The sequence below is a fragment of the Paraburkholderia sp. GAS448 genome, assembly GCF_050435685.1.
Taxonomy (GTDB): domain Bacteria; phylum Pseudomonadota; class Gammaproteobacteria; order Burkholderiales; family Burkholderiaceae; genus Paraburkholderia.
Map to the genome: position 1 here is coordinate 344,222 of NZ_JBNDKT010000003.1, position 112,602 is coordinate 456,823.

105 protein-coding genes, 2 tRNA genes and 5 pseudogenes (2 of these 112 only partly in view) are annotated in these 112,602 nt (G+C 63.1%); 64 read left to right on the forward strand and 48 right to left on the reverse strand.

The features are described from left to right. The 5 genes from rnr to P3T23_RS07990 all read left to right on the forward strand — a co-directional run. Positions 1-951: the 3' portion of a ribonuclease R gene (rnr, locus tag P3T23_RS07970; RefSeq protein WP_429315633.1), read on the forward strand. 1,530 nt of this gene lie to the left of the window's left edge; 951 of the gene's 2,481 nt are visible here — the last part of the coding sequence; its start codon lies beyond the left edge, outside the window; the stop codon is at positions 949-951. A 223-nt stretch (positions 952-1,174) separates the two neighbouring features. Then, positions 1,175-1,924: a 23S rRNA (guanosine(2251)-2'-O)-methyltransferase RlmB gene (gene rlmB / locus P3T23_RS07975; RefSeq protein WP_429315634.1), complete on the forward strand. Its 750-nt coding sequence runs from the start codon at positions 1,175-1,177 to the stop codon at positions 1,922-1,924. Positions 1,925-1,978: 54 nt separating this feature from the next. Beyond that, a complete protein-coding gene (locus P3T23_RS07980) occupies positions 1,979-2,830 on the forward strand; it encodes an N-acetylmuramoyl-L-alanine amidase (RefSeq protein WP_429315787.1) in 852 nt (283 codons plus the stop codon). 128 nt (positions 2,831-2,958) lie between these two features. Continuing rightward, positions 2,959-3,654 carry a ribose-5-phosphate isomerase RpiA gene (rpiA, locus tag P3T23_RS07985; RefSeq protein ID WP_429315635.1) on the forward strand — a complete coding sequence of 232 codons (696 nt, stop codon included), beginning with the start codon at positions 2,959-2,961 and terminating at the stop codon, positions 3,652-3,654. A gap of 276 nt (positions 3,655-3,930) precedes the next feature. Continuing rightward, entirely contained in the window at positions 3,931-4,182 is a 252-nt protein-coding gene (locus P3T23_RS07990; protein WP_429315636.1) for a hypothetical protein, read from the forward strand. 169 nt (positions 4,183-4,351) lie between these two features. Here P3T23_RS07990 and P3T23_RS07995 read toward each other — a convergent pair whose 3' ends face one another. After that, a complete protein-coding gene (locus P3T23_RS07995) occupies positions 4,352-5,608 on the reverse strand; it encodes a glycosyltransferase (protein WP_429315637.1) in 1,257 nt (418 codons plus the stop codon). 6 nt (positions 5,609-5,614) lie between these two features. Continuing rightward, entirely contained in the window at positions 5,615-6,781 is a 1,167-nt protein-coding gene (locus P3T23_RS08000) for a glycosyltransferase family 4 protein (protein ID WP_429315638.1), read from the reverse strand. A gap of 316 nt (positions 6,782-7,097) precedes the next feature. On the opposite strand from P3T23_RS08000, the gene P3T23_RS08005 reads away from it, so the two are divergent. Both P3T23_RS08005 and P3T23_RS08010 read left to right on the forward strand, forming a co-directional pair. After that, complete coding sequence (locus P3T23_RS08005; protein ID WP_429315639.1) at positions 7,098-8,258, forward strand: acyltransferase family protein; 1,161 nt, start codon at positions 7,098-7,100, stop codon at positions 8,256-8,258. Between the two features lie 325 nt (positions 8,259-8,583). Further along, positions 8,584-9,804: a glycosyltransferase family 4 protein gene (locus tag P3T23_RS08010; RefSeq protein ID WP_429315640.1), complete on the forward strand. Its 1,221-nt coding sequence runs from the start codon at positions 8,584-8,586 to the stop codon at positions 9,802-9,804. Between the two features lie 185 nt (positions 9,805-9,989). Here P3T23_RS08010 and P3T23_RS08015 read toward each other — a convergent pair whose 3' ends face one another. The 5 genes from P3T23_RS08015 to P3T23_RS08035 are packed head-to-tail and all read right to left on the reverse strand — an operon-like array spanning position 9,990 to position 16,828. After that, positions 9,990-12,377 carry a polysaccharide biosynthesis tyrosine autokinase gene (locus P3T23_RS08015; protein WP_429315641.1) on the reverse strand — a complete coding sequence of 796 codons (2,388 nt, stop codon included), beginning with the start codon at positions 12,375-12,377 and terminating at the stop codon, positions 9,990-9,992. A 25-nt stretch (positions 12,378-12,402) separates the two neighbouring features. Next, positions 12,403-13,677 (reverse strand): polysaccharide biosynthesis/export family protein, encoded by a 1,275-nt coding sequence (locus P3T23_RS08020; RefSeq protein WP_429315642.1) that lies wholly within the window; start codon positions 13,675-13,677, stop codon positions 12,403-12,405. Between the two features lie 40 nt (positions 13,678-13,717). Beyond that, positions 13,718-14,674, reverse strand: coding sequence for a glycosyltransferase family 2 protein (locus P3T23_RS08025; protein ID WP_429315643.1), 957 nt, complete (start codon positions 14,672-14,674; stop codon positions 13,718-13,720). Positions 14,675-14,692: 18 nt separating this feature from the next. Then, entirely contained in the window at positions 14,693-16,084 is a 1,392-nt protein-coding gene (locus tag P3T23_RS08030) for an undecaprenyl-phosphate glucose phosphotransferase (protein ID WP_429315644.1), read from the reverse strand. 9 nt (positions 16,085-16,093) lie between these two features. Next, complete coding sequence (locus tag P3T23_RS08035) at positions 16,094-16,828, reverse strand: Crp/Fnr family transcriptional regulator (protein ID WP_133663612.1); 735 nt, start codon at positions 16,826-16,828, stop codon at positions 16,094-16,096. A 163-nt stretch (positions 16,829-16,991) separates the two neighbouring features. On the opposite strand from P3T23_RS08035, the gene P3T23_RS08040 reads away from it, so the two are divergent. Further along, a complete protein-coding gene (locus P3T23_RS08040) occupies positions 16,992-17,231 on the forward strand; it encodes a hypothetical protein (protein WP_429315645.1) in 240 nt (79 codons plus the stop codon). A 212-nt stretch (positions 17,232-17,443) separates the two neighbouring features. On the opposite strand, the gene P3T23_RS08045 is transcribed toward P3T23_RS08040, so the two are convergent. The 5 genes from P3T23_RS08045 to P3T23_RS08065 are packed head-to-tail and all read right to left on the reverse strand — an operon-like array spanning position 17,444 to position 23,622. Continuing rightward, complete coding sequence (locus tag P3T23_RS08045) at positions 17,444-19,975, reverse strand: glycosyl hydrolase 2 galactose-binding domain-containing protein (protein WP_429315646.1); 2,532 nt, start codon at positions 19,973-19,975, stop codon at positions 17,444-17,446. 24 nt (positions 19,976-19,999) lie between these two features. Beyond that, entirely contained in the window at positions 20,000-21,070 is a 1,071-nt protein-coding gene (locus P3T23_RS08050) for a DUF1839 family protein (protein WP_429315647.1), read from the reverse strand. Next, positions 21,067-22,098 carry an amino acid--[acyl-carrier-protein] ligase gene (locus P3T23_RS08055; RefSeq protein WP_429315648.1) on the reverse strand — a complete coding sequence of 344 codons (1,032 nt, stop codon included), beginning with the start codon at positions 22,096-22,098 and terminating at the stop codon, positions 21,067-21,069. Before P3T23_RS08055 ends, P3T23_RS08050 begins: the two co-directional genes overlap by 4 nt. Before the next feature lies 1 nt (position 22,099). Further along, entirely contained in the window at positions 22,100-23,374 is a 1,275-nt protein-coding gene (locus P3T23_RS08060) for an acyl-CoA dehydrogenase family protein (RefSeq protein ID WP_429315649.1), read from the reverse strand. Next, positions 23,371-23,622, reverse strand: a complete 252-nt coding sequence (locus P3T23_RS08065) for an acyl carrier protein (protein ID WP_429315788.1) — start codon at positions 23,620-23,622, stop codon at positions 23,371-23,373. Before P3T23_RS08065 ends, P3T23_RS08060 begins: the two co-directional genes overlap by 4 nt. Before the next feature lie 276 nt (positions 23,623-23,898). On the opposite strand from P3T23_RS08065, the gene P3T23_RS08070 reads away from it, so the two are divergent. The 4 genes from P3T23_RS08070 to P3T23_RS08085 all read left to right on the forward strand — a co-directional run bounded on the left by P3T23_RS08070 (position 23,899) and on the right by P3T23_RS08085 (position 28,449). Further along, complete coding sequence (locus P3T23_RS08070) at positions 23,899-24,432, forward strand: GNAT family N-acetyltransferase (protein ID WP_429315650.1); 534 nt, start codon at positions 23,899-23,901, stop codon at positions 24,430-24,432. Positions 24,433-24,542: 110 nt separating this feature from the next. Further along, entirely contained in the window at positions 24,543-26,108 is a 1,566-nt protein-coding gene (locus P3T23_RS08075) for an O-antigen ligase family protein (RefSeq protein WP_429315651.1), read from the forward strand. Positions 26,109-26,119: 11 nt separating this feature from the next. Continuing rightward, positions 26,120-27,298 carry a glycosyltransferase family 4 protein gene (locus tag P3T23_RS08080; protein WP_429315652.1) on the forward strand — a complete coding sequence of 393 codons (1,179 nt, stop codon included), beginning with the start codon at positions 26,120-26,122 and terminating at the stop codon, positions 27,296-27,298. Then, positions 27,295-28,449 carry a glycosyltransferase family 4 protein gene (locus P3T23_RS08085; protein WP_429315653.1) on the forward strand — a complete coding sequence of 385 codons (1,155 nt, stop codon included), beginning with the start codon at positions 27,295-27,297 and terminating at the stop codon, positions 28,447-28,449. Before P3T23_RS08080 ends, P3T23_RS08085 begins: the two co-directional genes overlap by 4 nt. A 93-nt stretch (positions 28,450-28,542) precedes the next feature. Here P3T23_RS08085 and P3T23_RS08090 read toward each other — a convergent pair whose 3' ends face one another. From P3T23_RS08090 to P3T23_RS08105, 4 genes are all read right to left on the reverse strand, one after another. Further along, positions 28,543-29,712, reverse strand: a complete 1,170-nt coding sequence (locus P3T23_RS08090; RefSeq protein WP_429315654.1) for an acyltransferase family protein — start codon at positions 29,710-29,712, stop codon at positions 28,543-28,545. A 118-nt stretch (positions 29,713-29,830) separates the two neighbouring features. Next, positions 29,831-30,961, reverse strand: coding sequence for an acyltransferase family protein (locus P3T23_RS08095; RefSeq protein WP_429315655.1), 1,131 nt, complete (start codon positions 30,959-30,961; stop codon positions 29,831-29,833). Between the two features lie 239 nt (positions 30,962-31,200). Beyond that, complete coding sequence (locus P3T23_RS08100) at positions 31,201-32,670, reverse strand: flippase (RefSeq protein WP_429315656.1); 1,470 nt, start codon at positions 32,668-32,670, stop codon at positions 31,201-31,203. Between the two features lie 221 nt (positions 32,671-32,891). After that, positions 32,892-34,169, reverse strand: a complete 1,278-nt coding sequence (locus P3T23_RS08105; RefSeq protein ID WP_429315657.1) for a glycosyltransferase family 9 protein — start codon at positions 34,167-34,169, stop codon at positions 32,892-32,894. A gap of 412 nt (positions 34,170-34,581) precedes the next feature. On the opposite strand from P3T23_RS08105, the gene P3T23_RS08110 reads away from it, so the two are divergent. The 3 genes from P3T23_RS08110 to P3T23_RS08120 all read left to right on the forward strand — a co-directional run bounded on the left by P3T23_RS08110 (position 34,582) and on the right by P3T23_RS08120 (position 37,645). Beyond that, positions 34,582-35,844 (forward strand): acyltransferase family protein, encoded by a 1,263-nt coding sequence (locus P3T23_RS08110; RefSeq protein WP_429315658.1) that lies wholly within the window; start codon positions 34,582-34,584, stop codon positions 35,842-35,844. Between the two features lie 270 nt (positions 35,845-36,114). Continuing rightward, on the forward strand, positions 36,115-37,188 hold the full coding sequence (locus tag P3T23_RS08115) for a glycosyltransferase family 2 protein (protein WP_429315659.1): 1,074 nt from the start codon (positions 36,115-36,117) through the stop codon (positions 37,186-37,188). Beyond that, positions 37,181-37,645, forward strand: a complete 465-nt coding sequence (locus tag P3T23_RS08120; protein ID WP_429315660.1) for a GtrA family protein — start codon at positions 37,181-37,183, stop codon at positions 37,643-37,645. The genes P3T23_RS08115 and P3T23_RS08120 overlap by 8 nt, the downstream gene beginning before the upstream one ends. Before the next feature lie 44 nt (positions 37,646-37,689). On the opposite strand, the gene P3T23_RS08125 is transcribed toward P3T23_RS08120, so the two are convergent. Further along, positions 37,690-39,354 carry a hypothetical protein gene (locus P3T23_RS08125; protein WP_429315661.1) on the reverse strand — a complete coding sequence of 555 codons (1,665 nt, stop codon included), beginning with the start codon at positions 39,352-39,354 and terminating at the stop codon, positions 37,690-37,692. Positions 39,355-39,530: 176 nt separating this feature from the next. After that, complete coding sequence (locus P3T23_RS08130) at positions 39,531-41,318, reverse strand: glycosyltransferase family 39 protein (protein WP_429315662.1); 1,788 nt, start codon at positions 41,316-41,318, stop codon at positions 39,531-39,533. Positions 41,319-41,689: 371 nt separating this feature from the next. On the opposite strand from P3T23_RS08130, the gene P3T23_RS08135 reads away from it, so the two are divergent. The 9 genes from P3T23_RS08135 to lepB all read left to right on the forward strand — a co-directional run bounded on the left by P3T23_RS08135 (position 41,690) and on the right by lepB (position 52,039). Then, a complete protein-coding gene (locus P3T23_RS08135) occupies positions 41,690-42,841 on the forward strand; it encodes an acyltransferase family protein (RefSeq protein ID WP_429315663.1) in 1,152 nt (383 codons plus the stop codon). Between the two features lie 231 nt (positions 42,842-43,072). Further along, positions 43,073-43,837 (forward strand): hypothetical protein, encoded by a 765-nt coding sequence (locus P3T23_RS08140; RefSeq protein WP_429315664.1) that lies wholly within the window; start codon positions 43,073-43,075, stop codon positions 43,835-43,837. Between the two features lie 200 nt (positions 43,838-44,037). After that, complete coding sequence (locus tag P3T23_RS08145) at positions 44,038-45,930, forward strand: alpha/beta fold hydrolase (protein ID WP_429315665.1); 1,893 nt, start codon at positions 44,038-44,040, stop codon at positions 45,928-45,930. After that, positions 45,927-46,751, forward strand: a complete 825-nt coding sequence (locus P3T23_RS08150) for a class I SAM-dependent methyltransferase (RefSeq protein ID WP_429315666.1) — start codon at positions 45,927-45,929, stop codon at positions 46,749-46,751. The genes P3T23_RS08145 and P3T23_RS08150 overlap by 4 nt, the downstream gene beginning before the upstream one ends. Before the next feature lie 248 nt (positions 46,752-46,999). Then, positions 47,000-48,565 (forward strand): mannose-1-phosphate guanylyltransferase/mannose-6-phosphate isomerase, encoded by a 1,566-nt coding sequence (locus P3T23_RS08155; RefSeq protein WP_429315789.1) that lies wholly within the window; start codon positions 47,000-47,002, stop codon positions 48,563-48,565. Then, positions 48,562-49,116 (forward strand): flavin reductase family protein, encoded by a 555-nt coding sequence (locus P3T23_RS08160; RefSeq protein ID WP_429315667.1) that lies wholly within the window; start codon positions 48,562-48,564, stop codon positions 49,114-49,116. Before P3T23_RS08155 ends, P3T23_RS08160 begins: the two co-directional genes overlap by 4 nt. A gap of 346 nt (positions 49,117-49,462) precedes the next feature. After that, positions 49,463-50,182, forward strand: coding sequence for a FadR/GntR family transcriptional regulator (locus P3T23_RS08165; RefSeq protein WP_429315668.1), 720 nt, complete (start codon positions 49,463-49,465; stop codon positions 50,180-50,182). A 99-nt stretch (positions 50,183-50,281) separates the two neighbouring features. Next, positions 50,282-51,259, forward strand: a complete 978-nt coding sequence (locus P3T23_RS08170) for a Gfo/Idh/MocA family protein (RefSeq protein ID WP_429315669.1) — start codon at positions 50,282-50,284, stop codon at positions 51,257-51,259. Positions 51,260-51,337: 78 nt separating this feature from the next. Then, entirely contained in the window at positions 51,338-52,039 is a 702-nt protein-coding gene (lepB, locus tag P3T23_RS08175) for a signal peptidase I (protein WP_429315670.1), read from the forward strand. A 64-nt stretch (positions 52,040-52,103) separates the two neighbouring features. Here the strand turns inward: lepB and P3T23_RS08180 are convergent. The 7 genes and pseudogenes from P3T23_RS08180 to P3T23_RS08210 form a co-directional block, all read right to left on the reverse strand. Then, positions 52,104-52,322 (reverse strand): annotated as a pseudogene (locus P3T23_RS08180) (ABC transporter permease); the annotation flags it as partial. Positions 52,323-52,422: 100 nt separating this feature from the next. Then, positions 52,423-53,448, reverse strand: a complete 1,026-nt coding sequence (locus P3T23_RS08185; RefSeq protein WP_429315671.1) for a quinone-dependent dihydroorotate dehydrogenase — start codon at positions 53,446-53,448, stop codon at positions 52,423-52,425. 155 nt (positions 53,449-53,603) lie between these two features. Further along, positions 53,604-54,428, reverse strand: a complete 825-nt coding sequence (locus P3T23_RS08190) for an arginyltransferase (RefSeq protein ID WP_429315672.1) — start codon at positions 54,426-54,428, stop codon at positions 53,604-53,606. A 61-nt stretch (positions 54,429-54,489) separates the two neighbouring features. Continuing rightward, entirely contained in the window at positions 54,490-55,269 is a 780-nt protein-coding gene (gene aat, locus P3T23_RS08195) for a leucyl/phenylalanyl-tRNA--protein transferase (protein WP_429315673.1), read from the reverse strand. Positions 55,270-55,282: 13 nt separating this feature from the next. After that, positions 55,283-55,828 carry an NUDIX hydrolase gene (locus P3T23_RS08200; RefSeq protein WP_429315674.1) on the reverse strand — a complete coding sequence of 182 codons (546 nt, stop codon included), beginning with the start codon at positions 55,826-55,828 and terminating at the stop codon, positions 55,283-55,285. 134 nt (positions 55,829-55,962) lie between these two features. Further along, positions 55,963-57,288 carry a glycosyltransferase family 87 protein gene (locus P3T23_RS08205; protein WP_429315675.1) on the reverse strand — a complete coding sequence of 442 codons (1,326 nt, stop codon included), beginning with the start codon at positions 57,286-57,288 and terminating at the stop codon, positions 55,963-55,965. A gap of 444 nt (positions 57,289-57,732) precedes the next feature. Further along, positions 57,733-57,809 (reverse strand) — tRNA-Met (locus tag P3T23_RS08210). Positions 57,810-58,012: 203 nt separating this feature from the next. On the opposite strand from P3T23_RS08210, the gene P3T23_RS08215 reads away from it, so the two are divergent. Then, on the forward strand, positions 58,013-58,510 hold the full coding sequence (locus P3T23_RS08215; RefSeq protein WP_429315676.1) for a heme-degrading domain-containing protein: 498 nt from the start codon (positions 58,013-58,015) through the stop codon (positions 58,508-58,510). A gap of 10 nt (positions 58,511-58,520) precedes the next feature. Next, a complete protein-coding gene (locus P3T23_RS08220; protein WP_429315677.1) occupies positions 58,521-58,853 on the forward strand; it encodes a DMT family transporter in 333 nt (110 codons plus the stop codon). Between the two features lie 28 nt (positions 58,854-58,881). Here the strand turns inward: P3T23_RS08220 and P3T23_RS08225 are convergent, their stop codons facing one another. Further along, positions 58,882-59,235 carry a hypothetical protein gene (locus P3T23_RS08225; RefSeq protein ID WP_429315678.1) on the reverse strand — a complete coding sequence of 118 codons (354 nt, stop codon included), beginning with the start codon at positions 59,233-59,235 and terminating at the stop codon, positions 58,882-58,884. Between the two features lie 58 nt (positions 59,236-59,293). After that, positions 59,294-59,491: a hypothetical protein gene (locus P3T23_RS08230; protein ID WP_429315679.1), complete on the reverse strand. Its 198-nt coding sequence runs from the start codon at positions 59,489-59,491 to the stop codon at positions 59,294-59,296. A gap of 263 nt (positions 59,492-59,754) precedes the next feature. Here P3T23_RS08230 and P3T23_RS08235 point away from each other — a divergent pair, with 263 nt between their 5' ends. Both P3T23_RS08235 and P3T23_RS08240 read left to right on the forward strand, forming a co-directional pair. Beyond that, a complete protein-coding gene (locus tag P3T23_RS08235) occupies positions 59,755-60,030 on the forward strand; it encodes a hypothetical protein (protein ID WP_429315680.1) in 276 nt (91 codons plus the stop codon). Between the two features lie 175 nt (positions 60,031-60,205). After that, positions 60,206-60,493: a DUF1488 domain-containing protein gene (locus tag P3T23_RS08240; RefSeq protein ID WP_429315681.1), complete on the forward strand. Its 288-nt coding sequence runs from the start codon at positions 60,206-60,208 to the stop codon at positions 60,491-60,493. A gap of 12 nt (positions 60,494-60,505) precedes the next feature. On the opposite strand, the gene P3T23_RS08245 is transcribed toward P3T23_RS08240, so the two are convergent. Further along, positions 60,506-61,474 carry an NAD-dependent epimerase/dehydratase family protein gene (locus tag P3T23_RS08245; protein ID WP_429315682.1) on the reverse strand — a complete coding sequence of 323 codons (969 nt, stop codon included), beginning with the start codon at positions 61,472-61,474 and terminating at the stop codon, positions 60,506-60,508. A gap of 164 nt (positions 61,475-61,638) precedes the next feature. Here P3T23_RS08245 and P3T23_RS08250 point away from each other — a divergent pair, with 164 nt between their 5' ends. Both P3T23_RS08250 and P3T23_RS08255 read left to right on the forward strand, forming a co-directional pair. After that, positions 61,639-62,391: a TetR/AcrR family transcriptional regulator gene (locus tag P3T23_RS08250; protein WP_429315683.1), complete on the forward strand. Its 753-nt coding sequence runs from the start codon at positions 61,639-61,641 to the stop codon at positions 62,389-62,391. A gap of 73 nt (positions 62,392-62,464) precedes the next feature. Continuing rightward, positions 62,465-63,604 carry an enoyl-CoA hydratase/isomerase family protein gene (locus P3T23_RS08255; protein WP_429315684.1) on the forward strand — a complete coding sequence of 380 codons (1,140 nt, stop codon included), beginning with the start codon at positions 62,465-62,467 and terminating at the stop codon, positions 63,602-63,604. A gap of 81 nt (positions 63,605-63,685) precedes the next feature. Here P3T23_RS08255 and P3T23_RS08260 read toward each other — a convergent pair whose 3' ends face one another. After that, on the reverse strand, positions 63,686-64,111 hold the full coding sequence (locus tag P3T23_RS08260) for a hypothetical protein (protein ID WP_429315685.1): 426 nt from the start codon (positions 64,109-64,111) through the stop codon (positions 63,686-63,688). A 505-nt stretch (positions 64,112-64,616) separates the two neighbouring features. Here P3T23_RS08260 and ssuD point away from each other — a divergent pair. The 6 genes from ssuD (at position 64,617) to P3T23_RS08290 (ending at position 69,027) form a co-directional block, all read left to right on the forward strand. Beyond that, positions 64,617-65,774: an FMNH2-dependent alkanesulfonate monooxygenase gene (ssuD, locus tag P3T23_RS08265; RefSeq protein WP_429315686.1), complete on the forward strand. Its 1,158-nt coding sequence runs from the start codon at positions 64,617-64,619 to the stop codon at positions 65,772-65,774. Positions 65,775-65,834: 60 nt separating this feature from the next. Then, positions 65,835-66,641 carry an aliphatic sulfonate ABC transporter permease SsuC gene (gene ssuC, locus P3T23_RS08270; protein WP_429315687.1) on the forward strand — a complete coding sequence of 269 codons (807 nt, stop codon included), beginning with the start codon at positions 65,835-65,837 and terminating at the stop codon, positions 66,639-66,641. Further along, on the forward strand, positions 66,638-67,636 hold the full coding sequence (locus tag P3T23_RS08275) for an ATP-binding cassette domain-containing protein (RefSeq protein WP_429315688.1): 999 nt from the start codon (positions 66,638-66,640) through the stop codon (positions 67,634-67,636). Before ssuC ends, P3T23_RS08275 begins: the two co-directional genes overlap by 4 nt. 47 nt (positions 67,637-67,683) lie before the next feature. Next, complete coding sequence (locus P3T23_RS08280) at positions 67,684-67,899, forward strand: TOBE domain-containing protein (protein ID WP_117333809.1); 216 nt, start codon at positions 67,684-67,686, stop codon at positions 67,897-67,899. 518 nt (positions 67,900-68,417) lie between these two features. Beyond that, complete coding sequence (locus P3T23_RS08285; protein WP_429315689.1) at positions 68,418-68,612, forward strand: hypothetical protein; 195 nt, start codon at positions 68,418-68,420, stop codon at positions 68,610-68,612. Between the two features lie 169 nt (positions 68,613-68,781). Then, positions 68,782-69,027: a DUF6566 family protein gene (locus tag P3T23_RS08290; protein ID WP_429315690.1), complete on the forward strand. Its 246-nt coding sequence runs from the start codon at positions 68,782-68,784 to the stop codon at positions 69,025-69,027. A gap of 135 nt (positions 69,028-69,162) precedes the next feature. Here the strand turns inward: P3T23_RS08290 and P3T23_RS08295 are convergent, their stop codons facing one another. Further along, entirely contained in the window at positions 69,163-69,435 is a 273-nt protein-coding gene (locus P3T23_RS08295) for a hypothetical protein (RefSeq protein WP_429315691.1), read from the reverse strand. Between the two features lie 311 nt (positions 69,436-69,746). Between P3T23_RS08295 and dusA the strand changes: the two genes are divergently transcribed. Both dusA and P3T23_RS08305 read left to right on the forward strand, forming a co-directional pair. Continuing rightward, entirely contained in the window at positions 69,747-70,748 is a 1,002-nt protein-coding gene (gene dusA / locus P3T23_RS08300; RefSeq protein ID WP_429315692.1) for a tRNA dihydrouridine(20/20a) synthase DusA, read from the forward strand. Positions 70,749-70,845: 97 nt separating this feature from the next. Continuing rightward, positions 70,846-70,921: transfer RNA gene (locus P3T23_RS08305), tRNA-His, on the forward strand. A gap of 1,270 nt (positions 70,922-72,191) precedes the next feature. On the opposite strand, the gene P3T23_RS08310 is transcribed toward P3T23_RS08305, so the two are convergent. After that, positions 72,192-73,094: a LysR substrate-binding domain-containing protein gene (locus P3T23_RS08310; protein WP_429315693.1), complete on the reverse strand. Its 903-nt coding sequence runs from the start codon at positions 73,092-73,094 to the stop codon at positions 72,192-72,194. Positions 73,095-73,213: 119 nt separating this feature from the next. On the opposite strand from P3T23_RS08310, the gene P3T23_RS08315 reads away from it, so the two are divergent. The 3 genes from P3T23_RS08315 (at position 73,214) to P3T23_RS08325 (ending at position 75,959) form a co-directional block, all read left to right on the forward strand. Beyond that, a complete protein-coding gene (locus P3T23_RS08315) occupies positions 73,214-74,230 on the forward strand; it encodes an aldo/keto reductase (RefSeq protein ID WP_429315694.1) in 1,017 nt (338 codons plus the stop codon). Positions 74,231-74,310: 80 nt separating this feature from the next. Next, positions 74,311-75,483: a DNA polymerase IV gene (gene dinB / locus P3T23_RS08320; RefSeq protein ID WP_429315695.1), complete on the forward strand. Its 1,173-nt coding sequence runs from the start codon at positions 74,311-74,313 to the stop codon at positions 75,481-75,483. Between the two features lie 20 nt (positions 75,484-75,503). After that, positions 75,504-75,959, forward strand: a complete 456-nt coding sequence (locus tag P3T23_RS08325; RefSeq protein ID WP_133663451.1) for a PH domain-containing protein — start codon at positions 75,504-75,506, stop codon at positions 75,957-75,959. A gap of 78 nt (positions 75,960-76,037) precedes the next feature. On the opposite strand, the gene P3T23_RS08330 is transcribed toward P3T23_RS08325, so the two are convergent. Genes P3T23_RS08330 through P3T23_RS08340 form a run of 3 tightly spaced genes read right to left on the reverse strand, consistent with a single transcriptional unit; the run spans position 76,038 to position 79,242 of the window. Then, the gene (locus tag P3T23_RS08330) at positions 76,038-77,282 is read right to left on the reverse strand and encodes an MFS transporter (RefSeq protein ID WP_429315696.1); all 1,245 of its coding nucleotides are present in this window, start codon (positions 77,280-77,282) and stop codon (positions 76,038-76,040) included. Between the two features lie 16 nt (positions 77,283-77,298). Continuing rightward, positions 77,299-77,799 (reverse strand): flavin reductase, encoded by a 501-nt coding sequence (locus P3T23_RS08335; RefSeq protein WP_429315697.1) that lies wholly within the window; start codon positions 77,797-77,799, stop codon positions 77,299-77,301. Positions 77,800-77,850: 51 nt separating this feature from the next. Then, complete coding sequence (locus tag P3T23_RS08340; protein ID WP_429315698.1) at positions 77,851-79,242, reverse strand: LLM class flavin-dependent oxidoreductase; 1,392 nt, start codon at positions 79,240-79,242, stop codon at positions 77,851-77,853. 232 nt (positions 79,243-79,474) lie between these two features. On the opposite strand from P3T23_RS08340, the gene P3T23_RS08345 reads away from it, so the two are divergent. Continuing rightward, entirely contained in the window at positions 79,475-80,044 is a 570-nt protein-coding gene (locus tag P3T23_RS08345) for a helix-turn-helix domain-containing protein (RefSeq protein WP_429315699.1), read from the forward strand. A gap of 42 nt (positions 80,045-80,086) precedes the next feature. On the opposite strand, the gene P3T23_RS08350 is transcribed toward P3T23_RS08345, so the two are convergent. Together P3T23_RS08350 and P3T23_RS08355 are read right to left on the reverse strand one after the other, a co-directional pair. Beyond that, positions 80,087-80,557 carry a hypothetical protein gene (locus tag P3T23_RS08350; RefSeq protein WP_429315700.1) on the reverse strand — a complete coding sequence of 157 codons (471 nt, stop codon included), beginning with the start codon at positions 80,555-80,557 and terminating at the stop codon, positions 80,087-80,089. A gap of 177 nt (positions 80,558-80,734) precedes the next feature. Further along, entirely contained in the window at positions 80,735-82,165 is a 1,431-nt protein-coding gene (locus P3T23_RS08355) for an MFS transporter (protein ID WP_429315701.1), read from the reverse strand. A 135-nt stretch (positions 82,166-82,300) separates the two neighbouring features. Here P3T23_RS08355 and P3T23_RS08360 point away from each other — a divergent pair, with 135 nt between their 5' ends. Continuing rightward, positions 82,301-83,353 (forward strand): NADP(H)-dependent aldo-keto reductase, encoded by a 1,053-nt coding sequence (locus P3T23_RS08360; RefSeq protein ID WP_429315702.1) that lies wholly within the window; start codon positions 82,301-82,303, stop codon positions 83,351-83,353. Between the two features lie 234 nt (positions 83,354-83,587). Here the strand turns inward: P3T23_RS08360 and P3T23_RS08365 are convergent, their stop codons facing one another. After that, a complete protein-coding gene (locus P3T23_RS08365) occupies positions 83,588-84,982 on the reverse strand; it encodes a M20 family metallopeptidase (RefSeq protein ID WP_429315703.1) in 1,395 nt (464 codons plus the stop codon). A gap of 154 nt (positions 84,983-85,136) precedes the next feature. Here P3T23_RS08365 and P3T23_RS08370 point away from each other — a divergent pair. The 4 genes and pseudogenes from P3T23_RS08370 to P3T23_RS08385 form a co-directional block, all read left to right on the forward strand. Then, positions 85,137-85,321: pseudogene (locus tag P3T23_RS08370) on the forward strand (LysR family transcriptional regulator); the annotation flags it as partial. 136 nt (positions 85,322-85,457) lie between these two features. Then, complete coding sequence (gene mnmH, locus P3T23_RS08375) at positions 85,458-86,645, forward strand: tRNA 2-selenouridine(34) synthase MnmH (RefSeq protein WP_429315704.1); 1,188 nt, start codon at positions 85,458-85,460, stop codon at positions 86,643-86,645. Beyond that, positions 86,642-87,694, forward strand: a complete 1,053-nt coding sequence (locus tag P3T23_RS08380; protein ID WP_429315705.1) for a permease — start codon at positions 86,642-86,644, stop codon at positions 87,692-87,694. Before mnmH ends, P3T23_RS08380 begins: the two co-directional genes overlap by 4 nt. Before the next feature lie 278 nt (positions 87,695-87,972). Next, positions 87,973-88,395 (forward strand): hypothetical protein, encoded by a 423-nt coding sequence (locus P3T23_RS08385; RefSeq protein ID WP_133663439.1) that lies wholly within the window; start codon positions 87,973-87,975, stop codon positions 88,393-88,395. Between the two features lie 54 nt (positions 88,396-88,449). Here the strand turns inward: P3T23_RS08385 and P3T23_RS08390 are convergent, their stop codons facing one another. Continuing rightward, entirely contained in the window at positions 88,450-89,277 is an 828-nt protein-coding gene (locus P3T23_RS08390; protein ID WP_429315706.1) for an ABC transporter permease, read from the reverse strand. 85 nt (positions 89,278-89,362) lie between these two features. Beyond that, a complete protein-coding gene (gene nodI, locus P3T23_RS08395; RefSeq protein WP_429315707.1) occupies positions 89,363-90,277 on the reverse strand; it encodes a nodulation factor ABC transporter ATP-binding protein NodI in 915 nt (304 codons plus the stop codon). Between the two features lie 227 nt (positions 90,278-90,504). Between nodI and P3T23_RS08400 the strand changes: the two genes are divergently transcribed. Beyond that, positions 90,505-90,996 carry a universal stress protein gene (locus tag P3T23_RS08400; protein WP_133663436.1) on the forward strand — a complete coding sequence of 164 codons (492 nt, stop codon included), beginning with the start codon at positions 90,505-90,507 and terminating at the stop codon, positions 90,994-90,996. A 33-nt stretch (positions 90,997-91,029) separates the two neighbouring features. Here P3T23_RS08400 and P3T23_RS08405 read toward each other — a convergent pair whose 3' ends face one another. From P3T23_RS08405 to lexA, 3 genes are all read right to left on the reverse strand, one after another. Continuing rightward, positions 91,030-91,707 (reverse strand): DUF2939 domain-containing protein, encoded by a 678-nt coding sequence (locus P3T23_RS08405; protein WP_429315708.1) that lies wholly within the window; start codon positions 91,705-91,707, stop codon positions 91,030-91,032. A gap of 152 nt (positions 91,708-91,859) precedes the next feature. Then, positions 91,860-92,210: a hypothetical protein gene (locus P3T23_RS08410; RefSeq protein ID WP_429315709.1), complete on the reverse strand. Its 351-nt coding sequence runs from the start codon at positions 92,208-92,210 to the stop codon at positions 91,860-91,862. A gap of 19 nt (positions 92,211-92,229) precedes the next feature. Beyond that, positions 92,230-92,880, reverse strand: a complete 651-nt coding sequence (gene lexA, locus P3T23_RS08415) for a transcriptional repressor LexA (RefSeq protein ID WP_429315710.1) — start codon at positions 92,878-92,880, stop codon at positions 92,230-92,232. A 281-nt stretch (positions 92,881-93,161) separates the two neighbouring features. On the opposite strand from lexA, the gene P3T23_RS08420 reads away from it, so the two are divergent. The 6 genes from P3T23_RS08420 (at position 93,162) to P3T23_RS08445 (ending at position 99,247) form a co-directional block, all read left to right on the forward strand. Then, positions 93,162-94,199 carry a sulfate ABC transporter substrate-binding protein gene (locus P3T23_RS08420; protein ID WP_429315711.1) on the forward strand — a complete coding sequence of 346 codons (1,038 nt, stop codon included), beginning with the start codon at positions 93,162-93,164 and terminating at the stop codon, positions 94,197-94,199. Between the two features lie 22 nt (positions 94,200-94,221). Beyond that, a complete protein-coding gene (cysT, locus tag P3T23_RS08425) occupies positions 94,222-95,133 on the forward strand; it encodes a sulfate ABC transporter permease subunit CysT (protein ID WP_429315712.1) in 912 nt (303 codons plus the stop codon). Then, a complete protein-coding gene (gene cysW / locus P3T23_RS08430) occupies positions 95,130-96,095 on the forward strand; it encodes a sulfate ABC transporter permease subunit CysW (RefSeq protein WP_429315713.1) in 966 nt (321 codons plus the stop codon). Before cysT ends, cysW begins: the two co-directional genes overlap by 4 nt. Before the next feature lie 12 nt (positions 96,096-96,107). Continuing rightward, a complete protein-coding gene (locus tag P3T23_RS08435; protein WP_429315714.1) occupies positions 96,108-97,166 on the forward strand; it encodes a sulfate/molybdate ABC transporter ATP-binding protein in 1,059 nt (352 codons plus the stop codon). Positions 97,167-97,207: 41 nt separating this feature from the next. After that, entirely contained in the window at positions 97,208-98,134 is a 927-nt protein-coding gene (locus tag P3T23_RS08440; RefSeq protein WP_429315715.1) for a CysB family HTH-type transcriptional regulator, read from the forward strand. An 87-nt stretch (positions 98,135-98,221) separates the two neighbouring features. After that, positions 98,222-99,247 (forward strand): asparaginase, encoded by a 1,026-nt coding sequence (locus P3T23_RS08445; RefSeq protein WP_429315716.1) that lies wholly within the window; start codon positions 98,222-98,224, stop codon positions 99,245-99,247. A 322-nt stretch (positions 99,248-99,569) separates the two neighbouring features. Here P3T23_RS08445 and P3T23_RS08450 read toward each other — a convergent pair. The 3 genes and pseudogenes from P3T23_RS08450 to gcl all read right to left on the reverse strand — a co-directional run. After that, positions 99,570-100,496 (reverse strand): annotated as a pseudogene (locus tag P3T23_RS08450) (2-hydroxy-3-oxopropionate reductase); the annotation flags it as partial. Positions 100,497-100,545: 49 nt separating this feature from the next. Continuing rightward, entirely contained in the window at positions 100,546-101,355 is an 810-nt protein-coding gene (gene hyi / locus P3T23_RS08455; RefSeq protein ID WP_429315717.1) for a hydroxypyruvate isomerase, read from the reverse strand. A 93-nt stretch (positions 101,356-101,448) separates the two neighbouring features. Then, positions 101,449-103,224 carry a glyoxylate carboligase gene (gcl, locus tag P3T23_RS08460; RefSeq protein WP_429315718.1) on the reverse strand — a complete coding sequence of 592 codons (1,776 nt, stop codon included), beginning with the start codon at positions 103,222-103,224 and terminating at the stop codon, positions 101,449-101,451. A gap of 210 nt (positions 103,225-103,434) precedes the next feature. On the opposite strand from gcl, the gene P3T23_RS08465 reads away from it, so the two are divergent. Continuing rightward, positions 103,435-104,346, forward strand: a complete 912-nt coding sequence (locus P3T23_RS08465) for a LysR family transcriptional regulator (RefSeq protein ID WP_429315719.1) — start codon at positions 103,435-103,437, stop codon at positions 104,344-104,346. 112 nt (positions 104,347-104,458) lie between these two features. On the opposite strand, the pseudogene P3T23_RS08470 reads toward P3T23_RS08465, so the two are convergent. After that, positions 104,459-104,677, reverse strand: a pseudogene (locus P3T23_RS08470) (twin-arginine translocation signal domain-containing protein); the annotation flags it as partial. A 144-nt stretch (positions 104,678-104,821) separates the two neighbouring features. On the opposite strand from P3T23_RS08470, the gene P3T23_RS08475 reads away from it, so the two are divergent. From P3T23_RS08475 to P3T23_RS08515, 9 genes and pseudogenes are all read left to right on the forward strand, one after another. After that, positions 104,822-105,754 (forward strand): RNA polymerase sigma factor, encoded by a 933-nt coding sequence (locus tag P3T23_RS08475; protein ID WP_429315720.1) that lies wholly within the window; start codon positions 104,822-104,824, stop codon positions 105,752-105,754. Then, a pseudogene (locus P3T23_RS08480) lies at positions 105,744-106,595 on the forward strand (anti-sigma factor family protein). The gene P3T23_RS08475 and the pseudogene P3T23_RS08480 overlap by 11 nt, the downstream one beginning before the upstream one ends. Positions 106,596-106,833: 238 nt before the next feature. After that, positions 106,834-107,208, forward strand: a complete 375-nt coding sequence (rpsF, locus tag P3T23_RS08485; protein WP_133663417.1) for a 30S ribosomal protein S6 — start codon at positions 106,834-106,836, stop codon at positions 107,206-107,208. A gap of 46 nt (positions 107,209-107,254) precedes the next feature. Next, positions 107,255-107,554, forward strand: coding sequence for a primosomal replication protein N (gene priB, locus P3T23_RS08490; protein WP_429315721.1), 300 nt, complete (start codon positions 107,255-107,257; stop codon positions 107,552-107,554). A 2-nt stretch (positions 107,555-107,556) separates the two neighbouring features. Then, positions 107,557-107,832, forward strand: a complete 276-nt coding sequence (gene rpsR, locus P3T23_RS08495) for a 30S ribosomal protein S18 (RefSeq protein WP_429315722.1) — start codon at positions 107,557-107,559, stop codon at positions 107,830-107,832. A gap of 27 nt (positions 107,833-107,859) precedes the next feature. Then, entirely contained in the window at positions 107,860-108,312 is a 453-nt protein-coding gene (gene rplI / locus P3T23_RS08500; RefSeq protein ID WP_429315723.1) for a 50S ribosomal protein L9, read from the forward strand. 122 nt (positions 108,313-108,434) lie between these two features. Continuing rightward, entirely contained in the window at positions 108,435-109,820 is a 1,386-nt protein-coding gene (locus P3T23_RS08505) for a replicative DNA helicase (protein WP_133663413.1), read from the forward strand. A 117-nt stretch (positions 109,821-109,937) separates the two neighbouring features. Further along, positions 109,938-110,564, forward strand: coding sequence for a DUF47 domain-containing protein (locus tag P3T23_RS08510; protein WP_429315724.1), 627 nt, complete (start codon positions 109,938-109,940; stop codon positions 110,562-110,564). 1 nt (position 110,565) lies between these two features. Beyond that, positions 110,566-111,576, forward strand: a complete 1,011-nt coding sequence (locus P3T23_RS08515) for an inorganic phosphate transporter (RefSeq protein ID WP_429315725.1) — start codon at positions 110,566-110,568, stop codon at positions 111,574-111,576. A gap of 27 nt (positions 111,577-111,603) precedes the next feature. On the opposite strand, the gene P3T23_RS08520 is transcribed toward P3T23_RS08515, so the two are convergent. Both P3T23_RS08520 and P3T23_RS08525 read right to left on the reverse strand, forming a co-directional pair. After that, positions 111,604-112,410, reverse strand: coding sequence for an SDR family NAD(P)-dependent oxidoreductase (locus P3T23_RS08520; RefSeq protein ID WP_429315726.1), 807 nt, complete (start codon positions 112,408-112,410; stop codon positions 111,604-111,606). 98 nt (positions 112,411-112,508) lie between these two features. Then, a protein-coding gene (locus P3T23_RS08525) for an NlpC/P60 family protein (protein WP_429315727.1) crosses the window boundary here: on the reverse strand, positions 112,509-112,602 show its end. It continues 1,085 nt past the right edge of the window; only the last 94 of its 1,179 coding nucleotides appear in the window; its start codon lies off the right edge, out of view — the gene reads right to left on this strand; it ends in the stop codon at positions 112,509-112,511.

Sequence of the window (112,602 nt, forward strand, 5' to 3'; positions counted from 1 at the left end):
GGCGGCGGCGAGACGCCTCACGCGAGCGACTACGCCGCGCTGATGGCGCAGATCCGCGACCGGCCCGACGCGCAGATGCTGCAGACGATGTTGCTGCGCTCGATGCAGCAGGCGGTCTACAGCCCGGAGAACATCGGCCACTTCGGTCTCGCGTACGAGGCGTACGCGCACTTCACGAGCCCGATCCGCCGCTATCCCGACCTGCTCACGCACCGCGCGATCTACGCGATCCTGCAGGGGCGCAAGTATCAGCCGAGCGCGCCGCACGGCGTCACGCTGAACACCGCGCTGTCACCGCGCGCCCGCGCGATGCAGCAGGCCGATGATGAGAAACGCAGTCGCAACCGCTCGAACACGGCGATCTGGGAAGAGCTCGGCCTGCACTGCTCGGCGAACGAGCGGCGCGCGGACGAAGCCTCGCGCGACGTCGAGGCGTGGCTCAAGTGCTACTTCATGCGCGACAAGCTCGGCGAAGAGTACGGCGGCATGGTGAACGGCGTGACGTCGTTCGGGATTTTCGTGCAGCTCGACGCGCTCTTTATCGAAGGCCTCGTGCACGTCACCGAGCTGGGCTCCGACTACTTCCAGTACGACGAGATCAAGAACGAATTGCGCGGCGAACGCACGGGCATTCGCTATCGTCTGTCTGATCGCGTGCGTGTGCAGGTGAGCCGCGTCGATCTCGATGCGCGCAAGATCGATTTCCGTCTAGTGCGCGATACACCCATCAAGTCGCCGACGAGCCGGCCTTCGCTTGCCGACAAGTCGGTTGGCGAGAGCGGCGGGCCGCGTGTGCGGTCGCTGCCGCCAGCCGAAGGTGGCAGACGCAGGAAGGCTGCGCCCGCGCAAACCGCGGCAGTCAAGGAAGCGCGCGCAGCGCGCGGCGCCGCGAAGAAGCACGGCGCAGCGGCCAAGCCTGCATCGAAGACCCAGGCGCGCAAGAAGCGTTGATGCTCCGGTTCAAGCCAGGCTGAATCCTGGCTGATGGCCCGGTTCGGTCTGAAGGGTTGAAGCAGTATGCAGCGCGCAGCCGGCATGTCGAATGCGGGTTGCGCGTTGTCCGTTTTCCGCAGTTTGTCGGCCAGTTTGTCAGTCAGACACGCATCTCAAAACGCGATAACAGGCGCGTTCAACAGCGCATCGCAGATTCGCTCAATCAAAGGTTGTTTCAGTCATGGCACGTCTCAAGGTTCTCTATGGTTTCCACGCGGTGACCGCACGTCTGCGGCACGATGCGTCGACGGTCGAAGATATTTATTACGACGCGACGCGCAAGGATCGCCGGATGACGGAATTCCTGCACGTGGCGAAAGAAGCGGGCGTGCGCCTGATCGCCGCCGATGAAACGCGGCGGTGGGGGCTCGCGCATACCGAGCGCCACCAGGGCGTCGTCGCGCGCGCGGGGGACCTGCCGCTCGCGCAGAATCTCGCGGAGCTGCTCGACGGCATCAACGGTCCGGCGTTGCTGCTGGTGCTCGATGGCGTGACCGATCCGCACAACCTCGGCGCGTGCCTGCGGGTTGCCGATGCAGCGGGCGCACATGCGATCATCGCGCCGCGCGATCGCGCGGTCGGGCTCAACGCGACGGCCGCGAAAGTGGCGAGTGGCGCCGCCGACACCGTGCCGTACATCACGGTCACCAATCTGGCGCGGGCGCTGCGCGAGCTGAAGGAGGCCGGCGTGTGGGTGGTCGGCACTTCGGATGACGCGCCGAAGAGTCTGTACGACACGAAGTTCGACGGTCCCGTGGCGCTCGTGATGGGCGCTGAGGGCGAAGGCATGCGCCGTCTTACGCGCGATACGTGCGACATGGTGATGCATATTCCGATGGCCGGCAGCGTCGAGAGCCTGAACGTGTCGGTGGCGAGCGGGGTGTGTCTCTACGAGGCCGTGCGGCAGCGTACGGCGCTCACGAAGACCTGAGGCATCTGCATTCTTCGCAGCATGAACTTCATCGAAACAGGCCGCGTGCACGCGATGCGCGTCGCGGCTTTTGCACTCGGCGCGCTGCTGGTGGCCGCGTGTTCGACCACCGCGGTCGACCGCGGCAACTACATCGCCGACTCGCGTTATCAGGCGCAGAACGTCGATTCGCGCGTGCGTTTTCTGGTGATGCACTACACTGAGATCGACGAGGCGCAATCGTTGCGCGTCCTGACAACCGAGGGCGTCAGCGTGCATTACGTCGTCCCGGACGCCCCGCAGGTGAGGAACGGCAAACCGGTCATCTGGCAGCTCGTGCCCGAGTCGCAGCGCGCGTGGCATGCGGGCGTCAGCTACTGGCAGGGCACGACGGAACTGAACGCGGCATCGATCGGTATCGAGAACGTCAATCTGGGCCCCATCGACACGCCGCAGGGCCGCAGCTGGCAGCCCTGGCCGCCGACGCAGGTCGATGCGCTGATCCGGCTTGCGAAGGACATCGTCACGCGCTACAACATTCCGCCGACGCGCGTGGTCGGTCACAGCGACATTGCCCCGCAGCGCAAGATCGATCCCGGCCCGGTGTTTCCGTGGAAGCAGCTTTATGATGCAGGCGTCGGCGCATGGCCGGATGCCTCGGCGGTCAGCGCGCATCTCGCGGGACGCGACCCTTCGATACCAGTCGACGTCCGCAGCCTGCAGCAGAAGCTCGCGCGCTATGGCTACGAGATCGCCACCGACGGTGTGCTCGATGAGCGGACGAAGCGCGTATTCGCCGCGTTCCAGATGCATTTCCGCCCACGCGACTACACGGGCAATCCGGACGCGGAAACCGACGCGATCGCTCAGGCGCTGCTGGACAAGTACATGCCGAAGGAAGCCGGCGAGACGCAGTCCGCGCCTTAGGGCCACGCTCGCGCGGGGTGCCGCCGGGGGCCACAGCCGCTGCGCCAGTTTTGAGCGCTGGCCCGATAAACCGGGCTAACCCGCCCGACTCCGGTAAACTTGCGATTTTCCGCCTGTCTGCACTTCCCATGACCCAAGACGAACTCAAGCAACTGGTCGGCCAGGCCGCCGCCGACTATGTGAACGCCAACGTGCCTGAGGGCTCCGTGATCGGCGTCGGTACTGGCTCGACAGCCAACTGCTTCATCGACGCGCTCGCCGCCACGAAAGCGCGCTATCGCGGCGCGGTGTCCAGTTCCCTCGCCACGACCGCGCGCCTGCAGTCGCACGGCTTCAGGGTATTCGACCTGAACGAAATCGACTCGCTGCCGGTGTACGTCGACGGTGCCGACGAAATCGACCCTACTGGCGCAATGATCAAGGGCGGTGGTGGGGCGCTGACGCGGGAGAAGATTGTCGCGTCGGTGTCGGACGTGTTCGTCTGCATCGCCGACGCCACGAAGCGTGTCGATGTGATGGGCACGTTTCCTTTGCCCATCGAAGTCGTGCCGATGGCACGCACCGCAATCGGCCGCCGCGTGACGGCGCTGGGCGGGGTGCCGGTCGTGCGCGTGACGAAGGACGGCTCGCCGTTCATCACCGACAACGGCAACGAGATCATTGACGTCAAGGGGCTGCGGATCACCGACCCGCGCGCGCTCGAGACCGGGATCAACGCCTGGCCAGGTGTCGTGACCGTGGGCCTTTTCGCCGGTCGCGGCGCTGATCTGTGCCTGCTCGGCACGGATACGGGCGTCGAGACGATCAAGTACGGCAAGAACTAGCCGGCGTCGACCGGACGGCCGTGTCCGTTTGCAGGGTGACCACCTGTGGCGGCGCCGCACTGCACATCGCGGGCGGCGCCGTTTTTCATTTCAGACGGAACAGGAAAGGGAAATTTTGTCCGAAAGTCTATATGCCGTTCGATATAGAACGACGAAAACTTCCCGCTCAAAATGAGATGGCTATCGGGCGCTGGGTTTAGGAAAAATCTCCTTCTGCGTGCCTGGTCGATTCGCTACGCTTTGGCTGTTCATGTTGAAAGCGGAAGGAGAGAACGATTGACCATGCAGAACAACCTCAGGCGCGCACTCGACATTGCCTATGAGCGGATAAGGCGCCAGCCGCCCGCGCCGATCTCCTCAATCGCGTTCACCGGCAACTATGGTCTATGTCTCGGCATCATCATGGGCGCCCAGGCCTGCAACGGTCTGACCAATGACGAGGCTGCCAGCGAACGCGCGCATCTGGCGATGCTCGCCGCACTGCATGACATGCAGGGGAGTGGACGCGGCGGGCCTTCGGCGCACTGATCGTACTGATGTCTGCGGTTGTCCCTGCATCTGCCATGAAGGTCCACATGTCCAAGGTTATTCGCCAGATATTCAGGTATTCCTAAAGAACGGGCGATCCTCACGGAGAGTGCAATGCAATTCTTACCATTTGCATTTGAGACAACACTCGCCAGCCTGACTGCTTGCATCAGCGTGCGACATAGGCAATGGCTTTCGTCATCTGCGCGATATATTCGTCGAGCGAAAAATGCTGCTCGACGTCGATGAGGGCCTGGCTGACGAGGCGCTGCGCCCGATCTGGCTCCGCGCGCAGCGCCTCGACGGCACCCGCCAGGGCGGCCGCATCGCCCGGTTCGACAAGCAAGCCGTTCTTGCCGTGCCGTACGATTTCCGTCACGCCGCCGGCTGCGGAAGCGATTACAGGCCGTCCGGCTGCCATGCCTTCGATGATCACGCGGCCGAACGGCTCCGGCGCGGTGGAAGTGTGCAGGATGACATCCATCGCCTTCATCCAGGCCGGCGCGTTGTCCTGGAAGCCCACGAAATGCAGCCGGTCTTCGATCCGCAGGCCAGCAGCCTGGACGCGCAGCGCTTCCACATATGCCTCTTCGCCGAAGAGCGCAGCGCCGACCAGCACGAGGTGCACGTCGGGCAAGTTCGCCAACGCTTCGAGCGCAATGTGCTGGCCCTTCCATGGTGCGAGCCGGCCAAACAGGCCGGCAAGCCAGGCCGTCTCGGGAAGACCGAGGTGGCGGCGCAACGCGCGGAGATCGGAGGCATCGATATCCTGAAAAGCGTTCAGATCGACGCCGTTGTGCACGACCGGCACCGATTCCGGCGCAAAATGCGTCAGCTCGACGAGCGACGCCGCGGAGGCGCGCGAATTGGCGACCACGTGGTCCACGGCAAAGCGCGTCAGCCATTTGACGACGAGCCGTTGTACGGGGCCGAAATGTTCGACCGAAACGATGTCGTGCAGATGCCAGATGATCCGCTTACGATGCAGCGGCTTTCCCAGCGCGCCAAGCACGAGCGCTTTCTGAGTATTCAGGAACAGGACGTCGAAGGCTTTCGCGCGGCGAGCGATCGCGCGCGCCTGTCGCACGATGCCGGGCAGCGCCATCAGCCAGCCGAAGCGCACGGCATTCTTACTGATACCGGAGACGCGCGCGTCGCAGGTCAGCTCGACCTGAACGCCGAGCGACTCAAGACGGGCGCGGAACGGTCCGTCCGCCAGCAGCAGCACTTCGCGCCGTGCGGCCCATGTCGACGCCAGCGGCAACAGGCAGAGTTCGGCGCCACCGAGCTGTCCGCTCTGATCGACGAACAGCACGCTGGGCGTGCCCTTGACGCCTGGGACACCCGCCACTGCGGTGGCGACCTCGACGCCGGCTGGTTGCTTGGCAACGAGACCTTGCGCGTTGACAGATGCAGGTGAGTTCATCGCGAATTACCCCACTTTCAGGCGCGTATGGTCAGTCGTGTACGGCGCTGCCCGTATGGCGTTCTGTGCCGCGATCGTCCGCATGACCTCCATCATGAACGCGCGACGGAAGATGGCGGGCGAGAAGCGCTCCGCATTCGCGCGACACGCCTGTGGCGCGAAGAGCGCGTCCTGCCGCTCGAACGTCGCGATCGCGGCGTTCAGTGACGAAACGTTTTGCTCTCCGAAGTGAATTCCAGTCGGATCCGGTTCGTCCGGCGGAATGATGGTTTCCAGGGCTCCGCCCCGGCCATAGGCGATCACCGGCGTCCCGCACGCCTGCGCCTCGAGCAGTGTGATGCCGAAGTCTTCTTCGGCGGCAAAAATGAAGGCTCGCGCGCGTTGCATGTGGTCCTTGAGAACCTCGAACGGCTGGTATCCGAGAATGGTGATGTTCGGCGCTGCCTTCGCGCGAATATCCGCCATTTGCGGACCGTCGCCGATCACGACGAGTCGCCGCTCAGGCATCGCCGCGAAGGCCTCGACGATCAGATCGATGCGTTTGTAGGGAACCATGCGCGACGCGGTCAGATAGAAATCTTCTTTGTCGGTCCGCAGTTCGAAACCGTGGATGTCGACGGGCGGCGGCACGACTGATGCTTCGCGACGGTAGGTCTTCATAATGCGTCGCTCGACGAAATGCGAGTTGCAGATCAGTTGATCGACGCCGTTTGCCGAGCGCGTATCCCAGTTGCGCAGATAGTGCAGTACCGCGCGCGCTGCCCAGGAACGCGGGCCGCGCGTCAGATGCGCTTCGCGCAGATATTGATGCTGCAGGTCCCACGCATAGCGGATAGGGGAGTGCACGTAGCTCACGTGCGTCTGGTCGGGCCCGACCAGCACGCCCTTGGCCACCGCGTAGGAACTGGTTATGACGAGATCGTAGTCCGCGAGGTCGAACTGCTCGATGGCAAGCGGCATCAACGGCAGATAGCCGCGATAGCGGCGCTTCGCGAACGGCAGATGTTGGATGAAGGAGGTACGCACGGATTTGCCGCGTACGAGCGAGCGATCCTCAAGAAAGTCGACGAGGCTGAAGAGGTCAGCGTCCGGAAAGCATTCAATGATCTGTTGAAGGACTTTTTCCGCACCACCCGAAACAACGAGCCAGTCATGCACGATAGCCACTTTCATGACGCGGACTCCCTCCTTCGTTATGCAGGAACAGCGGGGAAATTGTGCGGGGATTGAAAGGCGCGTTCCGTGCGCGCGCGCACACTGGTGCAGAGGCTGAGAGCGGTGCAGAGCAGGCGTTGAACGGCGCTGAGTGGTATCGCCTGCGGGCGATTCGACGCAGTGTGTGCGAACGCACGGAGAAAAAGCGAGCGTGACCTTAGCGTGATGGACAGCGGACTGTGATCCGCTGCGTGGCCTGCGTGCGTCTGGCATGTTGTTACTGGACATGAGACGGCACGACGCAGCCGACTCCTCCGTCCGATCCCATGCTCCCATGACGCACGCCGGCAAGCAGCACTGTGACACTTTGGACCTGATCCGGGCGCTGGCTGCCGCGGCCGTCTGCGTGAGTCATCTGCGCAATCTGATGTTCGTCGACTATGCGGCGACCCAAGGAATGGGCCTTGCCGGCAAGGCGTTCTATTTCGTCAGCAATTACGGCCATACGGCGGTGATTGTCTTCTTTGTGCTGAGCGGATATTTTGTCGGCGGTTCTGTGTTGCGCCAGTCGGCGTCCGGAACGTGGACCTGGCGACGCTACCTGACCGAGCGGCTGTCGCGGCTATGGATCGTGCTGATTCCGGCGCTGGCGCTGACGCTGTTCTGGGACCGGATGGGCATTGCGCTTGTGGGTGGTCCGTTCTATCTCGGCTCCGAGGGAAACTTCGACCAGACGATCAATGTGGCCTCGCATCTGGGCTACTCGACTTTCGTATGCAATGTTGCGTTTCTGCAAACACTCGCCTGCGGAACCTTTGGCTCGAACGGTCCGCTGTGGAGTCTCGCCAACGAGTTCTGGTACTACCTGTGGTTTCCCGCATGCTACGTGCTGTTCAGAAACCGGCGCGGTCTCGCGGTGTTCATGCAGGGAGCGCTCGCGCTAGCGACGATGGTGATGTTTCCGTCATTGCTGAGTGGCTTCGGGTTGTGGCTGCTTGGGGGCTTGCTTGCCTGGCTCGAGCAGACGTTCCCGCGCAGGACAGTGCGAACCGGGCTGCCGCTCTTCACGTTGGGTAGCGGCGTGCTATTTCTTGGTGCGTTGGCGGCAACACGCTCGATGGTCTTCAATAGCGACTGGATAGTCGGTGTAGCCTGCTTTATTTTCCTCAGATGTGTTTTGTGGGAGGACGTGAGGCTAAAGCCGTTGTTGTTGTCGCGTCTGGCGATACGCTTTTCGGGCTTTTCATACTCACTGTATCTGACGCATTTTCCGCTGGTCCTGTTTGTCGTCGCCGTGACGACGGGCCATCGAATCCAGCTCGATCTGCATGGCGTGGCCATGTTCGCCGCGTTGCTCGCAGGCTGCTATGCCTATGCATACGCCGTATATCTGCTGTTTGAGAACAACACTCGGCGCGTGCAGCGCACACTCGCCCAGCTTCATCTGATGAGGCCCAAAGCCGCTCCCGACGCGGCGAACAGTATGCGGACATAAGCACCTGCAACTCACTCAGTGAGGTAAGTCTCCGGCTCTGCCGGAGGACTCACCAAGGTTTGACCGTTACGACGGTCGGCGCGAATTTCCTTCTCAGCCTTCAACCCACATGCCTCGTCAGCCGCATTACCCACTCCACTTTTGAAATAGCCAAAACAGACTTATAGATAGACAGCTGGTTATATTCTGGAAAGAATGTTGTCAGGTTGTGTAAGTGCGGATAAGCACACTTCTTTGCTCGAAGTGGCGAAATAATGGGTCGCCAATATTCAATAATTTAAAATCCGCCAAAATGAGCATAACTAATCGTTCGGGAACGAAAATCATGTCGGGAGGCGCCGCTGCTGCGGCGATCGATGGTGGCGCCCATGCGCCCTCAGCGACGACCAACACGCCCAGCGTGCTGTTCGTCGATCAGAGCGGGCAACTGGGCGGTGCTGAATTCTCGATGTTGCCGCTTACGGTCGCCTGGGCGGCACGCCGCGAGGTGCTGCTGCTGTCGGACGGCCCATTTCGTCACCGGCTCGAATCGCTGGGCGTCGAGGTCCACCTGGCGCTCGAAGACGGCGTGTCGAAAATCCGCAAAGAAGGGGTGCGTCTGAGCTGGCTCGGAACGTTGCCGGGCATCGTTCGGCAGGTGCGCGCTATTGCGCGGCACGCCGAAGAATTCGAAGTCCTCTTTCTCAACACACAAAAGGCGCTTGTGCTCGGCGCACTTGGCAAACCTTTGCATCGCAAGCCCGTGATCTGGCATTTGCATGACATCATGTCGCCGGGGCATTTCGGGCCGATGCAGCGGCTCCTGGTGAAATGGCTCACGCGATACGCGGTCGATGGCATCATCGCCAATTCGCACGCGTCGGCTGCTTCGCTGGTTGCCTTGACGGACTGCAGTCCGGAGTCCGTACCGGTTGTGCACAACGGCGTGGACGTGCGCGAATTCGACGCCGTCGACGCCGGCGACCTGGGTGCGTTGCGCCGACGTCTCGGGCTTCCCGAGGGCGTCTATCTGGCGGGCCTGTTCGGACGGCTCGCGCCGTGGAAGGGGCAGCACATCGCGCTGGAAGCGCTGGCGCAGATGCAGGATGTGCATCTGGTGCTCGTCGGCTCGGCGCTCTTCGGCGAGCAGCGTTATGCAGAGTCGCTGCATCGCCAGGCGGCGCGCCTTGGCGTCGCTGACCGGGTGCACTTTGCCGGGTTTCGTGACGACATGCCGGCCTGGATGAAAGCCGTCGACGTCATTCTGCACACGTCGACCGAAGCCGAACCGTTCGGTCGGGTGATCATCGAAGGAATGGCGGCTGGACGGCCGGTGATCGCCGCGGCAGCGGGTGGGGTGGTCGAGATCGTGCGGCATCGCGAGAACGGCTGGCTCGTCGAGCCGGGAATGCCGGCCCTGCTGGCCGAGGCGATCGAAACCCTGCGCGCCGCTCCGGAACTCGCACAACGCATCGCCGATCAGGCACTCAACGATGTCATGCGGTACTTCTCGCTCGATGGCTATCTTGCGCAGATGAAGCGCGCGATGGTTGCCGTGACCGGCTGAAGTCCCTCTCTTCTCATTCTCAGGCTGCACAGAGCCGCGCAACGTGGAGTTGGCGCGGCTTTCCGCGTTGCCGTTCACGGGCACGGCTTCCTGAAGCGAGAGAGCAGGCCCAGCCTGGCAAGCGTACCGGCATGCGGCCGGCGGGCACTATCGAGGTTCGATACCGCCCGCCGGCGATCCGGGATTTACGGTACGACGTCGGGATCGACCGGGGAGTAGGCGTACGCGTACGTGTAGTCGGCGGAGGCATAGCGGCCATTGCGCTTGAGCGGGATCGCGTTGATGACGCCGCCGATCGTCCGCGCATGGGCGCGGCGCAGCTTTTTCAACGATTCGTCGATTTCGCGTTCGGTGTGGGCGCCTGCGCGGATGACCAGCACCGTGGCCCCGGCGATGTTCGCGACGATCGCAGCGTCCGCTACCGCGAGCAGGGGCGGCGTATCCACGATCACCAGGTCGAACTGTTCGCTGAAGCGTTCAAGTGCTTCGCTGAACCGGCTTGACGTCAGGATTTCTGACGGGTTCGGAGGATAGGCCCCGGCCGCGATGAAGTGCAGTCCGTCGACGCCTGTGGCGCGTGCCGCAACGTGCAGGTCGACCTGACCGGTCAGCAGTTCGGTGAGGCCTCCATTCGGGGAGCGGCCGAAGTACTGTGCGAGGCGCCCGCGTCGCAGATCGGCGTCGATCAGCAGGACGCGCTTGCCCGATTCGGCGAACAGCGCGGCGAGGTTCGCGCACAGGAAGCTCTTGCCGTCAGACGGCGCCGGACTCGTGAATGCGACGATGCGGTTCGGCGTGTCGATGAGCCCGAATTGCAGCGTGGCGCGCAAGCCTCTGAGACCTTCGACCGACAGGTCGAACGGATGCGTTTTCGCGAGCAGCGAGCGGATCGGCGCGTTCGGCGCGGAAACCACGTTGCGCGCGGCTGCCGGTGTCGATGCCGCAGCCGCGGCGGCCTCGGCGTGCTGCAGCGGCCGGAACAGACGAGCGACACCGGTTGGCAGTGCCGGCAACGCGCCGGGTCGGCGTGCTCCGTTTGGCAAAGCCTTGCGGCTGCTTCCGGCCAGCAGCGTGTCGCCGCGCACCTGTTCCGCGCTGACCGGAATGGCGCCGAAGATCGGCAGCTGGAAGCGCCGTTCGGCCAGTTCGGGATCCGATACACCAGTAAAGAATGTGCGACGGCAGAAAGCCACACCGACACCTGCAATGATGCCGAGCAGGACGCCCGCCGAGATGATCATCGCACCCTTCGGTTTCACCGGCGCGGACGGCAGCAGCGCCTCGTCGAGAATGTGGACGTTGCCGATCATGCCGGCCCGCGTGATCGACAGTTCCTGGGTCTTGTTGAGTAGCGCGACGTAGATTTCTTCAGCCACCTTGGCGTCGCGTTGCAGGGACATGGCTTCGCGCTCCGAGCCTGGCAGCGTTTTGAAATGCTCTTCAAAACGTGCCTTTTCGCGCGACAGCGCGGCAAGTTGTGCGTCGATCGTCTGGACCTCAGTGCTGTCCGGAGTGAAGCGTTGCAGAAGTTCGGCTCGCGCAATGCGCAGGTTGGCGATCTGTTTTTCATAGTCCAGGCCGCCAGACAGGAACACGGCGGCTTCCTGGGTTGGCTGGAACGAACCGACCCGTGCCTGATATTCCGAGAGCGCGGTTTCGGAGCGTTTGAGCTCCTCGCGCAGCCGCGGCAGTTCGCTGTTCAGAAAGCTCAGCATCTTGCTCGCTTCTTCCTGCGCGCGATCGGTTCGCTGCTGCATGTACGATCTCGCGACCGCATTGGTGATCGCCGTGATCACCTGCGGATCGACACCCATGTAGGATAGCTTGATGATGCCAGTGTCGTGGCCTTGTTCTACGACCCCCAAGCCGCCCGCCAGCCCTTGCACGGCATCGAGCTGGTTCGCGCGCTGGACGAAGAACTCCGTTCCTGGGCGGGCGACGAGACGGTTGACCAGCAGGGACACCCCGTTCGCCTCGGCAAGCTGGCCTGCGGTGCCGGTCAGCAGCTTGCGGCCGTGGTCGTCGGACAGCTCGAAACGGCCGTTGCCGAGCGCGCGCAGCGTCAGCGTCACGCCCTCCAGATGCTTGGGTACGTTGACCGACTCGACGCCGAACTCTTCGCCGCCCCATGCATAGGAACGCAGGCCGAACCAGGCGGGCATCGGGTGTCCGGGGCGGGCGAACAGGCTCGACAGACCGCCGAGCACCGGCATCGTATTTGGCCAGGCGCCGAAGTTCAGCTTGAACTGTTCGACGACCGGTTCGACGACTGCGCGGCTTTTGATGATCTCGATCTCCGCGTCGGTGCGCAGGGCGCTGCCGGAAGTCAGCGCCGCCAGCGCGGACCCCGCCGAGGATGGGCCAGTAGCGGGTGGGTCGACCTGCAGCAGCGCGTCGGCTGAATAGATGTGCGTGGCCATCTTCGCGTACAGCACCGACGCAAGAATCACGGCGCCGGCGATGCCGAGCACGAGCCAGATCTGCTCGCGCACGAGCCGGACAAGGTCACGCATGACCTCGTCCTCGTCGCCTCGCAGTGTCGGCGAGATATCCGCGTTGTCATAGGTACTCATTTTATTTTCTCTCGCTAGCCGTAGGTTATTGCGCCAGTTGTTTGGTGAAGAAGAGCGTCTGCAGCGATGGCGTGATCAGGTCGAGCAACCGGTTAAAGCGCGCGGAATCCGCAATCTGGACGTACACGACATCGAGCGGCTGAAGGTCGAACCGGGTCATGAGCACCAACGCATCGACCTGCGTCATGTCGAGACGGAACACGTCCGGCTGGACGACTGAGGTCGTCATCTTTGCGCCGACTGGTACCGCTTTCGGGCTGGAGCCGGGGCCGGGGGATGGCGGCTGGATACCGCGGATCACATAAATGAAATGCGGGTCGGACGTCTTGTTATCGACGCTGCCGGAGATGGCAATGGCATCGGCGAGCGTCAGTTTGCCGCGGTTCATCGGCACGGCCGCGGGTTTGCTGATCTCGCCCAGCACGAACACGCGGCTGTTCGTCCGGTCAGGCACGTCGACGATGTCGCCGTCCTCGAGCACCACATTTTGCTGGACATTGCCCGTTTCGAGCAGCGACGCGACGTCGACCTGATAACGCTTGCCACCGCGCGTGACGCCGACATTCTGCAGGTCGGCGTCACTGTTCGCGCCGCCCGCCCGGTTGATCGCGTCGATGATCGACAGCGGCACATCGGTGAGGGCCTGCGCCTGCGGGACCTTTACGTCGCCGAGGATCTGTACCTGCTGGCTGTTGAAGCCGGTCACGCGAACATCGAGCTGGGGATTGACGATCGTCTTGCGCAGGCCTTCTGTCAGGAGACGCTGGACGTCCTGAGGGGTCTTGCCCGCTACATTGATGCGGCCGACTCGCGGGAAAAACACCGTGCCGTCCGAAGCGACGCGCAGCGTCAATCCGCCAGGCTCTCCGCCACCGGATGATGCCCCGCCCCCTGAGGTTCCGCCGCCACCCGTCCCGCCGCCACCCGCCCCGCCGGCGGAAGGCAGCGGCGGAATGCCGGCAGCGCCTGTGCTCCCTCCGCCGCCTTGGGAAGTCAGCTCGGGATGATCCCAGACGATCACCTGCAACTGGTCGTTGACCCCGATCCTGTAAACATGCGACGCGCGGGACTGCGGCGTCAGGCAGGTGAGCGGACACGGCGCCGGTGGCGCGACATCAGGCGGGTTTGCCTGGAAGTAGGCCACGTCGATGGGCTGGACTTCGAAGGTCGTCGGTGCCGTGGCAGGTTGCGCCGGTGGCTTCTCGGTCAGGCGGCTCTTGTCGAGAAAGCCGCCAGGCGAGAGCGAGCACGCGCATAAGGAGATCGCTGCGAGCCCCGTACAAATCGTTCTAGATATCATGGTTATGGTCCCTCGCGTTACACGAAGCGCTGTGATGCTGTCAGCGCCTTGCTTCCTGCCAGGCTCCGCGCATTGCGCACAAGCCGATCCACCATTTACGCAGTGCAATTTCTGGAGCAACGCCGCTGAACGCCAGGGTTATCGCGCGGGCCAGCCCCGGATCTGCGCGATTGCCGATCAACGTCGAATACACGACAAACGCCCACCTGCCCGGTCCCGACAGGTGTTCGCGCATGATGAGCCGCAGGTTGAACGAAGCGTTATAAAACGCAACATGGTTGAAACCGATGCGCTGGTCTTCGTCGCTGCGCGGCGCCGGATAGTGCTCGACGAGAATCGACGGGTCGTAGACCAGAGCCCACTTGCGCCTCAATACATCGAGGCTGTACTCCATTTCACAGTGCACCTGCGCGCCGTTGCCGCGCAGCCGCTCGTCAAAGCGCAGTCCAGTGACCGCCTCGCGGCGGAACGCCATATTGACGCCCTTGAGCACATGTACCCGACGCGCCTCGCCGCAGCCGATGTGATGGTTGCCGACCGGGCGCCCGTACCAGCGAACGAGTCCCACGTTTGGTCGCGCGCCATCGAGGATCATGCCGTTCTGATGCACGATGTCGCGTCCGCCGACACCGCCGATGCCGGGGTCGGACAGAAACGTTTCGATGAGGCGCTGCGTCCAGTCAGGATGAGGAGCGGCGTCGTCGTCGGTGAAGCAGATGATGTCGCACGTTGCGGCATCGAGGCCGCGGTTGTAGGCCGCGACCACGCCGGGTCGCGTCACCGGCGCCACCTGCAGTCCCTGCGTGCCTCGCCCTCGTGCGCGATGCTGCAGAAAGGCCTGGGTTGCATGGTCATCCGGACGCGCGACCACGATCACTTCGTCGGCAGGCCGCAACTGTTCGTCGAGCGCCGCCAGACAGCGAGCGAGATCAACCTGCCGGCGATAGGTCGGCACGATCACTGATACGCGCAGTGCAGCTTCAAGCTCTGTATTCACCCCACGCCCCCGCAGGTTTTAATACGCGTTGCGTCCGACGAAACCCTTCAGCAGGGTGATCAGCACGATCTTCACGTCGAACCAGAACGACCAGTTGTGGATATAGAACAGGTCGAACTTCACCCGCGCTTCCATCTTCTCGATCTTCGCCGTCGCACCGCGATAGCCGTTTACCTGTGCCCAGCCGGTGATGCCCGGTTTGATGCGATAGCGATGCATGTAGCCATACACCAGATCCTTGTAAAGGTCGTCGTGTTCGAGCGCATGCGGGCGCGGGCCCACGACCGACATCTGTCCAATCAGCACGTTGTAGAACTGCGGCAATTCATCGAGACTCGTGCGACGCAGGAACGCACCCAGTTTCGTCACCCGTGCATCGCCTTTTCTCGCCTGCGTGAGATTGCCCGCCTCCTCGTGATGCACCGTCATCGAACGGAACTTGTAGATTCCGAACGGCCGGCCATCGATGCCCTTGCGCATCTGCGTGAAGAACACCGGGCCAGGCGACGTGGCCTTGATCGCCACCGCAATAACAGCGAAAAGCGGTGCAAGTATGACGAGCACCGCGAACGCGAAGAGACGATCAAACACAATCTTCGGCCACAACTGCGGCGAAGGGTGTGGGGCACCGCACAGATTGATGGTGGGCAGGCCCAGCACTTCGACAAGCGAATGACTGAACAGCGTCATGCTGCGCGTATCGGGTATGAAACGCAGATTGATGAAGTCGTTCTGGAACGCCCGCGTGAAGCGATAGATCGTGCGTTCCTCCGAGAGTGGCAGCGCCAGCCACACTTCGTTGATATGTTCTTCGCGCACCTTCGCCACGAACGCGTCCATGTTGCTGAGGACGGGCAGCTTGCTCATGCGCGCGACGATATCGGGCGAGCCGTCGCCGGCCTGCGTCGTATCGAAAACGCATACAGGTTTGAACCCTGCGTGCGGAGCGAGTTCGAGATGGGACAGCAGCGTGCGCGTGAAGCCCGGCGTGCCGACCACGGCGACGGTACGATAGTTCAGGCCATGCCGCCGCGCCGTGCGCAGCATCAGATGCGCGATGCACTTCGTGGCGACGATCAGTGCGCCGGAGATCAGCGTCGAGTAGCCGAACCACAGGCGCGACACAGCGTCCATCCGGTGCAGCGTGAAGACCAGCACCAGACTCGTTGTGACCACGGCGAACCACGCCAGCACGACGCGCCCGAGCATCGCAGGCAGCGACTTGCCGCGCCAGGTCTCGTAGAAGCCGAACATGGGGAACAGGAGCAGCACCAGAACGCAGTTGAATGCGATCAGGAGCCGCTCGTCGTCAGCCAGTTCGTACCCCGTCGCGAAGCGTAGCCGGTGGGCGATCAGTGCCCCCGCAATCACGAAGAGTGCATCGAGGCAGCGCGCGGTGTTTCTGAACATGGCCGTCCTCTAGCTGACGGCTTCAGCCTGATGCAGGCGCGGCAGCAGCCGGTCGAATTCACGCTTCACGAGGCCATAGCACTCGCACGCACGCGCTTCGAGACCCTTGCGGTCCAGCACACGGATGTGACCGCGGCTGTGATGGATCAGGCCGTCGCTATGCAGCTTGCCCGCGGCTTCCGTGATGCCTTCGCGACGCACGCCCAGCATGTCCGCGATGAGTTGCTGCGTGACGGCGAGGTCGTCGGTGGCGACACGGTCGATCTCGATCAGGAGCCACCGGCACAATTGTTTGTTGAGCGAATGATGGCGGTTGCAGGCTGCCGTCTGCGCGACCTGGGTGAGGAGGGCGTGCATGTAGAGCAGCATCAGCCGGCGCATGAAATCGGAGCGGGCGAAATGGGCCTTGAGCGCCTGTGCGGTCATCCGGTAAGCGAAGCCGGCGCATTGCACCTGCACGCGGTTCGGCATCGTTTCGCCGCCGGTCAGGACAGGTACGCCCGTCATGCCTTCGCGGCCGACTGCTGCGATCTCGACCGAACCGCCATCTTCCATCGTATAGAGCAGGGAGATGATCGCGGTGGTCGGAAAGTAGACGTGGTGAATGCGCTGTCCCGAGTCGCACAGCAACTGCTCCGTGCGCAGATGAACAAGCTCGAGATGGGGCGCCAGCGCTTGCCACTCATGGGACGGCAATGCGCCAAGCAAATGGTTGCCGTGCAGATCGGATTGAAGGGTCAACATGATCGGTCCTCGCACGAAGCCGCGCGTTACGCGGCTTCTTTTTTTTAACCCAGTGCTGTGCCCCGTGATGACTGTCGCCTGGTGAGCGGCTAGGAGTACGCAGTACCGGCCCCGTGTAGCTTCGCGCTTTTGCATGGATCGAACTGGTTTGCATCGGCGCTGAATGTTGCGCCTGTCATTTAGCGAGGACCATGCCAGCAGGACCAAAAATGAACACTGGTGCGGCGCAGCGATGGGCGCGATTGTGCGGCGTGCGGCAAATCGTGTGTTTTTGTTTCAAATCTGTACATCGTTTCTGGTGGAGAGCGAAACGGTGAGGGCCCTTTTTGATTGCGCCAAGTCCTTGATCGGATTGGGTTCGTGCGGTGAGCAAACGATTGGCGCGGCAGCGGATCAGGCGTGAAACACCCCACTGCGACGGGGTGCAGGACCCACTAGGCTATAAACCGGAAATGATTCAGAAGTGGTTCACGAACTACGTGTGCTGCCGCACGGATCGCATTTTTGGCGAGCGCAGAACCGATGCCAGAGGGAAATGTGTCGGAAGAAAGCCAACGGTGAAGAGGCGAGTGTTGGTGCGCGTCGTGACGGCGCAAAGTGCTTAATTGCTGGCGATCAGCGGTAGAAGAGGGGGGAGACTGAATTGATTGCGCGGACTTCGCCATTGGGGGCCGCGGTTGTTTCGCCAGCGTTGAGCGGCAGCAGCGCAATCCTGACCGGGCGGTCAGGCGGCAGATGAAACCAGTCGCGGGCTGCGCGGTAGTGCGCATCCGCGATATGGACGAAGCGTGCGAAACGCCGCGACTCGATGACGAGTTGCCAGCCGTGCGGCGTGGCTTCAGGCGTGGCGGTGAGGCCGAGGTCGTGCCGTTCGAGCGCATGGCGCCCGGGCAGATGGAACGCTTCCGAGCAGATTGCTCCGCTCGCCGGGTCGCGCAGCGTGGCGATCGTCACGTCGTGCGCGCGCGGGCCGAAGCGGTACGCACAGGTGAAATCGAAGAACTGGCCGAGGCAGTCCGCGGCCGGGATGCATTGCGTGCTGTGCGGCAGCAATTCGACGGCGCGGGTGGCCGACACGACGTTGACGGCGCCGTCGCGCAGGCAGACGAGGTCCAGTTGCAACGACAGCGTATCGGCTGTCTCATTGATGAGATGCAGGTCGAGGCCGTTCAGCCCTTCGTCGGTGATGACGACCTGGATGGGTTGCAGCACCTGCGAAAGGGCGTGCCAGGCGCTTTTGGGGCGTCCCAGCGCGTCGATGAGGCCCCAGCCCGCACCGGCCTTCAGGTCCTGAAGCTGCCAGACGAGACCGCCGCCGCACGGCGAGCCGTGGCGGCGCCATTCGGCGAACACGTCGGTCATCAGTTCGGCAATCACCGCGCGCGACAGATCCAGGTAACGCTGCGGATCTTCGTAGCGCAGCCGCGCCGGTTCGATTCCGTAGAGCGTATGCAGGTAGTGGTCGCGCACGTCGTCGAAGTCCCAGCCGGCGCCTGGGTCGCGCGGCACGGCGGCCTTCCAGCGCGGATCGTGCAGATGAATCGTGCCGAGTGCATCGTGCAGCGTGGCGTCGTCGGGGACGTTCGCGAACGCGAGACATTCGGCGGCGAAACGGACCTGCGAGCGGCGCACGTCATCGAGCGGTCGTTGATACGCACCGACACCGTAGTAGTGTGTGATGCCAGTGCGCGTCGAGAACGGCCAGACGCCGCCGGACGGCGAATTGCTCACGTAGGGCACGTCCGGACGTTCGCGCTCGACGATGGCAGGCAGGCGTTCCGTGAAGAGCGGTTGCGCACGCATCGAAGGGGGCAGGCCGAACATCGCCGCCTGCTGGTCGACTTCGCTGCCGCCGCACAGTACCGCGAGCGACGCGAAACGCCGTGTGCGTGCGAGAAACTGCGTCGCCTCGCGGGTGATGCTCGCGACGAAGTCGCCGTCGGTCGGATAGTCGAAGTTCGCGAAGGCGAAGTCCTGCCACACGAGCATGCCGTATGCGTCGGCGAGCCGATAGAACGCGTCCGACTCATACACCATCGTGCCGCCCACGCGCAGCATGTTCATCCCCGCATCGCGCGCGAGCGAGAAGGCCTGTGCGAGTTGTTCCGGCGTGCCGGCCAGCGTCGCGAGGTCGGCGCTCGTCCAGCAGGCGCCGCGGCAGAACACCGGCGTGCCGTTGACAAGCAGCGCAAAACCTTCGCCATCGGCGCCGCGCGCGACATCGATCGAACGAAAGCCGACGTCGCCGAGCGCGATCGATTCGCCGCCAAGCTGCAGCACTATGGCGTGCAGTTTCGGCACACCATGCGTGTGCGGCCACCACCGCTCGGCGTAGGGCAAACGTAACGAACCGCTGAGCGTGTGCGCATCGGTCCACTGAAGAGACGAACGGACGTCCCCGCAATTTAACGACGCGGACGTCGCGTCGGCGTGCGGATGGACAAAGCTGATCGTTACAGAAACGATACCGTCGTCGCCTTCCAGATGGGTGCGCAGGTCAACGGTCTCGAATGCGTGGGGCGCGCTGCCTAGCAGTTCCACGGGGCGCCACGGACCGACCGCCTGCAGCGGCGGACACCAGCCCGGCATATAGCCGAGCAGCGTCGTGCGGACGTTGCGCAGTGTCGGCGGCGTGACGAGTCGCGGCCGCCAGCGCGCACGCGAACGACGCGCGGCGAAGAGAGGCGCGAGCGAACGGAAGCACAGCGAGAGCGTGGCTTCACCACTTAGTTCAAATTCGACGTCGTGCGCGACGAACATCGAATCGGACGTGAGGAGCTTCTGGTCGTCGAGCCAGACCTCGGCAAGCGTCGCAAGACCGTGCAGACGCAACCGCTGCGTGCCGTTGCCCGCAAGCGGCAGGCGGTACCAGTGATCGTCGAACGCAAAGGGCGGCGGCCGTTCGGTATCGAGCTTGCCCGCAGCCCGCCACGCGGACGCGACCGTGCCCGGCACCGGAGCCTCCAGCCAGCCGTCGGCGGGCAACGCGGACGGCAAGGCGCACGCGCCGGCCTGCGTCGTCACGCATTGCCAGCCGTGCCCGAGGAGGCGCGGCCAGACGCCGTCCGCCTGCGTGCCGCCGGTCGGGGACTGCTCACGGGCGCCGTGCGGCGCAAGATCAGACAGGTCGTTCAACAAGGCTCGCACGGCGTATTCCGACGATGCATCGCATCACAGCGCAAGCGCGGCGAGCGGCGGCAACGTGTGGTCATAGGCTGCTTCGAGCACGTCGAAGCAGTCGTCGCACGTATCGCGGCGACCGCGCGCCATGGCCCGCACGAGGCGGAACTGCATCACCATCGCCTCCGATGCGATCGTCTGCGCCGACTCGGGAATCGTATCGGGCATCGCGAAGCCCTGGGTCTTGAGCCACAGCAGATACTTCGACAGAAACTCGAAGTTTGCGCCGAGCTGCCGCATCAGGTTGAACGAATAGGGATGGAAGAACGGCTCGCCGCGGTCGAGCAGCATGTCCAGATGGGCCGGAAATGCGGCCCGCCATTCCGTAATAGGATTGCGCAGCGGCCGGCGCGCCAGATGCGCGCACAGCAGCTCCGCCGACGCTTCAGCGAGGGCCGTGCCTTCCAGCGCCGGGCGGACCTGCTTGGCGAATTCGACATAAGGGAACAGCAGGTCGGGCTTGCCCGCGAACTGCGGCAGCTTGCGGAACACGCCGTCGTAGTCTTCGCCGTTCAGCGTGTGGTAGCCGGTATTGTGGAAATAGCCGAGCCGCCGCGCGGACGGATCGACGAAGTCGATGCCCACCGTCGTCTTCGGGTGTTCGCGGCGATATGAGGTGGCGCGCGTGTTCGGCAGATAGTAGCCGTCGACTTCGACGAGCACCGTATGGCCGCGCAGCGTTTGCGCGAGCACGCGGTCTTCGAGCGAATCGTAGATCGCAAGCTCCTGCACCTGCGTGCCGTACAGGCGCTCGATATCTTCGAGCGGAAACTTGAAGAAGGTGAACTGGTCGCCTTCGAAGTCCTGCGTCACGGTAAAGCCGAACGCCGCGCGCGGATCGAGGCCGAAGCCGTGCAGCAGTTCGATCCACAGGTCGACATAGCAGTTGGTTTCCTGCCAGACCCGGTCACCCTGATGCAATGCGTGCGACGCATGATCGCGCGCCGGCCGGGCGGGCACGATGACCGGGCTCACCTGCTCTACCGTATCGGCAAAAGCCGCTGCAGGCGGTGGTGCGGCTACCTCCGGATTGTTCCAGACGGTCGTGAGCGGCGGGTTCATACGGCCCCTCCAGCCAGACCATGCGCCACGCGGGCCTTCGTATCGCCCCACAGCAGCGCGCGCACGTCGTCGGGCCATGCGTTCACGTCGAGACCGTGATGACGGAAGAGCGCAAGCGTGATCCGCTCCATACCGAAGCCGACACAGCCGGTATGCGCGACGGACCCATCCTCGCATTCGATCTTCCAGATCGCACCGAAGTGGTCCATGTGATAGTTGAACGACAGGCACGCGGTCTTGCTGTCGGCATTCGCGACCGGAATCAGCAGTTCGAACTTGAGCGCCTGGGCGCGCTGGCTGTCGGCGATGATCTTGCCGCCGCGGCCGAAGAACGGATCGTTGGCGAGATCGACATCGACCGGCAGTTGCAGCAGCGTGACGAGCAGCGAGCCGCGTTCGATCCACATCTGGCGGAACGCCATCACCTGTTCTGCATTGCCGAGGCGCACGTATTCACGTTGCCGGAACATCTGCATGCGGGCCGGATCCAGTGACGGTTCGTGCCGGAAGCAGTACGACAGCACGTCGATGGTCCGGCCGTTGGCAGGCATCGGCCCGCGCCGCGCCATCACCGGATAGATCGGATAGCAGGCGGCCGGCGTCAGCACGACGCGGGTCGGCTTTTGCTGCGACATCCATTCGGTGTCGCGGTCGTCGTCGCTTTTCTCCATCGCGTCGTCGAGGCAGCGCAACAGGCGTTGCTGACCGGCATCGTTGCCGCAGAACGAGTGGATGGTGCCGGCGAGATCCGGAAAGCTCTTCAGGTACTCGCTGTCCTCGAAATCGGTGCGGCGCATCGCGGGCGGGAAACGCAGCACTTCAGGCTGCTGGTCCGCGCCGAGATGCGTGATCGCAACGTTGAGGCGGTCGACGACGTCTTCGAAGACCTGGCTGCGGCCGTACAGGCCGTTTTCGCCGGTATCGATGAGGATGCCTTTGTCGAGCAGTTCATCACGAAAGGTCGGCGCAGCCGGTGTCTCGCCTGGCATGGCGGCTGCGAGGGCTGCAGCGTCGGTCATCGTGTTCATCTCAGACTCTCCCTGGGGCGGCCGGACGCTGCGCCAGCAGCAGGCTCGCTGTGTTTTGTGCAATACGGTCGTTGTTGATCATCAACGGCGCCGAGTGCAGATCGCGCAGATGGCGGCCCACGCTGTATTCCGTGCCGTTCTTGTAGCCGGCCATGCCGCAGATCATCAACACTTCCTGAACGACGAGCAGTGCGGTCGACGAAATGCTCGTCTTCAGCGTGTTCATGTCCGACGCGAAGCCGAGCATCGCCGAGAGTGGCGCGTCGGCCTGCGAGACGCCGTGTTTCGCCCGATGGGCGGCGCGCGCGGCTTCGAGTGCAACCGACAGGCGTGCCTGCATCATCTGCAACAGGCCCACGGCCTCCGCGAGACGCAGGCCGGCCGGTGGTACGGAGCCGGGCTTCGAGCGAGCCTGGGCTCGGAAAAAGGCTTTGGCGCGATTCACGGCGTCGGTCGCCACGCCAGTCCATACAGCCGCCCATAGCGTATGCGAGACGGGCAACATGGTCTGATCGGCGATATCGGCGAAGGGTGTCGGCAGGATCTGCTCGGCGTGACCCGCGGCGACGAGTCGAAAGCCCTCGCTGCAGGTGCCGCGCATGCCCATCGAATCCCATGCGCCGCGCTTTTCGAGCAGTGTCTCTTCGGGCAGGGTGACGATCAGCACCTGATCGGCCGCCGCTGACTCGGCCGTGCGCCGCGCGGTGACGAGAATGCCGTCCGCGTGCGCGCCGTACGAGATCGTCGGTGCGAGTTTTTCGATGCGGAAGCGCCCGCCGTCGATTTCGACCGCGCAGGCGCTCGTGCGCATGTTCCCGCCGATGGTTTCTTCAGATGTAGCCGACGCCAGCAGCCATTGCTTTTCGACCAGCTGCGTGAGCAACTGCTGGTGCCAGGGCGTCTCGCTGCCATGTTCTTCGATACACGCCACCTGGATCTGGTGCATCGCGTAGATCATTGCGGTCGAGGCGCAGCCCTGGGCGAGTATTTCGCAGATCGTGGCGACATCCGCCAGCGACAGTCCCGCGCCGCCGAAGCGGGTCGGCACCATCGCCGACAGCAGGCGTTCTCGCCGCAACGCGTCGAAGGCTTCGACCGGAAAGCGGGCCAGCCGGTCGACCGGATCGGCAAACTGCGCGGCGATCTGGGCCGCACGCTGCGCGGCGGCCCGCCAGCCGGGTTCGGGATCGATGGAGGTCAGGGTAGCCGACGGGGTCGCATCACCCGACGCGGCTTCAGCGAAACTGCCGGTCTCCTGCTTCAGCGGGGCGTTCATGCTGCGGCCTTTGCCTGTTGGAGTTCGGCAACCGCGGCGGCCAGCGAATCGATGCTCGAAAAGAGCCGGCGTGTAAGCATGCGGTCGGGAATTTCGATGCCGAATTCGTCTTCGATTGCCAGCATCAGATGCACGGTCGCCAGAGACGACAGGCCAGCTGCGTAAAGATCGGCGTGATCTTCCAGGCTTTCCGGCGGTACGTCGAGACGGGCCGATTCGGAAAGAATGCGTCGCAGTGCTGTTTTCATGGTGAGGCGCTCCCTCGTCGAGATGTTTCGTGTGCAATGTGTTTGAATCGTGGCCCCGTGCTCACCGGTTGGCCCCAGCTTCGCAGTTGGTCCTCCACCACTGACGCGCATGGCCAATTGCTGTGCAGCAGCCATGGGCGTCGCTGGTTGACCGTATTTAACGGATTGCGACTCGATATCGTCAGTGCGGTGCCGCACTGAATCTGGAGAATCGACGGCGTACCTTTTGACCATGCGAACAGCCATGTCCGATCGATTTTCGTTATGGAAACTGTGATGAACTGGAAAACGCTCGAATTTGAACAGCTGACGCCGCGCGAACTGTATCTGATCATGCGGGCGCGCAGTGCTGTGTTCGTCGTCGAACAGGCGCACGTATGCCTCGATGCGGACGGTCACGACGAAAGCGCCCTGCATGTATTCGCGATGGACGACATCCGGCGGCCGATGCCGGTCCTCGCCTATGCACGGCTTCGGCCGGGCGACGATGAAGATCCGGAAGTGATGATCGACAAGATACTGACGAGTCCCGCGAGGCGCGGCGACGGCACGGCTGAACTGCTGATCGAAAAAGCGTTGAGCGGAGTGGCAGAGCGCTGGCCTGGCCGCATCATCCGGGTCACGGCGCCGGTTGGACTCAAGAGTTTCTACGAGCAATTCGGTTTTCGAAAGACCGAAGGACCTTTTCTCGAGCATGGTGTTCCGTTCATCGGACTCTCGTGCAGTCAACGCGGCGGCCATGTTCAGTCGGGCGGGCAGCGCCGCGCGCGCAGCGGCCTCACGATCATCAGTACCTACGAACTTCTCTGACGACGTTCGTTCGGAACACGAAGTCCTCCGTCAGTGCGGACTAGTGTGAACGCGCAGACGCGTGGATGTCTGGCGATATCGCAAGGTTTTCATTGCCCGGGGGCAAATGCATGTTGAATACACCGTCGTCACGGCCGGCATTGACGTCCGCGCCGCAGGCTCTGCAGGGCAGGCCTGGCGCGGGCGGAACGCTGTCCTTGATTGCGCGCAGGCCCGAGCTGCTGCCGACCGGTTTGTTTCTCGTGACGTTGCTGCTGCTCGCTGGACACCAGGGCAAAGCCGTCGAACTGCTATTTCCGCTTTGCTCGTTTCTGCTTGCGGTGCATTTGTACAGGACCTCGCCTGCGCATTACATCGGCTTTGTCTGCTGGCTGTTTTTCCTGTCTCCAGAGGTGAGACGCCTCGCGGATTTCGTGAATGGCGCGTTCAACGACAAAAGCCTGATCATGGTCGCGCCGCTGCTCGCAGTCGCGTTGTGCGGCGTGTCGCTTTTCAGGCACGCGGGCAAGCTTGGGCAGCGCAGCAGCGCGCCGCTCGTGCTGATCGTCGTTGCGCAGACCTACGCGTTCGTGGTCGGCGTGATCGGGGTGGGCCTCGCGCCCGCGCTCTATACATTCGTGAACTGGGTGTTCCCGGCTCTGGTGGCGTTCTATCTGACCGTCACGTGGCAACACTACCCGACCTATCGGCGCGTCATGTTGAGCACGATCGTATATGCGGGCCTGCTGATGGGGATCTACGCCGTCATCCAATACATTGTGGTGCCGCCATGGGATGCGTTCTGGATCATCCAGATCAAGGCGCAGGCCTTCGGACAGCCGGTTCCCTACGGGCTGCGGGTCTGGAGCACGATCAATTCACCCGGCACGTTTGCTATAACGATCATGTATCTGGTGTTGATGTCAATGGCTTCGCGCAGCCGCCTGAGCCTGCTGATGGCGATCTTCGGGGTGGCCGGGCTGATGTTTACGTCAGTGCGCACCTGTTGGGCCGGCCTTGTCATCGGGCTGATCTATCCGCTCGCCATGCTCGACGGAAGAAGCCGGCGACGGCTGATTGGCGCCGTCGTGGGCATTGCGCTGCTGTGCGCCCCGATGATGATGTTCGATCAGATATCGGAGCACGTGGTCAGCCGTCTCACGACCTTCAAAGACATCGGTAACGACAACAGCTTCCAGTCGCGAGCCGACTTCTATGAGGCGTTTTTCTCGACGGCGCTGACCGATATCAGCGGGGAGGGGCTCGGTTCCACGGGCATCGGCGCGAAACTGTCTTCCGACAATTCGCAGAATGCCGGTGGCTCGTTCGATAGCGGTCTCATGGAAGTACCGTTCGTGATGGGGTGGCCGGGTACGCTGCTGTATGCGACCGGGATTTTCATATTGATGTGGCGGGCGTTCACGGCCAGCAGGCGGCAACCTGACGATCGTTTCGCGATATGCGGCGTGGGGGTGTCAATTGCCATTTTCGCCATGATGATCATGGTGAACACGTTGACGTCGAATACAGGGATGCTGTTTTTCATCGGCGTGACGATGCCCGTAATCGGGCTGCGTTATTCGCGACACACTTCGTACAAGGCACGCGTCGCAAAAACGGCATCGGTTCCTTCAGCAGCCACTTTGATCACGGTGGCGCGAACAGCCGTTCCAGGCACTGGCAGGAGGCCGGCATAATGGGTGAGCGGATGAAAATCCTGATCGTGACGCACGTCGTGGCGAGGAACGACGGGCAGGGGCGGGTGAACTATGAGATCGTCCGTGCGGCGCTCGCGGCAGGCCACGAAGTAACGATTCTTGCGTCAAGTGCGGCACCGGAGCTGACCAGTCATCCGCTCGCGTGGTTCGTGCCGGTGAAGCCCAGTATGGTGCCGTCTCGCCTGCTCAAATATCAGTCGTTCGCGTGGCGAAGTGCGTTGTGGATTCGCGCGCACCGGCACGAGTTCGATGTCGTGCATGTGAACGGCTTCATCACCTGGGCGCGAGCCGATGTGAACTCGGTTCACTTCGTGCACGACGGCTGGTATCGATGCGGGTTCTATCCGTTTCGTTTGTTCCGCGGCTTTTACGACGCTTATCAGGTGATCTTCACGCGGCTCAACGCGTACCTCGAAGCTGGCGCATTCAAACGTTCGCGCGTGGTTGTACCGGTGTCGGACAAGGTCCGGGGCGAGGTGCTCGCACATGGTATCGATCCGGCACGCGTGCAGGTCATTCATAACGGTGTCGATACCGATGAATTCACACCCGGTGTATCCGAGCGGGCTCGCTTCGGTTTGCCCGAAGCGCCGTTCATGTTGCTCTTCGCCGGCGATCTGCGGGTTTCGCGCAAGAATCTCGACACGGTGTTGCACGCATTGACGAGAACCTTGCCCGAGGTTCACCTGGTCGTTGCGGGCGGTCTGCACAACAGTCCGTATCCGGCTCTCGCGGCAGAACTCGGGCTGACCGGGCGTGTGCATTTCGTCGGCTTCGTGAAGGAGATGCCGGTACTGATGCGTTCGGTCGATGCTTTTGTTTTTCCCTCGCGTTACGAGGCGATGAGCCTCGCGTTGCTGGAGGCTCTCGCCGCCGCGCTGCCGGTTGTGACCGCGCAAACGACGGGCGGCGCGGAGGTGATCGGGCACGACTGCGGCATCGTGCTCGACACGCCCGAGGATGTGCACGCACTGGCCGCGGCTATCGAGCGCCTTGTCAACGATCGGGACGGCGCGGCGCAGATGGGGCAGGCCGCGCGGGAACTGGCCAAAATGCTCGGATGGTCCGCGATGGCGCAACGCTATCTGTCGTTATATGAGCGCATCCGCGCACGGCGTGAAGTCGCTGGCGTGCCCGTTGTGGTCCCGCCTGTGACGGTGGACTCATGAACAACCCGATCGATTCCCTGCAGATCGGCATGCACTGGTTCGGAGAGCGGCCAGGCGGCCTTGATCGTATGTTCATGGAACTCGTTGAATCGCTGCCTGCGCAGGGCGTCAATGTCCGCGGGTTGGTCGCGGGCAGCGAGAACGTGCACGCCGCTTCGGGTGGATCGGTGCAGGCGTTCGCGAAGGCGGATTCACGGCTTGGGCCGCGCCTGTGGGGGGCCCGCACGCTGGCGTCCAGATTGAAGCGCGCGCGCAGGCCCGATGTTGTCGCCACGCACTTCGCGCTTTACGCCGTACCGACTGCCGGCGTATTCAGTGGCGTTCCGCGCGTCGTGCATTTTCAGGGCCCTTGGGCCGACGAGTCGTTCCCGGAGGGGGGGCACTCCCTTGCGCGCGGTGTGCGCCGCTCGCTTGAACGCTTCGTGTATCGCGGCGGCACGCGGCATATCGTGCTGTCGCAGGCCTTCGGTCATATCCTGCACACACAGTATCGCGTTCCCGCAGACAGGATTCGCATCGTGCCGGGCTGTGTCAACGTCGATCACTTCGATCTGGGCCTTTCGAAGCACCATGCGCGTGAATCGCTGGGGGTCCCGCAGGATCGACCGATCCTGTTTTGCGTGCGACGTCTCGTCTGGCGCATGGGCATTGAGGATCTGGTCGATGCAATGTATCTCGTCAAGCAGGCGGTACCGGATGTGTTGCTCGTGATCGCCGGCCGCGGACCGCTTGAGCCGCAACTGCGTGCGCGCGTGGCGGCACGTGGCCTCGAAAACCATGTTCAGTTTCTGGGCTTCGTGCCGGACGCGGAGTTGCCGTTGTGGTACTCGGCTGCCGATGTGACCGTGGTGCCGACCGTCGCGCTTGAAGGCTTCGGTCTAACCACGATCGAATCGCTGGCATCTGGGACGCCGGTCCTGGTGACGCCAGTGGGTGGTCTGCCCGAGGCCGTGGCGCCGCTCTCGCCGGACCTCGTCCTGTCGTCCGGCGGATTTAATTCGATCGGCAGTGGCATCATAGAAGCGCTGCGTGGCACTCGCAATCTTCCCGACGCCGCCGCATGCCGGGCCTATGCGCGTGCGCACTTCGACCGTTCGGTCGTGGCCGCTCAGGTTGCCGGCGTGTATCGCGAAGCGATCGATGCCTTCTAATCGCCTCGCATCACGATAGTTGCCTTGATGTGGGCGTGGTACATCATGCGGTGATATCTCATGGGCAAACCCGCACGCCAGTTTTGGCTTGCGTCAACGCGTACGGCGTGCGTGGTCCGCCCGTGCCAGATATTCCGTTGCCGGCGCGGTCCGCTGTTTTGCCGCCCATCTGTTGAAGACATCGCGAAACGGCACTTCGATGAATCGGTAAGTGAATCCCGAGACCACGATGAGTGTCGCCAGATAAGCCCCCAGAGTCACGATGCCGAATGCCGGTCGGGACGAGCTTTTTGCGACGAGGCCGAACACGTAAATGAGCGCCGGGTGCAGCAGATAGATCGAATAGGACCGCTGGCCAAGCATTTGCGCCGGGACGCTCGTGAGACACCGGGCGGCGAAGCCGCGGTCGGAAGAGAGCGACAGGATAAACAGCGCGAAAACAAACGGTAACGCGAGGGCGAGTGCAGGCGCATGCCCGAGCGCGAGGAAAATGGCCGCGACCGCGAGCAGCGCGCCAGCCTGCAGCGTGTTTGCATGACGCCGCATATGTTGTGCGGCATGGAACGTGAGACAGCCCATGAAGAACGATGCGATGCATCGCGTCAGGCCGAAATCGTAGGTGATATTCAGACATTCGAAATTCGCGATGCAATCGTGCCACGCGAGGCTTGCCCAGCAGGTGATCAGGTATGCCGCGGCGCTCAATGCAATGAAAACGGCAAGCCGCGCGCGTCCGGAGATCGCGATGCATACGCCCGCGAACAGCATGTAGGTGTAAAACTCGGTGCTGATGCTCCAGCTGACGTAATTGAGAATCGCCTTGTCGAACATGCCGAGGCCGTGCGTCATGGTCAGCGTGGCCAGGATCTCTGCACCCGAAGGCATGTAGTAGCGGAGCGATTCAGGACTCTTGAAGAGGTTCTGCTGACCAAAGGCTACGAGAAGATGTTTGAACAGCGCATGCAGATTGGGCAGGAGCACGTAAATCGCTGTCGAGAATATGAGAAGCGGAAACAGCCGGCCGAAACGCCGGATAGCGAAATTCCAGAAGGCATTGCCGCCGTTGAGCCGCTCTGTGTAAGCAGCGCATATGACGTAGCCGCTCAGCACGAAGAACAGGTCGACGAACAGGTAGCCATGCTTCACGAACACCGGATAAGGCAGATCGAACGGCATGAAGAGACTGAAGTGATAGACGGCGACCAGCAGGGCCGCGACCCCGCGGGCACCTTCAAATGACTCCACCACCGGATGTTCGCGCATGAGTCTCTCGCATTGCTTGACTTTTATCTGGGAACCGGGCGAAGCCCAGTCCTTTTTGTTCTACCCGGACGGCGTTCACGCTGAAGCCCGCCGCCGATGGCACAGCCCGGTTTACAGCTCAGGCTCGCGGATTCCCCGCTGTGCCGAGCCACGGCGAGCGCAGGGAACCCAGCGTGTGCAGCATGGGCCGTTCGATGCGGATGTGAAACAGCACGGAGGCCAATACGGCGCTGCTGATTGCAACGACAGAAGTCACGAGCGCGCCGCTCACACCTCTGAGACCGAGCCAGACCATGGACTTCACGACCAGGCTGATGAGCGGATAGTGCAGCAGATAGAGCGCATAGGAAGCGCCGCCGAGCAGTTGCCACGCAGCCGCGCCGCCATACGCAGTGCCTCGATCCTCCGTCGTGACGACGCCGAAAATGACCAGCGCACTGGCCGTGCCGTGCATCGCGATCAGCATGTCGCCACCATGGGGAACGGCTTTGCCGAACATCTGCCAGACCACGGCGGCGAGAAAAATGCTGACACCCAGCGCGAGCGCCCCACGTTCGATCTGTAGCCAGCGCAGTCCTCGAACGGTCGCGCTGCGGCCGGCCTTGCGTTTCGACGCGCTCACCCTGCACAACCAGGCGGTCAGGCCGCCCAGGGCGAACAGCAGGATCCGTGGGTCGGCGGCGAAGCTCAGCGGGAAGCTGCAGACGTTGGTCAGGCATCGCGTGAAATTTGCCGCCCAAAGCAGGGCAACCAGCAGGCTCGCGGCCGGCGACACAATCGCCAGTGCGATGAACGCGTAAAACGTCACTTCGAATTGCAGAGACCATGCCACGGTGAGAACCGGTGCGCCGGTTCCTCCCACCACCGTCGGATCGAGCGGTACGAGCAGCAATGCCTTGATCAGCGTCCACATGTCGGCGGGTAAGATCTGCCGTAGCGCCGGCACCGCCAGCGCCGCGCAGGTGACTATGGCGAACACGGCCCAGTACGTCGGATAGATGCGCAATGTGCGCTTTGCCAGGTAGGGGCCGAGCCTTTGCGGCCGGCCGAAGTCCCGTCCGTGGATCCAGACCATGATGAAGCCGCTCAGCACGAAGAAGAAATGGACGCCGACCCAGCCGCCGAAAGCGAACGGGTTGCCTGGCCAACTCGCACCGAAGTACCGGGCCATGGAGATCATGCCGCATGCGTGGTAGCACACGACCATCAACGCCGCGATCCCCCGGCACGCTTGCAGCGATTTGTACATACCCGATTCCCCAACGTATTCCCAACACTGTCGGCGATGCTGCGTGTATCGTCTGTGCGCGTCACCACATGCGACACCCCGGGATTCGGCGATGGCTGAACCGATGCTTGCGGCGACGATCTCTGGCTCGCGGCAGAGCGTGACGTACCGTGCGGCGTCGACCGTCGAGGCCTCATCGGGCACGCGCAGCGGCCGCCGCGTCGTTCAGGTACGCTGGTTCGTGGGCTCGTCTGGATCGCCTAGGCGCGCCGCCAGGAGCGATATTGCAGAAAAACCGCGGACAGCCTGTTCAGCAGGCGGGCTCGCCATGACGGCTCCGCCTGGGCCGCCCACGCGAGGGCGAGGCTGACCATGACGATCCACGAGACGTTGCGAGCCGCCGAGGTCCACACGAATAGCTCCGTGGCGACGAACGCCGCAAGGATAAGCAGTGCCGGCACAGCCAGAAAGCGTGCGAGCCCGGAACCGAGACGTGCCGCCATGAACAGCAGGACGGTCTCGGCGACGTAGCGCAGCGTCCAGGAAAACGCCGCGCCGGCCAGACCGAATGTATGCAGGGTCCACCACAGCAACGCGACGAGCGGCACGACCTGGGCGGCGTGAAGGCGCGCGACGACACCTGGCTTGCCAGTCGCTGTCAGATGGCTGCCGGGAATATGGGCCAGCGAATTTGCCCACACGCCTATCAGAATGATTTCACCGATGGAGGTTGTCTGCGAAGCGAAGGCGTGTCCGACCCACAGATGCAGAAACGGTTGCATCAGGAAGATGCCGAATACGATCAGCGGTGTGATCAAGACGCAGAGGCCGCGCGTCGCACGCACGGCAAGCTCCACGGCGTCGTCCTTTTCGAGCGCAGACAGTCTCGGAAACAGCGTGCGGGAGAATACAGCGGGGAAGATCTTGGCCCGCACTGCGAGATTGAACGGCACCTGATACCAGGCAACGGCCTGCGGCCCGAGAATGCTGCCAATCATCAGACGGTCAGCGGAATCGAGCAGCGGGCTCGTGAAGTTACTGACCATCACCCACGCGCCGTACGAAAACAGTGGCTTGAGATGCCGTCGGCCGGGGCCGGCGGCGAAGCGCAGGGGAAACACCCAGAACGCCACGGCGATCAACAGGAGCAACGATGTCGAACTGCCGATGATGGCCGCGCGAATGACCACCTGCAACTCCGGCTTGATCAGGATGGCGCACAGGAGCGGCGCAGTCTGGAAGATGAGCACGCCGACGAACTGCACGGTGTTGAGCGGCCCAAACTGCTCGCGTCCAGACAACGCCCCGGTAAACACGGCGGTGATCGTTGCAATCGGCACCGCGCAGGCGATCCATGGCATTGCTGCCAACACCTCGGCATTGATGGCGGGCGCGATATGGAACTGCGCGAACAGCAGATGGCCGACGAAAAACAGGACGAGCCCGCCCGCGGCTCCCAGCGCCGCATTGAGCAACAGGGCGGTCCACAAGACCGACTCGCGTTCGGCCGCCGATACTCTGGACAACTGGGCGATGCGGTTCGACGTCGCGGTGGACAGTCCGAAATCGAAATAGCCGAAATAACCTTGCAAGGTCCACACGATGGCTAGTACGCCATACCGCTCCGCTCCGATGTGCTTGAGATAGAGCGGCACCGTAACGAAAGAGACGATCAGCGGCAATGCGCTGCCAAGAAAGTTGACGACTGCGTTTCGTTTCAGGCTGGGCATTGAGGAGCGCATTCCATCTCTCTATAGAGCGATCTGATGAGGTCGCGGAACAGGTGTTGTCCGCTCACCGTGGCTGAATAGTGCGCGTCTGCCAGCGCCAGTTCAGCGGTACGCCGCACACAGGAGCATGCCACTACTCGATTTCGATCGACGTCACCTCTTATCTGCAACGTCTGGTCCCCCTTGATCCCGAACGTCTTGCGTTGCCTGGCGACGCCGGATCAGTCGAACCCGGATACCGACAGGACGGCGTTGCTGCGGACGTCGACGTACTCCCGGACCTTGTCCAGCACGGCCCGTACAACCTGGTCGACCTCAGGCCACGTCGGCGCCGGCTCACCAGGCGCGGCATCCGCCGGTCCGACACTGCTGTACGGCGCCGGGTAGCCCCAGACCACATCGTGGCCCTTTGCGTTGGCCACCGTACCGCCAAGTACAGCGACGGTAGGGCGCCGGAACGCGGCTGCCACATGCAGCAGCATGGATGAGTTGGTGATCACCACGTCGGCTTGCTCAGCCAGCGCGAATGTGGTTCTCAGCGATGTACGGCCGACCATCGAACGTACGCCTGCATCGGCGCCACTGTGTGCGATGACCTGTGCGGCCCTCGCTTCCTCGGCGGGGCCTCCGATGAGGATAATGTCACTCTCGGGGAGCGAACCCGCTATCTGCGCGAGTGCTGCCCCCATGGCTTCCGGAGCCCAACTCTTGTCCGGCAATCCGGCGGCGCATCCCACCAGCAGACGCACCGGTCTTTGATTTGCAGAAGTGCGCTCTAACCAGATGCCTGTTGCCAGGCGGCGTTCTGCATCGGTCAGGTAGAGCTGTGGCCGGGCTTCGGGCAGATCGCGCGCACCGATCAATTCGGCTTGCGCGAGCGCGGCGCGGGCAACATGGATGTTCGGGGTGAATTCGATGTGGGCGTGGCATCCGCTCCAGCCACCGCGATAGCCACGTACGCCGATGCGATGTCGTACGCCGGCGCGCAGCATCAGCATCAGACCGAGATGGCTACCGAGCACGTCGATGCCGACGTCGAATCCGTCCTGCCGCCGCAGCGCCTCGACCTGTTCCGAGCGCCAGATGAAACGCAGCGCGTTGCGCAGCGACTGGTCCTGAATGATCTTGTTGTGCCAGGGCGCGTCGATCTCGGCGATCTCGTCGACAAAGGGATTGTTCTCGAGGACCGCGCGACCCCACCGGCCGACGCCTGCAATCAGCCGGGTCGAGGGGAAACGTCGCCGCAACGCCTCGAAGATCGGCGTGGTAGTGAGCAGGTCGCCGAAATCGTTAGGCCGCAATACCAGGATCTCGCGCGGAGCATTTCGGCGCGGATCGATGCCGGATGGCCGAAGCCGTCCGGCAACCCAGAGTGGTGCTTCGATGAGCGAGCCTTTCCATCCCATTTTGCGCTCCCTTAGGCGGGCCTGATCTGATGCACTGTTATTGGCTGCTGGCGTTTTGCAAAACGGCGTTCCTGCGTCCGCCGTGTTAGCCATTGTCCGGCTTTGCCGCAGTGCAATGTGTTGGCGAGCGTACAGATATGCGGACCTCGTCCGGCGGTCGCGCCATATCGTACAGGAGGAGGGTTCTCCGCACGGGTTGCACCTGATGGGGGCTGGAACCTGGTAGGGGCTGGACTCAGGATCAGGAGCCCGGGAGCCGTCGCGAACCGGTTGCCTGTTTGTGTGGGGCAGCGCCCATTTCGCTATGCAGGCCATGCCGCATGATTGTCATGGGAGCGACGGCGGCGGGACTGGCTCCCTGACCGCACGTCTCCGCTCAGTTCGCCTGGTGAAGGGTTGCGTGGGCATGTCTGCGCCTCTATCGCGCGAGCGGCTGCTCCGAATGCAGGCCAGGGATGCCGGAAACCCCGGGGGCGCCGTCGGGATATTCGATTGAGGACTTCAAATGAGCGCTCCTGCTGGCGAAGCAGACCCCTCTCGATTGACCTACCTCGACGGATTGCGAGGATGGGCTGCAGTGGTAGTGCTGTTCTGTCATGTGTTCCCTTTCTACCTGCTCCGGTCAAATGGGCCGTCCGCCGACGGAGCCAGAAGACTCCTGGCTCAAGGGGCCGTCTGGGGCCATGTTCAGTATGCCGTGGCGTCCGTTGGCATAGTGCTGTACCGGTTCCTGACCGATGGGCTTACCGCGGTCTATGTCTTCTTCGTTTTATCCGGATACGTGCTGTCGGTGGGGTACGTCCAGAGCAGACGGCGGGAAATGATCGCCGATCAGGCGCTGCGCCGCTATATCAGACTGACAGTGCCGATTTTCTTTGCCTGCTGTTTTGCGTTTGTTCTTTTGAAGTCCGGGTTCATGTACAACCAGCGCGTCGCGGCGATCTCCGGGAGTGACTGGATTGGGGAGTTCTACCGGTGGCCGGCCGATCTGTACGGGCTGCTCAGATTTTCCCTCTATGAGGTGTATTTCGATTACTACCACAGCAATTCGTTTATTTTTGTCCTCTGGACAATGCATCTGGAGTTCTTCGGGTCGTTCCTGATTTTTTGCCTGCTGTCTCTGTTCGGCGATCTCGAAAGGAGATGGATCCCATATTGCCTGGCTTTTGTCGCGGTCTGGTTTGTCAACCGGGAGTTGATTTCGTTTGTGATGGGCTTGTTCATTGCCGAGTTGTATCAGCTCGGCAAGGTCAGGATGTGGCTTGGAAAGAAGAGTTCGAAGATCGCTGTATCGGTTATGTTGCTGCTCGTTCTGGTCTCGCCGGAATTTGTATTTCATTACCTGCCGCGCGATATATGGAGCACCGTGTCTTCCGTGACCGCGACAATCATTGTCGTCTCCATCATGATGCTAAGGCCGCTGCAGATCATGTTTTCGTCCCGTATTTCGAGGTTTGTCGGGAAGATTTCCTTCTCTTTGTACCTGATGCATCCCCTCGTGATCTGTTCATTTGGGTCGTGGTACTTCATCGCGTTTTATGCGCATCTGAGCCGGCCCGTCCTGATTGCGTCCTGCGCGGTGTCGATCATCGTACTGAGTGTCTTTTCAGCCAGGGTGTTCGTGATCCTCGATTCATGGGGCGTCAGAGAGGCAAGACGCTTCGCCAGTATGGTGCTGCGGAGGGCGCCGGCAATCTCCCGGCCGGGAGTGGCGGTCCCGCGCTCCGGGCCGGCACATGCCGGCAAGTCGGTCGGCGTCGCTGACTGAGCAGGCGCTTGCGCGCTCCGAAGATCCCCGCGCGCAGCGAGGCGATGCAGGACGCAGTATCTGCTGCACACGTTGATTGACCGGCAATGTTGGGCTGCGAACAAACCTGCGTCCCCCTCTAGATTACATTGGTTCGTAAGCTCGGGGCTGGGTGGGCGTGCAAACGGGTGTGTCCAGCGTGGCGAACGAGATATCCACCCTGCCTGCTGTCCAGAACCCGGTCGCACGGCAACCAAACTCAACAGCCTTGGCAGGTCCGAGGGGACGATCATGAACTACGTGGGCCGCGAACAACTGCTCGGTGCTCCTCTGCTCAGAGAGATGTACCCAGATCTGCCGGTTCAGGGCGAAGCCCGCACAGTGGCGGCACCGATTGCGACAGTGGCCACTGCTGAGATCCCGCTGCTCTCGGTTGTCGTGCCGTTCTATAACGAAGAGGAAATGATCAGCAAGTTCTTCGAAGCAACATTGCCTGTGCTCGAAGGGCTGGACAATCTCAACTTCGAAATTGTCTGCGTGAATGACGGCAGCCGCGATAGCACCTTGTGCCGGTTGCTCGCGCGCTCGGACGCCGACAACCGTATCCGCGTCATCGACCTGACGCGCAATTTCGGCAAGGAAGCCGCGCTGTCGGCGGGGATCGATGAAGCCGTCGGCGACATCCTGATCCCTTTCGACGCTGACCTCCAGGATCCGCCGCATGTCATCCGGTTGCTGGTCGAAAAGTGGCGCGAAGGCAATGACGTCGTGCTGGCCAGACGCAGCAACCGCGACTCGGATTCGTTTCTCAAGCGCCGCACGGCAGCAATGTTCTACCGTATGCATAACGCCGTGTGCGATACGCATATCCCCGAAAATGTCGGCGATTTCCGGCTCATCACACGGGAAGTGGCTAATGCACTGAAGAAGCTGCCTGAAACCCGGCGCTTCATGAAGGGGCTGTTTGCCTGGGTTGGCTACCGCACGGCTGTCGTCGACTATGTGCGTGAATCGCGAGCAGCGGGGCAGTCGAAATTCTCGGGGTGGAAGCTCTGGAATTTCGCGCTTGAAGGTTTTACGAGCTTCAGTACGCTGCCGCTGCGCGTGTGGACCTACATCGGCACGGCGATCGCAGCGATCGCCTTTTTGTACGCCGGGTTCCTGATCGTCCGAACCCTGATTCAGGGGGTGGCGGTGCCCGGTTACGCATCGATCCTGACGGTCGTATTGATGCTGGGTGGCGTGCAGCTGATCGGCATCGGCGTGCTCGGCGAGTATATCGGGCGCATTTATGCCGAGTCGAAAAAGCGTCCGGTCTATCTGATCAAGAACCGTTACCAGAGTGCCGGTGCAAGTAATGCGTGATGGTCGCGTCGTGCTGAAGTTTGTCACGTATGCCAGCATCGGCGCGGTTGGCACACTGGCTCAGTACGTGGTCCTCGTCGCAACCGTGGCTTCCGGGCGGGCAGGGCCGGTTGCCGGATCGGTCTCGGGCGCGGTGGTCGGCGCTCTCGTCAATTACTGTCTGAACCGTCGGTTGACCTTCAGGGCGGCCGGCAGTCATCTGAAAACCCTGCCGAAATTCGCTGCGACAGCGTCCCTTGGTGTGCTGGTCAACGGCGTCGTCATGAAGGTGCTGACCGACGACAACCGTGTGAACTACATCATTGCCCAGTTCATCGCGACAGGGCTGGTGCTGGCGTTGACTTTCCTCATCAATTCGGCATGGACGTTCAGGCAGCCACGGCCGAACGGCTCAACGCTATTGCCGGCGCAAGCCGCAAGAACACAGCCGGTCCAGACAGGCGTCGACGGCAAGTGACGCGGGGAAGGCCCGGGCTTGCGACTGGTCAGCACATCCTGCATTCAGTAAGACGCAAGACGCGCATCGTCGTGCGTCAGCTTTTTCTCCCACGCCATCCTGACCAGTTCGATGTAGGTTCGCTGCCTGACGTGTATCGTCCAGATTCCTTTTTGCAGGGGCAGTTCAAAGAAGGGTGTGCCTGTAACAGGCTGGGACACGACGCCATGGCTACTGACCGCGGTGACGTCGAGAAAGGGCGTGGCGAACTGGTTCACCCGTACCACACCCGGGGATTCACACCTCGCGTTGATCGTCAGCTTGCGGAAATAGGGTACCCGGGGCACGTTGTCGGTACTGCAACCCCCAGCGCTCTCGACCAGTAGTTCGCGGGGGGCGGGGAGAATCGAAGCGGCCTTGATGGCCAGGATGTTCGGCGTCGCGCTGAGTTGTTGCTGATAACGCGCGGGAAAGAATTCGCCCCCTGCATCGGGGCCCTGGCCGGTGTAGGGCGTTTCGTGTCTCAATTCAGCCGGGGAAATCGCCGTGCGGATCTGCTGCAGCGAATCGATCTTCCCCACTGCATGGATGACGGTAATCGTGAGCAAACCGATTTGCGCGATCCGCTTTGTTGTGGGGCGAAGCTGCTCGATCATGCCTGCGAAGGCAACGAACATGAGCGGCGTGGAGACCGACAACAGGCGCCACGGAAACTGCACGAAATCGAACATCGCTGACAGTCGCCAGACAGGCGCAGTGAGCCTCGTCATGAACAGTGTCAGCACAAATGCCGCGATGCCCGTCGTCAATACGACGGCTGCGAGCCGATGCCGGCGGGAGCGGAGTTGAAGTGCCAGTCCAGCCAGCAGGGTAAGAATCGGCCAGGCGAACCACGATCCCGGCTTGGGAGAGAAGATTCGTATCAACGGAACCGCATTATCGGCCGGCAGACCGTGCAGCGTGGCCTGTGCGGGGCAAAACCAGGCGCTCCATACCGTGAACGGCACATAGACCAGCACGAGAAAGATCAAAAGCGCGCCGCCGCTGGCGACGAGCAGCGCGACGCCAGCGCGGGTCGAGCGGACGAGCAGATAGAATCCGCACAGGATCAGAAGTCCGGTAGCCGCAACGAACACCACGAGATGCGCGAGCAGCATCAACATCAGAACGGCGAATAGCCTGAGCGCCGCGGCAGTCCTGCTTTTGTTCATGAACAGGTCGAGGACGAAGGCGAGCGCTAGCGGCACGAGGGCGGTGGCCGAGTATTCGGCCACCGCCCCGCGTTCGATGACACAGATGAGCGAGTAGGGTGACAGCACGCATGCGATGGCTATCACCAGGCTGCCGGTGCGATCGGCGCCGAGTCTCGCTGCGCACTGGTAAGCGCCATAGAACATGATCGCGGCGAACAACAGGACACCCAGGCGGAAGCCCGTGACGATGTCCCCCGTCGCTATCGTGAACGCCGCCGCGATGAGGTTGAACAGTTTATGGTAGAAAAACGGCATCGGTGATCCGAAGCCATTGGCATCGACCGGTGTCCAGATCGAAACCAGGTCGCCAGCCTTCAGGGCAGCGACCCAGGCTTCGATGTGCGAGAACGAGACGTACGTGTCGTGTCCGTTGACGATCGGCCCCAGCAGCACTGCCGCCGCGCACACGAAGATCAAAAGCAAGGCGAAACAGGCGGGATAGTCGGGGCCGCTGGATGTTTCTTTCAATGTGCTCATGTATTCGCGCATGGTGCAGTCCGCTTAAGGCGAGGCGTCGGCATGGCATCGTGGCCGGGGTTGATTGCCCGCTTCCGGCTGCGGATACAGGCCGCAGAAAGGGTCAACAGAGACCGGCGGCGAGTCGACGGGTCGAGCGTCGCGCTCGCGGGAACTGGTTGAGCGCGAACAGCCATCTATCTGTCGAAGTGTGTGATCTGCAGTCCGCCGAAATCGACCGACGAGATGGGTGCTCCCCGCTGGCGGTACACCTCGTCGGTGACAATATTCATCTTGCCATCAGAGCCGGGCCAGGCGCCGACGAACCACACCCGCTTGTGGGTAGCGAGTACCCGGTCGATTTCCGCACGGTCGCTTTCGATCGCGGCGGGTGCGCCCTTGTTGCTGCCGAGGTAGGTGCGATTGAGACCGACCGCGGGATAGCGCGCCGGGATGGCCGCGATGTCGAATTGCACAGGCTGCTGACGCGCGTAGTAGTGCAGGCCGACTTCACCCTCGTTTGAATAGAAGAGCACGACGTCGCCCGGGCGGTAACCGGCGGCCAGATAACGCACTGCGTCGCGCAGATCCTCCGTGGCCGAGCGCAGATACCCGACGCTCTGGACGGTGCAAAGGACAAGCAGAACGGCCAGCAAGGGGTATCTGACCCGTTCCATTTTCCCGGGAACATATAAGCCCAACGCAACAAGAAAGAGGAAGGCGGGGGCCAGCCATTCGAATGTGCGCGTCACGAAGATCGGCGTGTACAGATAGGACAGCACGAACACGATGGCTACGGGCACGAACAGCATGGTTGCCATGTACAGTGCAATCGCTTTGCTTGATCTCCAGATCGAGAGCCAGGCGATCGAGGCGAGGAACACAGCTGGAATAAACGCGAACTTGCCCCCGGCTGCCAGCGTGTACGGCCAGGTGATCATTTTGGGCGATATCGTGACCCAGAACGCAGCCGCAACGGTTCGGCTCTCGATCATGAGGATCGGGATGCATGGGCTCCATATCAGTAACGCGAGGGCCAGGGCCTTGACGGCGAGAAGCAGATCCTCGCGTCTGTAGCGCGAGAACAGCAGGATCGCCGTGAAAATTGCGATCCAGTTGCAGAAAATAATGAATGGGCTTGTATTGTGAAGCCACAGAACGATGCCGCCGGAAATCCCGGACATGAGACAGAGCAGCGTCGCGCCGCGTATCTTTGAGGTCGTGCGTTGCTCGTCGAAAAATCGGCGCAGCAGCATCACCGAGCTCAGGCCGAGAAGGGTGACAAACAGCGTTTGCAATGCGTAGGGTCGCGCCTGTTGTGCGTATTCGATGCTTCCTCCATTCAGGGCCAGCAGGAGGCTCGCCACGATGCCCACCCGGTCGTAGCGTTTTCCGAGTCCCAGCAGGCGCGGTGCGAACGCGGTCAGCGCCACGGTCCCAAGGCTCGCGAACACGGAGAGCGAACGCATGCCCGCTTCCGAGGATCCGGCGAGACCCATCCAGAGCTTCAGCAACGAATAGTAGAAGGGCGGGTGCGTCTCATAGAACGGGGTCTGGGTCCACAGGTCCTTCCATGAAAGACTCGAAAACCAGAAGCTGTACGCCTCATCCATCCAGACGGAGCGGTCGGCAAGCGTAATCATCCGGAGGATCAGGGCCAACAGGACAACCCCAGCGACAGCCGGTAAGAACCCGTCGATCGATCGGATGGCTGCCCGGGCCTTGCTGCGCGACGCGTTCTGTCTGCTGGCAGAAAGGACTTCCTCTACTGTGTCGCGTTGACTGCTTGCTGGTGCTTGCGTCGTTTCAAGATGCATCATATCGGGAGCCCTGTATGAATGTGTCCGGCAACGCGAAAGAGAAAGTGATCCGTAGAGCGGCAAGACGGGCGAAGGTGCACGCGTCGACGGCGAATGGCGGGCTATGCGTCCGGCGGCAAAGCGGATAGACCCCTGCCTGATGCTCAGAGTGTGCCAGCCGCGCATCGCGATGTTTGTGCGTCTGCGCACTCAGGTTCGCCGTCGCGGGCTTTTCGCCCGCAGCAGTGGGAGAACCGCGCGCGCCCTCAGCGAGCGCCGGATCACGCAGGAAACCGGAGAACCCGGCCGGAAGCCGGGCAGGCGCTCGTATTTGCGCTCATATCGTTGACTTATCAGTCACGTCATCACGGCGTGGCGGCGAAGCTGTCGAGATCCGGTCGGGGAGCCGAGACCCGGAAGAAGCGCTCAAATACGCGACGAGGGTTCGCCAGGACACGGAAAAAGCGACGCATGCGCGCGATCATCTAGCGGAGAGATTGCCCGGCAGCATCGTCCGAGCCACGATGCTGCGTGCTCATTGGCTACGCGGAGGCCCAATGAATCAGGAGATGCGCTATCAACAGCTCGACGCGTTGCGCGGCGTCGCCGCACTGACCGTCGTGATCTCGCACTTCTCTCTGCTCGGCCCGTTGCCCATCTTGCGCCACCTCCCGCTGCGCCTGTTGTGCGGAGGGCATGCGGCAGTCGTGCTCTTTTTCACGTTGAGCGGGTTTGTGCTGGCGCTACAGGTCAATAATGACCGCAAGCTCAGCTACGCCGAATATATCGTCCGGCGCGCTTGCCGGATATACGTTCCCTATTTCGTCGCGGTGATCGTTTCGTATGTCGGTTTTACCGTGTTCAATCATGGGCCGGTGAACTGGGCCGGTGACTGGTTCAATAACTGCTGGCTGGCGACGCTGGCCGACATCAGTATCGCGCGGCATCTGCTGTTTGTTTTCCCATTTGAAACGTACAGGCTGAACCCGATCCTCTGGTCACTTGTGTATGAGATGCGCATTTCGCTGTTCTTTATGCCGGTGGCGCTGGCGGTGTTCAGTATGTCGAGCTGGCGAGCGCTCTGCTGTGCCGCACTGTTGTCAATTGCCGTCTGCGTATACGCCACGGGTTCCGACACTCACGTGTTGTTTGGGAATGTGCGTGGCGAGTGGCTGCCCACGCTGCATTACCTTTTGATGTTCGTAACAGGCGCTGTGCTGGCGAAACATCGTCGCTACATTTCGGCCCGTCTTGGCGGGACACCAGCGGCAGCGCGCATCGGAATGATCTTGCTGGCAGGTTCGGTAGTCCTGTATCTGATCGCAGAACGGCTTTCGTATTTCGCGCCGAAGATTCCCGGCGACTTTGTGTTTGAATGGCTCGTGCTGATCGCAGCGAGCGGGATCATTTCCTGCGCGGTAGCGCTCGCACCGTTCGCCCGGTTTCTTCAACTCCCGCCGTTGCCGTTCCTTGGAAGGATTTCGTACAGTTTGTATCTGTACCACGCCGTCGTGCTGTTTGGCATCGTCCACTTCGTCGGGGAGCGGTTCGGCCCCGCGATAACATTGACCCTGGCTGCCGCGCTCATCGTCCCCGTGAGCTACGCGGGCTATCGGTTCGTAGAGCGTCCTGGGATGCAGCTCGGTCATCGTCTCGCGCGAAGATTCCAGGCTGCACGCGTGCTTGCAGAGTCGGTACCCAGGAGTTGAGAGCCGGCTGAAGGTGGACCGGCGGGTTGGGCCGGCCCATGCTCGTGCATCTCGTCCGATAGTGGCGCGAGGTAGCGTCGCGCATCGGCATCGTCTCTCTGGGTGCGATACCGAACTGACCAGGTTGGTCCTTTCCCGCACGATAGACCGAGGCGGCTCAAAGGGTAATCGGGCAAGGCACTGGCCGCGCATGTCTTTCGTGTGTGGTCGTCCTCAGGGGAAGGAAGCAACATGAATCGACGAGAAGAGCAGCATATTCTGCTTTTGACAGCCACGATCACGCCGCTGCCCGGCATTAACAATCTTGCCTATATCGATCCTGCTAAACGGCTGCGTGACTACGAAGTCGCGCTGGAGCACTACCTCACGCGGCGGCGCCCTGGTGAGCGGATTGTCTTCATCGAAAACTCCTGTTCCAGCCTTTCAACGCTTGAAGCGCTCGTCCATCGCATGAATGCGATGGAGGCCGTCGAGTTTTTGAGCTTCGACGGCAATAACTTTCCGCCGACGCATGGGCGCGGTTACGGCGAATTCAAGATGATCGACCATGCGATGGCGAATTCGCGGACCATCCTTGGCGCGAGCGACGCGGATGTCATCTGGAAAATCACCGGCCGCTATATCGTTGAGAATCTGCACAGTATCGTTGACACCCGCCCGGCCGGCGTTCCGCTCTATTGCAACTATCGCGATCATCCGAAGAAAGGCTGGATGGACCTCTATCTGATTGCCTGGACGCCGGCTTTTTACCGAGAGCATCTGACCGGCGTCTACAACCGGCTCATCGACGATCCTGACGGGCGGCCCGTCACGGCAGAGCAACTGATGCGCGAATACCTGACCGAAATGCGCTTTCCGGGGCCGTTCCGGTTCAGAAGAACGCCGAAACTCGTCGGCATTCGGGGTGCGGACGGCAACGGCTACCACCTGAGCGGGCGTGGAAAATACCTGTTGCGCAATTCACTGTCGAAGGTTGCCCCGTGGATCTGGGTCTAGGCGAACCCATCACCATCGTCATGACTGGCTCGATCGTGCTGCGCCGGTTCGGGCCGATGTGTGAGAGGGCGCACAGATACGCGAACGTAATCTTGGTGAAATCGTCGAGAAATTACTCTGCATGACCGTTTATCGGAATGACGCGAAGACAAGTGGCCTTCCGTGCGCATTTCGGCATTGCCAAAGCATAAGGATTACATATGAGACCCGTCATCTTCGACGGCTGCTTCGGGTGGCTTCATCAAGCGCCGGGACGACACGGGGTCGTCCTCTGCAACCCGTTTGGATATGATGCGCTCTGCACGCATCGCGGCTGGCGTCGACTGGCTGAGCGCATCGCGGAAGCGGGGATGCCGGTGCTGCGCTTCGACTACCCGGGCACCGGCGATTCGTCGCGCAACGAGGACGATCCTGGGCGAGTGGATGCGTGGATCGACAGCATCGTCGCCGCGGTCCGTCATCTGATTCAGGCCACGGGCGTCAACCGGGTGTCGTTGTGCGGGCTGCGCCTTGGCGCGACGCTGGCGGCGCTGGCCGCCGAGCGGCTCGGCGATATCGACGGACTGGTGCTGTTGTCGTCACCGCTGTCGGGCAGAAACTATCTGCGCGAATTGCGGGCGCATCGTCAGAGCTGGATGAGCACCACTGCCGGCATGAATGCCGATTCCATTCCCGATACCGAGGCTTACGTTGAAGCGTTCGGTTTCGGGTTTCATGGCGATGACATTGCAAGACTGGGCGCGATTGATCTTCGCGCCGACACGCGATCGCCCGCGCGACGCGTCCTGCTGCTCGACTCGAGCGATCGTGCACGCGGCACCGCGCTTGTCGAGCACTATGCGTCGAATGGCGTACAGGTCGAACGGCATGCCTTCGAGGAAGCCGACCGCTTCTTCGTTGAAGCGTTGTACAGCGAAGAGCCCGTCAATGCCTTCTCGATCGTCGGCAAATGGCTCGGCAAAGTGGCCGATTCCGATTCCGATGCCGTCGCCGCGACCGCGGCAACAGCCGACGCGCTCAATGCGCAGCAAGTCGAGATGGCCGCTGGTGCGTTCCATGCGCAGCCGCCGCGACTCATACTGGAGCGCGAACAGGCCAGCGAACATCCGGTGCTCTTCGGCTGCCACTTCGGCATCTATTGCCGTCCCGATGTGCCGCGCGAGGGCGTACCCGCGGTGCTGTTCTTCAATACCGGCGCCAGTCATCACATCGGCGACGGTCGCATTTTCGTGCTGTTTGCGCGGGCGCTTGCGGCTCAGGGAATTGCGTCGCTGCGCATGGATCTGGGTGGTCTTGGCGACAGCACACCCGCCGTGCCGGCGGTCACGCTGGACATGATCTATTCCGCCGAGTCCGCAGCTGGTGCGATGGCGGGGGCGGACTGGCTGGTGCACAACGGCTTTCCTCGCGTCGTCACTTTTGGCGTATGCGGCGGTGCCTTCGTGGGGCTGCATGCCTGCGCGGCCGACCCGCGCATTGTCGGATGCTTTGGCGTGAATTTGCAGAAATTCATCTGGGACGGCGCGGATCGCACGCCAGGGACCGACGGACTGGCATCGACCCGCGTGCTGCGCCGCTCGGCCCTGCGGCTCGACAAATGGATGCGCGTGCTGCGCGGTCAAACGTCGATCGTGCGGGTGGTGCGGGGGCTCGCCCAGCGTGCTTCGCGGAGAATGTGCCTGCGCGTCGCGGAACTGATCGACGATACGACCGGCGTGTCGATCGCACCGAATCCGGTGCGCCGCCTGCTCAGCCAGCTCGATGCGAAAGGCGCGCAGGTGCGCCTTGTGTATGGCGATTTCGACCTGGGCCTCGACGAACTGAAAATCCAGTTTGGCCCGCGTCTGCGTGCCCTTCGCCGGTTCTCGCGCGTGAGCGCGGTGACCTTACCCAAGCTCGACCACGCACTCTTCACGCGCCCCGCGCGGGAAGTCGCGATGGCCGATGCACAGTCGTGGTTCTTTGAGCGCTTTGTCAGGGCGCCAGCGGTGGAAACGAGTCCCGATGAACGCCAGGCCATTCCGATGGCGGGCCGGCGATCGACCGGGGACCATGTAGCTTACGGTTCATATCCAGATGGAGCGCCCCAATGAACATCCAGCTTCCGCTTGACCGGATCAATCAGCGCGCGTGGAATTCCCGCGATGCCTTGCGCGAATTTACAACCGAAAAGAGGTGGACGGACCCGGGTGAGGCGTCCGCGTTCGACTGGGTTACCGACGAATGCCGCGGCCAGCCGTTGCTCGATATCGGCATCGGCGCCGGCCGGACAATACCGCTGATGATGCATATTTCGTCGGACTATACGGGCATCGACTACACGGAGGCGCTGGTGGAGAAGGCGCGCGGGCGCTTTCCTGGCCTCGATCTGCGTCATATGGATGCGCGCGACATGTCGAAACTGCCGTCGGATCACTACGGCCTCACGGCGTTCAGCTGGAACGGAATCGACTGCGTGAACTACGAAGACCGCGAACAGATCCTGAAGGAAATGTATCGTGTGACGAAGCCAGGTGGTCTGGTTCTCTTCTCCAGCCACAACCGCGAAGGCCCGGGTTTTCAGGAAAGCGTCTGGAAACTGCTGCCGCGCTTTTCTCCGAACCCGTTGCGCTTCGGCTGGCGAACGCTGCGTTCGATGCGGGTGCTGCCGCTTGCGAGCTACAACTATCTTCGCCATGCAAAGTTCCATCGCGACTATGAAGGCTATTCGATCAAGACAGCGGCTGCGCATATGTTCGGGATCGTCATCGTCTATACGACGCTGCCTGAGCAGCGGCGTCAGTTGACTTCGATCGGCTTCGAGATCGATGCGGTGTTCGGCAGCTGCGACGGCGTGCGCATTCATGCCGAAACGCAGAGCAGCGACGCCTGGTGGTTCCACTTCATCGCACGTAAGCCTGCCCACGGCGCCTGAGTCGATGCATCGTTGCGCCGGCGGGCGTCCGGCGTTCCTTCGGTGTGCGGCGTTCGATCTACCCATACGAATAATGTCCCGAGGCAATGTGGGCGCTCGAACAGAGCCCCGCGTGCGCTCTCTGATTCAATGAGACTGTGATGGGGTCATGAGGCGGTTGCCCGCTCCATCGACGCATGTCCACTGATTCCCGCTTCTGAAAAACTGATCGCACCGCTTCGGGAGAGCGACGAATGAACGATTTCGTGTTGCCTGTCACGCTCGAGGCCCGTGCAAACGAGGCTCAGGCGTCGTGCACCGTGCAACCGGTGATACTGGCGGGAGGCTCCGGTACACGTCTATGGCCGCTATCGCGCGAGCAGTGTCCGAAGCAGCTGATCGGTCTCATCGACGACGAGTCGCTGCTCGAGGCCACGCTGAAGAGACTCGATCACGCTTTCATGCCCGACGCTCACGCGCCGTCGGCGCAGCGCTGGGTGAAGGCCGCGCCGCTCGTCGTGTGCGGAGAAGATCTGCGCCTGTTGACCGTCGACCGCCTCGAACGATGTGGTAAAGCCTTTCACATCGTGCTCGAACCGGTGCCGCGCAACACGGCGCCTGCGCTCACGATCGCGGCTCTCGCCTCGCAGGCCGATGCGCCGCCGGGCAATGATCCGGTGCTGGTGGTGATGCCGGCCGATCATCTGATTGCCGACTGCGCCGCATTTTCGGTTGCGCTCGAGCATGCCGTCGCTCACGCGGCCGCGGGCGCAATCGTCGCGCTCGGCGTGCCGCCGCAGCGCGCGGAAACCGGTTACGGCTACATCCGTACGGGCGCGGCCCAGGGTACCGGCGGCGCCCGTGCCATCGACCGCTTCGTCGAGAAGCCCGATGCGGAACTCGCGGCGCACTATGTGTCGTCGGGCGAGTTCTGGTGGAACAGTGGCATCTTCGTCGTGCGCGCATCGGTCTGGCTCGATGCGATCGCGCGTTGCCGTCCAGCGATCGCCGAAGCGTGTACGAATGCGTTCGCGCGGGCGTCGATCGAAAGCGACGGCGCCCTGCGTCTCGATCGCGCGACGTTTGCGAGCTGCCCGTCGGATTCGATCGACTACGCCGTGATGGAACAGATCGGTGCCGACGCGAGGCTCGCCGGCGTGGTCGTGCCGTTTGTCGCGGGCTGGTCCGACGTGGGCGCATGGGACGCTGTCTGGGACGTGTCGAAGAAGGACAGTGCGGGCAACGTCGCGCGCGGGCGCGTGCTGTTCGAGGGCGCGACCGACAGCTTCGCGCATTCCGACGGCCGGCTCGTCGCGTGTGTCGGCGTGAGCGGCGTCGTCGTGGTCGAGACGGCGGACGCGGTGCTCGTTGTGGCGAAAGATCGTGTGCAGAACGTGAAGGCGATCGTCGGCCGGCTGAAGGCAGAGCAGGGTCCGGAGGCGAAGGAGCACCGCAAGGTGCAGCGGCCGTGGGGCTGCTACGACTCGATCGACCGCGGCGAACGCTTTCAGGTGAAGCGCATCGTGGTGAAGCCTGGTGGGCGTCTGTCGCTGCAGATGCATCACCATCGCGCGGAGCACTGGGTGGTCGTGCGCGGCACCGCACGCGTCACGCGCGGGGAAGAGACTTTCCTGCTGTCGGAGAACCAGTCCACCTATATCCCGCTCGGCGTCACCCACCGGCTCGAGAATCCGGGCAAGACGCCGCTCGAGATCATCGAGGTGCAATCGGGCAGCTATCTCGGCGAAGACGACATCGTGCGCTTCGACGACCAGTACGGACGGGTCGCGCAGCGCGAGACCGGGACGCGGACCGGTAACGGGGATCAGCCATGAACGCGCGAACATTCCCGGTCAGCGAAGCTGTCTTCCCTGATCGTGCGGCAAGCGATGCCGCAGCGGAGCCGGTTTTCGACCAGCGCCACTTCCGTCGAGCGCTGGGGCGCTTTGCGACCGGCGTCGTGGTGATTTCGGCCGGCTCGGGTGAGCACCTTCATGCGATGACAGCCAACGCCTTCATGTCCGGCTCGCTCAAGCCGCCTCTCATCGTCGTGTCGGTCGGGCATCGTGCACGGATGCACGAGCGGCTCATGCAAACCCAACTGTTCGGCGTCAGCGTGCTGTCGGACGAACAGGAACCGCACAGCCGGCACTTCGCCGGCGAACCGCAGACCTGGCTTGCGCCGCGTTTCACCGAAGTCGACGGGCTGGATGGCGTCGTGCTGCTGGACCGCGCGGTGGCGCGTTTTGCCGCGCGCGTCGTGGACCGTCACGCATGCGGCGACCACACCCTGTTCGTCGGCGAGGTACTGGTGTTTTCGCTCGACGAACACGCCCCTCTCGTATTCTTCGGCGGCCGTTACGCATCGGTCTCCCGGGATCAGTGAGCCATTGCCGGGCGATTTCGGCCGCGAGCCCGCCTCACGGAGCCGGACGGCCGCTCCTCATCTGTCGCGCGCACATACCGCAGATCGCCGGTGCGAGGTGTCGCCGCGCGTCGCGCGATGCAATTTTTCCATGGCTTATCCCACTCCGAGGCAGACTGGGCGCGCGTTGCTGCGCCCCGCGTTACACAGACGAAACAATTTGTCAGAGGGATAACCCTGTCAGGACGTTTCCCACTGGCGCATCGTTTCCGAACCAAGCAACGTACTGAAAAAACATCTATTACGCATACGAGGGCAAGGCTCAACAGGCTACTCAGGCGACAGGCGCCGCATCGGGGAGAGTGTCATGGAACAGGCGAACAAGGACCGCTCGTTGGTCAGCAAGGTGATGGATGGACTCGTCACGGGCATCGTCGAGGAAAAGTACGGTGCTGTGCTACCGCCGCAGGATGTATTGTCGAAGGAATTCGATGTGAGCCGGACAGTGATGCGCGAGGCACTGTCGATGCTGCTCGCGCGTCACATGCTCGATGTGCGGCCGAAGATCGGCACCCGCATCCGGCCCATGCGGGACTGGCGCATGATCGACGAAGAGGTCGTGAACTGGCGTTTTCGCGCGAAGCCCGATCCGGCGTTTCTGCGCGACGTGATCGAGTTCCGCATGCTGATCGAGCCGCGCGCCTCGGCTCAGGCCGCTTCGCGCGGGAGTCCGGCGGACGTCGCCGGCATTCGCGAGGCATTCAACGCATTCCGCGAGGTGCGGCCAGGTGAGCCTGGCTATCAGGCCGCCGATGAATTGCTGCACACGCGGATCGTCGTAGCGAGCGGCAACCAGTTTTTCCAGCAGATGGCGGCCATCATTCGCGGGGCGTTGTCGACCGTGAATCCGATCGTCACCGAGAAATCCGGCCTCTGGGAAGCGATCGTGGACACGCACAGCCGCATCGTCGATGCGATCGAACGGCATGATCCGAAGGAAGCGGAAAGCGCCTCGCGCGCGCTGATCGACTTCACCGCCGACGAGATAAGCAAGACGTATGCCGTCGAGCGGCAGATGCCCGGATGACGATGTGCTTTCAGTGAGGCGGGCGGCGCTGTCGCGGGCCTGGCGCCAGGATGGGCGACAATAGCGGTTGCCATCAACCTCGCTGGAATTGATACATCGATGAAAGACAACACCGTGATCCGCTGGGGCATCGTCGGTACGGGGCGCATCGCGCGCCGCTTTGCGCTTGGGCTTGGACACGTGCCCGGCGCACGGATCACTTCTCTCTGGTCGCGGCGCAGCGAGCCAGCCGCGGCCTTTGCCGCGGAATTCGGCGGCACCGTGCAGGCGAGCCTCGACGCCCTGCTCGCGAGCGACATCGACGCCGTCTACATCGCCACGCACCAGGACAGTCACGCCGACTATGTAATCGCCGCGCTCGAGGCTGGCCGCCACGTGCTGTGCGAAAAGCCTGCGACGGTGAACGCGGCGCAACTCGATCGCGTCATCGGCGCGGCGCGCGCCGCGCAACGGCTCTTCATGGAGGCGATGAAGCCGCCGTTTTATCCGCTGTATCGCCAGCTGCGCGCGCATCTCGCCGCCGATCCGATCGGCGCGGTCGGGCTCGTGCGGGCGGGCTGCTCAGTGCCCGGCGTGCCCGACGATCACCCGTCGGTGTCGTTCGAACACGCGGGCGGTGCGCTGCTCGATATCGGCATCTATGAGATGTTTCTTGCGGTCGACTGGCTTGGCGCGCCGCTCGACGTGCAGACGATCGGGCGCCTCGGGCCGACCGGTGTCGACGTCTTCGCAAGTCTGAACAGCCGGCACGAACACGGCATCGCACAACTGTTCTGCGGTCTCGATCTGGCCGGCAAGGGCGATGCGCTGATCGCGGCAACCGGCGGCCATGTGACGATCCACGAAAACTGGTGGAATCCGGCGCGCGCGACAATCCGCTATACGGACGGCCGTGTCGTGGAACTCGATGCGCCGTTCGAGGGCGGCGGGCTCAACTACGAGACGGCCCACTTCTGCGAACTGATCCGCGCAGGACAACTCGAGAGCCCGGTGATGACGCACGCGAAGTCGCGGCAGATGATCGCCATGGCCGACGCTGCACGCGCGACGCTCGGCGTGCGGTTTGCGGGCGAGTGATACGATCTGCGCGAGCGCGCGGCGGTTGGCGCGCTCGAGCTTTCGATTTCCTTCCGATGGGAGCGGGTTGTGACACGCATGCTGAGCAAATTCTGGCGCGACAACAAAAGCCTGTTCGCGTTTCTCGTTCTGATGGTGCTGTTTCGCAGCGCGGTGGCCGACTGGAACGTCGTGCCAAGCGGCTCGATGCTGCCGACGATCCGCGAGGGCGACCGCATCCTCGTCAACAAGATGGCGTACGACCTGCGCATTCCGCTCACGCACATCGCGATCGCACATCTGCATGCCCCGCAGCGCGGCGATATCGTGACGGTCGATTCGGCGGCGGCGCATGAGCTGATCGTGAAGCGCCTGATTGGCCTGCCTGGCGACCGTGTCGCGATGCGCGACAACGTGCTGTATGTGAACGGCGCGCGCGCGAACTACCAGCCGCTGGCGATGACGCCCCTGCCGGGCGATACCTTTTCGCCTGGCGAGTATCTGAGGGAGCGTTTCGACGGCGTGTCGCATGTGGTGCGGCTGTCTGAGGTCTCGCCGAGTCCGCGTCGCTCGTTCGGGCCCGTGACGGTGCCGGCGGGCGAGTATCTGATGCTCGGCGACAACCGCGATGACAGCGCCGATTCGCGTTACTTCGGTTTCTTTCCGCGCAGTGAGTTGATGGGCCGCACGCGTCACGTCGCGTTTTCGCTCGACCCGGATCACTACTACAAGCCGCGCTTCGACCGTTTCGGCGTGGCGCTGGATGGCGCGTCGCTGACAGCTGCGCGCCAGGGTTCGTGAGTGTCGCTGGTATCGGCTGGTAGCGCTGGTATTGCCGCGCGTCTTCAGTGAAGCCGCGCGGCGCTCAATGCCGCGTCGGCAGTGCGAGGTGGCGTTCGTACCAGCGCTGTGCCCATTCGAGCACCTGACAGAGCACCCGGTAGACTGCCGCGGCTGCGAGATAGAGCGGCAATGGCTGATATGTCGACGCGATGATCTCCTGCGCGCTGCGCAGCAACTCGGTGACGGTGATCACCGATACGAGCGACGTGTCCTTGATGAGGCTGATCAGACTGTTCGACAGGCCTTATTTGCCCGGGGTGGGCGGTGATTTCAGCGAGGATGACAGTCGCCAGGCAATCGATATTTTTGCTATCGATTGCCTGCTTCCAGATGAGGGTGAATCAGGCGGCCAGAGCCTGCGCGCATTCGGCGACGAGCGCCGGGCCGCGATAGATAAAGCCCGTGTAGAGTTGCACCAGCGAGGCGCCGGCAGCCAGTTTGGCGCGCGCGTCGTCGCCGGAGAAAATGCCGCCGACGCCGATGATCGGCACCGTTTCGCCGACTTCGGCGCGCAGCTTGCGGATCACTTCGTTCGACGCGTCGAACACCGGCCGGCCCGACAGGCCGCCGGCCTCGTCGGCGTGCGGCAAGCCGGCGACGGCGGCACGCGAGAGCGTCGTGTTGGTGGCGATCACGCCTTCGAAGCGATGGCGCAGCAGGGTGTCGGCGATCGACTTGATCTGCTCGTCGTCGAGATCCGGCGCGATTTTCAGCGCGAGCGGCACGAGCTTGCCATGCAGGTCGGCGAGACGCTGCTGCTTGTCCTTCAGCGCGGCCAGCAGCGCGTCGAGTTCGTCCGCGCCCTGCAACTGGCGCAGATTCTTCGTATTCGGTGACGAAATGTTGACTGTCACATAGCTCGCGAACGGGTACACGCGCTCGAGGCAGTACAGGTAGTCGTCGGCGGCGCGATCGATCGGCGTATCCGCATTCTTGCCGATGTTCAGGCCGAGAATGCCGCGATAGCGCGCCGCCTGCACGTTCTTCACGAACTGGTCGACGCCCGCGTTGTTGAAACCCATCCGGTTGATAACCGCATTCGCTTCGGGCAGCCGGAACATGCGCGGCCGCGGATTGCCCGGCTGCGCCCGCGGTGTGACCGTGCCCACTTCGATGAAACCGAAGCCGAGCGCGGCGAGCCCGTCGATGCACGCGCCGTCCTTGTCGAGACCGGCGGCGAGGCCGACCGGGTTGCGGAAGGTGAGGCCCATCACGGTGCGCGGCGAGTCGGGCACGCGAGGCGCGAGTGCGCCGGCAAGACCGGTGCGGCCGGCGGCGCCGAGCAGGCGCAGCGTCAGATGGTGGGCGTCTTCCGCGTCCATGCGAAAGAGTTGGGCGCGTACGAGCGGGTAAAGGGAACTGAACACGGGACGAAGCCGGACGGCCAGAAAATGAGAACCCGCTATTTTAGCGGTTTCATGAGATCAAAGTCCGGGATCGCGGGTCGCGCGCAACGGGAATCGCAGAGAGCTCGTTTGCGCTGCGGTTTGCGCCGAGATTCGCGCTGTGGTCGTGCCGTATCTCAGGGCGTGTTGCCACGCCGGCCGCCGTGCGCCACCGCGTCGACCGGCGCAAGCGCGGGACCTGTCGCATCGAGCACCGTCCATGCACCGTCATGGAGCCCTTCGAGCGGGCGGAAGTTCGCCTTGTACGCCATCTTCGGACTCTCGCGGATCCAGTAGCCGAGATAGACATAGGGCAGCTTCAGGCTGCGCGCCTGCTCGATCTGCCAGAGGATGTTGTAGGTGCCGAAGCTCGTGTGCGACTGATCGGGTTCGAAGAACGTGTAGACCGACGAGAGCCCGTCCCCGAGGATGTCGATCATGCTGACCATCCGCAGGATGCCGGGCATCTCCGGGTGGCCGGGGTGCGGCGGCTCGCGGAATTCGACGAGGCGCGAATTGATCCGGCTTTGCAGCAGGAACTGCTCGTACTGGTCCCGGCTGTCGCGATCCATGCCGCCGCCTGCGTGCCGCGCCGACTGGTAGCGCATGTAAAGCGCATAGTGCTCTTCGTCGTAGTGCAAGGGCGCCACCGTGGCGATCAGTTCGCCATGCTTTCTCCAGACCCGGCGCTGCGTGCGGTTCGGCTCGAAGCGCTCGACCGGCACGCGCACCGGCACACAGGCCCTGCATCCGTCGCAGTAGGGCCGATAGGTGAACACGCCGGAGCGGCGAAAGCCCGCCTTGACGAGTTCGGTGTAGACGTCGGAGTTGATCAGATGGCTGGGTGTGGCAACCTGCGAGCGTGCGATACGCCCTTCCAGATAACTGCAAGGGTAGGGCGCTGTTGCATAGAATTGCAGCGCCGAAAGCGGTGAAAGCGGCAGCTCGTTCGGGTGAGTCACGTTGGCAGCTCTCGAAGCGTTTCTGGTATTGCAAACCCGGTGGCCGTTGCCGTGCCGCGGACTAGCCGGATCGTTTGCCCTTCGTTTGCCCCTCATCGGGGCCGCACGCCGGTTGCGCGATGACGTCGGCGAGCGCGGTCTTGTCGAAGCGCCAGGGGATCGGCGCAGCATCGACAGAGGCGCCGACATGCGCGACGAACGCCTTGCGGGCTATCTCGCGACCGCCCAGTGACGCCAGATGCGACGTGTTCTGCTGGCAGTCTATCATTTCTATTTCGTGACGTCGCAAGTGGCCGACGAGCGCAGAGAGGGCGATCTTCGAAGCATCCGTGACCTCCGCGAACATCGATTCACCGAAAAACATGCGTCCGAACGACACGCCATAGAGACCGCCAACGCGCCGGCCTTCGTGCCAGGTTTCGATACTGTGCGCATCGCCGACGCGATGCAGCGACGAATAGGCGTCGATGACATCGGCGGTGATCCATGTGCCACGCTGGCCATGCCGCGGTGTCATCGCGCAGGCACGCATGACGCCGGCGAAGTCCTCGTCGACGCGGATTTCCCACGCGTCGTCGCGCAGCACGCGCTTGAGCGTTTTTTTCAGCGACAGCGAGACCTTGAATTCGCGCGGGCGCAGGATCATGCGCGGGTCGGGGCTCCACCAGAGCACGGGCTGGCCGTCCGAATACCAGGGGAAGATGCCGCGCCGGTAAGCGTCGATGAGTTTTGACGGCAGCAGATCGGCGCTTGCCGCGAGCAGGCCGGGTGCGCCGCTTGCCGCGCCGAGCGCGCGCTCGACGGGCGGAAACGGATCGTCGGGTCCGAGCCAGGGAACCATGCGTGCGGCCTGCTCAACCTTCGCGCAGCGAGCGGAAGATGTCGCCGGTATGCAGGCCGTAGCTGCCGGACATACGGTCAGCGAAGAAAAACCGCAGCGTCTGGCCGACGGTCGGGAAGGCGATGTCGTCCCACGGTATCTCATGCTCTTCGAAGAGCCGCACTTCCAGGCTTTCTTCGCCGGCTTCGATGTCGACATCGAGCAGCCGCGCCATGTAGAACAGATGCACCTGATGCACGTGCGGCACGTTCAGGAGCGAAAACAGGTTCTGCACCTCGACGCGTGCGCCGGCTTCCTCGAGGGTTTCGCGCGCGGCGGCTTCGGCCGTTGTTTCGCCCATTTCCATGAAGCCCGCGGGCAGCGTCCAGTAGCCGTAACGCGGCTCGATCGCGCGGCGGCACAGCAGCACCTTGTCGTCCCAGACCGGGACCGTGCCGACGACGTTGCGCGGATTCTGATAGTGCACGGTGCCGCAACTGGCGCAGACGAAGCGCTCACGGTTGTCGCCGGGAGGAATGCTCAGACTGACGGCGTTGCCGCAAACAGAACAGAATTTCATGGAAAGTGGGCGAGGAATGGTGATGGGAGTTTATCACCGGGGCGGGGCGGCACGATGACGCCCGGTGCCGGCGCGATGAACCGGGTCGGGCACCGGCCCGGTCGATCCGCCTGGCCAGCCCCCTGCGTCTGGTTCTAGTTAGAGGCACCCAGGGCGTCGCCGCGCGCGCCAAAATTGAGCGCGTGAATCAGTGTGAGCAGAGCGAGGACCCCCGCGAGCATCCAGTAGCCGCCTAGCCAGTGTGCAGTCAGCAGATACGAGATCGCCAGTGTCGCGAAGCCGAGCGTGCGCATCGGCGTCGCCTTGCGTATTAGCAGTGCGAACATCGCGGCGATGTAGACGGTTGGCAAGATGCTGTAATCGTGCTCCCAGGCAATCGGCGACGCGAGCGTAAACGTCAAGGCGGCTCCGGCAAAATCCAGCAACCCGAGCCGCGGCCGGCTAAAAAGCGGAATCAGCAGAGCCGCGGCGATCAGCGCGGCGGATGACGCAACCGTGCCGGCATAGACGAACGGATCGAATGAAGGGAAGCCACGGGCCTGCCAGACGTTGGGATCGCCAGTCCGGTAGAGGGCGTTCAGAACGCCGTTAATCGACTGGTTGGGTCGATAGACTTCGCCTGTGCGTGATACCGCGTGCAACACCGAGAGGTAGTCGAGATGGTTTTGTACGCCGAAGACCGACAGCGATGCGGCGAGCCCAGCCAGCACCATTACGCTCCAGCCTGCAACGAAGCGCCATTCGCGCCGCAGCAGGCCCCAGACGAAGAACAACATGAATAGAGGTTTGATCAGGCAGATAAGGCCGATCAGCAGGCCCGACAGTCCCTTGCGGCGCAGGAGCCACGCGAGCGCTGCGAATGCAAACAACGCGTTGATCCAGCTTTGCACCTGGCCGATGGTCAGTGCGGCGAGCAGAGGGAAAAACAGCAGCGTGCCGCACGCCGCTGCCGCTGCGATCGGCCAGCGCCTGGAGGTACAGCCGGGCGAGCGCAGCGCCAGCGTGAAGGCGAACGCGCCGGACGCCAGCACGTTAAGCAGAATGAGGAGGCAGTCGAAGCGATTGAGAGCAGCATTGCCTGGATGGATGCCGAAAAGCGACAGGGTGTACAACGGCAACAGACTGCTCGGCGGATCCTGGAATTTGATCCCCTCGACAAAGAACAGCTGCTGATACATGCGACCGCCCGGATTCTGCAAGAACCAGTCAAGCGCTGCACGCATCGATTCCCAGGAGTCCTCGGCCGCAGGGAGGCCGGTCACCCACGCAGACATCCCGACTCGCAGCAAATGTGTCAATGACGGAAACGGCGAAACAATCCACCTTGTCACAAGGTCAACCATTGGCGACACGACGAACACGAGCAGAAAGAAATAGAGCTGGTATCTTCCGACGAGATTTTCATCGGCCGCGTTCTTCCGCAGCGGTCTGGCGCCGTCAACTGTCGTGTTGGAAGGCATGCCTTGCTCCTTGCAGCGTTCAAACTGTTCTCGATGCGCGTTCGGGAAAAAGCCGCCCATCTTGAACGACTGCGTTGCAGTTTGGGAGTGCTGTCTTGATCTTCGTGTTCGTTACCCCACCGTTCGACGATGATTGAGTGGAGTTGCCGGGCGGCCAGCTTTGCAAGACGCGAGGTAGATATCCGTATCGGCGCCGAGAGGACAACTGCGCTCAGATCAGGTGTAGGGTGAGAAGATCCAGCGAGGCTCGTTTCCCGGGCGACGACAAGCACAGAAAGCCTGCAGGATTCGCGTGAATGTTGGTATGAGACGCGACAGGATGGCTCGTGTGTCTACTGTCTACGCAGATCCCAAGGGCGGGGAGAGCCTTCGTTTCGACGGAGAAGCCCGGAAAACAAAAAACCCGCATAAGCGGGTTTGATGGTGCGACGGGAAACTGCTTGTTGGTTGCGGGGGTAGGATTTGAACCTACGACCTTCGGGTTATGAGCCCGACGAGCTGCCAGACTGCTCCACCCCGCGTCCGTCGAAGAAAAGATTATAGGGCAAACGCCATCGTGGCGCAACACCTTTTTAAGAACCGACTTCAACGCACGAGTTGAAGTCGCGCGTGCGCTGCTTTGCGACGCCTGCAGAACGGGCAGCCCGATGCGCTGCGCTAGAATCGGAATTCGCTTTGCGCCGCATCGCGGGCGCGCGTTCAACTCTCTCGGTTGTCTTTGCTCATGGATATCGTTCACGATCTGCAGTCGATTGTCGCTCAGGAAAAAGCCCTGGTGTTTCCCCGTTTCGACGCCGATCGAGCGTGGCAAGTGGGTGCCTATCTGCACGAGATCGCGAAAGCGCGCGGCCTCCCGCTTGCTATCGATGTGCGCACCTTCGGTCAGCCGCTATTCTTTTGTACGCTTGAGGGCGCGACGCCCGATAACGTCGACTGGGCGCGACGCAAGGGCAATGTGGTCGCGCATTTCCGTCGCAGCTCGTATGCGATCGGACTGCGCATGCAGCAGGCCGGCACCACGCTCGCGGAAAAGCATGCATTGCCCGCGAGCGAATACGCGTCGCACGGTGGTGCGTTCCCGTTGACCGTGGCGGGCGTGGGCGTTATCGGATCGATCACGGTCTCAGGGTTGCCTCAGCGCTCCGATCATGAACTGGTTGTCGAGGCGCTGTGCGCGGTGCTCGAACAGGACTACAGCGCACTTGCACTCGCGAGAGCCTGACGCGATGCGCATGCCTCCCTACGCCTTGCTCGCCCTTGCCATTGTTGCCGAAGTCATTGCCACCTCCGCGCTGCGTGCGTCCGACGGTTTCTCGCGTCTGTTGCCTGCCGCGGTTGTTGTGGCCGGATACGGCATTTCGTTTTATTGCCTGTCGCTGACGCTACGAAGCATCCCGGTCGGCATCGTTTATGCGATCTGGTCCGGCGTCGGCATCGTGCTGATCACACTCGTTGCGATTGTGATGTATCGCCAGGTGCCCGATTTCGGAGCGGTCTGCGGACTCGGGCTGATTGTCGCTGGCGTGGTCGTGCTCAATCTGTTCTCGACGATGCAGGCGCACTGACGGGCACGCGTGTTGCCGACAGGGCAGCTTACTTGCAGCGAATGATCATCGAACGGTTCTTCACATTCGCCGACACGACGTTGGTGACGCCGCCGCCCGCGGTGCCGCCTTCGTCATTGTCTTTCGACACGATGTCATAGCCGGTTGCTCCGCACGCGTTGCCGGCCTGCACGTAGCACGATGCCCAGCTCGAGCCGGCATCCGCGCCGCTGCAGTTCACCGCGAAGCCGGTATCGCCATTCGGCAGGTTGATCAGCGAGGTCGTATTCGACGACGCGCAGGCCGACAGAGACGCAATCAGCAGGATCGCTCCGGGCAAGGCGACGATGCGCGCCATGGCGGAAAGGCGGGTCGGGTGCATGCGCCGCTCGAGAGACTTCATCGTGTTTCCTCGTGAATGATGTTTCGACAGTGCGAACGCTCGCAGCCGCTGGTGGGCGTCATGCGATGCCCGGATCGATCCGGATTCCCGCGCTGCAGATGATGCGGCGACTTTCGGCGCCGCTTTCGGTCGCGGCGTCTTCCCATATGCTGATGGCCTTCGGTATGTCGATGCCGTGACTTTCGGCATATACAAACCAGCTGTTGGCTGCATCGGGCTCCGGGACTTCGCTGTTTTGGAGGAAATATTTTCCCATACTGATGTCTCACTTCTCGAATCTGTGCGCGGCGACGACTCGCCAGGTATCCGTTTCGACCCCCGGCGCGCGTACAAGTGCGCAGATGATCGCGCATCCGGGTGTCGAACTTATTGTCACCGACATTGACTGAATGGTCGTGGCGAAGCGCGTCGCCTACGGTGCAGACTTCGGCCGTAGAGTACAGGAATCACAATCCTGGACGCTACGGACCGACAACCGGCGACGTGCAAACTTCCCGTAAGAAAAAGGTGGGGGTCGAGATGGCAGAACGAGTAAGCGGTCCGTATCGCGGTTATTACATCAGCGCTGCTGCGCGCCTTGTGCCGGCGCACGAGCCGGTACCGCAGGCCGGTGGTCATGAAGGGCTGTATGTCGGTGCGGTCAGCCTTGCGCAACGCGGGCCGGATGACGTGCATCGTATCGAGACGCTCCTTGAACTGGGCGACGAACATCAGTTCGCAACCGAGGCCCACGCACTCGAATACGTCGAGCGCGCGGCACGCGAGTATATCGACCGGTTGTTTGGCAGCACCTGAAGCAACGTTGACCTTCGATCGCGTTGCCCGGAGCCCCCCGTGGTCCCGACAGGCGAGAGGTCAACCGCGACTGGACCCCGGTGCGCCGGGGCGAGTACCATAATCTCCGCTGTGCACTTGCCGCGCCAATGTGCGTCGCAAGCGTTTTCTGCCGGATTTTCCTGATGAGGTAACCATGGAAATTCGTTTTCTCGCGGATGCGCCTGCTTATCGCGACTCGAACCTGACCCTCGTATTTCCCGCGCTCGTGGATGGCGAGCCGGTGCCCTGTGCGATTTCGGTCGAGGCGCTGGAGGACCACTTCGGCGCGCAATCGAACGATAGCGAAGGCTGGCGCAGGGCTTTCGACGCGGGCCGCGCACACATCGAAGCCGTTGCGCGCGAACATCTACGCATCAGCAACGGCACGCCGGTTCTGCTGAGGAGCGGCCACTTTCCGCCCGGCAACGTGCCCGGCGCGTGACAGGCGATGCGCTCATGCGGCTTGCCGAACTGCGGCGCGCGCGGCCGCGAGCGACTGGACGATTCCTTCTTCGTATGGGGTCTTTCTGATCGGCCCGATCAAGGTCTGCAACGCCGTATCGTCGAGGACGACAGGATCCGTCAGCAGATAATGCATTTCCACGAGTTCCCGCAGCACCGGATTGAACAGCCCGAGCGCGCGTAGCATCGGTTTGCCTGCTATCGTCAGCTTCGGCGTGCGGTTGCACAGGGCGTACGCGCGTTCCGCTACTTCGCGCTGCGTAATCGTCCCCGCGCCGGCAAGATGCAGCACACGGCCGAACGCTTGCGGCGTGCGCGTCAACGTCTCGACGACCGGACCGAGATCCGGGATGAAAACGAATTCGTGCGGCATGTCGACCGGACCGATCATCTGCGCGCGCGTGCCGCGCGCGGCGCCTTCGAACACGCCGTGCAGGAAACTGCGCTCGATGCCCGGACCGTAGAAGTCGGGCAGGCGCAGCACCAGCGTCTCGAGCCCGTTATGGCCGTGCGCATCGAGGACGAGGTCTTCCTGCGCGAGGCGCATTTTCCCCTTGAACGTATGGGGCTCGCGCGGATGGGATTCCGTGACCGGCCGGCTCTGCGGCCGCCCATATGGATACACGGTGCCGATCAGGATCAGTCGCTGGACGCCCGCGGCGATCAGCCCGTCGAGTGTCTTCTGCATCAGCGGCGGGTGAGTGGCGAACTGGTGATAGGGCACACCGACAAGGTAGATCGCCGTCTGCAGACCGGCTGCCGTGGCCGCGATCGAAGCGGGATCTTCCGGGTTCCATGTGACGATTTCCGCGTTCGGATCGGTGCCGAACGATGCCTGTAGCGCCGCCCGTCCGCGCCCGATTACCCGGTAGGGCCGTCCGGCAGCACCAAGCGCCGCGGCGATGCTGCGTCCAGCCGCGCCCGCGGCGCCGAACAGGCCTGTTTTCCCTGCAGTTTCCATGACGACTCCTCTGCTCCTGATGTAAGGCGGTTCGGCCTCGTCCGCGAGGCGAGCCGGGCGATTTCACTGATCTGGCTGATGGACAAAAATTTACTGAACGTCGTTTAATTAACGGTGTTCAGTTTAATTTGACTTTTCAGTTTGTCAACCTGAAAATGCAGAGCATGGGCATCGCTGAAAGAAAGAACCGCCAGAAGCAGGCGCTGCGCGAACGCATCCTTGATGCGGCGCGGCGCATCGTGATGCGCGAGGGTTTTGCTGCGCTGTCGATGCGCAAGATTGCCGACGCCATCGAATATTCACCGGCCACGCTGTATCTGCATTTCGAGAATCGTGACGAGATCGCGCGGGCGTTGTGTTCCGAAGGTTACGCGCAACTGCTCCGCAGCTTCGAGCCGCTCGTGCAGATCGCTGACCCGGCGGATCGCCTGAGGGCGCTTGGCCACGCATATGTCGCCTTTGGCATCGCACTTCCGGAAACCTACAGGCTCATCTTCATGGAAGATCCGAGCTATACCAACGCCACGCTGATCGAGGCCGCGGATGCGTCGGACGAAGCCGGCGACGCTTCCTTTCGTCTGATGGTCGACTCAATCGACGAACTGAAAGCCGCAGGCCGGCTGCCGGCGTCGGCGGAAGGGGCGGTCTGGGCTGAAGCGCTGTGGGCGACCATGCACGGCATCGTGGCGTTGAATCTCACGTGTCCGGTTTTTCCGCGCACGCCAATCGGCACGCTCGTCGACGTATCGTTTGATGCGTGGTTCGGCTCGGCGAACAGGGTCGTGGCCACCGACGAGGTCAAGGCGGACGCAAAACCCGCGCCGCAAGCGTCGCCCGAATCTGCTGTGCCGGTAGCCGCGCCCGGCCGGGTACGGACGCGCCGCGCCGCGCCGAAGCCGGAAACGCCGCCCGCGTGATACCGTTCAGGTTCCCGATTGTTCCCATTGTTCCCGTTGTTCCGATTGTCCCGATTCGATCGCGTCCTTATCCATGTCCACCATTGAATCGACCGCCGTCAGCGACGAAATCGTCACCTACGTCGCGAACCACATCGGTTTCATCGAGCTCGCAAGGCCTCGCGCGCTGAATGCGCTATCAACCGGCATGATCCGCGCGATGCACGTCGCGCTCGAACGCTGGCGAGAGGATCCGGACGTGCTGGCCGTTGTCGTGCGCAGTCCGCATCCGCGTGCGTTCTGCGCGGGTGGCGATCTCCGCTTCCTGTATGAGGCGGCGCAGCGTGGCGAGCGAGATGCGATCGACACGTTCTTTATCGAGGAATATGCACTTGATCACGCAATCTTCACATATCCCAAGCCGTACATCGCGTTGATGAACGGAGTCGTGATGGGCGGCGGCATGGGTATTTCGCAGGGGGCGCATCGTACAGGCGGCCTGCGGGTGGTGACCGGTTCGACCCGCATGGCCATGCCGGAGACGCGCATCGGACTCTTTCCCGATGTGGGCGCAGGATGGTTTCTCGCCCGTACGCCGGGCGCGCTCGGCCGCTATCTGGCCGTGACAGGCGAGACGATTGGCGCGGCGGACGCGCTTTACGCCGGTCTCGCCGATACCTGCATCGGCGATGCGGCGCTGCCGGCGCTCATCGACAGATTGAAGAGCGAGTCGTTCGAATTGGGCGCCGACGTTGTCGCGTACGTCGCGCGTGAGGCGGGCGAGCACAAGCTTGCACATGCGCCGGAGAAGTCGCCGCTCGCGGCGGCCCGGACAATGATCGACCGGCATTTCGCGAAGCCTGACGTCGGGCAGATTCTCGCGTCGCTCGAAAACGAGCAGGGCTGCGGTGACACCGAGCGGGCCGAATGGGCCGAGCAGACCATCGCGGTATTGCGCGAGCGCTCGCCGCTATCGATGGCGATCTCGCTGGAAGTCGTCACGCGCGGGGAAGGCTCGATGGCCGACTGTCTGCGTCGCGATCTGGATCTGACGCGCTCGTGTGTCGGGCATGGCGACGTGATCGAAGGCATTCGCGCGCGCATCATCGACAAGGACAACCGTCCGCACTGGCGCTTCGCGCGGATCGAAGACGTGACCCAGGAAGACGTGGCGAAAATGTTCGAGAGCCCGTGGCAGGCTTCAGAACATCCGTTGCGCGAACTGCAGGGCTGAACACGGCAGGGTTGAGCGGCTAATCTGACCGCCGTTCAGTCCGCCAGTGCCACGACGTGAGAAGAACACGCCCGGCCGCGTTCAGACATGCTCGTCGGCGGCCATGAACGCGCGCATGAACACGAGCGCTCCCCAGCCCCACATCGCGTTGCCCGCGAAGCCGACGGTCAGCCGGGGCAGCATGTTGCCGCTCGGCCAGATGCCGCGCAGCGGATCGACGACAAACACGCTTGCAGCCGTCAGCGCCACGCCGCCGAACACGAACGCCTGAATCCACGGCGCCCGGCGCTCAGGCGCTACGCGCAGCAACCACGCCATCAGCACAGCCCATACGGCGCTCCAGATCGCATTCGCAATGAACGTCGGCAGACCGAGCGGCAGGAACGGGTCGGTCGAAAAGCCGGTTGGGTCAATGAGTCCCGCGGCATGCAGCAGCGCGAGCGTCGATTCGTGGAAGAACAGGGAGGCGAGGAAGCCGGATACGAACGGCAGGATGATCTTTTGCATGCATTGAACCGCCAGGGGCACAGGCCGCAAAGCGCCGCCGTGCCGGATTATCGGAAAACGTGCGCCATTATATAGTCCGCCGACGCCCGCTCCGGAGTGCGTCGGCCCGTATGCTAAAGCGTCGGGCTAATCACGAAAGTGGAAAACCTAAGCTAAAAAAAATCGTTCAAAAGCTTGAGGGCCGTCCATAGACTGTTTCCCCATGCAGACGGTGTTGCCGTCGCCCATCCGGTGCGCGAATGCGTGCGCATGTTCCGTCGAGGGAAACCGTCGCGATGTCCAGTCAGGTATCGATCTTCGTCAGTTCAGCCGCCTCGCTATCCTGCGAGGGTTGTCGCCGGGTAATGTCCGCGCCTTTCACGACCTTGAGTTGAGGCGCCGCGCGCGCGTGTCCACTCACGCTTCGTCCGTGTGCCCGTTGATCAGGCGGGCGCCCACGGTCGAGCGTTGCTGAACGCGTCGACCCGACCGGATCCATCCAGTTTCGAACAGGCAGGAGCAGCATATGAATGTGTTCTGGTTCATCCCGACCCACGGCGACAGCCGCTATCTCGGTACTTCCGAGGGTGCGCGCGCGGCCGATTACGACTACTTCCAGCAGATCGCCGTCGCAGCCGATACGCTCGGCTACGAGGGCGTGCTGCTGCCGACAGGTCGTTCTTGCGAGGACGCGTGGGTCGTCGCATCGAGCCTGATTCCGGTCACGCGGCGCCTGAAGTTTCTCGTTGCGATCCGTCCGGGGATTGCGTCGCCCGGGCTGTCCGCGCGCATGGCGGCAACCTTCGACCGTCTCTCTGGCGGGCGTCTGCTGATCAACGTCGTGACGGGCGGTGATGCCGCTGAACTGGAAGGCGATGGCGTGTTCGTCGACCACGATACGCGCTACGAGATCACCGACGAGTTCCTCCGCATCTGGCGCAACCTGTTGACGGCGGCGCACACAAACGATTCGATCGACTTCATCGGCAAGCACCTGAAGTCGAAGGGCGGCAAGGCGCTGTATCCGAGCGTGCAGAAGCCGCACCCGCCACTCTGGTTCGGCGGCTCATCGCCGGCTGCGCACGAGATGGCAGGCGAGCATATCGACACCTATCTGACGTGGGGTGAACCGCCGGAAGCGGTTGCGAAGAAGATCGCCGACATCCGTTCGCGTGCCGAAGCACGAGGCCGCAAGATCAGGTTCGGCATCCGCCTGCATGTGATCGTGCGCGAAACCGAAGACGAAGCGTGGGCCGCCGCCGACAAGCTCATCAGCAGGCTCGACGACGAAACGGTTGCACGGGCGCAGGCGTCGTTTGCGAAGATGGATTCGGAAGGTCAGCGGCGCATGGCCGCGCTTCATGGCGGCAAGCGCGGCAGCCGCCAGGACCTCGAGGTGTATCCGAACCTGTGGGCGGGCGTGGGCCTCGTGCGCGGCGGCGCGGGCACGGCGCTCGTCGGCAGTCCGGAGCAGGTCGCGGCGCGCATGAAGGAATATGCGGACCTTGGTATCGAAACCTTCATTCTGTCCGGCTATCCGCATCTCGAAGAATCGTATCGCTTTGCCGAACTCGTCTTTCCGCTGTTGCCGAACCGGCGGAGCAAGATCGCGGATGGTCCGCTCTCGGGACCGTTCGGCGAGATCGTCGGCAACAACTATTTGCCAAAGGCGAGCCAGAGCTGACAGGACGCATCGGCGCGCATCGGCTTGGCGTAGAACAACGCATCGGGAAGGAAAGGCTTCATGGCTCAAACGAATGTAAACGCAGGAATCCTGCGTAGACTGGGCGCGCACGTCGCGCCGTGGATCGCACCGCTCCTGATTCTCATCGCGTGGGAAGCCGCTGCGCGCAGCGGCATTCTGTCGACACGCGTGCTGCCCGAACCGCTCGCGGTCGTGAAGGCCGCGTGGTCGCTGATCCAGTCCGGCGAGATGTGGGCCGACGTGAAGGTGAGCACGTGGCGCGCGGTGTCGGGTTTCGCCGTCGGCGGCGGAATCGGTCTCGCGCTCGGGCTTGCGACCGGGCTCTTCAGGCCGGCCGAAGTTGCGCTCGATTCGACCGTGCAGATGATCCGCAACATCCCCGCGCTGGCGATGATCCCGCTCGTGATCCTGTGGTTCGGAATCGAGGAGGAAGCCAAGGTGTTTCTCGTCGCGCTCGGCGTGTTCTTCCCGGTGTATGTGAATACCTACCACGGCATCCGCTCCGTCGACGCGAACCTGATCGAAATGGCGCGCAGTTACGGCGTGAAGGGCCTCGCGCTATATCGGCATGTGATCCTGCCGGGCGCGTTGCCGTCGATACTCGTCGGCGTGCGGTTCGCGTTCGGCCTGATGTGGGTGACGTTGATCGTTGCCGAAACGATCTCCGCGCAGTCAGGCATCGGCTATATGACGATGAACGCACGCGAGTTCCTGCAAACCGATGTGGTGGTGGTCGGCATCCTGCTCTATGCCGCGCTGGGGAAGGTCGCCGACCTGCTGGCGAAGACGCTCGAGCGCGTCACGCTGCGCTGGCATCCCGCGTATCAACGAGGAGCGAAAGCATGAGTGCAATCCCATTTGCGACGTCGTTCGGTGGTGTGTCCGGCGCGGATCTCGAAGCGGAACTCGCCCAGCCGCGCACGCGCGATCATGACGCCGACGAAGCTGCCGCGTTCGAGCGTGGCGATGGGTCGCTCGACGTGAGCGGCGTTTCGGGCAGACGGGTCGAAACGCAGCCCCTTGCCCGGGACGCGCAGCGCAAGGCGGATTACGCGGTCGAACTGCGTGGCGTCGGCAAGCAGTATGGCGAGCGCTCCGTGCTCTCGGATTTCAACCTGTCGATCGAGCGCGGCAGTTTCGTGGCGATCGTCGGACGTAGCGGCTGCGGGAAGTCGACTTTGCTGCGGCTCGTCGCGGAACTCGAGGCGCCGGATGCCGGCGTGCTCGCACAGCATGCCGATCGCGGCGAACCGCTCGACACGCGGATCATGTTTCAGGACGCGCGTCTCCTGCCGTGGAAGACCGTGCTGCAGAACGTGATGCTTGGCCTGGGTCGCGGCGCTCGCGGCGATGCGCGCGCCGTACTCGCGGAAGTTGGCCTCGCCGAGCGCGCGAACGACTGGCCCGCACAGCTTTCCGGCGGACAGCGTCAGCGCGTGGCACTGGCGCGTGCGCTGGTGCATCGTCCGAAGCTGCTGCTGCTCGACGAGCCGCTCGGGGCGCTCGACGCGCTTACGCGCATCGAAATGCATGCGCTCATCGAGCGGCTGTGGCTCGAGCATCGCTTCACCGCGCTGCTCGTGACGCATGACGTGCACGAAGCCGTCGCGCTCGGCGACCGCATCCTGCTGATCGAAGACGGGCGCATCGCACTCGACCAGCCCGTGCCGCTCGTGCGTCCGCGTGCGCGCGCGTCGGCCGGATTCGCCGCGCTCGAAGATCACGTGCTGCAACGTGTGCTGAAAACCGCCCCCAACGATGACGCCCTGTCGCATCGCGCCTATGAGGTGCGTGAGTCGGGGCGGCTCGCGCGGCCGACGGAGGTCCGTTGGGCCGTCTGATGTTCCTTGCCTGACCGTTTCTTATCGATCCAATGGAGTCACTCGACATGAGCATTTCCGCAATCAACGTACGCAATCAGTTCAAAGGCAAGGTCAAGGAAATCATCCGCGGACCGGTCGTGTCCGAAGTCGATGTCGATACGCCATTCGGTATCGTCACGTCGGTGATCACGACGCGCTCCGTCGACGAACTCGAATTGAAGGTCGGCGCGGAGGTCGTCGCGCTGGTGAAGTCGACGGAGGTATCGATCGCGCGTCTGTGAGGCGCGCCACCGCCTCGCGGCCGGATGCGCCGGCGGGTAGCGGACTACTTCGCGATTGCTGCGCTGGCCGGCAGCTTGTGCGTCATCCTGTCGTTGGTGGCTTTGTTCGGGCGCTTGATGGGCATGTTGTCCGGATTATCCGTATGCGCGCCGCCGGATGCCGTCTCCGGCTGTCGCGCCATCGACCTGCCATTGTCTTTGCGCGCCTGCTGCTAGGTGACAGATTGCGCGAACGCGAACCCGCACCCGCACCCGTTCGCCAGGCTGAACACCGATAGCGCGATCACACACTTGATCGCTGCATGTTTGACCTGTTTCATTCGACCCTCCTCAACCGCTTTCAATGCCGCAGGCCTTTTGAGGGTAGATCCGGGATCCGGCAAATCATTTTCGTCGCGGCCTGGTTCTGGAGCCGCGGCTACCTTCGCACGGTCACCGATTGAAGGTTTGTCCCTGATCGCCACTGCGCAGTCCCACGAAAGTGCTACGATAAATTGAGCATCACGACGGAGACGGCCATGTCGAAGTCCTTGAGTCCTGAGGCAATTGAAGCGCTGCGGCGTCTGAACGAAGTAGCGGCGGGGCAGGTTCCGCCTGAACTGGCGTCGGGCGTTGCGGCCGAACTGCTGCGTGCTGGCGTTGCAGCCCAGAGTGCGGACCGCGTCGAAATCACCTGCGACGGCAGAAAATACCTGTCCGGCGATTGCGACTGACGCGGTGAGCGCGGTCGGGCGACCGCAATTTCCGGCAGCTGGCGGGTGGATTGTTGCGCCTCTGCGCGATCGATGAGCCAGTTGCGAATGACGGGCGTTGCTTCGCCCGCTGGGTCGTTGCGCGTTATCTGTCGGTGAATGGGCTGTGATTGAGCGGTCAGGAGGCTGCATGGAGCCCAAAGGCAATGATATGGGCGACTACCAGGAGCGCTATAAGGATTACGACATCGAAGTCGCGGTCGAACAGGTGCTCACGGGCGTCAAGGCGCATTTTCGGGTGCTGAAGGGTGACGCGGTCGTCGCCGGCTGGCGGCTCGTGCATATCGACGGTCTCTGGTCCACCGAGCATGCGGCCGCCGAGGCCGGGCTTCGCGCGGCGCGCGAGGCGATCGACGGCGGCCTCCTAATCGGCTGATTGCACGGCTCCGCGCGAACGGGCGGGGCGGTCGTACTGGAGCGAGGCAGAGGCCTCGAAGCCACGAGCGGAAAAACTGAAAGCCGGGTGTCCCGTGGAGGACACCCGGCTTTCCCGTTGCCAGCCAGCCGTCGATTAACGGCCGAAGTAGACCGAACCCGGGCCGGTCGAGGCAGTACGGCTACCAGATTGCGACGTCGACGCGTTCACGCCACCGTACGCAACTTCGCCGTTGCCGGCTTGCGAGCGTTCTGCGGCAACTGTCTGCGCGTTCTGGCCTTGCTGCGAAGCAGGTGCGCCAACGGTCGGGTTATAGTGGGGAGCCGGGCCGTAGCCGCTAGCGAATGCAGGCGCGGCGATCGAGGCGGAAGCGGCGATGAGGACAGCGGCGATAAGCTTGCTCTTCATGATGATGACTCCAATAAGCGTTGATTTCTGGTTACGAAGACGTTGCAGAAGGGCTTTGCTTTGGAACCCGGCTCAACGTCGATGGAGTCAGTGTATTCCCTTACTATCGAAAATTTGTACCCATAATTTGAATTTACTTTTCTTCAAACAGGAATAATCGCGGAACGTCTTATGCGAGGCGGATTTCCGCTGTTCCGGCCCTGTTCTGACACGAAACATTGGCTAAATTGATCTGGCGCTTATATGCCGGCAGGTCTGCGGACGCGCTTGCGGTAAAATTGCGCTTTGATTTCTGCCGTCTGGCCGTTCCCATGTCTTTATCCCGTTCCGCCAGTCCTCGCCGCGTATCCGTGGCGCCCATGATGGACTGGACCGATCGCCACTGTCGTTCGTTGCATCGCATGCTGTCGCGCCACACGTGGCTTTACACGGAGATGGTCACGACGGGCGCGCTGATTCACGGCGACGTCGCACGTCATCTGGCATTCACTCCTGGCGAAGCGCCCGTCGCGCTACAACTAGGCGGCAGCGAACCCGACGACGTCGCACGCTCGGCAAAACTCGGTGAGCAGTGGGGCTACGACGAGATCAACCTGAATTGCGGATGCCCGTCGGAGCGCGTGCAGCGCGGTGCGTTCGGTGCATGCCTGATGAACGAACCGCAACTCGTCGCCGACTGTGTGAAAGCGATGCGCGACGTGGTGTCAGTGCCGGTGACAGTCAAACATCGGATCGGCGTCGACGCGGTGGAAGAGTACGGCTTTGTACGCGACTTCGTCGGCACCATTGCCGAGGCCGGCTGCGACGTGTTCATCGTGCATGCGCGCAACGCGATTCTCAAAGGCCTCAGCCCGAAGGAGAATCGCGAAATCCCGCCGCTCAAGTACGACTACGCGTATCAGCTGAAACGCGATTTCCCGAACCTCGAGATCATCCTCAATGGCGGCGTTAAAACGCTCGACGAAGTGGAGATGCATCTTCAGCACGTCGATGGCGTGATGCTCGGGCGTGAGGCTTATCACAACCCGTACGTGCTCGCCGACGTTGATGCACGGTTCTATGGTTCACCGGATGCCGCACTGAGCCGTGAGCAGGTCGAGGAGAAGTTCATCGAATACTGCGCGGCGGAGCTTGCTCGCGGAACCTACCTCGGCGGTATCACGCGGCATGCGCTTGGTCTCTATCGTGGTGTGGCCGGTGCGCGTGGCTGGCGTCGTGTGCTGTCGGATAGCAGGAAGCTCGCGGCCGCCGATCTCGCGATCTTCGACGAAGCACGCACTCATCTGCGCGAGCCTGTCGAAATGTTTGAATAAAGGGCTAGGCAAACGTAATTCATGTTTGTATAATCTCGCTTCTTGATCGGTTAGCCAGTTCACGGCGAGCCAGATGTAGTCAAAAGTTGTATCAGTGGTGGCTGTAGCTCAGTTGGTAGAGTCCAGGATTGTGATTCCTGTCGTCGTGGGTTCGAGTCCCATCAGCCACCCCAGAAAGTCCTTTTTCCTCAGTTACTTACGTTCCACTCGCTATTTCGCATAGTGAATTCTGGAGCGGCAAATCAAATTTTTGTATCTATGTTGTCGCGTTAGCGGCCTTGACCTTGCGTCGTCATGCTGTCGCTGTATGACTTACGGGTCACATGCGGGGCACATTCGCAAGCGTAGCGGTGGCTTTGCCGCTTCGCGGTGATTCGTTGCGACGCCCCATTTGAAGCTTGCCCGCTTATGCAGGCATTCATTGCCTTTCCTTTGTCGATATGATCGTTGGGGTCCTGACGTCCACGAGAGGCTCTGCAGAAAGCCTGTCGCAGTCGTTTGGATTTTCGATTATCAATGGTCGAAATATAGATGAGTAATGCAAATTAAATTGTGAGGACTTCAGCGAGGGAGAACTGAAAATCATGGGAAGCATGTCGCAAAGAAGCCTGATAGCGGCAGCGAAAGCGGTCATTGCCGAGTAAAAAAGCTCGAGAGGCTGATCGTGTTCGACGGTTGTCGAGCAAATCGTAACGGCTCACATGCGGATCGGCGAGCCTTAGCGCACGGGTGTCTACTTGAGCGAACATCACGACGCTGCCACTCGGCGGAAGCCGAACGCGGGCCGCGTCTGCCGATGGCCTGGCAACGACCCTTGCCGCCGATCGCGCGATCGCTCCTCAACGAAATTGTGGTGCCGGCAGGTTTCTCGGGCCGCCCGGTCCCTGGCCGGGTGAGCGTTTGGGGTCATCAGGTACGCCTGCGCTGCTTTTCTGCGCGGCGTGAACCCAGTTGGCTTTTGACCGGAGGAGCCTTCGACGCCGGCATAGATCAGGGACTCTACTAAACGCGCTTACCCCAATTGGCATCGATCGTGTCACCCAGGAAGATGGCGGTATAAGAAAGCGTAAGACGGGGTTCGATATGCTCATCACCACATTCATCGCAGTGCCGATAGGCATCGTCGCACTGATTTATTTCGCGACACGCATCGATTCAGCCACTGGCCACTTCCGGCGTCACTAGAAGGCGCACGCAGCGCTTTCGCGCTTCGTTCGCCCAGACCTCGCCGAGCCTGTTCCTGACGAAGCAAATCATTGCTGCTGCGGTTTCGGTTTCCTGTCGCTGCCTGCTCCGTTCTCGCTCGAGTGAGCAAGACGCTCGCAACAAAGGTAGTCGCAACCTGGATCGACGTCCGCGCTTGCGCCCGGCAACGACATTGGCAAGTCAAAGGCTCGTCGATAGCGAGCTGTCGCACAACCCACCCAACGCCTGAGGCCTCAGCTAGCTTCGATTTGCCTCATCGCGCAGGAAGTCCACCAGCGCTCTGAGCGGGCCGGGCATGTGCGTGCGGCTCGGGTAATAGAGAAACGGCCCGGAAAAGCTCTGCCACCAGTCCTGAAGCACCGGTACGAGCGTGCCGTCCTGGATGGCCGGTCGCAGAAACTCCTCGAACGTGTAGATCACGCCAAGGCCGGCCACCGCCGCGCTCCTTTCCAGTTCGATAACCGATGCGACCAGCGGCCCGTCCGGCGTGATCCTGATCACTTCTCCCCGGCGCTCGAACTCCCATGCTGCCAGTGCGCCGCTGTCGAACCGATGTCCGATGCAGGCATGCTTCAGCAGATCGCGCGGATGCTTTGGCTCGCCGCGGCCGGCGAGATAGGCTGGCGCGGCGGCGGCCATGAAATGCTGTCTGCGCGGGCCGATCGGCACGGCAATCATGTCGCGCTCGATACGCTCGTCGTAACGGATGCCGGCATCGAAGCCGGCGGCAAGCACATCGATAAAGGTGTCGTTGGTCGTGACTTCAAGCGTGATGCCCGGGTGCGCCGCAAGGAAGCGCGGCAGCAGCGCGGGAAGAATCTCGCGAGCCGCAATGGAGGGCACGTTGAGCCGCAGTCTGCCGGTTGGACTGTCGCGGAAGCTGTTGAGCGCGTCGAGCGCGCTGGTGATTTCACCGAACGCGGGCCTCAGGCGGTCGAAGAGACGCTGCCCGGCCTCTGTCGGCGTGACGCTGCGCGTCGTGCGGTTGAGCAGGCGCACGCCGAGCCGGCCCTCGAGCCGCCTGATCGCCTCGCTCAGCGACGAAGCCGACACGCCGCGCACGACCGCCGCCTGTCGAAAGCCGCGCGCCTGCGCGACAGCGACAAATGCGCTCAGGTCGGAAAGATCGGGTTCGCTCATTGTGCAGTTTCTCGTACAGCCTGGTCGGATCGAGATGGATTATCGCACGCCGTATTTAGTCCCATAATCCTTCTCGACCGCCTGCCATCCCGCGTGCGGCATGATGAACGAGGTATCACATGAAGCAACTTCGACTGGGCAAGACCGGGCCGCAAACGTCGGCGATCGGCCTCGGCTGCATGGGTATGTCAGGCATGTACGGGCCGTCGGATCGTGCCGAAAGCATCGCCACGATTCACGCGGCGCTCGAAGCGGGTGTGACGCTGCTCGACACGGGCGACTTCTACGGTTCCGGGCACAACGAGATGCTGATCGGGGAGGCGTTGAAGAGCGCGCCGCCGTCGCGCCGCGACGCTGCGCTCATCAGCGTCAAGTTTGGCGCGTTGCGTGATCCGGCGGGGGGCTGGTCGGCGCTGTACGACGCCCGTCCCGAAGCGGTGAAGAATTTCCTCGCGTACTCGCTGCAGCGACTGGGTGTCGATCACATTGATATCTATCGCTCTGCACGGCTGGATCCCAATGTGCCGGTCGAAGACACCGTCGGCGCGATTGCGGACATGGTCAAGGCGGGCTATGTGCGAAACATCGGCTTGTCGGAAGTGGGCTCGGAGACGATCCGGCGCGCCGCGGCCGTGCATCCCATCAGCGATCTGCAGATCGAATACTCGTTGATTTCGCGCGGCATCGAAGACGGCATTCTGTCGACATGCCGTGAACTGGGCATCGGCGTGACTGCGTATGGCGTGCTGTCGCGCGGTCTCATCAGCGGGCACTGGCAAAAGGACGCGGCCGGCACAGGCGATTTCCGGGCCTTTAGCCCCCGCTTCCAGGGCGAGAACGTCGAGCGGAATCTGGCGCTCGTCGAGGCGCTGCGCAAGATCGCTGACGCGAAGGGCGTGTCGGTCGCGCAGATCGCGATTGCGTGGGTGTCGGCGCAGGGTGACGACATCGTGCCGCTGGTCGGCGCGCGCCGTCGCGACCGGCTCGCCGAAGCGCTTGGGTCGCTGGATGTCGCGTTGAGCGATGCCGATCTGGCTGCGATCGCGCAGGCGGTGCCAAAGGGCGCCGCGGCGGGTGAGCGTTACGCGGCAGCGCAGATGGCGCACCTCGACAGCGAGGCGGGCAGTCATCGCTAGTCGGGCCGGTTGCGGCTGGAGGGAGACTTCACCCCACGCCTGACGCCCGGCAGCCCGAGTTCGTTTACGATATCGGGACGATGAATCCAGCAATGCGCCGCATCGCTCACCTGGACATGGACGCGTTTTATGCGTCCGTCGAGCTGCTGCGGTATCCCGAACTAAGAGGCCAGCCGGTGGTGATCGGCGGCGGCCGCAATGCCGCGCCCGAAACGCTCGACGACGGCACCCGACACTTCCGGCGGCTGCGTGATTACGCCGGCCGCGGCGTTGTCACGACCTCCACCTACGAGGCCCGCGCGCTCGGCGTGTTTTCGGCGATGGGGATGATGAAGGCGGCGCAACTCGCACCCGACGCCGTCCTGCTGCCCACCGATTTCGACTCCTACCGCCATTACTCGCGCCTCTTCAAGACCGCGGTGGCGACATTCACGTCGCAGATCGAAGACCGCGGCATCGACGAAATCTACATCGATCTCACCGATGTCCCCGGCGAGCCCGCCGACATTGGCGCAAAAATCAAGCAGGCAGTGCGTGACGCCACTGGCTTGACCTGCTCGATCTGCATCGCGCCCAACAAGCTGCTGGCGAAGATCGGCTCCGAACTGGACAAGCCCGACGGTCTCACCATCCTGACGATGGCAGACGTGCCGGGACGGATCTGGCCGCTGCCGGCGCGCAAGGTGAACGGCATCGGGCCGAAGGCGAATGAAAAACTGGCCGCGCTTGGCATCGTCACCGTCGGCGATCTGGCGAGCGCGGACCTGGGGCTGCTGCAGACGCATTTCGGCCGGAGCTATTCCGCGTGGCTTGCCGAGGTGTCGCAGGGTTTCGACGAACGTCCGGTGGTGGTGAGTTCCGAACCCAAGTCGATGAGCCGGGAGACCACCTTCGAGCGCGACCTGCATCCGCGCCACGATCGCGCGGCGCTGTCCGCGGCGTTCACAGGCCTGTGCGTGCGAGTAGCGGACGACCTTCGGCGCAAGGGCTATACTGGCCGCACCGTCGGTATCAAGCTGCGTTATGACGACTTCAGAACGGTGACGCGCGATCTGACCATTCCCGTGCAAACGGCCGATGCAGTCGAGATTCGCCGCGCCGCAACAGAATGTCTCAAACGCGTCCCGCTGAACCGGCGGCTGCGGCTCCTCGGCGTGCGTGTCAGTGCGTTGACACCCGTCGGCAGCGAACCCGTCGCGCCGCAACCGGCGCAGGCGGAACTGCCGTTCCCGACCGAAGAGCAGGGCAATTGATCAATGAAAGGACAAGTGTGATGGCGAGGCAGGTGATTTTCAGCGGTGCGCCTTCTCAGGTCATCAATATTCCGGCGTTTCTGAAAGGCGGCGTGGTCATCGCGCTGGTTGGCGCGATCCATCTTTATGCGTCGGACGAATTCCCGTTCCAGTGGCGTCTCGTGCTGATCCAGGCAGCGGCCGTCATGATCGGTGTCGGGTTGCCGTTCCTCAAGACGGCGCTCACCGAGATCGTCATCGACACCGAACGCATCACCTGGACACAAGGAATTCTGCGTCGGCGCGTGTCGAGCCTGGATCTTTCGCTTATCCGGGGCGTGACGACGGTTCATCCGTGGTGGCAGCGAATCTTCGGTACTGGCTCGGTTATCCTGAAGACGAGCGACGCGGCTCATCCGGTGCGGCGTTTGCCGGGTATCAGGAACGCGGAGCAGTTGCGCAAGCGTCTCGAAGAGGTGACGGTGCACGGCGCCTGAGCCGTGGGGCGATGCATGTGGTCGGCGCGGGCATGCGCGCAGGCTCAATCCCCATCGCGGCAACCGAAGTGCCTTGAACTAGCCCTTGCCGCCCGCCAGCCGTCGCGCATCGGGATGACGCCGCAGGCGCGCCATGGCGATACAGCCAAGGAACGGGCCGGCCGCGAGCATGCTGAACGCGCCGGGCCAGCCGGCGAACGCCACGACGTCGGGCACGAGATGAATGCTGACGAGCGTGAGCAGAAAGCCCGCACAGGTTTGCGCGGTAAGCAGCGTGCCGATCGACGCGGGCTCGGCGAGTTCTGCGATGCTCGCCGAGAACTGTGCCGAATCAGCAATCACCGACACGCCCCACACCAGCGCAACACACGCGACGAGCCATACCGGCGCGCCCAGAAGCCAGCCCATCACGGCCGCGCATGCGCCGCTCACGGCCATTGCGCCGATCGTGACCGTCGTGCGGCCGACACGGTCTGCCAGCACACCGCCGAGCCACGCGCCGAGCGCGCCCGCCGCCACCGCGGCGAACGTCAGCCATTCGGCCGCCTGTCGCGCGTGACTGATGCCGGCCGCTGCGAAGCTCGTCTGCAGGAACACGGCGAGCCATGCCCACATCGCATACAACTCCCACATGTGACCGAGGTAACCGAGGTTCGCGAGCCGCAGCGCAGGGTTGCGCCATGCGCCGGCCAGCGCCGACCACTGGATGCGCGTCGCACGGGCCATGTTGGGCCCGACATCGCAGAGCAGGATCGCAATACCGGCGAGGAGGGCGCAGAGCGCGGCTATCGCATAGATCGCGCGCCAGCTCGATCCGCCGAGCGCCGCAAGCAGATGCGGGCTTGCCGAGCCGAACGTCAGCGCACCGACCAGGAGGCCGATCAACAGGCCGAGATCGCGGTTCGCCCACGTGGCGGCGAGGCGCATGCCGACCGGATAGACGCCCGCCATGCACATGCCGGTCAGAAAGCGCAACGCGATCGCGGCCACGCCCGCCGGTTCGATGAACGCGAGGCAGGCGGTTGCGCTGCCCGCGACCAGCGCGCTCGTCATGAAGAGCCGCCGGGGATCGTAGCGATCCGCGAGCGACAGCAGCGCGCTTGTAATCGTGCCGGCGACGAAGCCGGCCTGGACCGCGCTCGTCAGCAAGGTTGCCTGCAGCGCGGAGATACCCTGCACCTGCTTGACAATCGCGACGACCGCCGACGATGAGAACCACACGCTCATCGCGCCCACCTGGCACAGCAGCAGGATGACGATCGAGCGCGTCTTGCCCCGCTTCGTACTGGCGGGTTGGGCGAGGCTGGGAGGAGAGGTCGTCACGTGCCAGGAGCCGGGGTCAGGCGACATGCGCGGACAGAGCGCCAACGCGATGGTAGTGACGCCCGTAGTAGATCAGTGCATCGCAGCCGTCGCAGGTTCTCGCTGCCTTCACCGCACAGAAGAACACCGTATGCGTACCGACCTCGGTGACGGATTCGATCTCACAGTCGAGCGATGCGACCGCGCCGTGCAGCGCCGGCGCCCCGGTGACGAGCGTGTCCCACTGCGCAGCCGCGAAACGTCCTTCCATGGACAGCGCAGACGTGGCGAACTTCGCGGCGAGCATCTGCTGTTCCGCACTCAGCACGTTGATGCACAGGCGACCGTTGTCGCGGAACGCCGCGTTGTTGCGGCTGCTGCGATTGATGCAGACGAGCAGGGTAGGCGGCTCATCCGTCACGCCGCAGACGGCCGACGCCGTACAGCCGGCGCGTCCGGCTTCGCCATCGCTGGTGATGATGTTGACGGCGGCGCCCAGTCCGGCCATCGCGTCGCGGAAGGTGGCTTTGTCGACCATAAGACTCTCTGCGAAAAAGATCGTAGTGCTACCGGCTTGCCGCCTGGTGCGTCAGCAGGTTGGGTCGGCTGGCGCTGCCGCACATGAGGGTGCGCGGAACTGCGCAGCCGTGTGGCTGGCCGGCAGACGGGCGTGACCGAACAGCTTTTCGCGCAGGCTGCCTTCGCGATACGCACGCTTGTAGGCGCCGCGCTCCTGCAGGATCGGCACCACAAGCTCGATGAAATCCTCGAAGCATTCGGGCGCGACCGTACGCGACAGATTGAAACCGTCGACGCCCGCTTCGGTGCTCCAGGCGATGAGTTCGTCGGCGACGCGTTCGCCCGCGCCGACGAGCGGCGCCTGGCGGCTACCAAGCACCATCTGTTCGAGCAGTTTGCGCTTCGTCCACTTCGGGCCGGCCGCGCGAGTCATCGCTTCGACGTTCGACACGATTGCCTGACTCTTGCCGGATTCGATCGGCTCGTCGAGGTCGTAGCGGGCGAAGTCGATGCCGAGAGAGGCCGCTGCGTGGACGAGCGCCGCTTCGGAATTCACGTAGCGCTGGTACTCGGCGTATTTTTCCCGGGCTTCGGCGTCGGTACGGCCGGTAATCACCGTCTGGCCGAGGAAGACCTTGATGTCGTCTGCGCTGCGGCCGCGCGCGACGGCTTCTGCCCGAATGTCGTCGACGATGACTTTCACGGCGGGTTTTGCCTGGCCGTTGACGAACACGCATTCGGCATGGGCCGCAGCGAACTGCTTTCCGCGCGTCGACGACCCGGCCTGATAGAGCACCGGCGTGCGTTGCGGCGAAGGTTCGCTCAAATGCATGGCGTCGACGCGATATTGTTTGCCATGGTGATGAATCACATGGACCCTGGCAGGATCCGCGTAGATGCCCTGTGCCTTGTCGCGCAACACGGCACCGTCCTCCCAGCTGCATTCCCACAGTTTGTAGACGAGTTGCATGTACTCGTCGGCGAGGTCGTAGCGGTCGTCGTGCGCCATCTGGCCCGTGAGGCCGATCGCGCGCGAGGCGCTATCCAGGTAGCCGGTGACGATGTTCCAGCCGATACGTCCACGTGTCAGATGATCGAGCGTCGACATGCGGCGCGCGAACAGGAACGGCTGCTCGACGGTGAGATTGCACGTCACGCCGAACGACAGATGACGCGTTACGGCGGCCATCGCTGGAATCAGCAGGGTCGGGTCGTTGACCGGCACCTGCACGCCGCCGCGGATCGCGGCATCCGGGCTGCCGCCGTAGACATCGTAGACACCCACCACATCGGCGAAGAAAATGCCGTCGAAAAGACCGGCCTCCAGTGTGCGTGCGTAATCGGTCCAGTATTGCAGATCGGTGTAGCGGTCCGAGCGATCGCGCGGGTGCGTCCATAACCCCTGCTGGATGTGCCCGACACAGTTCATGTCAAAAGCGTTGAGGAGGATTTCCTTCGGCATGGCGTGTTCCGGTAGATGTTGCGGGGCGCTCGCACGACCTGACTGCATTTGATCGTTCGTTCAATATAGTGGACAAAAAAACACTATGCAAGACGTTGTGTGAAGCCGCGACCTGCAGCAAACTGAATGAATTCGCCGGATCCCAGGCTGGCCTGACGGCGGCCGGGTCCCGAACAGGCCGCCGGTATAATGCGTGGCGGCAAAAACCGCTCCCGTCCATCCTCTTTCTCCCATGTCCGATTCCGCGTCGATCGATCTGAGCCTTGCGATTTCCTCCCGCGTGAAGATCGAGCGCGAGGCCCGGAACTGGTCGCTGAGCGAACTCGCGGATCGCTCCGGCGTGTCGAAGGCGATGATCAGCAAGATCGAGCGCGGCGAAGCGAGTCCGACCGCGACGGTGCTCGGCCGGCTGTCGGGTGCTTTCGGCTTGGCGCTGTCGACGCTTCTGGCGCTCGCCGAGCAGACCGGCGAGCGACTCGCGCGCCGCGAGCAGCAGGTGCTATGGCGCGATCCGGAAACGGGTTATACGCGTCGCCGGGTATCGCCCGCGACGGGCGGTGTGCTGGAGTTGCTCGAGATCGAGTTGCCGGCTGGCGTGCGCGTGCCGTATCCGTCGGATGCTTTCGTGTTTCAGCATCAGCAGATCTGGGTCACACGCGGAACGCTGACGTTTCGCGAAGGCTCGCAGACCCATCAACTGAATGCAGGCGACTGTCTGCAACTGGGCGCGCCAGCGGACTGTGAGTTCTTCAACCCCGGGTCGGAGCCCTGCGTGTACGTCGTCGCGCTCGTGCGCCGCTAGGAAAGCCAGCCTGCGCCCCCCGGCGCCCTGATCACACGCGCGTTATTTTCCCGACACCACCAGTTTGAGCTTGTTCGCGCCCGCGGTCGTCGCGGTGATCTGCGTGCGCTGGTCGCGTGCGCCGAGATAGAAGTGCTGGCGGGCCGGCGAATTCTGGTCGTGTGTCGCGTCCGGCAGACACGACGCGATATCGGCCGCGACGGCCTGCAGCGCATCCTCGGTGGAGCCCGCGTCGTGATGCGGCGTCCACAGACATTGATAGCTGGCGTGGCTGGCGCTGCACTGTGTGTCATCGCCATAGGGCTGAGCCACGTTCTTGCTGTCGTCCGGGCGTAGCGACGTAAATCCGTCGGGGGCCGCTGCAACAATCCGTTTGAGTGCGGCGCATGGACTCGGCGTGTCGTCGGCGCGGGCGGCGCCAGGCAACAGCGCTCCGATCGCCAGCACGATGATCGACAGCGCTGCGCTCGACGCGAATGCCCTGTCTGAAACAGTCTGGTTGAACTTTTCCATGATGGCCTTCCTTACTCTGTCTGCACATTGAAGCCGTCGCGCAGTTTTCCCTGGCTATGGCAACTATTCCAGTGCCTGGATCGTCGGTTGAGATCGGAGCGGTCTCTCGCCTCGCGCGCTTTGCACCCTTCGCGGGTGCGGTGGCGTCAACACTCAGCAATCGGCGTGCCCGGCGGGTTACGCCTCGCTTCTGCCATGTCCGCTGACGTGTGCGCCTGCGTGCCGGTCGAGCTTGATCACATCGAGGAGCGCGGCGCCTCCCAAGGCCGCGACAAACAGGAAGGCGAGGCTGAAGTCGGCGGCCGTCACCGACTGCGCTTCGTGCCCGTGCGCCCACGCCGCCACCCGCAATGCGATCGCGCCGAACGCAACGCCCATGCCCATCGTCATCTGGCCGAGCGTGCTCGATAGCGTCGAGGCGCCGCTCATCTGCGGCTTCGGCACATCGGCAAAGCTGAGCGTATTGATGGCGGTAAATTGCAGCGACCGCGCGAGACCGCTGACGAACAGCACGGCGACGATCCAGAAGGCCGGCGTCGAGGGGGTGAGCAGGCTCATCGCCGCCAGCGACAGCGCGGCAAACGCGCCATTCACGAGCAGCACCGAGCGAAAGCCGAAGTGCCGCATCACGGGCGTCGTGACGAGCTTCATCGCGAGATTGCCGGCGAACACTGCGAGTGTCAGCAAGCCGGAGCGGAAGGCGTTCATGCCGTAGCCGACCTGAAACATCAGCGGCAGAAGAAATGGCACGGCGCTGATCGATACGCGAAAGAGGGACCCTCCGCCCATCGCAACGGCGAACGTTTTCACCTTGAACGCGGAGAGATCGACGACTGGATACGGCGCGCGTCGCAGATGGACGAGCGCGGCCACGCCTGCCGCGATCCCGACCGCGAGACAGGCCAGTACCTGAATCCACGGTGCATCGGCGCGGCCGGTCAGTTCCATCCCATACATCACCGCCGTGCAGGCGATGCCCGACAGCACGAAGCCCAACGCGTCGAACGGGCGCTTGTCTGCGTCACGCTCGTTGCCGATAAAGCGCCACGCGAGAAGGAGCCCGATCAGGCCGAGCGGCAGGTTCAGCCAGAAGATCCACCGCCACGAAGAGTACGTTGTGATGAGCCCGCCGAGAGGCGGCCCGATCACCGGCGCGACGAGGCCTGGCCACGTGATGATCGAGATCGCGCGCATCAGGTCTTCCTTGCGCGTCGCGCGCAGGACCGCGAGGCGTCCCACCGGCACCATCATCGCCCCGCCGATGCCCTGGACGATGCGCGCCGCGGTGAATTCAACCAGCCCGTTGGTCATCCCGCACACCACCGACGACGCCGTGAACACCGCGAGCGCCGCCGTGAACACGTTGCGCACGCCGAAGCGGTCGGCGGCCCAGCCGCTGATCGGAATGAAGACGGCGAGCGTCAGCAGATAGGACGTGATGCCGATGCTGAGATCGACCGCATGCACGTTGAACGAGCGCGCCATCTGCGGTAGCGCGGTGGCGATGATGGTGCCGTCGAGGTTTTCCATGAAGAACGCCGCTGCCACCAGCATGACGATCAATGATGGATCACCTGGGCGCGTGGCAGCGGGCGAGGAACCTGACATCTGCATGACTCTCCAGAGGAAGGGTGGCGCATCCGCGTGCGCCGCGCAGGTGGGTCATTCTAGCGGCCCTGCACGGGTCGCGCCGGCGTGGTAACGTCAGCGTTTTCCGTTCACTCAAACAACAGGAACAGTTCGATGGAATACCGCAGACTCGGCGCAACCGATGTACAGGTCAGCGTAATCGGCCTCGGCACGATGACGTGGGGCGAGCAGAACACCGAAAGCGAAGCGCATGCGCAGATCGACTACGCGCTGGACCACGGCGTCAACCTGATCGACGCGGCGGAGATGTATCCGGTGCCGCCGCGTCCTGAGACGCAGGGCTCGACCGAACGTTACATCGGCACGTGGCTCGCCCAGCATGGCAGCGCGCGCGAAAAAATCGTGCTCGCCACCAAGATCGCCGGCCCGGCGCGCCAGCCGCACAATCCGCGGCACATTCGCGGCGAAGGCAACCAGTTCGATCGCAAGAACCTCACCGAAGCGCTCAACGACAGCCTCAAGCGCCTGCAGACGGATTACGTCGATCTGTACCAGCTGCACTGGCCGGACCGCAGCACGATGACGTTCGGTCGTCCTGCCTACCCCTGGATCGACGATGCGTACACGGTGCCGATCGAAGAGACGCTGTCGGTGCTCGCAGAGTTCGTGAAGGAAGGCAAGGTTCGGCATATCGGCGTGTCGAACGAAACGCCGTGGGGCGTCGCGCAGTTCCTGCGCGCGTCGGAGAAGCTGGGGCTGCCGCGCATCGTCAGCATCCAGAATCCGTATAGCCTGTTGAACCGCACCTTCGAGACCGGCCTGTCCGAGTTCACGCATCGCGAAGGCGTGGGGCTCCTCGCGTACTCGCCGCTCGCGTTCGGCTGGCTGTCGGGCAAGTACGAAGGCGGCGCGCGTCCGGCCGGCGCGCGCATCACGCTGTTCGAACGCTTCCAGCGCTACAGCAAGCCGCAGTCGGTGCAGGCGACCACGCGTTACGTCGAGCTCGCGAAACGCCATGGCCTGTCGCCGGCGCAGTTCGCGCTCGCATTCGTCAACAGCCGGCCCTTCCTGACGAGCAACCTGATCGGCGCGACGTCGCTCGATCAGCTGAAGGAAAACATCGCAAGCGCCGACGTCAAGCTGTCGCCGGAAGCGCTCGCGGAAATCGACGCATTGCACGAACGGCAGCCGAATCCGGCTCCGTAGGCCGTACTGGTTTCTGATTCATCTGGCTGGTATCGCTGGTATCGCAAACAGGCTGCCCCGGTTTCTCCGGCGGCAGCCTGTTTTTTATGGGCGAACCTTGTTCATCGCCTTCAGCGGATTTTCAACGCCGACCACACTGAATACAGTGCAATCAGGCCGAGCACCGACCAGAACGTCAGCCAGGTCCGGCGGACGATCGCGCGATGCGTCCGCCGGGAGGCGCGGGAGGGGTGGTCAGGCAGTGCCGGAATGGGGCGCGCTTTCGCCCAGATCCCAGAACAGACCGGCCATGATCTGCAATCCTTCGCGCGCGACGCTGCCAAGCAGATGCTCGTTCGGTGCGTGCTGCGAACAGGCCGGGTAGGAGTGCGGGACCCAGATGGTCGGCAGACCGAGGGTGTGGGCGAACACCTCGTTGGGCAGCGTGCCGCCGAGGTTAGGCAGCACGGCCGTTTTCTTGCCGGTGGTGCGTTCGAGGGAAGCGATCGCCCACGTGACCCACGGATCGTCGGGGTTCAGACGCGTCGCCGGGGCGCCGCGCTCGACGCTCACTTCGACCATCGTGAAGCCGTGCGAGTCGAGGTGCGCGCGCAGATGCGCTTCGAGATGCTCCCAGTCGGTACCGACCACGAAGCGCAACTGGCAGTGCGCAAACGCGCCGGACGGAATCGCGTTCACCGGGTTCTCGGGGTTGCCCGCCTTCATCGCGAGCACTTCGAAACTGTTCCAGCCGAACACGCGTTCGGCGGGCGTGAGGCCGGGCTCGCCCCAGTTGTCGTCGACGGCCGGATCGTTCGGGCCGCCGCCGACGGTGATGTCGGCGAGCGCCCGGCGCACGGCGTCCGGGATCGGCGGCGGACGCAGGCCATCGACGGCAATCACGCCGCGCGCATCGACAAGACTCGCGAGCGCATTGGCGAGCACCGTTGCGGGATTGCGCAGCAGGCCGCCCCAGTTGCCGGAGTGATGCGCGCCGTCGCGCAGGTTCAGTGCGAGCCTGAAATTGACCGCCCCGCGCGAGCCGAGAAAGACGGTCGGACGTGTCGCGGCGAGGCGCGGGCCGTCGGAGGCGATCAGCACATCGGCGGCGAGTTCGTCGCTGAAACGCTGGCAGATCTCGTTGAGTCCGGGCGAACCCGTTTCTTCGCCCATCTCGATCAGCAGTTTCGCGTTGAAGCCGAGCCTGCCCTCGCGCGCGGCCAGCACGCTACCCAGCGCCGCGAGATTGATCGAGTGCTGGCCCTTGTTGTCCGCCGTGCCGCGGCCATACCAGCGGTCGCCATCGACCACGACCGCCCACGGCGTCAACGACTCGCGCCACTGGCTGTCGTAGCCGCGAACGACGTCGCCGTGACCATAGATGAGCACCGTCGGCAGGTGGTCCGCTTCGTGGCGCGTCGCCAGCAGAAAGGGCCCAAAACCTTCGACGGGGTTATCGACGATGCGCGTATCAAAACCAAGTTGCCGGGCCGCGGGCACGATTTCGTCGCTCAGGTACGCGTGCAGAACGGCGGCGCGATCCGCTTCCTGACTCTCGGTGTGTACGCCGACGCGGCGGTTGAGGTCGGCGAGGAAGGCGCCTGAATCGAAATGCTGTGTCGCGTGGTCGATGGCGTGGGTGCGGCTCAAGACAGTCTCCGGTGAAAAACGGGCGAAGCGGGCGCGCCTTGTTGACATAACGGGGCAGCGCTTGACGTTCGATTGATTTTAAGAGGCCGTTTTTGTTGCCACAATGATCGTATTTCGAACCTTGCGTTGCCAAAAAGGCAAACCACGACGCAATCTGCGAAGCTATCGCGACGACGTGTCTGTCATGATTCCGCTGGGCAATGCGCAGCTGCGTCGGCCAACATCCAGGCGCAGACGATGGCCGGCCGCGAGTTGCCCGCTTCGGTCCGGGCGTTTCGTGACCATCCGATTGCGACGAAGGCGCCGCCGCGTCCGACGCGTCTCGCGCAGGCACGGTGAGCGCCGCGGCCTCGAGCGCCGGTGGCAGGGCGCGAGGACGGAGCCCCGTGCGATAATTCGTCCCATCCAATCTCCACGCTGGCTTCTTCTTCGATTCGTTGTTTCGTTCGGAGAAGGCCCATCACGCGTCGCCAAATTGAAAAACCTGCTTGTACCTCTGGACCAGTTGTCCCGGTTCGACGAGATCGTCGACGTCCGTACGCCGCTCGAATTCACCGAAGACCACATACCTGGCGCGATCAATGTCCCCGTGCTCAGCAACGAAGAGCGCGTGCTCGTCGGCACGATGTACAAACAGGTTTCGCCGTTCGAGGCGACGCGCGTCGGCGCGGCGATCGTCGCGCGCAACATCGCCTGGCACCTCGAGCATACCTTCGCCGACCGGCCGCGCAACTGGCGTCCGCTGATCTATTGCTGGCGCGGCGGCAAGCGTTCCGCCTCGATGGCCATGTTGCTGAACATGATCGGCTGGCAGGCGCGGCAACTCGACGGCGGCTACAAGACGTACCGTCACTCGGTGCTGGAGACGCTCGGCACATTGCCGGGGCAATTCGATTACATTGTGCTCGTCGGTCCCACCGGCAGCGGCAAGACGCGTCTCCTGCAGGCGCTGCGGCAGGCGGGCGCGCAGGTGCTCGATCTGGAAGAACTCGCGCGCCATCGCGGCTCGCTGCTCGGCGCGTGGCCCGGCCAGGCGCAGCCGTCGCAGAAAGCGTTCGATACGGCGCTCGTCGACGCATTGTCCCGGCTCGATGTCAGGCGGCCAGTGTTCGTCGAATCGGAGAGCCCGCGCATCGGCCGTATCACGCTGCCGCTGGCGCTGCTCGACCGCTTTCATCGCGGGGCGTGCATCGAGATCGACGCATCGCGTGAAGACCGCATTGCGTTCCTGCTGCAGGACTATGCGCACCTGTTCGACGACCCGCGGCAGTTCCAGCAGCAACTCGACCGTTTGATTGGACTGCATAGCAAGGAGCAGGTCAGGCACTGGCAGCAGCTGATCGACGCCGGGGCGCGTGCCGAGTTGTCCGGTGAATTGATCGAACGCCACTACGATCCTGCGTATCAGCGCAGCAGTGGTCAGCATTTCCGTGGTCTGGCGCAGGCGCTCCGGTTCACGTTCCGGCCGAATGCGGCGGACTGCGTCGAACAGGCGAGGGCGCTGCTCGCGCAATGCGCTGAGGGCGGAGCGGCATGGATGACGCCTTCTTCTTCGTGCGCAACCCCTACCCCTAAGGGACCGCGCGCTGTGAGGGGCGCGACGCAATCCGGACAGGCTTCCACCTCTTTCGTCACTCAGGATATCCAAGAAAAAAAACCATGAACTCCACGCGCCAAACACAACCCACTTACGGCTGGCTGGTTTTCCTGCTGATTGCCGTCGTCGGGCTTTTCTATGTGAAATGGTTCCCGTACTACAACCGTGCTTTCACTGCGGCATCGACGCACTCGATCGGGAAATCGATCCTGATGGGCACCGCGGCAAGTCCCCCTGAGCCGTCGCTGTCGGCGGCGCTCGATTACGCGTGGGCCTACGGCAAGGCAATCTGGCAGGCGATGGTGCTTGGCCTGCTGCTCGGCTCGGCCGTGCAGGCGCTGCTGCCGGCGCACTGGGTGGCGAGGCTGCTCGGCAAGACAGGCTTCGGCAGCGTCGCGGCGGGCGGGCTGCTGGCGATTCCCGGCATGATGTGCACCTGCTGCGCCGCGCCGGTGGTGGTCGGGTTGCGCGCGAGGCAGGCCTCGCCGGGCGGCGCTATCGCCTTCTGGCTCGGTAACTCCGTGCTCAATCCGGCGACGCTCGTGTTCATGGGGTTCGTACTCGGCTGGAACTGGACTGCACTGCGGCTGGTACTCGGGGTGCTGATGGTGTTCGGCCTGGGCTATCTGGTGAACCGCCTCGTGACCCCAAGGGAATCGGAAGCCGCCGATACGCAGCTTGCGCAACTCATCGCGGAACAGCAGACGGGCCATGCATTTGCCCGCTGGCTGCAGATTCTAGGCCGGATGGCGGTGCGCCTCATTCCGGAATACATCGTCCTCATTCTGCTGCTCGGTGCGGCGCGCGCGTGGCTGTTTCCGCATGTGGGGCCGGAGATCGGCAACCATATCGGCTGGATTGTCGCGCTGGCGGTGGCCGGGATGCTGTTCGTGATTCCGACGGCCGGTGAAGTGCCGATCATTCAGGCGATGCTGTCGCTCGGCATGGGTGTCGGTCCGGCAGGCGCGCTTCTGATGACGCTTCCGCCGATCAGCGTGCCGTCGCTCGTGATGCTGGCGCGCTCGTTCCGGCCCCGCGTGCTGTCGGTCGTGGCCGTGTCGGTGGTGGCGTTCGGCGTGGTCGCCGGTCTGCTGGCGATCGCACTGGGTTTTTAGGCGACACACCAGATCGGTGCGCTTTCATGCGCTCGCGGGTGGAATTGACGTGTTCAATCGCCAAACGCGACCTACACTGGGGAACTGGGGGCGCGGTCTATCCACCGTGCCCGGCCCGCGCTGCCGCATTGCAGCACACCCGAGTGGTAGGATTCAGTCCGCGAACGCAACCACCCATGACCGGCCGCAACCTTTCAACCCTCATTGGCAACTGCACTATCGGCGGCGGGCTTTCCGCGACCGCACGCTGAAAAGAACGATTGAATCCAGGAAACAGAATGGCGCAACAGAAAACCAATCCGAAACTTGAACAGGCGCTGACGCGCGGGGACCTCGCTATCCGCCAGGCGAACTCGGCGCGGGCAACCGCGTTGCTGCGCGCACTGGGCAAGATGATTGTCGATGCGTCGGCGACCATCGGCGTGGAAGCGTTCACGCTGATCCCCGACGGCGATCGCATTTACGATCCGGCTGACGGGTTGTGGCCGCAGACGTTGCTCATCTCGCTCGACGGCCCGGTGGAAGCGGCTGACCCGGACGAAGTGCGCACGATCCGCCTCGTGGCGGATGATCCGGGCACGGTGTTCCGCGTCGAATGGCAACGGGCAGACGGCAAGATTGGACGTCAGGACGGCGGCCCGTTCGCAACGGTCGCGTTCATTTCAGACGTCGACATTCCGTGGACCGACGACGAAGACTGACGGACTGCCCACACGCCACGTGGGCATGACGGCCCGCGCGGCGCGCACGCCGGTTCAGCGCATCAGGCGGCGACGGAACAGCACGGCCGAAATCACAAACGGCACGACCACATAGGTCGCCAGCACGGCGACGTGCAACGCGGCATCTTCAACCGGCCTGCCGAGCATCGCGGGCCGCATCAGATCGACCGCATGCGCGAGCGGCAACAGCAGCGTGATGGTTTGTGCGGCCGCAGGCAATTGCGTGACCGGAAAGAACACGCCTGAGAGCAGCAGCATCGGCGTAAGCACCAGCGTCTGATAAAACATGAAGAAGTCGTAGGACGGCGCGAGGGCAGTCACGATCATCGTGACGCTGGCGAACGCGAGTCCGGTCAGCACAATGACGGGCAGTGCGAGCAGCATCGAAGGAAAACTCGCGTAACCGAGCGCGCCCGCCACCAGCATGATCGCCGCGCCGGACAGTGTCGCTTTGCTGGCGGCCCAGATCACCTCACCCAGCACGATATCGCCGAGCGTGAGCGGCGTGTGCATGATGGCTTCCCATGTGCGCTGTACGTGCATCCGCGAAAAGCCCGAATACATCGACTCGAAACTTGCCGACATCATCACGCTCGACGCGACCGTGCCTGCCGCGAGAAACGAGATGTACGAGACACCGTCGACGTGGCCGACCATCAGACCCAGTCCGAAACCGAGACCGAACAGATAGATCATCGGATCGGCGAGATTGCCGAACATCGACGCAATCGCGAGCTTGCGCCAGACCAGATAGTTGCGGCGCCAGACCGCAATCCAGTTGACCGGATTGGCCGGCAGGGCGGCAAAGCCTTCATGCAGCCGGGAGGATTTGCCGGGGGTATCGTAGCTGCGTGCGTCCATAGGGTCGGGTGAATCTCCTGTCTGTCGGAGGCGGGTGGTCAGAAGGGGCGCCACTCGTTGAATGAGTCGGCTGCATCGCGCAGGCTCAGTCCTGCATCTCGCGGCCCGTGAGCCGCAGAAAAACGTCCTCGAGATTGGCCGGCCGGTGCAGATACCGCAGATCCGAGCGTTGTTTGAGCTTCGTGTGGACAGGCTGCGGATCCTCGACATAGCAGAACAGCGTCTCTCCGCTGATCTCGGTGCGCACGGCGAGCGGCGCCAGTTCGTCACGCAGGGCGACGGGATCGGGTCCGTAGATTTCGATCACATCGCAACCGATCTCCGACGCGATCAACTGATTTGGTGCACCTTCCACAATCTTGCGCCCTTCCTCGATGATGCAAAGCCGGTGACACAGCCGCTCGGCTTCTTCCATGAAATGCGTGGTGAGCAGGATCGTCTTGCCGCGCGCGAGCAGCGAGCGCAGACGCTCCCAGATCAGATGCCGGACCTGCGGGTCGAGACCGGTGGTGGGCTCGTCCATGATCAGCACGTCGGGATCGTTGACGAGCGCCCGCGCGAGCGTCAGACGTCGTTTCATCCCACCCGACAGTTCGCCGACGCGCGCGTCCGCCTTGCTTTCGAGGCGCGCGAATTCGAGCAGAGCCGGCACCCTGTCGCGCGTTTGAGCGGCGCTCAAGCCGAAATAGCGGCCAAACACGAGCAGATTTTCGCGAACGGTGAAGTCTGGATCGAGATTGTCGAACTGTGGCACGACACCGACCCGCGCCCGGGCATAACGTGCCCGCAGCGGAATCGACTCGCCGCAGAGCCTGATCGTGCCCGCATCTGGTGCAGCGATGCCAAGCAACATACGCAGTGTCGTCGTCTTGCCGGCGCCGTTTGGCCCCAGCAGACCGAAACATTCACCGGCGCGGACGTGGAACGAAAGGCCGTCAACGACAGTCTTCTCGCCATAACGCTTCTCTACGTTCTCGAATTCAATCGCGGCTGCGGACATGGATGAGTCACTGCATGAGGTGTGCCGTAATAACCGGCCAGGCTGCCCATTCTAGGGGCATTGGCTGCGTTGCGTTTGCGGCGCCCTGATGCCTGGCGGGTGTTTCTTGCGCTGCGGCATGCCCTCAAACGCGGTAGAGACGCACTAAGCGTTTTCCATCCCTTGCAAGCGGAATTGCGGCGCACCATGATTGAAGCGAAGCCGCATCGGGCGGTGGGGAGAGGATCATGGCGAGCTACAAAAAAATCCTGCTGTGCTACGACGGCTCGCGCGAAGGCCGCAAGGCGCTGCGCTGCGGTGCGGATCTCGCACTGGACCTGAAAGCGGAAACGCATCTGCTGTCCGTGGTCGACATGAGATCGAGCATCGCACAAAGCGCGGGCCTGCTGACCGATGTCGCATGCGGTCGTTTCGAAGAAACGGCCCGCGAAATTCTTCAGGAAGGCGTGAACTGGTTGACCGAGCGCGGCGTACAGGCTCATGGCCACTTTGCGTTTGGTCATCCGATCGACGAAATCGCCAATCTCGCGAACGAACTGCAAGTGGACCTCGTGGTGGTGGGCCATCGTTGCCGGACGGGACTCTCGCGATGGTGGATGGGTGCGGGCAATACGCCGCTTCTCGACCGGGTCTCCTGCAGCATTCTGGTGGCCTGTTCCTCAGCCGCCGAACAGAAGCAGGAGGCTGCCGCTGCGGCCTCCACGACTACAGCCGCCTGACGTCACGCTGCGTGACATCAGGCACGTATTACGTCAGCCATTCAGATCAATGGCTGACAGCTTCCATGAAAACAGACCGTCGCGGCGCAGGATGGCCGAATAATGCGTATCGCCGACACCGTGCTGATACGTAACGACGAACTCGTTGATCCCGCGATAACCCGCCGTGGTCTGCGGGGGTTGCGGCGGGGTCGGCTGCTCTGAAGACGACGGTGCAGCGGGTGGCGCAGGCGAGGGCGCTTGCGTTGCTCCCGCCGTTCCTGCTGAGCCTGCCGATCCGGACGGTTCATTCGATGCCGCCGATGGCGGCTCCGGTGGTCGCTCGCCGGGCTCGCCGCGCGGCGGCATGCCGTTCAACAGTGCCGCGACGCCATCCGGCGTTGCATAGGCATCCACCAGCGGACCGATCAAGGCCACGCCTATCATTGCGCCGATGGCGGCCAACGGATTCCCGTTGTGCTGCCCGTCGAGACGCCGCACGAGCAAGCCAGTCACCTGTTGTTTCAGACTGTCGCGCAGCGCCGGGAAGTCGACATATTCGTTGACCGTTTCCGCATCGCGCGCGTCGGCCGCGCGCTTGAGACGGTTGAGCGCGATATAGGGCGAGGCGTAGCCGTATATGAGCGCTGCCACAACCACGACCACAAGGGCCGCAATCGCCAGCGACCGAAAAGGACGGTGCTTCTTCTTTGGAGGTGCTGAAACAGCCATGGGGGGTGGGCCTCTGTCAGATGTGATCTAACGTTGACCGCAACCATGTGGAAACGATCCCCTGAGCCGCAAGTCGGGCCGGGCCACGACGCAGTCGCAGCGTATCTGCGGCGCAATCGCCTCCGGCCCGTGGGTCATCGGAACAGCGCCTATCACTCGAACAGTGCGCCTTGCACGCCGGCCCGCTCTTCGGCGATGCAGCGGTCGATCATGCGGCAGACCGCATCCACTGTACCCACCATGATGAGCCGCGACGGTCCGTGATAGACGCGCACCGGTGCACGCCTTGCGGGTTCCGCGTTAAGTCCGGAATTCAGCGATACCCGCGCGAAGGCCGGCAGGGCGGACGGCAGGCGCGAAGCACTGGACGCCTCGGCTGTCGCGTCGCGCCCGAAGAGCGACGGCGTGGGAATTGCCTCGAGCGGTGCGCATGGGACGATGTTGCGCAGATGACGCAGACGGCCGAACTGGCGAAACGGGATCAGGCGGGCAAGGCGTTCCATGAGACTCTCCTGGCGAGATTCAGAATTCGGTCGGGCGAATCAGCCCAACCGCAATGCCTTCGAGCGCAAATTCGGCGCTGCCGGCCTGTACAAAGATGTTTTCGTAGTCCGGGTTCTCGGCGATCAGCTCGATGCCGTCTGGCCGGCGCTTCAGCCGCTTCACCGTGACATCGTCGCCGAGCCGCGCGACGATGATCTGGCCGTCTTTCGCTTCGCTCTTCTTTTGAACGGCCAGCAGATCGCCGTCGAAGATGCCCGCGTCCCGCATCGACAGCCCACGTACTTTCAGCAGGTAATCCGGTTTGCTCGAGAAGAGCGCCGGGTCGCACGCGTAGTGCTGCGAGATGTGCTCCTGAGCCAGGATCGGGCTGCCGGCCGCCACCCGGCCGATCAGCGGCAGCGACAGCTGCATGATGCTCGAGTGCGGAAGTGTGAACTGATAGGGGCTGTCGTCCGAGCCGGACAGCAGCCTGATGCCGCGCGAAGCGCCCGCGGCCAGTTCGATCACGCCCTTGCGCGCCAGTGCGCGCAGATGCTCTTCCGCCGAGTTGGCCGAGCTGAAACCGAGTTCGGCGGCAATTTCCGCGCGGGTGGGCGGAAAGCCCGTGCGCTCGATGGCCCGGCGAATCAGATCGAAAACCTGCTGCTGTCGTGCGGTGAGTTTGGTCATGGCGCCACTGTATGGATAGACAGGTGACTGTATTTTTATACAGTATCCGACGCATTTCAAGCTTTACTTTAGGTTCGGCTCCGGCGGTGTCGTTGTAACGCCGGTTTCGGACGTCGTCACAGACGTTTTCGTGCTGGAACGCCGCGCCCGTCTGTCATTAGCACTTTTTCGTATTAAAAAATGAAGAACAATTATTTTTAATGATGAAAGCCGTTCGATAGACTGGCCCGCAATCGATGCAAACCAACGCTGCATCAACACAAAGAACACGGAGAAAGCGGATGGTCGGATATTCGGGGCTGGCAGGCAGGACGCGCAAAGTCGTAACGGCACTTGCGCTGGGTATCTCGGCGGCGGCGGGTTTCGCCGGCCACGCCCAGGCGGCGGATGGAACGCTCCTCAATGTGTCGTACGACCCGACGCGCGAGCTGTATCAGGATGTCAATCAGGCGTTTGGCAAGGAGTGGAAGGCAAAGACCGGTGAATCGGTCACCTTCAGGCAGTCGCACGGCGGCTCGGGCGCGCAGGCGCGCTCGGTGCTAGACGGTCTGCAGGCGGACGTCGTGACGCTCGCGCTCGCTTACGACATCGACGCGCTCGCCGGCAAGGGTCTCATCGACAAGGGCTGGCAGAAACGTCTGCCGGATAACGCATCGCCGTACACGTCGACCATTGTGTTTCTCGTGCGCAAGGGCAACCCGAAGCACATCAAGGACTGGGACGACCTGATCAAGCCGGGCGTATCGATCGTGACGCCGAACCCGAAAACTTCCGGCGGCGCCCGCTGGAACTACCTGGCCGCGTGGGCCTACGCCGCGCATCTGCCGGGCGGCAACGACCAGAAGGCGAAGGAATTCGTCAGCAAGCTTTACAGGAATGCAGGCGTACTCGACTCGGGTGCCCGCGGCGCCACGACCAGCTTCGTGCAGCGCGACATCGGCGACGTACTGATCGCGTGGGAAAACGAGGCGTTTCTGTCGCTGAAGGAATTCGGACCGGACCGGTTCGAGATCGTCGTGCCTTCGGCGAGCATCCTGGCCGAGCCGCCGGTTGCCGTGGTGGACAAGGTGGTCGACAAACACGGCACGCGCAGGCTCGCCGAGGCGTACCTGAACTTCCTCTATAGCGACGAAGGTCAGGAGATCGCCGCGAAGAACTTCTACCGACCGCGTTCGAACAAGGTGCCGGCCGCGCTCACGTCGAAGTTTCCGAAGTTGAAGCTGTACACGGTGGACGACAGCTTCGGCGGCTGGGCGAACGCGCAGAAGACGCACTTCGCAGATGGCGGCATCTTCGATTCGATCTATCAGCCGCAGTGATCGAGTAACAAGGGCATTCAGCATGACGACGTTGACCTTCCGCAAGCCGGGCGCGTTACCCGGCTTCGGCCTGACACTCGGCATCACGGTGGCGTATCTGAGCCTCGTGGTGCTGATCCCGCTGGCGGCGACCTTCCTGAAGACCGCCACCCTCGACTGGGAGCAGTTCGTGCGCGCCGTCGCGTCGCCGCGGGTGCTCGCGTCGTACCGGCTGACCTTCCTTGCCGCACTCGGCGGCGCGTTGATCAACGCAGTATTCGGCTTTCTGGTCGCATGGGTGCTGGTGCGCTATACGTTTCCGTTCAAGCGGATCGTCGATGCGGTCGTCGATCTGCCGTTCGCGCTGCCGACCTCGGTCGCGGGCATTTCGCTCGCCGCGGTCTACTCCAGCAACGGCTGGCTTGGACAGTTTCTCGTGCCGCTCGGCATCAAGATCGCGTTCACCCCTTTAGGTGTGCTGGTGGCGCTGACGTTTATCGGTCTGCCGTTCGTCGTGCGCACCGTGCAGCCGGTGCTCGAAGACTTCGAGCGCGAGCAGGAAGAGGCCGCCGCGTGCCTCGGCGCGTCGCGCTGGCTGACGTTCCGGCGCGTCGTGCTGCCGTCCGTGCTGCCGGCGCTCCTGACCGGATTCGCACTGGCCTTCGCCCGCGCGCTCGGCGAATACGGGTCGGTGATCTTCATTGCCGGGAACGTGCCGATGAAGTCCGAAATCACCTCGCTGCTCATCATCACGAAGCTCGAACAGTATGACTACGCGGGCGCCACGGCGCTGGCCGTGGTCATGCTGGTCGTGTCGTTCCTGATGCTGCTCCTGATCAACACGCTGCAGTGGTATCTGCAGCGGCGTACGAGCCGTGGCGCATCCGGAGCGGTGCCGCCGGCGACGGGCACCGGCAGCGCGAATGCCGTCGCGGTGAGCGGAGCCGCGCAATGAGCCGCACGCCTGCCACGCTTGCTTCGACCCCGCACAACCGGGCTGCGGCGCTTCGTCGTCCCGACCCCGTGACGGAGCCGCGCGCGGTGCGCTGGCTTCTGACCGGCATCGCGCTGCTGTTCCTGGCGCTGTTTCTCGTCGTGCCGCTTGCCGCGGTGTTCTATCAGGCCTTCAGCAAGGGCGTCGGCTTCTATTTCGCATCGCTCGCCGATCCCGACGCGCTGTCGGCCATCCGGCTCACGCTGATCACCGCGGCGATCGCCGTGCCGCTGAATCTCGTGTTCGGGCTTGCCGCGTCGTGGTGTATCGCGAAGTTCGAATTCCGCGGCAAGGCGCTGCTGACGACCTTGATCGACCTGCCATTTTCGGTGTCGCCCGTCATCTCGGGCCTGATCTATGTGCTGATGTTCGGCGCGCAGGGCTGGTTCGGGCCGTGGCTCGAAGCGCACAACGTGCAGATCATCTTCGCGGTGCCGGGCATCGTGCTCGCGACCGTCTTCGTCACGTTCCCGTTCGTCGCGCGCGAGCTGATTCCGCTGATGCAGGCGCAGGGCAACGACGAGGAAGAAGCCGCGCATGTGCTCGGCGCGTCGGGCTGGCAGATTTTCCGCCGCGTCACGTTGCCCAACGTGAAGTGGGGTCTGCTATATGGCGTGATTCTCTGCAATGCGCGCGCGATGGGCGAGTTCGGCGCGGTATCGGTGGTGTCAGGGCATATTCGCGGCCAGACCGACACGATGCCGCTGCACGTCGAGATTCTCTACAACGAATACAACTTTTCCGCGGCGTTTGCGGTGGCCTCCGTGCTGGCGCTGCTCGCGCTTGTCACGCTGGCGCTCAAACTGCTCGCGGAACGTCACATGTCGGCGGAGCTGGCCAGCGCGCGGGATCTTCCTGCGCACGCCGGTCCTGTCACCCAGCCGCAGACGCCGTCGCGGGCGGCTGGCCAGCCGGCTCAGTAGGGAGAGCAGTCCATGGGCATCACCGTTCGTAACCTGCAAAAGCGTTTTGGCGATTTCACCGCGCTCGATAACGTCTCGCTCGACTTTCCGCCGGGCGAACTCGTCGCCCTGCTCGGGCCTTCAGGGTGCGGCAAGACGACCCTCCTGCGCGTGATCGCGGGCCTCGAACATGCGGATGCCGGCCAGGTCGTGCTGCAGGGCCAGGACGTCGCCGAAGTGGGCGCGCGTGAGCGGCAGGTGGGCTTCGTGTTCCAGCATTACGCGCTGTTCCGTCATATGACGGTGTTCGAGAATGTCGCGTTCGGTCTGCGTGTGAAGCCGCGCAGGGAGCGGCCGTCGGAAGCGGTGATCCGCGAGAAGGTGCATGAACTGCTGAAGCTCGTGCAGCTCGACTGGCTCGCGCAACGCTTTCCGTCGGAGCTGTCGGGCGGCCAGCGGCAACGCATCGCGCTGGCCCGTGCGCTTGCCGTCGAGCCGAAGGTGTTGCTGCTCGACGAACCGTTCGGCGCGCTCGATGCGAAAGTCCGCAAGGAACTGCGCAGCTGGCTGCGGCGTCTGCACGACGACCTGCATATCTCGACGATCTTCGTCACGCATGACCAGGAAGAAGCGCTGGAAGTCGCCGACCGTATCGTCGTGCTGAATCGCGGACATGTGGAGCAGGTCGGCAGTCCGCAGGATGTGTACGACCATCCGCAGACGTCGTTCGTCTATGAATTCCTTGGTGCGGCCAACCGCCTGCATGGCAACGTCGATCGCAGCGGTTTCGTGGTGGACGGCGCGATGCTGCCGATTTCGATCGAAGCGCGCTTCGAAGGCCCGGCGTTTGCGTACGTGCGGCCGCACGATCTGCAGCTGTATCCGCAGGCCGACAGCCATCGCGATGGCATAGTCGTCGGCGTGCGGCGCGTGGTGACGCTGGGCGGCTCGGTGCGGGTCGAACTCGAGGGCCGCGAAGGCACCGTCCTCGAAGCCGAACTCGATCGCGAAGCATGGCGCGATCTGCGTCTTGCGGTCGGTGACGGCGTGACCGCCGTGCCGCGGGCGTTGCGCGTGTTTCCGGCGCATTGACCGTTTCATAATCTAACTTCGGCTGAACCGGAGACATACAGATGAACTTTCAGCAACTGCGTTTTGTGCGTGAAGCCGTGCGCCAGAACATGAACCTGACCGAAGTGGCGAACGTGCTGTACACGTCGCAGTCGGGCGTGTCGAAACAGATCAAGGACCTCGAGGACGAACTCGGCGTCGATATCTTCATTCGTCGCGGCAAGCGGCTGACGGGTTTGACCGAGCCTGGCAAGGCGGTGCATCAGTTGATCGAGCGGATGCTGCTCGATGCGGAAAACCTGCGCCGCGTCGCCCGTCAGTACGCCGACCAGGACAGCGGCCACCTCGTGGTCGCTACGACCCACACCCAGGCGCGCTACGCGCTCCCCAAGGTGATCCGCCAGTTCACCGAGGTGTTCCCGAAGGTGCATCTCGCGCTGCGTCAGGGCAGTCCCCAGCAGATCGCGCAGATGATCATCAATGGCGAGGCGGACATCGGCATCTCGACCGAGGCGCTCGACCGCTATCCCGACATCGTTACGTTCCCCTGCTATTCGTGGCATCACGTGGTGGTGGTGCCGAAGGATCACCCGCTGGTGGGCCGGCCCAACCTCACGCTCGATGAGATTGCCGAATATCCGATCGTCACGTACGACCAGGACTTCACGGGCCGCTCGCATATCGACCAGGCGTTCGCGAAAGCGGGCGCCTTGCCCGACGTGGTGCTGACCGCCATCGACGCCGACGTGATCAAGACCTACGTCGAACTCGGCATGGGGATCGGCGTGGTCGCGGCCATGGCTTACGACCCGAAGCGCGACACCGAACTCGTCGCGCTCGACACGCAGCATCTGTTCGAAGCGAGCACGACGCGCGTCGGTTTGCGCAAGGGCGCATTCCTGCGCGCCTACGCTTACCGGCTGCTCGAGATGTTCGCGCCGCAACTGAACGAAGCGGACATCGCTGCGCAGTTGCGCGAAGCAGCCTGAAGTCGGGTAACGGTGCGCGATGCACCGTCTGCCGCATCGGGTGCACGCGTATCGAAACATGGCGGCGCATCGCTTACAATCGCCGCCATGAATACTTCTACTTCTTCTTCCGCGCCGCAGGGCGCGCTGCCGCGCATCGCCGTGCTTGCCACGGGCGGCACCATCGCGGGCTCTGCAGCCGATGTCACCAACACTGCGGGCTACCAGGCCGGCGTGGTCGGCGTCGACCAGTTGCTGGCGGCGGTGCCGGCATTGTCGACAATCGCGCAGATCCACGCGGAACAGGTCGCGAGTATCGACAGCAAGGACATGGCCCTCGCGCTGTGGACGACGCTCGCGCAACGCGTGAATGCGCTGCTTTCAACCGACGACATCGATGGCGTGGTGATCACGCATGGCACCGATACGCTGGAGGAAACGGCCTGGCTGCTGCATCTCACGGTAAAGAGTGCGAAGCCGGTAGTGCTGACCGCTGCGATGCGGCCGGCCTCCGCGCTGTCGGCCGACGGTCCGCTGAATCTCGTGAATGCCGTGACGGTCGCGGCGAGTCCGGCTGCGCACGGGCAGGGGGTGCTCGTTGCATTCAACAACCGGATCCATAGCGCGCGCGACGTCGTCAAGACGAGCACCTTCGCGGTCGATGCGTTCCAGTCGCCGGAAGTCGGCGCGCTGGGCTGGGTGCAGGATGGGCGTGTCGAGTTCCAGCGCAGCGTCGTAAGGCCGCATACGGCCGCGACGGAATTCGTGATCGGCGCGACATGGCCGGATGTCGAGATCGTGGCGAGTTATGCGGGTGCTTCACGCGTCGCCGTCGACGCGCTGGTGGCCGCCGGCGTGCGGGGCATCGTCGTCGCGGGCACGGGCAACGGTTCGATCCACGCGTCGATGCAGCAGGCGCTGGCGGATGCGGTGTCGCAGGGCGTGGCCGTGGTGCGCTCGTCGCGCGTGGGCTCCGGGCATGTGATGAGGAATGGCGCGGCGCCCGACGATGCGTTCGGTTTTGTCACGGCCAATTCGCTGAATCCTTACAAGGCGCGCGTGCTGCTGATGCTCGCGCTTGCTGCAGGCGGGACGGGTTCGGTCGCGTTGCAGCGGGCCTTCGATACTTACTGATGCCTGCGGGCGGCCACGGCCGAAAGCGCTCCAGGTCAAGGCATGGCAAAACCATGAAATCCGACAGCCGGACACCCGACGACGACGTCTGACCGACCAAGGCTTCCCCGGCGTCGCCGGGTGCCGCTGCGGACCCCACTGGCCGCTCTCAGCCCAGAGCGGCTTGATTTGCCCTGGCCGCTACGCGTGCCGCGCAACGGACAAAGCGCCCCACCTGCCAGCGACCGCGAATGTCGCGTCCGCTGTTTATCTGCATCGATTGCGGATCGTGATCGCCTGTTGCCGATGCCTGGTCGCAACAGGCAACAACCAGGCGTTGATCTCAGGCAGCCTTCGCTTCCTTGCCCGGCGCCTGTGCAACCTCGAAGTTCGCCATGATTTCCAGCGCGCGCACCATGGCCGAATGATCCCAGGCCTTGCCGCCATTCGCCGCACACACGCTGAACAGCTGCTGCGCGCTCGCCGTGTGGGGCAGGGCGATACCGAGCTTGCGCGCGCCATCGAGCGCGAGGTTCAGATCCTTCTGGTGAAGCTCGATGCGAAAGCCCGGATCGAAGGTGCGCTTCGTCATGCGCTCGCCGTGTACTTCGAGGATGCGTGACGACGCGAAGCCGCCCATCAGCGCGCGGCGCACACGTTCCGGATCGGCACCCGAGCGCGCTGCAAACAGCAGCGCTTCGGCGACGGCTTCGATGTTCAGCGCCACGATGATCTGGTTGGCGACCTTGCAGGTCTGCCCGGCGCCGTTGTCGCCGATCAACGAGATGTTTTTGCCCATCAGGTCGAACAGGGGCCTCGCCAGATCGAACGCCTTTTGCGGGCCGCCGACCATGATGGTCAGGGTCGCTTCACGTGCGCCGACTTCGCCGCCCGATACCGGTGCGTCGAGATAGTCGCAACCCAGCGCATTGATCTTCCTGGCGAAGTCCTGGGTTTCGAGCGGGGAGATCGAGCTCATGTCAATGACGAGCTTGCCCTTCGAGAGGCCGTTCGCAACACCGTCTTCGGCGAACAGCACGTTCGCGACGTCGGGCGTGTCCGGCACCATGGAGATGACGATATCGGCGGCCTGGGCGACGGCGGTCGAACTCGCGACGACTGTCGTCTGCGTGCGCAGATCGTCCGGTACGGGATAGGCGCCGTTGACGATCAGCGTGTGACCGCCCTTGAGAAGGTTGCGAGCCATGTGCGCGCCCATGATGCCGAGGCCGATGAAACCGATTGTTGCCATTGATATGTCTCCGGGATGCGGGTTCGAGGAATTTTCAACCGTTCGCTGGTCGGTTGCGCAGCAACGCTCAGGCTGCTACATGCGCCGCGCCGCGCGTCTGGCCGGCGATTCGCTGGATCCAGCCGAGGCCCTCGGTGGTTGTCGTGCGCGGCTTGTATTCGCAGCCGACGTAACCTTCGTAATCAAGCGAATCGAGCAGGTCGAACAGGAACGGGTAGTTGATTTCGCCGGTGCCCGGTTCGTTGCGGCCGGGGTTATCGGCGAGCTGGATGTGCGCGATCGATGCCAGGTTTTTCCGGATGGTCGCCGCGAGTTCGCCTTCCATCCGCTGCATATGATAGATGTCGTACTGCAGGAAGAGATTGTCCGAGCCGGTTGCGCGGATCACGTCGAGGCCTTCCGATGAGCGGTTCAGCGCGAAGCCTGGAATGTCGTACGAGTTGCACGGCTCGACGAGGAGGCGAATGCCTTCTTTCTTCAGTTCGCCTGCAGCGAAGCGCAGGTTGTCGACGATCGTGGCGCGCGCCTTGTCGGCATCGATGCCTGCCGTCGGAATGCCGACGAGGCAATTCAACTGCGGCACATTCAGCGCCTTCGCGTATTCGATTGCACGGCCGACGCCTTCCTGGAATTCGGCGACACGATGCGGCAGACAGGCAATGCCGCGTTCACCCGCTTCCCAGTTGCCGGCCGGCAGGTTATGCAGCACGAGCTTCAGACGGTTCTGCTGCAGACGCTCGACCAGCTCGGCGATCTCGTACGGATACGGAAAGAGAAATTCGACGGCGTTGAAGCCCGCGTCCGCTGCGGCCGCGAAGCGGTCGAGGAACGGCACTTCGTTGAACAGCATGGTCAGGTTGGCTGCAAATTTCGGCATGGTGCGTAAGTCTCGCTGGTCGGTCAGTTAAGCGGATTAAGCGGAATTCGGCCGGTTTCGGTTGGGGGCGGCCCGTTCGGGCCGCCCGAAGGTTCAGTCGAGCGTGCTGATCGCGGTCGGCGCGTCTTCGTGTCTTTCGGCCAGTTCTTCGAACTCGTTGATCGCATCGATCTCGGTGCCCATCGAGATGTTCGTCACGCGCTCGAGAATCACTTCGACGATCACCGGCACATTGAACTCGGACAGCATCGACTGCGCCTTCTGCAGCGCCGGCTTGATCTCTTCCGGTTTGAACACGCGGATAGCCTTGCAGCCGAGACCTTCGGCCACCGCGACGTGATCGACCCCATAGCCGTTCACTTCCGGCGCGTTGATGTTGTCGAATGCAAGCTGCACGCAGAAGTCCATGTCAAACGCGCGCTGCGCCTGGCGGATGAGCCCGAGGTATGAGTTGTTCACCACCACATGCACGTACGGCAGGTTGAACTGCGCGCCCGCTGCCAGTTCTTCGATCATGAACTGGAAGTCGTAGTCGCCGGAGAGCGCGACGATCGGGCGTTGCGGATCCGCAGCGCGTACACCGAGCGCAGCGGGAATCGTCCAGCCGAGCGGACCGGCCTGGCCGCAGTTGATCCAGTTGCGTGCCTTGAACACGTGCAGGAACTGCGCACCGGCGATCTGCGACAGACCGATCGTGCTCACATAACACGTGTCGCGGCCGAACACCTGGTTCATCTCTTCGTAGACGCGCTGCGGCTTGATCGGCACGTTATCGAAATGCGTTTTGCGAAGCATCGTGCGCTTGCGCTGCTGGCAGTCCGCGACCCAGGCGCTGCGGTCCTTGAGCTTGCCGGCTGCTTTCCATTCGCGCGCCACGTCGACGAAGAGCGTGAGCGCTGCCTTCGCGTCCGACACGATGCCGAGGTCAGGACCAAACACGCGGCCGATCTGCGTCGGCTCGATGTCGACGTGCACGAACTTGCGGCCCTTCGTATAAACCTCGACGCTGCCCGTATGACGGTTCGCCCAGCGGTTGCCGATGCCCAGCACGAAGTCAGAGGCGAGCATCGTCGCGTTGCCGTAGCGGTGCGAGGTCTGCAGACCGACCATGCCGGCCATCAACGGGTGATCGTCGGGAATCGCGCCCCACGACATCAGCGTCGGAATCACTGGCACGCCGACGGTTTCCGCGAACTCGACGAGCAGGTCTTCCGCCGCGGCGTTGAGCACGCCGCCGCCGGAGACGATCAGCGGCCTGTCGGAATCGTTGAGCAGCGTGAGCGCGGCTTCGATCTGCCTGCGCGTGGCCGCGGGCTTGTAGACCGGCAGCGGCTCGTACGTATCGATGTCGAACTCGATTTCGGCGAGCTGCACGTCAATCGGCAGATCGATCAGCACCGGGCCCGGACGGCCCGAGCGCATCAGATGGAAGGCCTGCTGGAACACACGCGGCACGAGCGCCGGCTCACGCACGGTAACGGCCCACTTCGTGACGGGCTTGGCGATCGATTCGATATCGACGGCCTGGAAGTCTTCCTTGTAAAGACGCGCGCGCGGCGCCTGGCCGGTGATCGCGAGGATCGGAATCGAATCGGCGGAGGCGGAGTAGAGGCCCGTGATCATGTCGGTGCCCGCCGGGCCCGATGTGCCGATGCACACGCCGATATTGCCCGGCGCGGCCCGCGTATAACCCTCCGCCATGTGCGATGCGCCTTCGACGTGGCGCGCCAGCACGTGGCTGATGTTGCCGGCCTTGCGCATCGCCGAGTAGAACGGATTGATCGCGGCGCCCGGGACACCGAACGCAGTATCGATGCCTTCTCTTTCAAGCACGAGTACGGCTGCGTCGACGGCTCTCATCTTGGCCATGGTTGTCTCCTCAATGTCTGGAATGCCTGGAATGCCTGGAATCGCCGGTGAAGGCTGTTTAGACGCACTTTAGGCTTCACCCAAAGGTTTGATAAGATCCGTTCAGGTCGCTTATTTCGAAACAAAAAGTACTGAATGCGGTGGGACCCCCCGGGCGCGGGGCAACCGGGCGTTCGCTGCCGCCACCGCCAGGCAAGGCTGGAGATGACCATGGACCGCTTCAAGCAGATCGAGACCTTCGTGCGCGTCGCCGACGCGGGCAGCCTTGCCTCCGCCGCACTGGAAGAGGGCGTGTCGCCGGTGATTCTCGGCCGGCGCATCGACGCGCTCGAAAAGCGGCTTGGCGTGAAGCTGATGTATCGCTCGACCCGGCGACTCGTGGTCAGCGAAGAAGGCGCGGCATTTCTCGAGCGGTGCCGGGGGCTTCTCACCGAATGGGATCAGGCGGAAAACGAGCTGACGGCCGGACGGCGCGCGGTGACGGGGCACCTGATCGTCTCGGCGCCGGCGGCTTTTGGCCGCAAACATGTTGCCCCGCTTGCGCCCGCGTTTCTGTCCGACAAGCCGGACCTGCAGCTTTCGTTCAATCTCACGGATCGCGTGGTCGACCTCGTGCGCGAAGGCTATGACCTGTCGATCCGGATCGGCGGCGCGGTCGATCCGAATTTCGTCGCGGTGAAGCTCGCGTCGAACCGGCGGGTGGTGTGCGGCACGCCCGAATATTTCCGCCGGCACGGGCGGCCCAAGACACTCGAAGACCTTCCACACCACAACTGTCTCGCGTTCAATCTGCAGGGTGGGCAGAACCGCGGCTGGTACTTTCGACGCAACGGCAAGCTCGTGACGGTGCGCGTCGGCGGCACGCTCGACTGCAACGACGGCGAACTGCTGCACCGCTGGGTGGCGGAAGGGCTTGGTCTCGGCTGGCGTTCGACCTGGGAGGTGCAGCAGCAGATTGCACGTGGCGAACTCGAAACCGTACTCGACGATTTCGCGCTGCCCGATTACGACATTCTCGCCGTCTATCCGCAGCAGCGTTATGTGCCGGCAAGGGTGCGGTATTTCATCGACTATCTGAAAGAGGTGTACGCGCGTCCGGGCTACTGGAGCGGCGCGGCGTGACGCGGACTGCCGCAGCCTCGCATCACGCCCGCCCCATCCTTCACCCGACGACGATCACGCCGTTCATCGTTTCGTGCCCCGAGCCGCAGAAGATGTCGCACAGAAATTCGACGTTGCCCGCCTCGGCGGCCTGAGCCGGCACACGCACGGTCGCGCCCGGATTGACGGCCGGCCCTTCGAAACCCCAGTGGGCATCGGAGAGCCGGACGAAGAAGAAATCGTCGTCGCGGCCGTACGTCCAGCCGGGCAGGGCGGACGCGAAGGCTGCGCCTCCGAAGGCGGCAAGGCGCAGAAAATCGCGCCGTTTGGGCTGGGTCAGGCGGGTCGTCATGGCAGCTCCTCATGGGGTGGGCATTTCCTGTCGGCCGGCGCAAGGTGGGTTTTATTCCGGATTTATTTCTGCCTGTGGCGCGAGCAAGCGGGAATAAACGTGACGGGTGGCCGGTATTGCAGCCGTAAAGCCGGGTGGGCCTGCGTGGGTGAGACCGAAAGAAACGCTGCTGGAACGTACGACGAGGCCGCGCGCAGTCGACGGTTCCAGCAACTGGCGCTACCGCATCTCGATGCCGCCTACAACCTTGCGTGCTGGTTGTGCGGCAATGCCAGCGACGCTGACGACGTCGTTCAGGAAGCCCTTATGCGCGCGTTCCGTTTCTTCGATACCTTCCGTGGCGACAGTGCTCGCCCGTGGCTGCTCGCGATCGTGCGGCGCACGTGGTACACGGAGTGGCGCCGGCGTGCGTCGGCGCACGAAGTGGGCGGATTCGACGACACGCAGGAAGAGGCCGCCATCGACGGCTGGAGTCCCGCGAGCGTCGATCCACAGACCTTGCCGATCCGCAAGGAAGACGGCCGGCTCGTGCATGCCCCGCTGGAGCGGTTGCCGGTCGAGTATCGCGAGGTGCTGATCCTGCGCGAACTGGAGGAGTTGAGCTATCGCGAGATTGCGACGATTGCCGATCTGCCGGTCGGCACGGTGATGTCGCGGCTTGCGCGCGGCCGTCGCAGGCTGGCCACGGCGTTGACCGCGCTCGAGGCGCGCGAGTCCGGACCGGTGCGGCAGCGTAAGGGCGCCGCAGCCGGGAATGATGAAGGCGCCCCGGCAGCGCGACAGCCACGCAGCCACACCGACGACGTCGACGTGAATGGCAACCAGGCCGGATTGCCACCAGATGCTTCGCGCGGACACGATGGCCGGGGCCGGGATGAATGGGACGCGGCTCGATCGCAAGCGCCTGTGCGCGGCGCAACAGGAACCGCGCCTGACGCGCAGGCCGGTTTGTCCGGCGCGCAGACGGGGCAGCCGGAAGGCACACGGTCCTCGCTCCATGCACGCGCGCCGGATGACCTCGCCGGCCAGGGCGGCGCAGTGGCCCGCACGAACAGGGAGGCGCCAGATGGACTGTAAGGAAGCGCGTCCTCTGCTCGATGCGAGTGCCGACCGCGAACTCCCGGCGGCCGACGACCGGCGCGTCCAGCAGCACATCGTCGAGTGCGAAGCGTGCCGTCGCGAGGCGGGGATCGTTCGGGCGGTTAGCCGTAACGTCCGTCGGGCGGACTATCATCGCGCGTCAGATGCGCTGCGGGCGCGCATCGTCGCCGATCTGCCGCCGACTTCATTGCCGCAGCGGCGCCAATGTTGGTGACTCCCTTTGTTTGATGGCGCGCGCGGGCTGGGTGGCGGCATATTTGGCACGCCGGCTGGCGGCACGGTCGGCGCCGGCTGCCTCGCTACGCTGCTGATCGCGCTGTGCGCCGTGGTCGCCGGCGTCACGCTGACGCTGCGCCGTCCGGCCGACGCGGGGCCGCTTGTCGATGAACTCGTCGCGAGCCATGTGCGAGCGCAGTTGTCGGGGCGGGACATCGATGTCGTTTCCTCCGACCAGCACACGGTGAAGCCGTGGTTCAACGGGCGGCTCGACTATGCACCGCCGGTCGAGGATCTGGCCGCGAGCGGCTTTACGCTGGTGGGCGGACGGCTGGACTACGTCGGACATCGCCGGGTGGCGGTGCTGACGTACCATTACCGCAAGCACGTGCTCGACGTGTACGTCTTCCCCGAGACCGACCCGGGTGCAAAACGTCCAGCGTCGACGCTTGTCCGCGACGGATACTCGCTCGCCCGCTGGCGTGACGACGGCATGGTGTGGTGGGCCATCACGGATGCCGCGCCTGACTCGCTGGCGGCGTTCAAGGTGGCGCTGAACGCGCGTCTGCAGGGCGGCGCGCGGAGCGAAATGCCGGGCTGAGCGGCGTCCGGCAGCCGGTCTGACAGGCGGAATGCCTGGGGCTGGCGTCGCGGAAAAGCGTGGCCTTTGCGTGCTACCGCGGCCGCTTTGGCCCCTAAGCCGTTGAAAACATGGCCGAATCAGCACGCAAATCCATCGCGAGCCTTGCGTGCAGACCCCATTCGGGTTACACTCTTCGGCTTCTCACTTGCCACACCGGTTCCGACGCCCGGGTGGCTTTAATCCACAAGGAGTGTGTATGCGTCATTATGAAATCGTCTTTATCGTGCATCCCGATCAGAGCGAGCAGGTGCCCGCCATGATCGAGCGTTACAAGAGCACGATCACGTCGCACGGTGGCCAGATCCACCGCATCGAAGACTGGGGCCGTCGCCAACTGGCCTACATGATCGAGAAACTCGCGAAGGCCCACTACGTCTGCATGAACATCGAATGCGACCAGGCTACGCTCGACGAACTCGAACACGCATTCAAGTTCAACGACGCAGTTCTGCGTCACCTCATCGTCAAGATGAAGAAGGCCGAAACCGGCCCGTCGCCGATGATGAAGGAAGTGCAGCGCGAAGAAGCCAAGAAGTCGGCTGCTACGCAAGCATCCGAAGCGCAGGCTTAATACAGTTATTTAAGCTACCAGGTTACAGAAAACTCGCGTCGCTCTCGTGAACAGGCTGCAACTCATGGCCAGCGTCGTTGAACGCGAACCGGTGCGGTATACCCCCGCCGGCGTTCCGATCGCAGGTTGTACGTTGCACCACCGCACCGAAGTCGTCGAAGCCGGTATTGCCCGGCAGGTCGAACTGACGATGCCGGCGGTGGCCGCCGGCGAGGCGAGCGGCAAGCTGGAAAGCTGTGCGATGGGCGTCGAAACGCTCTTCACCGGCTTCCTGGCAAAAAAGAGCCGCAACGCCAGAACCCTGGTATTTCACATCACAGAATTGCAGGACATTGGAAAGGACTGAACATGCCCCGCCCGACTGGTAAGAAATTCGACAAGCGTCGTCAGCAACAAAATCCGCTCTTCAAGCGCAAGAAGTTCTGCCGTTTCACGGCCGCTGGCGTCGACCAGATCGACTACAAGGACCTCGAAACGCTGAAGGACTTCATCGGCGAAAACGGCAAGATCACGCCGGCGCGTCTTACGGGTACGAAGTCGCATTATCAACGCCAGCTGGATACGGCAATCAAGCGCGCACGTTTTCTCGCGCTCGTGCCGTACACCGACCAGCACAAGGCCTAACCCGACGACGCAACAAGGAGCATCCGAATGCAAATCATTCTTCTCGAAAAAGTCGTCAACCTGGGCAATCTCGGGGACATCGTCAAGGTGAAGGACGGTTACGCACGTAACTTCCTGATCCCGAAAAAGCAGGCTCGCCGTGCAACGAAGGAAGCGATCGCTGAATTCGAAGTCCGCCGTGCAGAACTGGAAAAGGTCGCTGCTGAAAAGCTGGCAGCCGCTCAGGCTCAAGGCGAAAAGATGGCCGGCTCGACCGTTCAGATTGGCCAGAAGGCTGGCGTCGACGGCCGTCTGTTCGGCTCGGTGACGAACGCCGACATCGCCGACGCATTGGTCAAGCAAGGCTTCACAGTGGAAAAGGCGCAAGTGCGTCTTCCGGAAGGCCCGCTGAAAACGGTCGGCGATCATCCGGTGCAGATTTCGCTGCACACCGACGTTCTCGTCGATGTGACGGTGTCGGTGCTGGGCGAACACGTCTAAGTACCGGGCAGTATTCGCCAGGTCGTTTCTGGCAAAAAACGGGAGTCGGGCAACCGGCTCCCGTTTTTTTGTTTCTGCGTTCCGGTTTCCTGATAACCGCATTTGCCCGATAATTCGTCTCCATGAACGCACCGTCGAAAGATCCCCAACTCGAATCGCTGAAAGTCCCGCCGCACTCGATCGAGGCCGAGCAGTCCGTGCTCGGCGGCCTGTTGCTCGATAACGCTGCGTGGGACCGCATCGCGGATTTCCTGTCGCAGAGCGATTTCTACCGCTACGACCATAGGATCATCTTCGAGCATATCGGCAAGCTGATCGCGGCAACGCGTCCGGCCGACGTGATCACCGTGTACGAAGCGCTCGGCACGTCCGGCAAGGCGGAGGAGGTCGGCGGCCTCGCGTATCTGAACGCGCTCGCGCAAAACACGCCGAGCGCTGCCAATATCCGCCGCTACGCGGAAATCGTGCGGGATCGAGCGGTGTTGCGGCGGCTCGTTTCGGTCGCCGACGAGATTTCCGCCGATGCCTTCAACCCGCAGGGCAAGGAAGTCCGGCAACTGCTCGACGAGGCTGAATCGAAAGTATTTTCGATTGCCGAAGACGGCGCACGCGGCACTCAGGGCTTCCTCGAAATCGGGCCTTTGTTGACGCAGGTCGTTGAACGGATCGACACCCTCTACCACACGGCCAACTCGAGCGATGTGACCGGCACGCCGACGGGCTTCGTCGATCTCGACAGGATGACGTCGGGCATGCACGGGGGCGAACTGATCATCGTCGCAGGGCGGCCGTCGATGGGTAAGACCGCGTTTTCGATGAACGTCGGCGAATACGTGGCGGTCGAATATGGTCTTCCGGTCGCCGTGTTTTCGATGGAAATGCCGGGTACCCAGCTGACGATGCGTATGCTCGGATCGGTCGGCAGGCTGGACCAGCACCGCATGCGAACCGGGCGTCTGACGGACGAAGACTGGCCGAAGCTGACGCACGCCGTGCAGAAGATGAGCGAGGCGCAGATTTTCATCGACGAAACCGGTGGCCTGAATCCGATGGAACTTCGTTCGCGCGCGCGGCGGCTGTCGCGTCAGTGCGGCAAGCTGGGTCTCATCATCATCGACTACCTCCAGCTGATGAGCGGATCGTCGCAAGGTGAAAACCGGGCGACTGAAATTTCGGAAATTTCCCGATCGCTGAAGAGTCTGGCGAAGGAACTCGACGTGCCGGTGATCGCGCTGTCTCAGCTGAACCGCGGTCTTGAGCAGCGGCCCAACAAGCGGCCGGTGATGTCGGATTTGCGCGAATCGGGCGCTATCGAGCAGGACGCGGACGTGATTCTCTTTATTTATCGCGACGAGGTCTACAACCCGGACAGCCCCGACAAAGGCACTGCAGAAATTATCATCGGCAAACAACGTAACGGTCCGATCGGACCCGTTCGCCTCACGTTCCATGGCCAATTCACGAAATTCGATAATTTTGCCGGTGCGCAGAATTTCTACAGCGAGTAAAGCCATATCTGCGCGCGCTGTTGTAACGATGCTTTCAAAAATGCGACGCCGGTCCCGGAACGGTACAATGTTGCGGTTTTATGTCAGCCACAACCGTGACCAATTTCCGGGATCCCAATGTTCGGTCGTTTCATGCCCACCGAGGGCAAGTTCTTTGATATTTTCAATGCGCACGCAAGTTGCATTGTCTCGGCGAGCCGCGAACTCGAGCTGCTAATCGACAACCTGTCGGACGCCGAGATCCACAAGCAGAACGTGCAGAAGGCCGAAAAAGCGGCTGACAAACTCACGCACGAAACCATCGATCTGCTGCACAAGACCTTCATCACGCCGCTTGATCGCGACGAAATCCACAAGCTGATCACTACCATGGACGACATCCTCGACTTGATGGAGGACGTCGCCACGGCTATTTCGCTCTACGACGTGCAGGCGGTGACGTCCGAAGCGAGTCAGCTGGCGCACATCTGCACGGCGACATCGGAGCGTGTGCAGCAAGCCGTTGGCATGCTCTCCGACATGAAGCAGGCAAGACAGATCCTGAAGGCGTGCGAGGAAATCGACCGGCTGGAATCGGAAGCCGATCGCGTGCTGCGTTCCGCGATGTCGAAGCTCTTCCGCGAGGAAGACAACGTGAAGACCCTGATCAAGCTCAAGGCGATCTACGAATTGCTCGAGACGATCACCGACAAGTGCGAGGATGTGGCGAACATCATCGAAGGCATCGTGCTGGAAAACGCCTGAGATGCAGTCGATTCAACTCGCCATCTGGGTGGTCGCCACCCTCGTCGTCGTCGCGCTGGTCTTCGATTTCATGAACGGTTTTCACGACGCCGCGAACTCGATCGCGACCGTCGTTTCGACCGGTGTGCTGAAGCCCCAGCAGGCTGTTGCGTTTGCGGCGGCATTTAACGTCATTGCGTACTTCATTTTTCACCTGAAGGTTGCGGAGACGGTCGGGCGCGGCACGATCGATCCCGCCATCGTTGACCACTACGTCGTGTTCGGTGCACTCGTCGGTGCGATTGGCTGGAATATCGTGACGTGGCACTACGGCATTCCGTCGAGTTCATCGCATGCACTGATTGGCGGTCTGGTGGGATCGGCGCTTGCCAAGTCGGGGTGGGGCGCGCTCAACTTCGACGGTCTGCTGAAGACCATCGCGTTCATCTTCGTTTCGCCGCTTCTCGGCTTCGTGCTCGGGTCATTTTTCATGCTGGCGGTATCGTGGCTCTACTTCCGGACACCGCCAAGCAAGGTCGACCGGCGGTTCCGCCGTATGCAGCTGGTGTCGGCCGGGCTGTATAGCCTTGGACACGGCGGCAACGATGCGCAGAAGACCATCGGGATCATCTGGATGCTGCTGATCGCAACCGGCTATGCATCTGCCACCGCAGCAGCACCGCCGATCTGGGTGATCGGTGGCTGCTATCTGTCGATGGGCCTTGGTACGCTGTTCGGCGGCTGGCGCATCGTCCGCACAATGGGGCAGAAGATCACCAAGCTCAAGCCGGTTGGTGGGTTCTGCGCGGAAACGGGCGGTGCGATTACGCTCTTCACCGCCTCCTGGCTGGGTATTCCGGTGTCCACCACGCATACGATTACCGGCGCGATTGTGGGCGTCGGCGCCACGCAGAAGCTGAGCGCGGTGCGCTGGGGCGTGGCAGGTAACATCGTGTGGGCATGGATGCTCACCATTCCTGCTTCGGCGGTGCTCGCCGCGGCCAGCTGGTGGCTCGCCCATCGTCTGATGTGAAGCCTGCCCGATGGCTGGCGCGCCGCATCAGATCAACGGCGCGCTGCCTCCGTCCATCGGGACAATCGCCCCCGTTACGTAACTCGCGCGACGGCTGGCCAGGAAGAGCGCGACGTCCGCAATTTCTTCGGGTTTCGCATAGCGCCCGAGCGGCACCTTCGCTTGACCACGTGCGAGTGCTTCATCTGTGTCGATGCCTTGCTGGTCGGCTTCCAGTTTCAGCGCCTCTTCCACTCTTTCCGTCAGCGCCGCCCCTGGATTGATCGCGTTGATCCGGATTCCGTAGCGCGCGTAGTAATGCGCGAGCCCGACTGTCGCCAGCATCAACGCGGCATTCGCGGCGCCCCCAGCGATGTGGATATCGCTCGCGATCTTGCCGCCCATCCCGATGACGTTGACGATGGCGCCGGGTTCAGCCGTGCCGCCCGCTTTTACGCGCTCTACCATGCGCCGCAAGACTTCCTGCTGCGGGTAGATGTACGGAAAGTATTTGGCTTCCATCGTTGCCTTGAACGCAGCAGCGTCGAGCAATTCTGGGTCGTAGCGCTTCGCCGCGCCCGCGCTGTTGATCAGGATGTCGATCGGGCCTACAGCCTCGCTGACTTCCTCGACCACATCGGTGGCGCTATGCGGTTCGTGCAGGTCAGCACGGGTTAAATGCACATGCAGACCTTCGTTCGCCAACTGTTCGCGGGCGCGGGCGAGATTGGCGGGATCGCGCGACACGATCGCAACTCTCGCGCCTTCAGTGGCGAACGCCCGGGCGCAGGCCAGCCCGATGCCCTTGCTACCACCGGTAATCAGTACCACCTTGTCTTTGAGCCCGAGATCCATCGTCGCCACCCTGCGGTCGGAGAATATGGGCAACGATAGCAGAGGCCCGGGTCTCCGGGGAATTGGCCGAACGGTCTATGGACTGTGCGATCTGAAAGTCAGAAACTGCCGTTGGCGAAGCGGGCGATAGGGTCGTCGTTGGTGTGGGTCGCAGCGGGGACGGGGCGGGAAGCCGTGGAGGCGCGCATGACC

Excerpts from the sequence above, each read along its gene's own strand:
- lexA (WP_429315710.1), bottom strand. The coding sequence starts at position 92,880 with ATGACCAAACTCACCGCACGACAGCAGCAGGTTTTCGATCTGATTCGC.
- P3T23_RS08250 (WP_429315683.1), top strand. The coding sequence starts at position 61,639 with ATGGGCATCGCTGAAAGAAAGAACCGCCAGAAGCAGGCGCTGCGCGAA.
- P3T23_RS08130 (WP_429315662.1), bottom strand. The coding sequence starts at position 41,318 with ATGCGCGGCTGGCACACTCTGAGCATCAGGCAGGGGTCTATCCGCTTT.
- P3T23_RS08335 (WP_429315697.1), bottom strand. The coding sequence starts at position 77,799 with ATGGTCGACAAAGCCACCTTCCGCGACGCGATGGCCGGACTGGGCGCC.
- P3T23_RS08150 (WP_429315666.1), top strand. The coding sequence starts at position 45,927 with ATGAACATCCAGCTTCCGCTTGACCGGATCAATCAGCGCGCGTGGAAT.
- P3T23_RS08380 (WP_429315705.1), top strand. The coding sequence starts at position 86,642 with ATGAACTCCACGCGCCAAACACAACCCACTTACGGCTGGCTGGTTTTC.
- P3T23_RS08120 (WP_429315660.1), top strand. The coding sequence starts at position 37,181 with ATGCGTGATGGTCGCGTCGTGCTGAAGTTTGTCACGTATGCCAGCATC.
- dusA (WP_429315692.1), top strand. The coding sequence starts at position 69,747 with ATGTCTTTATCCCGTTCCGCCAGTCCTCGCCGCGTATCCGTGGCGCCC.
- P3T23_RS08145 (WP_429315665.1), top strand. The coding sequence starts at position 44,038 with ATGAGACCCGTCATCTTCGACGGCTGCTTCGGGTGGCTTCATCAAGCG.
- P3T23_RS08080 (WP_429315652.1), top strand. The coding sequence starts at position 26,120 with ATGAAAATCCTGATCGTGACGCACGTCGTGGCGAGGAACGACGGGCAG.
- dinB (WP_429315695.1), top strand. The coding sequence starts at position 74,311 with ATGAATCCAGCAATGCGCCGCATCGCTCACCTGGACATGGACGCGTTT.
- P3T23_RS08075 (WP_429315651.1), top strand. The coding sequence starts at position 24,543 with ATGTTGAATACACCGTCGTCACGGCCGGCATTGACGTCCGCGCCGCAG.
- hyi (WP_429315717.1), bottom strand. The coding sequence starts at position 101,355 with ATGCCGAAATTTGCAGCCAACCTGACCATGCTGTTCAACGAAGTGCCG.
- P3T23_RS08245 (WP_429315682.1), bottom strand. The coding sequence starts at position 61,474 with ATGGAAACTGCAGGGAAAACAGGCCTGTTCGGCGCCGCGGGCGCGGCT.
- P3T23_RS08135 (WP_429315663.1), top strand. The coding sequence starts at position 41,690 with ATGAATCAGGAGATGCGCTATCAACAGCTCGACGCGTTGCGCGGCGTC.
- P3T23_RS08285 (WP_429315689.1), top strand. The coding sequence starts at position 68,418 with ATGTCGAAGTCCTTGAGTCCTGAGGCAATTGAAGCGCTGCGGCGTCTG.
- P3T23_RS08340 (WP_429315698.1), bottom strand. The coding sequence starts at position 79,242 with ATGCCGAAGGAAATCCTCCTCAACGCTTTTGACATGAACTGTGTCGGG.
- P3T23_RS08390 (WP_429315706.1), bottom strand. The coding sequence starts at position 89,277 with ATGGACGCACGCAGCTACGATACCCCCGGCAAATCCTCCCGGCTGCAT.
- P3T23_RS08060 (WP_429315649.1), bottom strand. The coding sequence starts at position 23,374 with ATGAACGCCCCGCTGAAGCAGGAGACCGGCAGTTTCGCTGAAGCCGCG.
- P3T23_RS08140 (WP_429315664.1), top strand. The coding sequence starts at position 43,073 with ATGAATCGACGAGAAGAGCAGCATATTCTGCTTTTGACAGCCACGATC.
- P3T23_RS08205 (WP_429315675.1), bottom strand. The coding sequence starts at position 57,288 with ATGCCTTCCAACACGACAGTTGACGGCGCCAGACCGCTGCGGAAGAAC.
- P3T23_RS08085 (WP_429315653.1), top strand. The coding sequence starts at position 27,295 with ATGAACAACCCGATCGATTCCCTGCAGATCGGCATGCACTGGTTCGGA.
- P3T23_RS08095 (WP_429315655.1), bottom strand. The coding sequence starts at position 30,961 with ATGTACAAATCGCTGCAAGCGTGCCGGGGGATCGCGGCGTTGATGGTC.
- P3T23_RS08220 (WP_429315677.1), top strand. The coding sequence starts at position 58,521 with ATGCCTCCCTACGCCTTGCTCGCCCTTGCCATTGTTGCCGAAGTCATT.
- P3T23_RS08350 (WP_429315700.1), bottom strand. The coding sequence starts at position 80,557 with ATGGAAAAGTTCAACCAGACTGTTTCAGACAGGGCATTCGCGTCGAGC.
- P3T23_RS07980 (WP_429315787.1), top strand. The coding sequence starts at position 1,979 with ATGCGCGTCGCGGCTTTTGCACTCGGCGCGCTGCTGGTGGCCGCGTGT.
- P3T23_RS08405 (WP_429315708.1), bottom strand. The coding sequence starts at position 91,707 with ATGGCTGTTTCAGCACCTCCAAAGAAGAAGCACCGTCCTTTTCGGTCG.
- P3T23_RS08310 (WP_429315693.1), bottom strand. The coding sequence starts at position 73,094 with ATGAGCGAACCCGATCTTTCCGACCTGAGCGCATTTGTCGCTGTCGCG.
- P3T23_RS08015 (WP_429315641.1), bottom strand. The coding sequence starts at position 12,377 with ATGAGTACCTATGACAACGCGGATATCTCGCCGACACTGCGAGGCGAC.
- P3T23_RS08055 (WP_429315648.1), bottom strand. The coding sequence starts at position 22,098 with ATGAACACGATGACCGACGCTGCAGCCCTCGCAGCCGCCATGCCAGGC.
- P3T23_RS08420 (WP_429315711.1), top strand. The coding sequence starts at position 93,162 with ATGGTCGGATATTCGGGGCTGGCAGGCAGGACGCGCAAAGTCGTAACG.
- P3T23_RS08400 (WP_133663436.1), top strand. The coding sequence starts at position 90,505 with ATGGCGAGCTACAAAAAAATCCTGCTGTGCTACGACGGCTCGCGCGAA.
- rpiA (WP_429315635.1), top strand. The coding sequence starts at position 2,959 with ATGACCCAAGACGAACTCAAGCAACTGGTCGGCCAGGCCGCCGCCGAC.
- P3T23_RS08035 (WP_133663612.1), bottom strand. The coding sequence starts at position 16,828 with ATGTTGACCCTTCAATCCGATCTGCACGGCAACCATTTGCTTGGCGCA.
- P3T23_RS08050 (WP_429315647.1), bottom strand. The coding sequence starts at position 21,070 with ATGAACCCGCCGCTCACGACCGTCTGGAACAATCCGGAGGTAGCCGCA.
- P3T23_RS08170 (WP_429315669.1), top strand. The coding sequence starts at position 50,282 with ATGAAAGACAACACCGTGATCCGCTGGGGCATCGTCGGTACGGGGCGC.
- P3T23_RS08005 (WP_429315639.1), top strand. The coding sequence starts at position 7,098 with ATGACGCACGCCGGCAAGCAGCACTGTGACACTTTGGACCTGATCCGG.
- P3T23_RS08230 (WP_429315679.1), bottom strand. The coding sequence starts at position 59,491 with ATGGGAAAATATTTCCTCCAAAACAGCGAAGTCCCGGAGCCCGATGCA.
- P3T23_RS08110 (WP_429315658.1), top strand. The coding sequence starts at position 34,582 with ATGAGCGCTCCTGCTGGCGAAGCAGACCCCTCTCGATTGACCTACCTC.
- P3T23_RS08435 (WP_429315714.1), top strand. The coding sequence starts at position 96,108 with ATGGGCATCACCGTTCGTAACCTGCAAAAGCGTTTTGGCGATTTCACC.
- cysT (WP_429315712.1), top strand. The coding sequence starts at position 94,222 with ATGACGACGTTGACCTTCCGCAAGCCGGGCGCGTTACCCGGCTTCGGC.
- rpsF (WP_133663417.1), top strand. The coding sequence starts at position 106,834 with ATGCGTCATTATGAAATCGTCTTTATCGTGCATCCCGATCAGAGCGAG.
- P3T23_RS08105 (WP_429315657.1), bottom strand. The coding sequence starts at position 34,169 with ATGGCTAACACGGCGGACGCAGGAACGCCGTTTTGCAAAACGCCAGCA.
- P3T23_RS08100 (WP_429315656.1), bottom strand. The coding sequence starts at position 32,670 with ATGCCCAGCCTGAAACGAAACGCAGTCGTCAACTTTCTTGGCAGCGCA.
- P3T23_RS08280 (WP_117333809.1), top strand. The coding sequence starts at position 67,684 with ATGAGCATTTCCGCAATCAACGTACGCAATCAGTTCAAAGGCAAGGTC.
- P3T23_RS08225 (WP_429315678.1), bottom strand. The coding sequence starts at position 59,235 with ATGAAGTCTCTCGAGCGGCGCATGCACCCGACCCGCCTTTCCGCCATG.
- P3T23_RS08065 (WP_429315788.1), bottom strand. The coding sequence starts at position 23,622 with ATGAAAACAGCACTGCGACGCATTCTTTCCGAATCGGCCCGTCTCGAC.
- P3T23_RS08505 (WP_133663413.1), top strand. The coding sequence starts at position 108,435 with ATGAACGCACCGTCGAAAGATCCCCAACTCGAATCGCTGAAAGTCCCG.
- P3T23_RS08070 (WP_429315650.1), top strand. The coding sequence starts at position 23,899 with ATGAACTGGAAAACGCTCGAATTTGAACAGCTGACGCCGCGCGAACTG.
- P3T23_RS08240 (WP_429315681.1), top strand. The coding sequence starts at position 60,206 with ATGGAAATTCGTTTTCTCGCGGATGCGCCTGCTTATCGCGACTCGAAC.
- P3T23_RS08325 (WP_133663451.1), top strand. The coding sequence starts at position 75,504 with ATGGCGAGGCAGGTGATTTTCAGCGGTGCGCCTTCTCAGGTCATCAAT.
- P3T23_RS08520 (WP_429315726.1), bottom strand. The coding sequence starts at position 112,410 with ATGGATCTCGGGCTCAAAGACAAGGTGGTACTGATTACCGGTGGTAGC.
- P3T23_RS08010 (WP_429315640.1), top strand. The coding sequence starts at position 8,584 with ATGTCGGGAGGCGCCGCTGCTGCGGCGATCGATGGTGGCGCCCATGCG.
- rplI (WP_429315723.1), top strand. The coding sequence starts at position 107,860 with ATGCAAATCATTCTTCTCGAAAAAGTCGTCAACCTGGGCAATCTCGGG.
- P3T23_RS08440 (WP_429315715.1), top strand. The coding sequence starts at position 97,208 with ATGAACTTTCAGCAACTGCGTTTTGTGCGTGAAGCCGTGCGCCAGAAC.
- P3T23_RS08510 (WP_429315724.1), top strand. The coding sequence starts at position 109,938 with ATGTTCGGTCGTTTCATGCCCACCGAGGGCAAGTTCTTTGATATTTTC.
- P3T23_RS08385 (WP_133663439.1), top strand. The coding sequence starts at position 87,973 with ATGGCGCAACAGAAAACCAATCCGAAACTTGAACAGGCGCTGACGCGC.
- P3T23_RS08315 (WP_429315694.1), top strand. The coding sequence starts at position 73,214 with ATGAAGCAACTTCGACTGGGCAAGACCGGGCCGCAAACGTCGGCGATC.
- P3T23_RS08040 (WP_429315645.1), top strand. The coding sequence starts at position 16,992 with ATGTTGCGCCTGTCATTTAGCGAGGACCATGCCAGCAGGACCAAAAAT.
- P3T23_RS08295 (WP_429315691.1), bottom strand. The coding sequence starts at position 69,435 with ATGAAGAGCAAGCTTATCGCCGCTGTCCTCATCGCCGCTTCCGCCTCG.
- P3T23_RS08360 (WP_429315702.1), top strand. The coding sequence starts at position 82,301 with ATGGAATACCGCAGACTCGGCGCAACCGATGTACAGGTCAGCGTAATC.
- P3T23_RS08030 (WP_429315644.1), bottom strand. The coding sequence starts at position 16,084 with ATGTTCAGAAACACCGCGCGCTGCCTCGATGCACTCTTCGTGATTGCG.
- lepB (WP_429315670.1), top strand. The coding sequence starts at position 51,338 with ATGCTGAGCAAATTCTGGCGCGACAACAAAAGCCTGTTCGCGTTTCTC.
- rpsR (WP_429315722.1), top strand. The coding sequence starts at position 107,557 with ATGCCCCGCCCGACTGGTAAGAAATTCGACAAGCGTCGTCAGCAACAA.
- P3T23_RS08260 (WP_429315685.1), bottom strand. The coding sequence starts at position 64,111 with ATGCAAAAGATCATCCTGCCGTTCGTATCCGGCTTCCTCGCCTCCCTG.
- P3T23_RS08465 (WP_429315719.1), top strand. The coding sequence starts at position 103,435 with ATGGACCGCTTCAAGCAGATCGAGACCTTCGTGCGCGTCGCCGACGCG.
- rlmB (WP_429315634.1), top strand. The coding sequence starts at position 1,175 with ATGGCACGTCTCAAGGTTCTCTATGGTTTCCACGCGGTGACCGCACGT.
- P3T23_RS08355 (WP_429315701.1), bottom strand. The coding sequence starts at position 82,165 with ATGTCAGGTTCCTCGCCCGCTGCCACGCGCCCAGGTGATCCATCATTG.
- P3T23_RS08445 (WP_429315716.1), top strand. The coding sequence starts at position 98,222 with ATGAATACTTCTACTTCTTCTTCCGCGCCGCAGGGCGCGCTGCCGCGC.
- P3T23_RS08290 (WP_429315690.1), top strand. The coding sequence starts at position 68,782 with ATGGAGCCCAAAGGCAATGATATGGGCGACTACCAGGAGCGCTATAAG.
- P3T23_RS08215 (WP_429315676.1), top strand. The coding sequence starts at position 58,013 with ATGGATATCGTTCACGATCTGCAGTCGATTGTCGCTCAGGAAAAAGCC.
- P3T23_RS08515 (WP_429315725.1), top strand. The coding sequence starts at position 110,566 with ATGCAGTCGATTCAACTCGCCATCTGGGTGGTCGCCACCCTCGTCGTC.
- P3T23_RS08160 (WP_429315667.1), top strand. The coding sequence starts at position 48,562 with ATGAACGCGCGAACATTCCCGGTCAGCGAAGCTGTCTTCCCTGATCGT.
- ssuC (WP_429315687.1), top strand. The coding sequence starts at position 65,835 with ATGGCTCAAACGAATGTAAACGCAGGAATCCTGCGTAGACTGGGCGCG.
- P3T23_RS08255 (WP_429315684.1), top strand. The coding sequence starts at position 62,465 with ATGTCCACCATTGAATCGACCGCCGTCAGCGACGAAATCGTCACCTAC.
- ssuD (WP_429315686.1), top strand. The coding sequence starts at position 64,617 with ATGAATGTGTTCTGGTTCATCCCGACCCACGGCGACAGCCGCTATCTC.
- P3T23_RS08410 (WP_429315709.1), bottom strand. The coding sequence starts at position 92,210 with ATGGAACGCCTTGCCCGCCTGATCCCGTTTCGCCAGTTCGGCCGTCTG.
- P3T23_RS08200 (WP_429315674.1), bottom strand. The coding sequence starts at position 55,828 with ATGAAATTCTGTTCTGTTTGCGGCAACGCCGTCAGTCTGAGCATTCCT.
- aat (WP_429315673.1), bottom strand. The coding sequence starts at position 55,269 with ATGGTTCCCTGGCTCGGACCCGACGATCCGTTTCCGCCCGTCGAGCGC.
- P3T23_RS08345 (WP_429315699.1), top strand. The coding sequence starts at position 79,475 with ATGTCCGATTCCGCGTCGATCGATCTGAGCCTTGCGATTTCCTCCCGC.
- P3T23_RS08020 (WP_429315642.1), bottom strand. The coding sequence starts at position 13,677 with ATGATATCTAGAACGATTTGTACGGGGCTCGCAGCGATCTCCTTATGC.
- cysW (WP_429315713.1), top strand. The coding sequence starts at position 95,130 with ATGAGCCGCACGCCTGCCACGCTTGCTTCGACCCCGCACAACCGGGCT.
- P3T23_RS08235 (WP_429315680.1), top strand. The coding sequence starts at position 59,755 with ATGGCAGAACGAGTAAGCGGTCCGTATCGCGGTTATTACATCAGCGCT.
- nodI (WP_429315707.1), bottom strand. The coding sequence starts at position 90,277 with ATGTCCGCAGCCGCGATTGAATTCGAGAACGTAGAGAAGCGTTATGGC.
- P3T23_RS08275 (WP_429315688.1), top strand. The coding sequence starts at position 66,638 with ATGAGTGCAATCCCATTTGCGACGTCGTTCGGTGGTGTGTCCGGCGCG.
- P3T23_RS08115 (WP_429315659.1), top strand. The coding sequence starts at position 36,115 with ATGAACTACGTGGGCCGCGAACAACTGCTCGGTGCTCCTCTGCTCAGA.
- P3T23_RS08090 (WP_429315654.1), bottom strand. The coding sequence starts at position 29,712 with ATGCGCGAACATCCGGTGGTGGAGTCATTTGAAGGTGCCCGCGGGGTC.
- gcl (WP_429315718.1), bottom strand. The coding sequence starts at position 103,224 with ATGGCCAAGATGAGAGCCGTCGACGCAGCCGTACTCGTGCTTGAAAGA.
- P3T23_RS07995 (WP_429315637.1), bottom strand. The coding sequence starts at position 5,608 with ATGAACTCACCTGCATCTGTCAACGCGCAAGGTCTCGTTGCCAAGCAA.
- P3T23_RS08125 (WP_429315661.1), bottom strand. The coding sequence starts at position 39,354 with ATGAGCACATTGAAAGAAACATCCAGCGGCCCCGACTATCCCGCCTGT.
- P3T23_RS08000 (WP_429315638.1), bottom strand. The coding sequence starts at position 6,781 with ATGAAAGTGGCTATCGTGCATGACTGGCTCGTTGTTTCGGGTGGTGCG.
- P3T23_RS08165 (WP_429315668.1), top strand. The coding sequence starts at position 49,463 with ATGGAACAGGCGAACAAGGACCGCTCGTTGGTCAGCAAGGTGATGGAT.